The sequence below is a fragment of the Paraburkholderia bryophila genome, from assembly GCF_003269035.1.
Classification (GTDB): Bacteria; Pseudomonadota; Gammaproteobacteria; order Burkholderiales; family Burkholderiaceae; genus Paraburkholderia; species Paraburkholderia bryophila.
Genome location: NZ_QLTK01000026.1, coordinates 1 through 106528, shown reverse-complemented (window position 1 = coordinate 106528; position 106528 = coordinate 1). Strand labels below are relative to the sequence as shown.

Below are 106528 nucleotides of genomic sequence, written 5' to 3'. Positions count from 1 at the left end.
CCGCTGTTCGTGATTGCCCGCACGGCCGGCTGGAGCGCGCACATCATCGAGCAACGGATCGACAACAAGATCATCCGCCCGAGCGCGAATTACACGGGTCCGGAGAATTTGAAGTACCTGCCGCTAAATAGGAGAAAATAGCGGCCGCTGTGCGTTTTTAAGGCGCGTGCAGTTCCACCGACGCGGTCGCCTGGACCGGCAGCCCGCGCACTGTTCAACTGAAATTAGATAGAAAGGTTTTCTCCATGAAAAAGCTGATGATCGCCGCCGTGATTGGCGCCCTGTCCACGACGATGCTGACCGTCGCGACTGACGCCGCCGCGCAAACGACGACCACCACGACCGCGAAGCCCGCCACGAAAGCGGTGGCAAAGCGCCCGCAGCCGAAGCGTTTGATCAAGCGCAAGGTCAATCCGGCCAAGGAAGCGAAGGTCGATCCGGTACCGGACGGCGCGGAAAAGTGGTCGTGCAACGAAGGCCTGGCTTTCGAACTGAAGGGCGACATGAAGCGTGACCAGATCGTCACGGTTCACTGGGCGAACAAGAATTACAACCTGCCGCGCGAAGCGACCACCACGGGCGCAGACCGCTTCCACGACGCCGCTTCGGGTATGGATCTGGTCGTGATCCCGACGAAGGCCATGCTGTTCTCGGATAAGGACAGCTCGCGTCTGGCCGACGAATGCAAGACGGCAGCCATGCTCCAGGGCGCACCGGCGCCGACGCAGTCGAACGCGATCAACAACTCGAACTAAATCCAGTCGTCAGGAACGCTCCCCGATGTCCGCTCCGATTTCCAACGTACGACCCGATCCGGACCAGGTTCTGGCCGATATCGTCGATTACGTTCTGGACTATCCGATCGACAGCGCACTGGCGCTGGAAACCGCGCGTCACTGTCTGATCGACACGCTCGGCTGCGGACTCGAGGCGCTCACCTACCCGGCCTGCACCAAGCTGATGGGACCGATCGTGCCGGGCACGATCGTCCCCAACGGCGCCAGGGTGCCGGGCACCTCGTTCCAGTTGGACCCGGTTCAGGCCGCGTTCAGCATCGGCGCCATGATTCGCTGGCTGGACTTCAACGACACATGGCTGGCGGCCGAATGGGGGCATCCGTCGGATAACCTCGGCGGCATTCTGGCCACGGCCGACTGGCTGTCGCGCAGTGCTATCGCAGCGGGCAAGCCGCCGCTGCCCATGAAAGACGTGTTGATCGCGATGATCAAGGCGCACGAAATTCAAGGCTGTATCGCGCTCGAGAACGCCTTCAATAAGGTCGGGCTCGATCATGTCCTGCTGGTCAAGCTGGCGTCCACGGCGGTAGTCGGGCAACTGCTCGGCCTCTCGCGCGACGAGCTGATCAACGCGGTGTCGCTGGCGCTGGTCGATGGACAGGCGCTGCGCACTTACCGCCATGCACCGAATACGGGCTCGCGCAAATCGTGGGCTGCCGGCGACGCGACGTCGCGCGCGGTGCGCCTCGCGCTGATCGCGCGGACCGGCGAGATGGGCTATCCGTCGGTGCTGACGGCGCCGACATGGGGCTTCTACGACGTCCTGTTCAAAGGCAACGCGTTCAAGTTTCAGCGGCCGTACGCCTCGTACGTGATGGAAAACGTGCTCTTCAAGATTTCTTTTCCGGCAGAATTCCATGCGCAGACCGCGGTGGAAGCGGCCATGACGTTGCATGCGCAACTGGTGGCGCACGGCAAACGCATCGAAGACATCAGCCGGATCACGATTCGCACGCATGAAGCCGCGTTGCGCATCATCGACAAGAAGGGCCCACTGAATAACCCGGCCGACCGCGATCATTGCATTCAGTACATGATCGCCGTGCCGCTGATCCACGGCCGCCTGACGGCTGCGGACTATGAAGATTCGATCGCGCAGGACGCGCGAATCGATGTGCTGCGCGCCAGAATGGCTTGTGTCGAAGACGCGCAGTTCACGAAGGATTACCACGATCCGGAGAAGCGTTCGATCGCCAATGCACTGACGATCGAATTCAACGATGGGTCGTCATTCGACGAAGTCGTGGTCGAATACCCGATCGGTCACAAGCGTCGTCGCGAAGACGGGATTCCGTTGCTGGTCGAGAAGTTCAAGACCAACCTCGCGCGCCGCTTTCCGGTCAGGCAACAACTGGCGATTCTCGACGTGTCGCTGGATCAGGCACGGCTCGAAGCCATGCCGGTCAACGAGTACGTCGATCTGTACGTCATCTAGTCAAGTTAATCAGTACTGTAGTTCCGCGATCAAACCAAGGAAAACACCATGGCCCACAACCTCCACAAAACGCTCAAGGAATTCGACAGCGGTTCCGGCAAAGGCAAGTTCTACTCCCTGCCGCAACTCGGCAAGGCACTGAACATCAAGATCGACCGCCTGCCGGTTTCGATCCGTATCGTGCTGGAATCGGTGCTGCGTAACTACGACGGCAAGAAGATCGCCGAAGAACACATCACGCAACTGGCGAACTGGAAGCCGACCGCAGCGCGCGTCGACGAAATCCCGTTCGTCGTGTCGCGCGTGGTGCTGCAAGACTTCACCGGCGTGCCGCTGCTCGCCGACATCGCTGCCATGCGCGGTGTCGCCAAGCACATGGGCAAGGATCCGAAGTCGATCGAACCGCTGGTCCCGGTCGATCTGGTCGTCGATCACTCGGTGCAAATCGATCACTTCCGCGAAAAGAACGCGCTCGACCTGAACATGAAACTGGAATTCCAGCGCAATAACGAGCGCTACCAGTTCATGAAGTGGGGCATGCAGGCATTCGACACGTTCAAGGTCGTGCCGCCGGGCGTCGGTATCGTCCACCAGGTGAACCTGGAATACCTCGCACGCGGCGTGCACAAGAAGGCCGAAGGCACGGATACGGTGTACTACCCGGATTCGCTGGTCGGCACCGACAGCCACACCACCATGATCAACGGTATCGGCGTGGTGGGCTGGGGCGTGGGCGGCATCGAAGCGGAAGCCGGCATGCTCGGCCAGCCGGTGTACTTCCTGACGCCTGACGTCGTTGGCGTCGAGCTGAAGGGCAAGCTGCGCGAAGGTCTGACGGCAACCGATCTGGTTCTGACCGTGACCGAACTGCTGCGTAAAGAAAAGGTGGTCGGCAAGTTCGTCGAGTTCTTCGGCGAAGGCACGAAGTCGCTGTCGCTGCCGGACCGTGCAACGATCGGCAACATGGCGCCGGAATACGGCGCAACCATGGGCTTCTTCCCGGTCGACGAAAAAACCATCGACTACTTCAAGGGCACGGGCCGCACGGACGCGGAAATCTCCGCCTTCGAAAACTACTTCAAGGCACAAGGCCTGTTCGGTATTCCGAAGGCTGGCCAGATCGACTACACCAAGGTCGTTACGCTGGATCTCGGCACGGTGACGCCGTCGCTGGCAGGTCCGAAGCGCCCGCAGGACCGTATCGAAATCGGTCACGTGAAGTCGACTTTCAGCGACCTGTTCTCGAAGCCGGTGGCGGAAAACGGCTTTGCGAAGAAGGAAGCCGATCTGGACGCGCAGTACACCACGAGCAACGGCGTCGACGTGAAGAACGGCGACATCCTGATCGCCGCGATCACGTCGTGCACGAACACGTCGAACCCGAGCGTGCTGCTGGCCGCCGGCCTGCTGGCGAAGAAAGCCGTGGAAGCCGGCCTGACCGTGGCACCGCACATCAAGACGTCGTTGGCGCCGGGATCGCGTATCGTCACCGAATACCTGACGAAAACCGACCTGCTGAAGTACCTCGACAAGCTGGGCTTCACGCTGGCCGCCTATGGTTGCACGACCTGTATCGGTAACGCGGGCGACCTGACGCCGGAACTGAACGAAGCGATCACGAAGAACGACATCGTCGCGGCTGCGGTGCTGTCGGGCAACCGCAACTTCGAAGCGCGTATTCACCCGAACATCCGCGCGAACTTCCTAGCTTCGCCGCCGCTGGTCGTCGCTTACGCGATCGCCGGTAACATCACGCGCGACCTGATGACCGAGCCGGTCGGCAAGGGCAAGGGCGGCCGCGACATCTACCTGGGCGACATCTGGCCGACTAGCGAAGAAGTCAACGACCTGCTCAAGTTCGCACTCGACGCCGACGCGTTCCGCAAGAACTACTCGTCGCTGACCAAGAAGGGCGACCTGTGGAGCAAGATCGAAGGTGAAGAAGGTCAAGTCTACGACTGGCCGAAGTCGACCTACATCGCGGAGCCGCCGTTCTTCGGCAAGGACTTCTCGATGACGCCGGCCGACAGCATCGCCGCGGTCAAGAACGCACGCGCGCTGGGCATCTTCGGTGACTCGGTCACGACCGACCACATCAGCCCGGCCGGCTCGATCAAGGAAGACTCGCCGGCAGGCAAGTGGCTGAAGGCAAACGGCGTGCAGAAGGCCGACTTCAACAGCTACGGCTCGCGCCGCGGCAACCACGACGTGATGATGCGCGGCACGTTCGCGAACGTCCGGATCAAGAACCTGATGATCCCGGCGAAGGCAGACGGCACGCGTGTGGAAGGCGGCCTGACGATTCACCAGCCGAGCGGCGAACAGGAATCGATCTACGACGCAGCAATGAAGTACATCGATGCCGGCACGCCGACCATCGTGTTCGCGGGCGAGGAGTACGGCACGGGGTCGTCGCGTGACTGGGCGGCCAAGGGTACGCAACTGCTGGGCGTGAAGGCCGTGGTCGCACGCAGCTTCGAGCGGATTCACCGCTCGAACCTGGTCGGCATGGGTGTTCTGCCGCTGCAGTTCAAGGGCTCGGATAGCGTGCAATCGCTCGGCATTACCGGCGAAGAAACGTACGACATCGAAGGCTTGGGTTCGGACTTCAAGCCTCAACAGGAAGTGACGCTGGTGATTCGCGGCAAGGACGGCAAGGAAAAGCGCGTTCAGGTTCTGCTGCGTATCGACACGCCGATCGAAGTCGACTACTACAAGCACGGCGGGATTCTGCCGTTCGTGCTGCGTTCGCTGCTGGCTGCTTAAGCTGACTGCTTAAACTGCTGTTTAGCTGAGTTAGCTGCAACGCAAACAGCCACGCTGTTTTGCAGGGGCTGCGTTCTGTGGAAGAACGCAGCCGACTTTGGAAGCCCGACCGTTGGTCGGGCTTTTTTTATGCACGGGTTTTTTTTCGCTACGCCCTTACCGCTGCCCACGGTCGGCCTGGAAGGCGCCGGGGTTATCGGTGATCCGGCGCTGGGTCATGCTGGCATTCCAGTCGGTCTCGCCAGAAACTGGCACCGTGGCGCGCTGCGTGACGTTGGCACGCCGCTGGCGCGCCGCCCAGTCGAGCAATGCACTGCGCTCGGCGGTGTCGTGGGTGGACGCGGCTAGCGTGGTCCAGTCGGTCTGATGCGATGGGGACGGTCGGATGGCTGACGGAATCGCGCGGGTCAAGGCAACACGCGCATCGACCTGCGCCTGCGTCAGGTGTGCCATATCGGTCCGACGCGCTGGTGTGGCGGCGAGCTTCGTTTCGTGGTCGCGGCGGGAACCTCGCGTGGCCAGGCTCGACTCGAAGCGGGGCGAGGTCCGTGTCGACTCGGCTTTGGGTACGGCTTTGGGTACGGCTTTGGGTACGGCTTTGGGTGCGATTTTGGGCGCCTTGTTGAGCGCGGGCGACGCGTCGTTCGTGCGATGCCGGCTCGCCTCGAGCGCCGTGGACTCCGGTGCGCCCGGCTTCGGCAGTCGGGCCGCGAGCACGTCTGCCGAACGAGCTGCGACTTGCGCCTTCGGCGAACCCAAGCCCGGGCCCGGGCCGCCCTGCGACGGCACGTCTGGGCGTGTTAGCGTCACGCTCGTTGTCTGGTTGGCGTCGCGCGTCGCACAGGTCGACAGCAGCCACGCCAGCGCCATGCTGCAACTCAGAAAAATGACCGCTCCGACCACATGGTCAGAACGAGACGATCGCGGCCGCACCTTTCCCATTTCGAGGTAACGCCGCGCTTCGGCCAACTGCGCGTCGAAGCGATCCGAATGATCGCGCCGCGGCGGCATCTTGTAGAAAAAGACAAACCCTGCTCCCGGCACAGCGGAATTCCGATGTGTTACAGGCATGCGGGGTTGCACCACGTCGCGAATAGCTTGTTGCACTCCGTCGCGCGCCCCGCATGGAGGTTCTTGCTGCGCGGCGGTCCGCACCGGTTGCGGCTTCAAGCCGAAAGGCGCAGGCAGCCCGCTGAGCAGCCGTGCATTCGGCAACGCCAGGTCGCCTTGAATCAAGGCCCACGGTCGGTTCATTGCGGGGTACTCCGGTATGCGTGGGCCGCGGTTTCGAGTTGCATGACCAAAGTCCTCATGCGCATTGTCAGCGCGTCGATGGAACTAACGTTATGCGCCGGTGGCGCGACACTCGTGTGCCGCAGCGCTTCCATCAAACTGCACGCGCCGACAAGGCCGACTGCCCCGCTCAACCGATGCAGCACACCGCGCAAACGATCCAGCTCGCCGTCGCGTCGCAGTGCACTGAGATGTGCGAGATCTTCGTCCATTGCATGGCGCCAGCCGGCCAGAAACGTTTGAAGATCGATGCCCTCTTCAGACAGCGCCTGAAGATACCTTGCTTCAAAGGGCTCGAAAGACACGTTGCCGGCGATGTCCCCCTCGACCGCCACATTAGAAGGAACAAGGGCTTGTGGTTCCGCGTGATCCGCTTTCGACTGCGCACTCCGCGACTCGACCGCAAACGGCGCGTTCGAACTGGTACGGCTGGCCGGTTGGGCTAGTTCGCAATGGATACGCCGTTTATCGGCCGCATTTTTTGCCTTCTGGGCGGCACGCCGCTGGGCGACACGGAATAGACAGGCCCCAGCGAGGGCGGCGGCAACCGGTACCACGACAATCCATATCGAGGATGGTCGACTCGCCGCGCCATGTGCGCCCAGCCGTGACGTATCGATTTGCATGCCGTTCGCCGTGCTGTCGCCCAGCGGTAGCGCATTGGCGCGCATTGACAGCACCCACAGCAATGCAAACGCACATGCACAAAGACACACTAATACCGACACAAAACGGATAAAAGTCAACCCAACACGGCAAGCACGACCAGCAGAAACATGGCGAACCAGGCGCCGCGTACGACAAGGCACACCCGCAGAAGAATGCGACGGGCTCATCTTATTCATAGCGACACAACTCAATCGATCAGTCTGTGCAACGAAGCGAACTCGACGAGTGCCGCCAACGATGAGAGCCCGAGTTTTTCCTGAATGCGGCTCTTGTATGTGCTGACGGTTTTGTCGCTCATGAATAACGCGTCGCCAATCGCTTTATTCGACAAGCCCTTCGCGAGCATTTGAAGAATCACCAGTTCCTTGTCCGACAACTGACTGATCCTGTCTTCCTCACCGCCCACGCCGGCGGCGGGCACGATGCCCGCGCCGTTGGCATTCACCGGGAAGACCGTATAACCCGCCAATACCGCTTCCACGCCGCGCAAAATCTCTTTCATTTCCTGCGATTTGGCCACGAAGCCGTGGACGCCGGAGCGCATCGCGCGCGGCGCGAAAATGGCGGGATCGTGTCCGGACAAAACCAGCACACGGATTGCCGGATGTGCAAGCTTCAGACGCGGGATCACATCGAGCCCGCTGATGCGCGGAATGTCCAGGTCCAATATGGCGAGTTTCGGCGTGCATTGCCGAGCAAGTTCGACCGCAGTTTGTCCATTGTCGGCTTCAATGACTTCTTCGATACCGAGCAATTGCATGAGTTGCATTTTGATGACCATTCGAAATGCCGGGTGATCATCGATAACCAGAATAGTTGACATGATTTTCTTTCCTTTTCAAAGTATCCTTTGCCGTACAAATCGTTGATACATCCCGATCTGACGAAGCATTAACTCGCGCGGCGCTTTCGCTTGTTTCGAAGATGGAAAATAGCGGACCGGCAGGTACTAAAGCACCCACGCACGCGAGTGGCTGCGTCGCGCATAAAGACACGCTCGTCAGAAGCACGCGCTAAGATGCCGCACCCACTAGTTCTATCTCTACACGGCGATTCGGCGCGAGACATTGCACCAAAGCGTCCTGCCTGGTTTGATGGCACTCGACCCGCTGATTCGCACTACCTCGACCACGCGCGGCAATCGGCAATGTCACACCATGCGCGCGCAGATACTGCTCGACCGTTTGCGCACGTTGCATCGACAACCACTGGTTATGGGCCGCGCCGCCAAGTCGGTCTGCATAGCCGGTGACTTCCAATGCGTGAGCGGCGGGCGCGCTTTCAAGTGCGCTCACAACTGAGTCGAGCTGGCGCCGGCCGGCCGGCAATAGCGAGGTGCCGTTGAAGCGGAACAGCGAATCCATCCGCAGCGTGAATGTGTGCGGCGCGCTTGCCGGCAAAGCCAACGCAGGCACCGATGCAGGCACCGCCGCCGACATGCCCTGCTGACATTGCAGCGCTGTTTCAGCCGATTTGCGCAGATTGTCTTTGACGTCAGGCAAGCGCTTCTCTGCGTTGGCAAAGCTACGTATCCACGCGTCATGCCCCGCTTGCATCAGTTCGACTTCGGCGCATGCCAGTGGCGGCTGCGCTTGTGGACATTGCGCAAGCGCTGGATCAGTCTTGATCGCGTTGACGATCGCCCACAAATCAGGGCGCACCGTGGACACCGTGCGCAACGCGGGATTCGCGGCAGATAAAGGTGTATCGCGCTCAATGCCCATCGTGATCATTGCAGCCTGGCCGATCGCCTCCTCGACGAAACCCCATTGATCACGCGCTTGTTGAGCGGCGTCCAGCCAGCATTGCGCCTTCGCGTGAAAATAGCGGTTACTGCTGACGGGCACCCGATTGAGGCGATCCTGCAACGACGCTATCGCGGCGCCCCGGCTGTTCGCGATCGGCGCATAGGCGTTGAGCCATTGCGAGTTGGCGGCGCCCGCAGGTTCGTCCTGCGTGGCGCCAATGCCTGTTCTCAGCACGGAGGTGTCTTCGATGCCTAGCCGCTCACGCGCAGCACGGTCTGCGCAAGCCGTTAAGCTCAGCGCGCAGACAAGCATCGTTAGCTGGAGTTTCATTGACTGTCTACGTCGAGCGCATTTTCCTGAAGAGGGCTCAGAGTATGAACAGACGCAAACCCACGGGGAATGGGAACAATCTTAGAAACGGTTCGGAACTTTGCAGAATGTAAGGAAACTTAAGTATCTATTACGGCAATGTCGATCGTGAACCTCAGGCCTTGACCGCGCGTGCGGCATTGCGACCTCGCAACCATTCGAGCGCCAGCAGAAGACCTGTCGAAAACACGATCAGAATCGTTGCCAGCGCCGCAATGGTGGGGCTGATGTTCTCGCGGATACCGGTGAACATCTGGCGCGGCAGCGTGGTCTGGTCCGCGCCGGCGAGGAATAACGTGACAACGACTTCATCGAACGATGTCGCGAACGCGAACAGCGCGCCCGAAATAACGCCCGGCGCGATCACCGGCAACGTAATGCGAAAGAACGTCTTCACCGGATTCGCGCCCAGCGACAAACTGGCACGCACCAGGTTGTAATTGAACCCCTGCAACGTGGCCGCGACCGTCGTGACGACAAAGGGAACGCCGAGCGACGCGTGCGCAAGAATCAGCCCGATATAGGTATTGGCCAACCCAAGCGGCGCGAAGAACAGGTACATGCCGACGCCGACCACCACCACGGGCACGATCATCGGCGAGATCAGGATCGCCATCAGCAGCCCTTTGCCGCGAAAGTTCGCCTTGGTCAAACCGATCGCCGCCAGGGTGCCGAGCACCGTCGCGACCACCGTCGCCGACGGCGCCACGATGAAGCTGTTTTTGGCAGCCGTGCGCCATTCGTCGGACGCGAGCAGGTTCTGGTACCAGCGCAACGACCAGCCCGGGATCGGATAGACCAGAAACGTGCTCGACGAAAACGACAGCGGCACGATCGCCAGCACCGGCAGAATCAGATACAGCAGCGTCAGCACGGCCATTGCGCGCAGCGCGAAATACCACACGCGCTCCACGATCGACGTATGCGGCGCGAACAAAGGCTTGGCAAGTTTCATCGCAATAGACTCCGTTCAGCCAAGGCTCAATGACGAACGCGTGAAGCGTCCATAAATCACGTACAGCACGAGCGTCGCCGCGAGCAGCAGACCGCCGAGCGCGCACGCCATGCCCCAGTTGATCGTCACGTTGGTGAAGTACGCGACGTAGTAGCTGACCATCTGATCGCCAGGCCCGCCGAGCAAAGCCGGCGTGATGTAGTAGCCGATCGCAAGAATGAACACCAGCAAGGCGCCCGCGCCGATGCCCGGATAGGTCTGGGGCACATAGACGCGCCAGAACGCGGCGAACGGATGACTGCCGAGCGACACGGCAGCGCGCTGATACGTGGGCGGGATGGATTTCATCACGCTGTACAGCGGCAAGATCATGAACGGCAACAGGATGTGCGTCATCGAAATGTAGACGCCGGTGCGGTTGAACAGCAGAGCGAGCGGATCGTGAATCAGGCCACTCGCGATTAGTGCTTTATTCACCAGCCCTTCGCCTTGCAGAATCACGATCCATGCAGCCACGCGCACGAGGATCGAGGTCCAGAACGGAATCAGCACGAGGATCATGACCAGATTCGCGCGCCGCTCGGACAGCGTCGAAATCCAGTACGCGAGCGGATAACCGAGCAGCAGCGCGAAGAACGTGACGACCGCGCCGATCACGAAGGTGCGGCCGAACACGGTGAGGTAAATCTGCTGATCGGGATCGGTCGGCATGATGTGGCCGAACGCGTCCTGTTTATGATCCAGCGAAGCGAGCAGATAAAACGCCGAATACGCACTGGCGTTCTTTGCGATGGCTTGCCAGTAAGTGACGTCGTTCCAGCGTTCGTCCAGTTCGACGAATTTTGCGTGGACCTGCGCGGGCGTGAGTTGCAGCGGCTTGTTGTTGTCGTCGACAAAGGGCATGGCGTGCGCGGACTTTGCAACCAGCGAACGATAACCGGGAATCTCCACGTTGAGGCGGCGCGCGAGCGCGCCCATGCCGTCGCCATCGGCGACCGCGGTGAGGTCCGTGGCCAATGCGGCGTATGCGGCGTCCGGCGGCAGCGTCTTGCGGTCCCAGGCACTCAACGCATTCAGCGTATGCGGCAGCGCGCCGATCACTTCGGGATTCTGTGCCGCGCGTGTCAACAGAGCAGCGATCGGCACGACAAAAATCAGCAGCAGGAAAATGGCGAGCGGCGCGATTAACAGCAGGGCCACGGCCCGCTTTTTCGATTCCGCGGCTTTCAGTTCACGCTTGAGTCGACCACTTGCTTCAGGCGTCGAATCGGCGGCGATCGTCATCGTAGTCACACCTGTCTCCATCCAACCGTTCGCGCACATCTATCTGATAAGCGCGAACGGTTCATTGCCTCGAAACAGCGCGGCCTTCTATCGATAGCGCCGCGCCTTCTCAAACTCAACCGCTTACTTCGAAGCCCATGATGAGAACCGCTGCTCCAGTTCATCGCCATGGTCGGTCCAGAACGCGAGGTTCTGCAGCACGGCGTTCTTGCCGTTGGCCGGCGAGTTCGGCAGATTGGCGAGCGTCTTCGCGTCGAGCGCCTTGATTGCCGTCACATTCACCGGACCGTAGGCGATGTTATGCGCGTAGTCCTGTTGCGGCTTCGACGAGATCGAATAGGCAATGTACTTCTCGGCCAACGCCTTGTTCGGCGTGCCCTTCGGAATCGCCCAATAGTCGAGGTCGTAAATGCTGCCGTTCCAGACCACCTTGAGGTTCTTGCCTTCGCGCTGCGCGGCGTCGATCCGGCCGTTGTACGCGGTGGACATCACCACGTCGCCCGCCACGAGGAATTGCGGCGGCTGTGCGCCCGCTTCCCACCATTGGATATTCGGCTTCAACTCGTCGAGCTTCTTGAACGCGCGGTCCTGGCCTTCTTTCGTGGCGAGCACCTTGTAGACGTCTTTCGGCGGCACGCCGTCGGCCATCAACGCGAATTCGAGGTTGTAGCGCGCGCCCTTGCGCATGGCGCGTTTGCCCGGGAATTTCTTCACGTCCCAGAAGTCGGCCCAGCCGGTCGGCGCGGTTTTCAGCTTGTCGGCGTTATACGCGAGCGCCGTCGACCACACGAAAAAACCGACGCCGCAGGTTTGCGGGGCCTCGGGAATCAGATCCGACTTCTTGCCGAGCTTCGACCAGTCGAGCTTTTCGTACAGTCCTTCATCGCAGCCACGGCCAATATCGCCCGATTCGACTTCCACCACGTCCCAATTCACGTGCTTGGCCTCGACCATGGCCTTCACTTTGGCCTGCTCGCCGTTGTATTCGACGGCCGTCACTTTATTGCTGGTCTGCGTTTCGAACGGCTGGTTGAATGCCGCCTTCTGCGCGTCGCCGTTCGCCCCGCCGAAATTGACCACCGTCAGTTCGGCGGCATTGACTTGCGCGGCGCCCAGCGCGAGCGCGACAGCACCGACAGCGATGGCGCAGCGCGATTTCACGATCTTGCTCATGGTGTGTTGCTCTCCTTGGGTGATGTGCTTCAAATCCAGGTACGACTCGGTTTTGTTATGGCTGCTGAAAAGACCTACACACGTCGGGCGCGTTGCACGCCCGGCATGTTCACTGCATTCAATACGCCCAACGTATTTACGCGTCGGCGAAAACCCGTAGATGCTCCGGTGCGAACTCCAACGCGACCGGCGCGCCGGGTGAGAATGTATCGAGTGCCGCCGTGCCAAGCGGCACCTTGACGAAGCACTCGTCCTGCTGCGGCAGACCGCAGCGCATTCGCACGTGGTCGCCGAAATAGATCAGCCCGCGCGCTTCGCCGCTGAGCGCATTGGCGCCGGCGTGCCGCTCGCCGTTCGCCGAGCGGTTGGCCAGTTTCATGCGCTCGGGCCGGATGCACGCGACGGCCGACGTACCCGCCCGCGCGCCGCCGATATTGCGGCCCGTGAGACGCGTACCGTCGCTCAGATGAAACTCGCAGAACTCGCCGTCGACATTCGCGATCGTGCCGCGCAGCTTGTTGCTGTCGCCGATAAAGTTGGCGACGAACTCGTTGCACGGCGATTCGTACAAACGGTCGACGGTATCGAGTTGCTGCACGATGCCTTTATCGAACACCGCGACGCGATCGGACATAGTCAGCGCTTCGCCTTGATCGTGCGTGACGTACACGAAGGTGACGCCGAGCTTCTCGTGCAACGACTTGAGTTCGTATTGCATGTGTTCGCGCAACTGTTTGTCCAGCGCGCCGAGCGGTTCGTCCATCAGCACGAGCTTCGGCTCGAACACCAGGGCACGGGCGAGCGCGATACGTTGCTGCTGGCCGCCCGACAACTGCGCCGGATAGCGCTTCGCGAAGCTCTCCATACGCACCATTTTCAGTGCGTTATGCGTGCGCTCCGCACGCTCCTGCGCCGAAACCTTGCGCACGGTCAGGGGATACGCCACGTTCTGCTCGACCGTCAGGTGCGGAAACAGCGCGTAGTTCTGAAACACCATGCCGATGTTGCGCTTGTGCGGCGGCACCGTATTGAGCAACGTGCCGTCGAGCCAGATCTCTCCGCCAGTGGGAAATTCGAAACCCGCCAGCATCATCAGGCAAGTGGTTTTGCCCGATCCCGACGGTCCGAGCAGCGTCAGAAATTCGCCCTGATAAATGTCCAGATCGAGTTGTTTGACGACCAGCGTTTCGCCGTCGTAGGTCTTGCGCACACCGCGAAAGCTGACGATCACGTCATCGGTTTTCATCGCTCCAGTCTCCTCTGCGATCCAGCTGGCTTCCCCTGCGAAACAGCGGGATTGTGTCAATTGCGTGGCTCACTATAGACCGTTACGGTTCTACAATAGGGAACCATTTCATTATTCCGGATAGAACCACTTGGACACCGTGATCTTGTCGGATTGGCTCGCCGCGAGGCTCGACCGCACGGCCGCCGAGCCGGTCTACAGACAGACGCTGCGACTGATGCAGCAGGCCATTCTGACCGGCCAGTTGCCGCCCGGCACCAAGCTGCCGAGTTCACGCACGCTCGCCGAAGACCTCGGCATTGCGCGCAATACCGTCCTGCACGTCTACGATCAGTTGACCGCCGAGGGCTATGTGATCTCGACCACCGGCAGCGGCACATATGTCGCGGACACGAGACCGGACACGGCTGCCATGAACGCGCGCAAGCAGCCGGTCGTGACGAGTGTCGACGCGCAGAAGCGCGCTGCCGCGGAGCCACCGGCAAATGCAGCGCCAGCGCCGCCCAAACGCGATCTCGCCGACCTGTCGGCGCGCGGGCGCCGGCTGATCGACAAAGCGGGTGTATCCGCCAAGCAATGGGGTGCTTTCATGCCGGGCGTACCCGACGTCGCGGAATTTCCCGCGCGTACGTGGAGCCGCCTGCAGGCCAGGTTGTGGAAGGAGGCCAATCCCGATCTGCTCACCTACGCGCCGGGCGGCGGTTATCGGCCATTGCGGCGGGCGCTGTCCGACTATCTGCGCGTGGCGCGCTCGGTGAATTGCACGCCCGATCAAATCATCATCACCACGGGTATTCACCAATCGATCGATCTGGCGGTGCGTTTATTGACCGACGTCGGCGATCGCGCGTGGGTCGAAGAGCCTTGCTATTGGGGCGCGCGCAGCGTGCTGCAATCGTCGGGAATCACGCTGGTGCCGGTGCCCGTGGACGCCGAAGGTCTGAATCCGCGCGAGCAGGATCTGCAACAGCCGCCGCGACTCGCGCTCGTCACGCCATCGCATCAATATCCGCTCGGTATGGTAATGAGCCTCGCGCGCCGCCGCACGCTGCTCGAATACGCGCGTCAGCACAATGTCTGGATCATCGAGGACGACTACGACAGCGAGTTCCGCTACGGCAGCCGTCCGCTCGCCTCGCTGCAGGGACTCGACGAAGCCGGCCAGGTGATCTACGTGGGCAGCCTCGGCAAGATGCTGTTTCCCGGCTTGCGGATCGGCTACATGATCGCGCCGGAGCACCTGGTAGAGACGTTCCGGACCGGCGTCGCGGAGTTGTATCGTGAGGGACAGTTGATGCAGCAGGCGGTGATGACCGACTTCATCATGGACGGCCACCTCACGTCGCACGTTCGGCGCATGCGCGCGTTGTACGGCGAGCGCAGGCAGATTCTGATCGACGCGATCACCGCGCGCTTCGGCAGCGAACTGCCGGTCATGGGCGACGAAGCCGGTTTGCATCTGGTGCTCGGTCTGCCGGATCACGCAAACGATCGTGCGGTGACCGCCGCCGCTTACGATGCCGGCGTGATCGTGCGTCCGCTCGCGAGCTACTACAGCAGCGACACGCCCGCGCGGCGCGGTTTGCTGCTGGGCTATGCCTGCGTGCCGAACGAGAAGATCGGCCCCGCGTTCGACACGCTGGCGCGCGTGATCGAGCAGACCGCGCTGAAGAAGCCGACGCGCGCCGCCTGATAGCGCGGCACGTACTGCGTGCCGCCGCGTGCCTTGGCGCGCGCGGGCAGCACGCAGCACACAGTGCTCGGCTACCCGATGGGCCTCAGGCAGAAGCCACCCCATTCACGTCACTTCAAACCAAAGTCGACCCGCGTGGTCGCGCCCTTGTCCTTGATACCGTCGGCGGTCAGCTTCGGCGCAACGATAAACACGCGGCTGCTGTCGATCTTGCCGTCCAGATACTGCTGCACGCTTTGCGCCCGCTGCTGCGCGAGTTGACGCAGACTGGCGTCGTCGATCGGTGCATTGGCGGCGATCGCACTCTTCATTTCATCGTCCGGCAGGCTCTTGGTCAGGCCGACGAAATTGCGCGGCTTCTTGAAGTCGGCGGACTTGTAGGCCTTGGTCAAATACTTGTCGTAATCCTTCGGATCGACCGTGACCGTCGACAGGTCGACGCTCTCGCCGTTGCCCACCACGTCCTTGATCTTCTGCTGCTTGACCAGACGATCCACGTATTGCGTACGCAACGCGGGTTCGTCGACCGCCGGGTCGACGCGGCCGATCAGGTCCATCTTGACCGACGTCTTGTCGGCCAGCGCCTTGACGATCGTGTCGAGCTTCTTGTTGTCGGCGTCCGTGAGTTTCGCGGAACCCGGCTCGAATTCGACGTAGCCCAATTCCTCACCGCTGCCGCCGAACGCGTTGGCGATCAGCGAGAATGGCGCGGTCACGGCCTTCTGCAGCAGGTTGAGCACCGCATGCCAGATCAGTCCGCCAACGCTGAATTCAGGATTCGACAACGAACCCGAGACCGGCAGATTGACGTCGATTTCACCGCGCGAATTCTTCAGCAGCGAGATCGCAAGACGCACCGGCAGTTTGGTCGCCGTATCGTTCTGCACGTGATCGCCGAACGTGAGTTGATCGATGAACAGGTGATTGTTCGCGTTCAACTGATCGTTATCGAGCTTGTAGTGCAGATCGACGTTCAGCTTGCCCTTGGTGATCGGATAGCCGGCATATTTCGCCGAATACGGCGTGAGGTTGGTCAGTTCGATATCGTGCGCGCTCGCCGTCAGATCGAGCGCCGGTTTCGCGATCAGCGGATTGACCGTGCCGCGAATCGATAGCGGTCCATTCGCCGCCAGTTTCGCGGCGACGTCGACCGGCGCGGCCGTCGTGGATTGCGTGCCGAACGCGCCGATCGTGCCTGTAATGCCGACCAGATTCGCCGTGAAATTCGGCTTGATGAAGTTATCCGTATAGGTCACGCGGCCTTGCTGCAGCACCAGTTGACCGAAGTGCAGCTTGACCGGGCTTTGCGGCGGCGTGGCGGCCGTCACGGTGGCGGGCGTGGCGGGTGTGGCCACCGAAGCCGGCACGGGTGCGGACGCCACCGGCGGCGCTTGCGGCGTCAGCGGCACCGGTTCGGCGCCGCTCTTGTCGCGCGTGAGCGATTGGGCCGCGCCGCTTTCATGCGCCACGACATCCTTCAGGTTCAGCTTGCCTTGCGCGTCGAGCAACACGCGTCCGTAGAATTTCGTGAAGGTGACTTTGCCGGCGTCCACTTCCGTGCCGCGCTCGTCGTAATCGGCCTTGAGGTTGGTCAGTGCGAGCGAGCCCCAGCCCGCGAACGGGTCGGAAGTCGCCTTGTCGAGCATCCGTACGTCGACCAGCGCCATGTCGCCGCGATAGTTCGCCTTCAACGACTTCGCCTGGCTCAGCGCCAGTTCGCCGTTCGCGTTGAGCAACGCGCTTGCGATCACCGCGTTGAGCTTGCTGCCGAAGTACGGTTCGAAAGCGGCAGCGTCGAGCCGGTTCGCATTCACCTTGACCGCGACCTTGAGCGGCGTGGCCGTGACGTCGCCCTTCACGCCGAGCGTGCCTTTCCTGTTCAACGTGGCCTGCAGATCGACCGGAAGCGGACGGCTGAGGTCGTCGCTGATCTGCTGCACCTTCAACTGCAACGGCGTGATGCTCAAGCGCACGGGTTGCGGCGTGGTGTTGTCGGTGAAATTGGCGGTCGCGTCTTTCAGGTTCAGTTCACCGATCTTGTAGTGCCACGCGGGCCCTTGCTCCTGCGCCTTCTTGACCGCGTGAATCGCCGTTCGCTGCGGCTCGGCTTCGTGCGGACCAGCCAGCGACGTGAGATTGATGCTGCCGTCTTTCAGGCGTTGCGCGTCGACCGAGAGACCGGTCGTCTCGAGGCTCGTGATATCCGCGGTGCGGGCCGCCACGTCCACCTGCTTGATGCTCACCTGCGCCTGCGCCAGCGCGACGAGCGGCTGCTTGCCGCCGCGCGCCGCCAGCTTCAAAGATTGCAGATCGAGTTGCGTGTCGTCGAGCATCACGGCGACCGGCGCTTTCGCCCAGTTCGCGCCGATATTCGCGGTGGCGGACAGCGCGCCGTCGGTCACTTGCGCGGCGGTTGCGGTGTCGATATAAGGCTGCAGCAGCGGCAGCTTCAACGACTTCAGATCGAGCTTCGCGCTCGCGGTCTTCGCGACGAGGCCGAACGCGCCCGCCGCGCCGAGCGAACCGGCGCCGTCCTTGAAATCGGTATTCAGCGTGTAATGCGCCGGCGCGGTGGCGAGCGTCGAGAAATCGGTCAGCGTCACAGCCAGCTTTTGCAGACCGATGTCGACAGGCCGCGAGGCGGCTTCGTCGTGAACGTTCACGGTGCCGTCATTCAGCACGAAGCGTTTGATCGCCAGATCCAGCGGCGGCGCGGCGGCCGTTTCCGTTGCAGCGGCGCCGGATGCGGCAGCCGGTGCGCTGGCGGTCCTGGCCGCCGAGGCAGTTGCCGATGCCGCCGCCGGTGCGGACGCAGCGGCCGTTCCAGACGCCGTCGGCGCCGGCGCGAACATCCGCTCGACACTCAACACACCGTTTTTATCGCGCGCCAGATCGGCGCTCGGCGCGTCGATGCGGATCTCGTCGAAGTGATACAGGCTCTTCAACGGCTCGAGCGTCGCGGCGGCCACATGCACGGCGTGGGCCGCGAAGAACGGCGCCGTGCCCTGATCCCGCACGTCCACGTCGTTCATATCGACGGTGCCGGCTACGCGCAGCGAAGGCGCGTCGTTCGAGATCACGAAGTTGAGCTTGAGGTCGGTGGACAGCTTGCCGGACTGCACGATCACCGGCAGCTTGGTCGGCACATACGACATGAGCCGCGGCACGTCGAGCCCGTCGAAGCGCAGCGACACTTCCGATTCACGCGAGGCGGCGAACGGCTTGGTCTTGCCGTCGATCGCCAGCGGACTACCGTCGATCCGCGCGCGCAGCAACGGTTCGACGAAGATGTCGGTTTTCGACGGCAACGTGGCGACAAACGGAATCCCGAGCTTCCATTGATCGATCACATGGGTCACGCCGAGCAGTTTGTCGTCGAACGTGATCTGGCCGTTTTCGAGGCGAATATTCGACACGGAAAACAGCGTCGGCTTGCTGTCGGGTTGGGCCGGCTGTTTCGAGAATTTCTCGATCAGGTCGGTGAAATTGAAGCGCTGCGCGTCGTACCGAACAATATGAAAGCGCGGCGAGTCGAGCTGCACTTCGTCGACGATCGGCGCCGCGCGAAACAGCGAACTCCACGACGCCTTCACGATGAGCCGCGAAATATCGACGAAATCGCCCGCGCCGCCCTTATCGCCAATATGCACGCGGTCGGCTTCGAGTCGAAGCGTATAGGGATTCAGCGCAATCCGGCCGATAGTGGCCGGACGGTCGAGCTGTTTGCTGAGTTGTTGCTCTGCGATATGGCGAATCAGCGGCGGCGCCGCGAAGAAGCCCAGCAGACCGAACAATACGACGAAGATCAGCAGACCGATCAGGACGCGCCGGGTACGGCGCGACTGCGCGACGTCGCGCACGGTCTGCATGGAGGAGGCTAATGATGCTTTGTTGAGGCTTGCCATGCTCGGTCTTGGGTAGTGCGGCGGCAAGCCCGCCGCGAAAACGAAAATCCCGCAAGCGGCAGTATAAGTCGTGAATCTGGTGTGGGACAGAAATGTAAGCTTGGGCTTACACAATCGCTGACGCTATTAAAAGTTTATGCCCGCCGTCGTAAAACGGCGGGCATAAATTAATCGACGCATCAAGCGCGCGCGACTGTCATATCAGCGACGCATTTCACTGCCGCACGACCGCCGGCGGTTGCCAGCTACCGTCGGTGGCTTGCGGCTTCGGCGCATACAAACGCAGCACCAGTTGCAGATCGGCGCGCGGCGCCGGCAACCAGTTGCCGCTCTTGCCGCGCACCGACGAGACGGTCACGTCGAGCGAACCGTCGCGATTGCGGCGTGCGCCGTTACGATCGCCGACCGCCAGACGGGCCGGCGCGCTTTCGCCCAACGCACCGTCTTTCGTGTAAGCGGTGATCGACCAGAAACCGCGCACCGGCGGCAACTGGTTCGGCGCAAAGTGAATCACGTAGCGATTGGCGCCGTTCAACGCATGGCCGTCGCTGTCTTGCGTGACGACCGCGCGAACTTCGTCGTCTTTCGTGCCGATGCCCGGTTGCATGGACGCAGCGTAAGCGCGCAACGCATAGTCGGGACCGTAATTGCCGACGCCGTCGCCAAACCAGTTCCAACCGTTGCCGTTCAGCAAATTGGACGGCGCCGTGACGACCCGCTCATGACCTTCGGTGAGGCCGGCGGCAATCGCATCGGTCGCTTTCGGCAGTTTGACCGGCTCACCCGGCGTAACGCCCAGGTCGGCGAGGAATTTCAGCGCGTGCGGGTCGGCCGGTGTCGGCGGATTGTCGGGCAAGGCTTGCGCGAGTCGCGTAAAAAAACCGTTGGCGTCGAGCGCGGCGACTTGCGCGGCTGGCGTGCCGGATGCGCTTATGGCCGCGTCGGCGGCATTGCTGCGCGGCGGCGTAATCGTCGCCGTACGCCCGTCGCCGGTATAGACGCTAAGCGGCGCGACGCGAATGGCGCGCTGCAACTTGCGGACTGCCGTCAGGTCGCGCGTGCCGTTCGACTGGATACGCACGCTCACCCACGCGTTGCGGGTCGGCACGTCGACGCGCTTCGCGCCCTTGGGCAGATCGCCCTGCCAGCCGGGGCCGACAAAGGCAATCGTTTGCGATTTGATGCCGGCCGCGCGGGTGGTGAATTGCGCACTGGTCGACCAGACGACGTTGGTCCACATGTCCAGCACGCGGGCATCGACGTAACGGCCATGCGAATCGGGCAGCGAAACGATCACCGGCTCGCTGCCGACGTCCAGCCAGCCGGTCGAGTCGAGCGTGTCGAGGCTCGGCTGCGGCGGGTTGGATGCGCCGACCGGCGGCAATGCCTGGGCGTGGCGCAGCGTGTTGAGCGGCGCCTGACCCGGATCGGTGCCGACCGCCGCGTCGCGCGCGACACCCATCAGCACCAGCGGGTAGCCGAATACGTACGAGTCGGCGACTTCGTCCTTGATCCAGCCGGTGGGTTTTTGTGTCGCGGCAGGAGGCGACGCGCAACCGGCCAGAAATGCGAGGCCTGCGAACGATGCGCAGGTCCAGTGAAGCGAAAACAGTTCTCGGCGATTTTTTATCATTCGTTCAGGTGGCGGAACGTGCGGTCCTAAGGGAGACGTCGGCGCGCAGCGAGATCTGCTTTGGCGGGGCCTCCCCAAACCCAGCACAGCCAGTCCGCCGTGCGCGATGCCGACAACATCGGGTTGTATCGTATCCTTGCTCACCAGGCAAGCGCAAAGGTATGAATAGCGCGTTGTCATGCACACGCCATGCGCGATTGCGCCGGATTCGGCTGGTTTTGCCCTGTCTGCCGGGTCGCTCGTTTCAAAGTCTGGCGGTGCTTTCGCCCTCGTGGATCCGGAGTGTTTTATGTACATGCCCGCGCATTTCGAGGAGAACCGGCCCGAGGTTCTCCATCGCCTGATCGGCGAGCAGCCGCTCGGCGCGCTGATTACGAACGGACCCAACGGCCTCGATGCGAATCATGTGCCGTTCGAACTGGACGCCGCCCCCGCAGGCGGCACCATCCTGCGGGCCCACGTGGCCCGGGCCAATCCGGTCTGGCAGGAGGTGTCCACCCATGCCGACGCGCTCGTCATATTCCAGGGGGCGACGGCCTATATTTCGCCGAACTGGTATCCGAGCAAACACGACGCGCATCGGCAAGTGCCGACTTACAACTACATGGTCGTGCATGCGCATGGCCGGATCGTCGTACGCGACGACGAAACGTTCGTCCGCGGTCTGGTGGCGCGGCTGACCCGCAAGATGGAAGCCGGCGAGCCGGTGCCGTGGAAAATGGGCGACGCGCCCGCCGACTTTATCGCGCAGATGCTCGGCGCGATTGTCGGGATCGAGATCGAGGTGACGCGGCTGGTCGGCAAATGGAAACTCGGCCAGAACAAGGCCGCCGCCGACCGGCGCGGCGCGGCCGAGACGCTGCTGACGCGTTCCAGCGATGACCAGCAGGCGGTCGGGCAGGCCATGCTGGATGCGCCGCCGGCGTTCTGAGGGGCGGCTTTCGGCCGCATCGCGCAAACCGCCCTTGACCTTCCCATCATGGGAAGGAAGATACTGGGTTCATTACGCGGCCCCATGCCGCCATGAGCCTTGCCTACCATGACAGAACTTGCGAACCCGCAGCGTCCCTCGGACGCCGCCGCCACTCCAGCCCGAACCGCCGAACTCGACATTGGCGGGATGACTTGTACCTCATGCGCAATGCGGGTCGAAAAGGCGCTGGCCAAAGTGCCGGGCGTCACGCGCGCGTCGGTGAATCTCGCCACGGAAAAAGCCCGTATCGAGAGCGACGCCACCGTCGAACCCGACACGCTCGCCACCGCCGTGCGCAAAGCGGGCTACGAAGCGACGCTGGTGGCGTCCGAGCATGCTGCGCCTGCGGCGTCCGCCTTGGCCGCAGCGGCCATGCAGGCGCCGCAAGCCACCGGGTTGGCGATCGGCGGCATGACCTGCGCTTCCTGCGCGATGCGCGTCGAGAAAGCACTGACGAAGGTAGCGGGCGTGACGGGCGCGTCGGTGAATCTGGCCACCGAAACGGCGACCGTCAGCCTGAGCGGCGCCGACTCCGACCCAACCGCCGAGGCACTGATCGCCGCCGTGGAGAAAGCCGGCTACGAGGCGAGCCGTCTGGATCACGGCAATGCCGGCAGTCACGCGCCCCCTGTCGCCTCGATCGCCCCCACCGACCGCAAACGCGAACAAAGCCGCCGCGAACTGGCCGCCGTCCTCGCCTCCGCCGTGCTGACCCTGCCGCTCGTCGTGCCGATGGTCGCCGAATGGTTCGGCGTGCACGCCATGCTGTCGCCCTGGCTGCAGTTCGCGCTCGCGTCGATCGTGCAATTCGTGTTCGGCGCGCGCTTCTATCGCGCCGCCTTCCGCGCCGTGCGCGCTGGCGCAGGCAATATGGATCTGCTGGTGGCGCTGGGCACGTCGGCGGCGTATGGCATCAGCGTCTACGAACTGGCAACGCATCCCGGCGACATGATGCATCTGTATTTCGAGGCGTCGGCGGTGGTGATTACGCTGGTGCGCTTCGGCAAGTGGCTTGAGGCCCGCGCCAAGCGCCAGACCACCGACGCGATCCGCGCGCTCAACGCGCTGCGCCCCGACCGCGCGCGCATTCGCGTCGGCGCCGACGAGCGCGAGGTGCCGCTCGCGCAAGTGCGGGTCGGCACGGTCGTGATCGTGCGTCCCGGCGAACGCGTACCGGTAGACGGCGCGGTGCTCGAAGGCCGCACGCACATCGACGAATCGCTGATTACGGGCGAAAGCCTGCCGGTGCCGAAACAGGCCGCCGACAAGGTCACCGCCGGCTCGATCAACGGCGAAGGCGCGCTTGCGGTGACCACTACCGCGATCGGCGCGGAAACCACGCTCGCGCGGATCATCCGCCTCGTGGAAAGCGCACAGGCCGAGAAAGCGCCGATCCAGCGACTGGTGGACCGCGTCAGCGAAATCTTCGTGCCGGCGATTCTGGCGATCGCCGCGCTCACGTTGGCGGGCTGGCTGATCGCGGGTGCGGGCGGTGAGACCGCCATCCTCAACGCGGTCGCCGTGCTGGTGATCGCCTGTCCGTGCGCGCTCGGCCTGGCCACGCCCGCCGCGATCATGGCCGGCACCGGCGTCGCCGCGCGGCACGGCGTGCTGATCAAGGACGCCGAAGCGCTGGAAACCGCGCATCGCGTGACGATCGTCGCGTTCGACAAAACCGGCACGTTGACGCTTGGCCAACCATCGATGACGGCCTTCGAACCGATCGGCGAGATCGGCCGTGACGAAGCTTTGGCGCTGGCGGCAGCCGTGCAGCAGCACAGCGATCACCCGTTGGCGCGGGCGGTGATCACGGCGTACGAGGCCGTGTCGGCAAGCCAGCCTCAGGCGGCAACCAAGGCAAGTACAGCAAGCGCCGCGCGCGCCGTGGCGGGTCGCGGCGTCGAAGCGGAGGTCGCAGGTCACACGCTAGCGCTGGGCAGCACGCGCTGGCTCAACGAACTCGGCATCGCATTACCGCCGGCGCTGACGGAACGCGCTCGCGAACTCGAAGCCGCCGGCAATACGGTTTCCTGGCTGATGCAGCGCGACCAGCAGGCGCCCACCGCCCTCGCCCTGATCGCTTTCGGCGATACCGTCAAACCGACCGCGCGCGCCGCCATCGAGCGGCTGGCGCGGATGGGCATCAAAAGCGTGCTCGTCACGGGCGACAACCGTGGCAGCGCCGCCAGCGTCGCCAAAGCGCTCGGCATCGACGAATTCCACGCCGACGTGCTGCCCGACGACAAAGCCCGCGTGATCCGCGACCTGAAAATCCGCAGCGCCGGCATCGTGGCGATGGCGGGCGACGGCATCAACGATGCCCCCGCGCTAGCCGCCGCCGACATCGGCATCGCCATGGCGACCGGCACCGACGTCGCCATGCACGCGGCCGGCATCACGCTGATGCGCGGCGATCCGGCGCTGGTGGCCGACGCGATCGACATTTCGCGCAGGACCTGGCGCAAGATCCAGCAGAACCTGTTCTGGGCGTTCGTCTACAACCTGATCGGGATTCCGCTGGCCGCCTTCGGCTGGCTGAACCCGATGCTAGCCGGCGCGGCGATGGCGTTTTCGAGCGTTAGCGTCGTCACCAACGCGCTGCTGCTGCGTACCTGGCGCGGTGCGCCCGGATCGACGGGGCGTTGATGGTCAAGCCGTCGAGCCGCCTCGTGGCGTAGACACCTCACCGATTACGTCGAGCTTTCAAAAACCTAAAGAAAGCGGACGACACTGCCGTTAACCCTGATATCAACGCGCGGACCCCGCTTACGCAGGACCCGCGCTTTCGCTTGTCCTCCTCACTGCGTAATCGTCAATGGAATTCCTCTCTCTGCGCCGCGCCAGCGTCGGCGCCCGGCTTGCCGTTCTTTCGTGCGTACTGGTGGCGCTGATATTCGCCGCCTTCACCTGGGCGCTCACCCGCACGGCCGGCAGACAGGTCAGCGATCAGGTGCTCGACCGTATCGCCGACCGGGACCGCTCGATCGCCGCCATGATCACGCTGTTCGACAAGGCGCTGTCGGCCGAGGTCGACCGCTCGATGTCGCTGTTCGCGAGCTTTCTGCCACCCGGCTATACGCTCGACGACACGCAAAAAGTCGACATTGGCGGCGTCGCGACGCCGACCATCAAAGCCGGCGACAAGGTCCTCAACATGGACTTCACCATCCCCGACCAGTTTCTGGAACGCAGCGGCGCGGTCGCCACCGTGTTCGCGCGCAGCGGCGACGACTTCGTGCGCGTGACGACGTCGCTGAAGAAACAGGACGGCGCGCGCGCGATCGGCACCTTGCTCGACCGCAAAGCGCCGGCGTATGCGTTGATCCTCGCGAACAAGTCCTACACAGGACTGGCCGCGCTGTTCGGCAAACGTTTGATCACGCAATACCGGCCGATCACCGACGCAAGCGGCCGCGTGATCGGCGCGCTGTTCGTCGGCGTGAACGTGGACAAGCAGATCCAGTCGGTCGAAGACGATATCCGCAATCTGAAGATCGGCGACAGCGGCTACTACTTCGTGCTGAACGCGTCGAAGGGCGCGGATCGCGGCAAGCTGATCGTGCATCCGGCCGCCGCCGGCCAGAGCGCGGACGACGCGAACGCGCCGTATCAGCAGATGCTCGACATGAAGGAAGGCCAGCTCGAATACCGCTCGGCCGACGCCACGCTCGGCGAGCGCGACGCACGCGACAAATTCGTCTCGTTCGTCACGGTGCCGGAATGGCAATGGCTGGTCGGCGGCGTCGCGCCGCGCGATGAAGTGATGGCCGACGTCACCGCGACACGCAACACGTTCCTCGTGCTCGGCTTCGTGCTGGTGGGCGCGTTCGCGGTGGTCTTCCTGATCGCGGTGCGGCGCATGGTGAGCCGCCCGCTCGCGGAAGCCGCCAAAGCGTCCGAACGCTTCGCTTCTGGCGATCTGAGCGTGCGCGTGGCACAGGGCGGGAACGCTCGCGCCGACGAAATCGGCCGCCTGATGCAATCGATCGACGGCATCGGCGAAGGGCTCGCGCGCATTGTTTCGCAAGTGCGCAACGCGTCGGCGGGTATGTCGCAGGGCACGGAGAAGATCGCTACCGGCAGCGGCAATATCGCCGCGCGGATCGCCACCCAGGCGAGCAGCCTCGAAGAAACGGCGGCCAGCATGGAGCAGATCACGTCGACCGTGCAGCAGAACGCCGACCACGCGGCGCAAGCCAACACACTGGTTATGCGCGCCGCCGAAGCGGCGCTCGAAGGCGGCCGCGCCGTGGAACGCGTGGTGTCGACCATGGGCGAGATCAGCCGCTCGTCGCAGAAAATCGCCGAAATCACCACGGTGATCGAAGGCATCGCGTTCCAGACCAACATCCTTGCGTTGAACGCCGCCGTGGAAGCCGCTCGCGCGGGCGAACACGGTAAGGGCTTCGCGGTGGTGGCGTCGGAAGTGCGCGCGCTGGCGCAACGCAGCGCGGCTTCGGTGAAGGAGATCGAGAGTTTGATCGCGACGTCGGCGGCGACCGTGCGCGGCGGCTTCAAGATCGCCGAAGAAGCCAGCTCGACGATGCAGGGCATCGTGCAGCAAGTCGGCCAGGTGCGCGCGATCATGGGCGAAATCAGCGTCGCGTCGCGCGAGCAATCGGGCGGTATCGAGCAGGTCAATCTCGCCGTGACGCAGATTGGCGAGGCCACCCAGCAGAATGCGACGATCGTCGGCGAAGCGGAACTCGCGGCCGCCGAACTGCGCGATCAGGCCGCGCGGCTTGCGCAGGTGGTCAGTGTGTTCAAGCTGGAAAGCGGGCGGGGTTGAGCGCGAGCTTTTGCGATAGCGATAGCGGTCGTTAAAACTCCACGTCCAGTTCGTCGATCTCTTCCACTTCCTGCTGCGCGTCGGCAATCCACGCCTGCATCTCGGGCAGCGCCATGATCCGCTGCCCGTAGTCGACGATCTCCGGATCGAGCTTGACGTCGTAAGTCACGAAGCGCGTCACCACGGGCGCGTACATCGCGTCCGCCGCGCTGCGCTCGCCGAACAGAAACGGGCCGCCGTACTGCTTCAGGCAATCGCTCCAGATCGTCACGATCCGGTCGATGTCCGATTGCGCGCGCGCCCATACCTTGAAGCCCGGAAAATGGGCTTTCAGGTTCATCGGCAGCGCCGAGCGCAGCGAGCCGAAACCCGAATGCATCTCGCCGCAAATCGAACGGCAATGCGCTCGCGCGCGAATGTCTTTCGGCAGCAGCGCTGCTTCCGGTTTCAACTCGTTCAGATACTCCGCGATGGCCAGCGTGTCCCACACCTTGATGCCGTCGTGAACCAGGCACGGTACGAGAATCGACGGCGATAGCAGCAGCAATTCGGCGCGCGCGGCGGGGTCGTCGATCGGCATTACGATCTCGTCGAACGGCAGGCCGCTGAAGCGCGTCAGCAGCCAGCCGCGCAACGACCACGACGAATAGTTCTTGCTGCTGATGGTGAGCGTGGTATTCGCCATACGATTCTCCTCCAGATGACGCGTCCAGCCGTCGCTCGATGCGCTGTGTGCACGTTGGCGTGCGCGCGCGCACCAAAGCGCGGCAATTTCGGCCCGTTGCCATGAACAGCGCAAATGCTATGCCAATGTGCAGCGGCGTCTGCACGTGTGCGCTTGCATGATTGGCACATGACTTGCCTCTACGAGAGTTCCTTCCTCTTCAGCACTCGTGCGAAGGTTATGAACCTGTTCGCATACCCCACATACCAGGCCCTTGCCGACATGATGCTGCCGATGCGGCATGGCGCGGCCCTGATGATTCACTCGCTCGACGCATGGCCCGCGTTCGGCGAAACGCCGCACGGACGTTCGATGCGTGCGGCCGCCGAGTTGTTGACGCTCGCCGGGCTGACGCCTGTACGACCGCCGTTCGGCATCGACAGTGTGGTGACGGAAGGCAAGCAGGTGGCGATCGTCGAGGAGGTCGCTGCGCACACGCCGTTCTGTTCGCTGCTGCATTTCCGCAAGGACACCACGCTCTCGACGCCGCAACCGCGCGTGCTGGTGATCGCGCCGATGTCGGGCCACTTCGCCACCCTGTTGCGCGGCACCGTGCGCACCATGCTGGCCGAACATGATGTCTATATCACCGACTGGCACAACCCGCGCGACGTGCCGCTGAGCAAGGGCCGCTTCGGCTTCGACGAATTCGTGCAGCACGTGATCGACTTTACGGAGACGATCGGCCCCGGCACGCATCTGCTGGCGGTGTGTCAGCCGACCGTTGCCGCGCTGGCGGCGGTCGCGCTGATGGCCGCCGACGATCATCCCGCGCAGCCGGCCAGCATGACACTGATGGCCGGTCCGCTCGATACGCGCATCAACCCGACGCGCGTCAACGAACTGGCCAAAAGCAAACCGCTCGAATGGTTCGAGAAGAACCTGATCAGCGCGGTGCCGTTCGGTTTCGGGGGCGCGCAGCGGCGTGTGTATCCGGGTTTCGTGCAGTTGACCGCCTTTATGTCGATGAATCTAGGTCGACACTTCGACTCGTTCGAGACGATGTATTACGAGCGCGCGAAAGGCGATCCGGCGAAGGCCGATACGATCCATACCTTCTACGAAGAGTATTTCGCCACGATGGACCTCACCGCCGACTTCTATCTGGAGACGGTCGATACGGTTTTTCAGCGGCATGCGTTGCCGTTGCATGAGCTTAAGGTGGCGGGGCGTCTCGTGGAGCCGTCGAAGATTCGCCGCACCGCGTTGCTGACCGTCGAGGGTGAAAAGGACGATATCTGCGCGGTCGGGCAAACGCTCGCCGCGCAGGATATGTGCGACAAGTTACGGCCGTATCTGAAGACGCATCATGTGCAGACTGGCGTGGGGCATTACGGTGTGTTTAATGGGCACCGCTGGGAACGGCAGATTTATCCGCGTGTGCGAGCCGTGATTTACGACAACGAGCCGCGCGCGGTGCTGGTGAGTTCGAAGGCGCGGACCATCCAACCCGTGCCGGTGCCGGCGGCCACCGCGGCCGAAGTGACGGCGGCGGCGCCGGTTGCGGCGGCGGTGGTGGATGTGTCCGTGGCTGCCGGCCGCGTGAGTGGCGGCGGCAGCGGCTCGGCTTGAAGCGTCGTGATTTATGACTCAGCCGCGACGCTCTTCCATGGCTTGACGGCCGGCACCTCGCACGGGCCGTCGACCTCGATCGATTTGAAATCGGCCGGCGACACGATCTCGATGTACTCCATGTCCTCGGAATAATCGAACAGATAGTGGACGATGCCCGGTGCCTGATGCACGCAATCGCCGGCGGCGACGAGCGTCTCCTTGTCGCCGTACATGAAACGCGCCCAACCCTTCAGCATGATCACAATGTGGAAATCGGCCTCATGACGGTGCCAGCCGGTGCCTTGCTCTGGTGCGTGATTCGCCTTGACGAGTTGCGCGAGCACCTTGCCGCCGGTTGCCTGCGCAATGCCTAAATCGCGGTAGAGAAAAAAGTCGCGCAAGCCCTGATCCTCGTAGGACGTGTCTTGCGGACGGACGTGGCTGAACTGCGTGGCGAATTCGGTGGACATGATCGCGCTCCTGGAGAGTGAGCCGGCAGTTGAAAACGACGCGTTGGAGCGTCGGTTGCAAGCATCAAGCGGGCCAGTTTGCGCGGTGGGTTTCGGGCGGTGGGACGTGGCAATGGGATGAGCGCCGCGTTTTTCCATGTTATGCGCGGCGCGGGCTGCGTGAACCACTTTGGTGGTTTTATGCGGTCGGGCGGAACATCTGGAACATGTCGCCGATTTCCGCGTAGTCGGCGCGATAGCCCGCTCGCATGATCGGCTGCGCGGCGTGCGTGTCGAACAGACCGTCTTTCAGATAGGCCTCGTTGATGTGGACACCGACCACCTGGCCGAGCGACAGATAGTTGTCCATCGGCGTGCCGTCGAGGGTATGCAGACGCACCACTTGCAGCAACTTGCATTCGAGCGCGGCCGGCGATTCGGCGACGTGCGGCACGCTCACGTTGCGGCCCGGCGCGGCGGTGAGGCCGGCGAGTTCGAATTCGTCGATATGCGGCGGGACCGGAGCCGATGAGCGGTTCATCTGCTCGGCGAGCGGCTTGGTCGCGAGGTTCCAGACGAATTCGCCGGTGGCTTCGATGTTGGCGATGCTGTCTTTGCGGCCTTCGCTGCAGAAACCGATGATCGGCGGGAAGCTCGCGAACGCGCCGAAGAAACTGTAGGGGGCGAGGTTAAGGGTGCCTTCGGTGTCGCGTGATGCGATCCAACCGATCAGACGCGGCGCGACGATGGCTTTGAACGGGTCGTGCGGGAGGCCGTGGCCGGTGGCGGGATTGTAGAAGTAGTGGGGCATGGGGTGGGCTTGGGGGTTTTGCGGGGGATGTGGAGGGGTAGTTATACCGCAGAGTGTTTGAGGCTGCTGGGAGCGGGAGGCTGAGCAGTCCTGCTGGTGCACAGCGTTTTTACAGCCTATTTACTGTTAAATTAAAATACAGCCTATAGACTGTTTATATCAAATACAGCCTTAAGGCTGTATTTGTGTGATACAGTTTAAAGACTGTATGAGACCGAAGATAATCCCATGGATTACGCTATCAAAACGCCAGCTCAGCTCCGGCCCATTTTGCAGGGCTTTCGCAAGTCCGCGGGACTCACTCAAGCTGCGGTCGCGGAATTGTTAGGCATCACCCAGCAAAGCTACGCGCAACTGGAGGCCAATCCTGCCGCGGCCAGCGTTGAACGCATTTTTAAAGTCATGCGCCTGCTCAATGTGGATCTGCGGCTAAGTCAAACGTTAGCTGCAACGAGTAGCGAATCTGCGTCGGTTGTCACGCCGAAGCGCCAACGGTCCACCCCTGCGGTCAAGAAAGTCCGGCCCGTCGCGGCCAAAAAGAAAAAGGAAAACTGGTAATCATGGCGCGCCGCGCTCAGACGCAACGACTCGACATCTGGATGAACGGTATCCCCGTCGGCTATTGGGAAAGAGCGCGTGACGGGGAGCGTTTGAGTTATTTCGACACGTGGATCGGCGACGAACAGGGGCGCCCGCTGTCCTTGTCGATGCCATTCACACCAGGCAATCAGCCTTATCGGGGCGACCTGGTGAGCGCGTTCTTCGACAATCTGCTCCCCGATAGCGATGCCATTCGGCGGCGGTTAGCTCAGCGACACCATACAGGCAGCACGAACGCGTTCGATCTGCTGGTCGCGCTTGGCCGCGATTGCGTCGGCGCAATCCAGTTACTTCCCGCGGACGGAAGACCCACCGATCTCTACACCATTTCCGGCGCGCTGCTCTCCGAACCGGAGATCGCACAGCTTCTGCGCAACGCAACCGCTGCGGCCCCACTCGGCCAATACGACGATGGTGCGGACCTGCGCTTATCGATTGCCGGGGCGCAGGAGAAAACCGCATTGCTGCGCCATGACGGCGAATGGATCTACCCGACAGGTAGCACGCCGACCACGCATATCTTCAAGCTCCCGCTCGGGCTGGTTGGGAATATGCAAGCGGACATGCGGACGTCGATTGAGAACGAGTGGTTGTGCGCCAGAATCGTCGCGGCTTATGGACTGCCTGTGGCGAATTGCGAGGTGGCTACATTCGAGGATCAGAAAGCGCTCGTCGTCGAACGCTTTGATCGCAGGCTATCGAGCGACGCTCGCTGGATCGTGCGTCTTCCGCAGGAGGACATGTGCCAGGCTACCGGGCGACCGTCGCATCTGAAATATCAGGCCGATGGCGGTCCCGGCATCGCCGAGATCATGGACGTCTTGCTCGGTTCAGAGAATGCGGATCAGGATCGGCTGCAGTTCTTCAAGACTCAATTGGTGTTCTGGCTACTCGCGGCGACCGACGGGCACGCGAAGAACTTCAGCATTGTTCATTTGCCGGGCGGGCGGTATCGGTCCACGCCGCTTTACGATGTTCTTTCCGCGCATCCGATCATCGGTTCGGGGAGGAATCAGATTGCTCGCCAGAAGGCCAAGATGGCAATGGCGGTTCGTGGCAGCACAAATCACTATCTGATCGACCGGATTCAACAGCGGCATTGGGTTGAGCAGGCTCGGCAAGTTGGGTTGGGGAAAGTGGCTGCGCTGGAGATCATTGAGGAAGTGGTCGATGCGACTGATGGGGTGATTGCTGCGGTGAACGCGCAAGTGCCCCCGGACTTTCCGGGAGGACTGGCGGAATCGATTCTGAAGGGGGTCGAAAAACAGCGGGACAGGTTGCGGGCTGCGGGGGCTCGGTAGTGGCGAAGCTTGTTCCACCATCGATTGCCAACCTTGCAATCGGAGAGCGGAAACGAGACGCCATACCGGGCTTCCACCGCAGTCAAATTTCCATTGAGGTCCGTTACGTCGTTCGCGACGCCACGCACCCGCCGGCCATTTACCGCGACACTAGCCGCGGCTAATCAACCCCTTCCGCCCCGCCTTAACCTGCGCTAAATGCGCCTCGTCCCACTCATAAAACCCCGCGCCGCTGCGCACACCGACTCGCCCGGCGTCGACCTGTTGTCGCAGCAGATCCAGCACGTCTTCGTCTTTGGCCAGCTCCGGCATCAGATGCGTGGCGATATCGAGGAAGGTGTCGAGCCCGCCCATGTCCGCCCCCTCCAGCGGTCCGACGATTCCCCACCGCCGGCCGAGCGACGCCTTCATCACGCGGTCGACCACATCCGCCGTGGCTGCGCCTGAACGGACGATATTCAACGCCTCGCGCAGCACCGCAAACTGCAAGCGATTACCGACGAAACCCGGAATCGCCTTCGCGAGCACCACGGGCTCCATGCCGATCGCGCTCATCAACGCGGCGGTCTGTTGCGTCACGTCCGGCGCAGTCGCGGTGCCCGGCACGACTTCGACCAGCGGGATCATGTGCGGCGGATTCCAGAAATGCGCGATCAGAAAGCGCTCCTTCGCCCGCAACGGCGCGACCAGTTGATCGGGCGGAAAGCCGCTGGTGTTGCTCGCGAGAATCGCGTCGCCGGCGAGCAAAGGAGCCAGCGCCGCGTATAGCCGATGCTTCAGTTCGAGCACTTCGGGAATGGCCTCGATCACGAATTGCGCCGACGCCATCACGTCAAGTTGCGCATGCGTTTCGATGCGCCCGAGCGCCGCCTGTTTAGCGGCTTGGTCGATGCGGCCGGCGTCGATCAGTTCGTCGAGCACCGCTTCCGCTTTGGGCGCCACACTCGCGAGACGCGCCGGGTCGACGTCGTGAACGATCGTCCTGTGCCCATGCAACGCGCTTTGCGTCGCAATGCCGACGCCCATCAATCCCGTGCCGACTACGCCAATCACTGCCTTCATCACGTCCTTCTCCACGCCGCTCTCCCGCTACCGTCGATGAAAGCTTTGAAGCATAGCGCAGCGCGTGTATTCGCCGGCCCGAATGCAACAAAGCCGGTCTTCCGCGAGGAAGGACCGGCTTTGTCGATGTCGCGCCGCGTCAGGCGGCGTTGTCACTCGCCTGGTGTTAGCGCGTTACGCATTAATAACGCGGGGGCGGCGGACGATGGTCGTCGTGGTGATGCGGATCGTAGTCATGCGGATGATGACGCATCCAGTCGTCATGAGCCCAGTAACGATGGCCGTCGTAGTAACGATCGCCGTGCCAGCCGATGTCGATCGACACGCCCACCGGCATCATGTGCGGCTGACCGTAGACCACCGGGCCCGGGCCGCCCTCGACCACGACCCGCTCCTGCGCGAACGCGCTGCCTGCTGCCAGCAATGCGCCGCCGGCCAGCAGAGTCGCAATAATCGAACGCGATGTCTTATTAAAGGTTTTCATAGTGACCTCCCATCAAAGTTTGGTATCAAGCCAGCGTCCGTGTGCGGTCAATCGCGACCTGAGGTTTCAGGCTCCAACCAGACGCCGTACGCTTGAGACCAACTTTAGCGGCGCAAACCGCATGAAGACGTGAGGACTTGTAAGCGCACATTTCAATGAAAGGGACCGATGAAAGGATCGCATTTTCGCGTGGAACTCCCACCTGCAAAGCCATGCGCGACGAATCGTGCAGGCAACACGTCAGCAGACTGTCAGCCCCCGTTACATTCATTTCGGGGCGGAAATATTCGGTGATGCGGGTAAGCCGCTAGGGCGACGCCCCAAAAACAAAAGCCACGGTACGCGTTTCGCGAACAGTGGCTCTAAAGATACTGCGCACTCTCGAAGTGCGCGCCCCGCGGTAATCCGCGCTCAGGCTGATACGACCTGGTTCTTTTAGTCGCTCAACTTGACGCCGAACAACGTGGACTGCGCACGGCGCACGCGGTCCGCTTCGCGGCTGCGCGCTTCGTACGAGTAGTCCGAATCCAGCGGCAGATGGGGCGACGCAAAGAGGTCGCTGACCTTTTGGAACAAAGCAAAAATGAAGCTCATGGCGACTCCCGGTTGATGACTGCATTGACTAGGGTTTTCCCTTAAAAATGATTATAGGGTTTTCCCTAGTCAAAATCTAGTGCGATGCAACATTTTTCGGATGTGGTGCGTTGTCACAGGCTTGATCGTCATGATGCGTCGCATCATGACAACGTCCCTTTTTTTGAGATTTGGGGGCAAAAGACGATAAGCCGCGCAGCCAGAGCGGCTGTCGAAACGACTCGCGCCGCGCCAGTGGATCGTTGGCGCGGCGTTCGGTCAGTCTCGGTGTTAGTGGGAGTTGGAGGCTTTCGGCTTGTGCGCGTGCGGGGTACGCGCGGCACGCTTGCCGTGCGTCGGCGTAGCGCCAGCTTGCTGAGGCGTGGCGGAAGCGGCCGCCACTGCGGCATTGGCGTTCGCCGCGGCGGCGTCGGCCATTGCCATGTGCGTGTCGAGCAGGCTGGTCATGGCCGCCTGCTGGTTCTGCATCAATTGTTCGATGCGATGCTGTTGAGCGGTGGTTTCGCGCGTGAGGCGCATCAACAGCAAAGTCTGCGTGATGCCGATGGCCACGGTCACCAGCAACGCGCCCACCACGATCGGCAACAGCCACTTCATACGGCGCGAGTGATCGCTGGCCGCGCGGCGCTGATCGGCGATCACGCCGTATAGCGCATCGACGGTATCGGCAAAGGCGGTCGCTCGTGCGCGATCGAGTTCCGGCGCGGCGCGCAGCGCGGCTGCGGCAGCTTCGGCGCGGCGCGCTTCGCGCCAGGGTTCGGCGAATGCGGCGTGGGCATGCGCAGACCCGGCGGCGGTCAGCGACGGGTTCACGCTCAGTTTCGGACCGTCGGACGCCGCAGCCGCTCGCGATGTGACTTGCTCGCTCGACGCGTGCGGTTCATTCGCGCCGATGGTCGCGGCGGCGTTCGTGTTGGTGGTTTTGCCGGGGTTTGCGCCGGCAGTCGCGCCGATGCCTGTGCCTGTGCCTGTGCCTGTGCCTGTGCCTGTGCCTGTGCCTGTGCCTGTGCCTGTGCCTGTGCCTGTGCCTGTGCCTGTGCCTGCGACCGCGCCTGTGTTCGCCTCTGCCGTGAAACCTACGCTCGCACGCAGGGTCGCGTCAGATGCCGCGCCTGCAGACGTATCACCAGCCGCACCGACTGCACCATTTGCACCAGCGGCGCGAGTGTTCGCATCAACGGCCACACCCGCCGCACGTCCCATGTCCCGAGAAGCGGTCGTCGCCTTGGCAAATGTCGCGGCGAACCGCGACGGCGTTTTCGCGCCGCTAGAGGCCGATGCCGTCGTCGACTCATCCGTCGACGACGCACCTGCCGCGCTCGTTGCGCCCGCCGCACTTGCAACTCCCGTCGCATTCGCCTGGCGCAGCGCGGTCACGCTGCGCGCCACCGTCGCCGCCGCCATCGCAGGCGTCAATGGAATCGACGCAGACACCGACGTCGCCAACGTCTCATCCACGGCAGTCCGTTCCTTCGGCGTCGCATCCCCGACTGCCAACTCCGCCACCGACGAACCCGCCGCGTCCCAAGGCTCGATATCCAGCCCGCTCAACACCGCATTGACCGGCGTCGGCTCGTCGGCCTTCGCGGCACGCGGCGCACGACGCGCCGACCGCACGTCCAGCAGCGCGCCGTCGCCAGCATCGATCACGCCGACCGCGGCCAGCACCACATCGGGTAATTCGAAACCGTGCAGCGTGCCCTGCCGGATGTCGATATTCATCGCTTCCAGCGTCGCGCGGGTTGGATCGTCGGGGAACAGGTCGAGCGTGCTGTCGTCGCGGGCGGCATCGCTCAGTTGCGCGAGCCGTTGTGCCGAGCGCGCGGCGCGCGCCAGCTTGTTTTCAGTTTCGGTCGAGACGGTGGCCTGGCGTCGCTTCTTCGAAGCGGCGCGCGAAGGCCGGGACTGCGTGGATGCTACGGAATCTGCCATAGAGAAAAAAGCGGTCGTCGCCGGAAAGCGGGCGCCGAGCACCGCTCGTCAATGCCGTTGGAATTTTTGAGACCGCATTGTCGCATGGCCGCCCGCCCCTGCCGAAGCCATTCGCCGACGATTTTCGGCTTTTTAGGACGACGCCTCGTCCTGCCGGAACTGCTTGACGCCGTGCAGTTGACGCAAGCGTGCGCAGATCGCCTCGTATTCCACATTCGACACCCGATGCAGCGTGATCATGACCTCGTCGCACTCGGGCGCGTCGTCGCTTTGCTGCATCACGAACTGCTTGACGCGCGGGCTTGCGGCGCCCAGTTCATCGTGCAGCGAATGAAACGTCATGGTGCCGCGCTCGACGATCATCGTCAGTTGGCGCCGTTGTTTGACCGTGATGAAACGACGCTCGAGCGGCTTGATGCCCGCGAGGATGATCAGAATGATGATGGTCGCCGCGATCGACGCTGTGTACAGCCCGCCACCGACCGCCAGCCCGATCGCCGCGACCGACCACAAGCTTGCCGCCGTGGTCAATCCGCGCACGATCTCGCCGCGCAACAGGATCGAGCCCGCGCCGAGAAAGCCGATGCCCGACACCACCTGCGCCGCCATCCGCGACGGGTCGAGCACGACGTGGTCGCCGGTGAGCACTTCGGAAAAACCATAGGCCGACACGATCATGATGAGCGTCGACCCGACGCAAACCAGCATGTGCGTGCGCAGCCCGGCCGCCCACGAAAGCCGCTCGCGCTCGAAGCCGATCACGCTGCCGAGCGCTGCGGCCAGCACCAGACGCAAAATGAGATCGAGATTTCCCAACATGGTTTTTCCTCCTTATCCGCATTATTTGGAGCGATTTCCGCTCCTGAGTCCGCAGTGCCAAACGGGACCCGTTTGCTTTATCCTAAGCCGCACGCTGCGGCGGCCAGCGTCGTGCGGAGCGCGTCGACCGGCGCAACGCCGATTTCGAACCGCGGACCGGGAAACCGGGTAGCATCCGCGCTCATCCGCCGATTTGCCGACCGCTTGCGTTATCGCATCGCGTCGCGCGTCGCATTTCGGACTGCGGCCGGAGTCCGCCGACGCATCGACACACCCTGTATGACCAATCGAACGACTATGCAGAGCATGAACCCTTCCGCCGCTTCGACGGTCGCCCTCGCCACCGCGCTACGCGTTCACTTCACGAGCGTGGTGCTGCCCATGTGGCGCGGAGCGGGTTTCAACACCGCGCTGAAGCTGCCCTATGAAGCGCTCAGCGCCGAGCATCACCAGCCCATGCCCGCCGAACGCTACCGGGCGATGGCATGTGCGCGGCAGTTGTTCGTGTTCTCCCAGGCCGGCGACGCGGCCCATGCGCAAGTGCTGTTCGACTCGCTGATGCACACCTTTCAGGACACGCGCCACGGTGGATGGTTCTACAGCGTCGACGCGCAAGGCGCACCGCTCGACACGACCAAAGATCTGTACACGCACGCGTTCGTGGTGTTCGCCTGCGCGGAATTCGGCCGGCGTTCCGGCAATCGTGACGCGCTGGAAGCCGTGCATCGCACGTCGGCGCTGATCCAGTCGAACTTCGCCGCTGAGGGCGAGCTGTTCAATGCCGCGCTCAGCGCCGACTTCGCGAACGTGACGGGCACGCCGATCCAGAATCCGCTAATGCATCTGACCGAAGCCTGGCTCGCCGCCCGTGCAGCAACTCGCGACAACGCGTTCGACGCCGCGTTGCGACGCCTCGCTGGCGCAATCGCACGGCACTTCGTGCACGAACCCACCGGTTGCGTCGCCGAATTGCCGATCGGCACGGCCGACAACCGTCTGGAACCCGGTCACCAGTTCGAGTGGTTCTGGCTGGTCAAGCAGGCGGGCGGGTTGTTCGAAGGTTCGGGTCTTGCCGAAGCGCTGCCGCGCGCGTTCGCGTTTGCGCAGCAATACGGCGTGGACGCGGACACAGGCGGCGTGTGCGCCTCGCTCGACGAAACCGGCGGCATCAAGGACGCGACTCAACGGATCTGGGCTCAAACGGAATATTTACGCGCACTCGCGAGTCACGATGACCCGGCGCTGCGCGCCGCGCTCCCGCGGCAAATCACGCTGTTCCAGCAACGCTTTCTGCGTCCGCAAGGCTGGTTCGAGTGCAAAACGGCGGCCGGCGACGTGGCGCGCGCCGACATGCCGTCGACCACGCCCTACCACCTCGCCACCGCCTACGACGCCTTGCCGGCCTGAGCGGCGGCTAGCGTTCTGCCGGGCATCGGCCCGTAAGCCGACCGCCCGGCCGATCAATACGCTTCGCGTTCCCAGGGACCCCAGCCGCTGTCGGCTGATTTGAAACGCATATAAGTTGCGCTGTGTCCGGTGGGGGTGTCCGACGTGTCGCCGAGCGGCTTTTTATCGGTGATGTGGAGGGCGAAAGCCTGCCGGTCTTCGGCATCTACCGTGATGCGACCGATCGGGTCCGGGGCGCCTTCTTGAGGGGATTTAGACTCCAATATCGCCAGATAGGGGGTCAAACGACTCCAGAACGACGTAAGTTCTTCCTGCAAATAATGTGTCAATGTTTTTCCTGGAAGAGTAATACAAACAGTTTACCCTACCGGGCGGAGCCCTCTTAAAAATGCTTTTCAGGCCTCAAAAGGGCCCGAGCGGGGGAATACCCGAATACTGGTTGATTGGCGTCCATCATAAAGACGTGATACAACTCGTACTTCGCGCTCGATCTCACGTTGAGAAATAGCGGTCGCGAATGCAACACACAACATTTATTGGATCAAAAATGGCAACAGGTACTGTGAAGTGGTTTAACGATGCAAAGGGCTTTGGCTTCATCACGCCGGACGACGGCGGCGAAGACCTGTTTGCGCACTTTTCGGAAGTTCAAGGCAGCGGCTTCAAGTCCCTGCAGGAAAACCAGAAAGTGACGTTCGAAGTTAAGCAAGGCCCGAAGGGCAAGCAGGCTGCGAACATCCAGCCGGCCTAAGTACCTTCAGGTACTTTGAGGCACCCTTAGGCGCTTGCGTCTGATGCAAAATGGCCCGCTTCGGCGGGCCATTTTCTTTTGTCTGATGCTTTATTTTTGAGCGCTTCGGAGCGCCGTGGCGCTTAAATTGCGCGCAAGCCAGATAGCGTCATGTCGCCGGTTTGCCCTCGCATGTCGTCGAAATGTTGCGTGCGCAACACAGTCTCCGAAATTTCGAACACTGAAACGGCCTGCTTCAATTGTTGCGTCTGCTGATGCAACGAAGCTGCTGCCGCCGCAGCCTGTTCGACTAGCGCCGCGTTCTGCTGCGTCATCTCATCCATCTGCACGACCGCCTGGTTGACCTGCTCGATCCCGGTGCTCTGCTCGAGCGACGACGCGCTGATCTCCGCCATCATCTGCGTGACACGGGAAATCGAGGCGGACACGTTGCTCATCGCCTCGCCCGCATGCTCGACCAGCGTCGAGCCGCCCTGAATCTCGGCGACCGACTCGCTGATCAGCGTCTTGATTTCCTTCGCCGACTGCGCGCTGCGCTGCGCGAGGCCGCGCACCTCGCCGGCCACCACGGCGAACCCACGGCCCTGCTCGCCCGCGCGCGCCGCTTCCACGGCCGCGTTGAGCGCGAGGATGTTGGTCTGGAACGCAATGCCGTCGATCACCGAAATGATTTCCGCGATCTTGTCCGAGCTCTGCGCAATGCCGCGCATCTTGTCGACCACCTGGTTGACCACTTCGCTGCCGCGCGAGGTCGCCTCCAGCGCGGTTTCTGCCAGCGAGTTGGCTTCGCGGGCATGATCGGCGTTCTGGCGCACGGTGGCCGTCAGTTCTTCCATGCTCGACGCGGTTTCTTCCAGCGAGGCGGCCTGGTTTTCGGTGCGGGCCGACAGATCGGCGTTGCCGGTCGCGATTTCGTCGGCGCCGAGGTGGATCGAGTCGGCGGATTCACGCACGGTCTGCACGGTGCGCGCGACGCTCGCCTGCATCTTGGCGAGGCCCGAGAACAGCCGGCCGATTTCGTTGGTACCGCGCGACGCAATCGGCTGGTCGAGGCGACCCTGCGCGATCCGGTCGAAGTGGCGCCCCGCTTCTTCCAGCGGCGCCACCACGCCCCGACGCAGCGCCGCGTAGACGGCGGCGGTGCCCACCACCAGCAGCACCAGGATCGCGAGGCTCACGCCGCGGAACATGGCCATGCGCGTATCGATCGAATCGAGCGACGCACGGCTGGCGGCGTTGCCGAATTGCACGAAGTTGTGCGACTCGACGAGGTAAGCGTCCTGGAACGACTGGGTCGGCTGATCAAGGAACGCCTGAATATTGTTGCCATCGAGAAACTGCACGAGTTCCGCCAACGCGTCGTGGAGCTTTTTATACCGGTCGGCCAAGGCGGCCGCGCGCGCGCTGTTCTCGTCGCTGGTCTTTTCCGCGCCCATGAAGGCGGCGAAAGACTGATCCGCAGCCGTGAGCTGTTCGCGGGCGTGCTGCACGATGTCGGTCGGCTCGCCGCCGCCGCGCACCATGCGGGTACCCGCGCGCGACAGGTTGATTCGCGCATCCATCAGACGCTGGGTCGTTTCATTGACCGCGTCGACCTGCTTCAACGCGATATTCGACAGATCGCCGACGTCGTCATGAGTGCGCGTGAGCGACCAGAACCCCAATCCCACCGTAACCAGCTGAAAAACGCAGAACGCGGCCAGAACACATAACAGGCCGGATGCGACCTTGATCTTGCTGAACATCGTGGACACCTGAAAGCAAAGAATGACGGGAGCTACGTCAGGGTTAACGGCAAGGCGGAACTTTGCTTGAGATCAATGTCGGCAAAGATCGCCTTACCACCCCGTTTCATCGCCCAACTCCGTAATTCCGGTCATTTTTCGCAACAATGCCGCGTATATCTTTCCGATTCACCTTGACGTGACGCGTCAGCGCTTCCTAGAGTGGGTAGGGACTGCACAACGCACTCCCGTGCGGATTTCACGGCGGACCTCGCCCCAAGGAATCACGATGACCGACCTCCTCGACCGGGCGCGCGGCGCGCTGCATGCCCAGCCGTTCAGCATGCTGCTGGGCGCCGAGTTGATGCACACGGCGACCAACGAGTTGACGTTGTGCCTGCCGATCCGCGACGAATTGCGGCAACAGCACGGCTTCGTGCATGGCGGGGTCATCAGCTACCTTGCCGATAACGCGCTGACGTTTGCCGGCGCGCTGTCGCTGGGGCCGAGGGTGGTCACCGGCGAGTTCAAGATCAACTATCTGCGTCCGGTGGTGAACGGCACGCTGATCGCGCGGGCCAAGGTGGTGTTCGCGGGGCGCTCCCAGGCGACCTGCCAGTGCAACATCTATGTGATGGATGGCGACCGCGAGAAGCTGGTCGCCGTGGCGCAGGGCACGATCAACCGCATCGGCGAGTCGGGCGAGCACGAGCCGGCGGCATAAGAACTCAGGCCTTCCGCGCCAGGACGATAAAGACAAAAACAAAGGCCGTTCCGGCTTGACACCGGAACGGCCTTTCTACTTTCTGATTACGCTGCTGCTCAGGCTTCTGCTCGCGCCCGCGGCGCGAAGCCAAAACCTGCTGCGCGACTCACTCCGCCGCGTAAGTCTTTTGCGTCTGCTCGCCGAGACCTTCGATACCCAGGCGGATCGTCTGGCCCGGCTTCAGATACACCGGATTCGGCTTCACGCCCATGCCCACCCCCGGCGGCGTGCCGGTCGAGATCACGTCGCCCGGTTGCAGGCTCATGCACTGCGATACGTACGACACCAGCTTGGCAACGCCGAACACCATCGTCTTCGTGCTGCCGTTCTGATAGCGGTGACCGTCCACCTCGAGCCACAAGCTCAGATTCTGCGGATCGGCCACTTCGTCGCGCGTGACGACCCACGGACCGATCGGGCCGAACGTGTCGAAGCCCTTGCCCTTGTCCCACGTGCCGCCGCGTTCGATCTGCCATTCGCGTTCCGACACGTCGTTGATCACGCAATAACCGGCGACGTAGTCGAGCGCGTTGGCTTCGTCGACGTATTTCGCGGCCTTGCCGATCACCACGCCCAGTTCGACTTCCCAATCGGTCTTCTTCGAACCGCGCGGAATTTCGACATCGTCGTCCGGACCGCTGATTGCGCTCGTCCACTTGTTGAAGATGACCGGCTCGGCCGGCACCGGCAAATTCGATTCTGCCGCGTGATCCGCGTAATTCAACCCGATGCAGATGAACTTGCCGATCTTGCCGACGCACGGCCCCATGCGCGGGTTGCCTTCCACCACCGGCAGCGACGCCGGATCGAGCGCGCGCAGTTTCGCCAGACCTTCATCGGTCAACACCGCACCGTCGATATCGGCGACCACGCCGGACAGATCGCGAATCTTGCCTTGCGCGTCGAGCAAGCCCGGCTTTTCCTGGCCTTTCGGCCCATAACGAAGCAGTTTCATCGTTGCACTTTCCTATCGTTCAAGGGTGTTCGGTTCGTCAATCCGTGCGTGTCGGTTTGCGTCAGTTCGACCAGCCGCCGTCGATCACGTGCGCGTGGCCCGTGGTGAACGACGATTCGTCGGACGCGAGATACAGCGCCAACGCGGCGATTTCTTCCGGCTTGCCGATGCGGCCCATCGGCTGACGCGCGACGAAGGCGGCCTGCACGGCATCCAGCGTCGCGCCCTGCGCCTGGGCCTGCGCGACGATTCGCTGTTCGAGCGACGGCGAAGCCACCGTGCCCGGGCAAATCGCGTTACAGCGTACACCACGCGTAATGAAGTCTGCCGCGACCGACTTGGTCAAGCCGATCACCGCCGCCTTCGACGCGCTGTACGCAAAGCGGTTCGGCACGCCCTTCACGCTCGACGCCGCCGACGACATATTGATGATCGACCCGCCGCCTTTCTCCAGCATGGCCGGCAGGAACGCGCGGATCATCCGGTACATGGCTTTCGCGTTAAGGTCGAAGGCAAAGTCCCAATCCCCCTCGCTGCATTCGAGAATATTGCCCGCATGCACGAAGCCCGCGCAGTTGAACAGCACGTCGATCGGGCCGAGCTCGGCGGCCAGCGCCTGGATCGCCGCACCGTCGAGCACGTCGAGCCGGCGCGCCTCGACCGGCTTGCCGGCGAGCCCCTCGATGCGGATATCCGTCGCAATCACGCGCGCGCCTTCGCGGGCGAACAGTTCGGCGGTGGCGAGGCCGATGCCTTGTCCCGCCGCGGTGATCAGGGCCGTCTTGCCAGCCAGTCTTTGTGTCATCTACGACTCCAGTTGAATGGGCTTGTCTCGTTTCGCTTCGCTTGGTCGGTTCACAACCGGTAAAACGCCGTGGCATTGCCGCCGAACACCGCCTCGCGTTCGTCGTCGCTCAACGACGCGAGCAAGGTGATCGCCACCGAATGCCACAGCAAATAATCGCCGTTCAGATCGAGCACCGGCCAGTCGCTGCCCCACATCAGGCGACCCGGACCGAACGACTTCAGCAGATGCTCGACATAGGGCCGCAGCGTCTCTTCGGTCCAGCCAAGCGACGCCTCGGTGACGAGTCCCGACAGCTTGCATTGCACGTTCGGCAACGCCGCCAGCCGCGTGATCGCGTCGGCCCACCCCGCGTAGCCCGCACGGCCGTAGCGGATCGGCGGCTTCGCGCCATGATCGACCACGATGCGCAGCGCCGGAAAACGCGTCGCGAAGGTCTCGAAATGCTCGACGTGACGGGCGTAGATCAGCGCGTCGAAGCTCAGATCGTGTTCGACCAGTGCGTCGATCGCCGGGGCGAGATCGGGATTGGCGATCCACGTGTCGTCCGGCAAATCCTGCAGCATCGGCCGCACGCCTTTGAATTTCGGCTCGTGCGCGAGCGCTCCGATTAGCGCGGGTGCGGTGGGCAACAGCAACGGCACCCAGCCAACCACCCCGGCAATAGACGGCTCGTGTCGCGCGAGGTCCAGCAGATAACGCGTTTCGTCGATGGTCGGCGCGGCCTGCACCACCACCGTTCGCTCGATGCCCGCGCGTTCGCGCAACGGTTTGAGATCCGCCGGTCCGAACGGACGGTACAACAGCTTCAATTCCGGCGTCAGCCATTCGTAGTCGCCGCGAGCGGGATCCCAATAGTGCTGGTGGGCATCGATAGCCATCGTCAGATTAGTCCTCGGGCGCGGGCGCGCGGCCGTCGAGCAAGCCTTCGCCGCGCAACGCGGACCACAACGCGGCGGGGATCGGCTGCTCGAACGACGCGACGTTCTCGCGCAATTCGTCGGCACTGCGCGCGCCGGTCAACACGGTGGCGACCGCCGGGTGCGCATACGGAAACTGCAGGGCTGCGGCAGCAAGCGGCACGCCATGGGCGCGGCACACGGTTTCCAGCCGCGCGACGCGCTCGATGACTTCGCGCGGCGCTGTGCCGTAGTTGAATTTCAGATCGCCCTCGACGCCGCGCGCCAGAATGCCCGAGTTGAACGCGCCGCCTAACAGGATGCTGACGCCGCGCGTTTCACATGCCGGCAAGAGATCGTCGAGTGTGGTCTGCTCGAGCAGCGTATAACGGCCCGCGAGCAGCGCGCAATCAATATCGAACTCGGCCATCGCATCGAGTATTACCGCGCCTTCGTTGACGCCGAGCCCGACGGCCTTGATCGCACCCGACGAGCGCAGCGTGTCCAACGCGCGGAAGCCGCCGCCTTCAGTCAATTGCCGCCAGTAATGCGGATGATTGTCGCCATGCGTCATGCGGCCAATGTCGTGCACCAGCAGCATATCGATCTCGACAATGCCGAGACGCTGCTGGCTATCTTCGAACGACCGCAGAATGCCGTCGTAGGTGTAGTCGTAAATCGCTTCGAAGGGCAGCGGATTTTGCCAGCCTTCCTTATCGTCGAACGGCGTGGTGCGCGGCACAAAGCGGCGCCCGACCTTGGTCGACAATACGTATTCGCTGCGTGGATAACGGCGCAACACGTCGCCCAGACGATGCTCGGCCTTCGTGTTGCCATAGTGCGGCGCGGTGTCGAAATAGCGCACACCGGCGTCCCACGCGGCGGCAATCGTTGCGTGGGCTTCTGCGTCGGATAGATCGCGGTAAAGGCCGCCGAGCGGCGCCGTGCCGAGTCCCAAGCCACTCACTTGCAGCGCACCGCGACCGATGCGGCGCCGCTGCCCGATCTTCGAACCGATCGTTGCCGTCATGGAGCGCGTCTCCTGTTTTTTACGTTTTAACATGGGCGGGCAAGATTTGCCCGCAGGCTGGCAGGCGCTCAGTGTGATTCGATCGCGACGACCCGATGCACCGGCGCGGCACCCGACGGCAAGCACGCCGGCCCAACCGGCTCGAACGTCTTGTAAGTCAGGATGAATTCCTGATGCCCGAGCGTCTCCGATTTCGACGCCGCGCCGCGCGATACCGCGATTGTTTGCTCGAACACTTCGCGGCCCACTTCGTCGAGCGTGCCGCGACCTTCGAGAATCCGGCCCGCGTCGACGTCCATGTCGCCCGCGAGGTTGCGATAGGTCGCGGGATTCGCGCACACCTTGATGACCGGCGAGATCGCCGAGCCGACTACCGAGCCGCGCCCGGTCGTGAACAGGATCACGTGCGCGCCGCAGGCGATCAGCTCGCCGATTTCCGCGTTGTCGCTAATGTTGGGAAAGCCGAAGCGCGGCTCGCCGTCCGGCACCACGTCGAGCAGATAGAGGCCGCCGGTCGGCGGAATATCGCCGGGTTTGATAATGCCGACAATCGGCGACGCGCCGCTTTTCGCATACGCGCCCAGCGATTTTTCTTCTTGCGTGGTGAGGCCGCCGTCCGCATTGCCGACCGCGAAACTGCCATGCCCGAGTATCGAGTAATAGCGCGCCGCCTTCGCCACGCAGGCCACGATTTCATCGCCGAGTTCCGGCCGCGCCGCACGCGTCTTCATATGAAACTCGCAACCCACCAGCTCGCCGGTTTCTTCGAAGATACAGGTTGCGCCCGCATCGATCAGATGATCGAACGCGCGCCCCACCGCTGGGTTCGCCGTGATGCCGCTGGTGCCGTCCGAGCCGCCGCAAATCGTGCCGATCACCAGTTCGCTCAGCGCCATCGGTACTTTCGGTTGCGCGGCGAGTTGTTCGCGCACGCCGCGAATCCAGTCGACGCCATATTGAATCGTGCTGCGCGTGCCGCCCTTTTCCTGGATCGTCAGCACTTCGACCGGACGGCCGCTCGCGCGCACCACGTCCACCAGATAATGCTTGTTCATGCTCTCGCACCCGAGCGACACGAACAGGACGGCGCCCACGTTGGGATGCGTGGTCAACCGTTCCAGCATCGTCTCCGCATAGCTGTTCGGATAGCAGCCGGGAAAGCCGATCAGATGCACCGGCGGTTCGCGCCCGGCGGAAGGATCGTCGAACGCGTCGAGCGGTTCGCGGAACTGCGTAACGATTTCACGCGCGACGTGATGCGCGCATTCAACCAGATACGCCACCGCGACCACGTTGCGAATGCCCTTGCGACCGTCGTTGCGCGGATAGCCTTGGAGCATCGGCGGCGCGCCGGCAGATACTACGGAAATGTCGGTCATGATCGTTCCAGCGCGGCGCACGGCCGCGTCGTTGTGCCCGTTTCAGTGATGGACGAACGCGTGACCCGCGTCGTGGGTATAGGTGGGCAGGTAATCGCTTTCGAGGTTGTGCGTATGCAGATGCGCGCCACGCGCCACCGCTTCCGTCACATGACCGATCACCGCGCCGTAGCGCAGCACCTTGTCGTCTTTCGCGAGGCCATGACGCGCGACCTTGTGACCGAGTTCGATGGTTTTGGCGAGCGTCACGCGATCGCCTTCTATTTCCACCTGCGTGCCCGCGTCGAGACGCGCCGCCGCGATCAGGCAATTGTCGGCGGGACTGAGCAGGATCAGACGAGGATCGGTTTGCACGGATGGGCGGGTCAAATGAGTTCTCCGGAAAACGTGCGCATCAGTTCTGACCTTCGCCGCTGGCGAGCCGCGCCACCATCAGCGAGCCCAGAATGATCGCGCCGTAGATGGCCTGAATCCAGAACGACGGTACCTGCGCGAGTGTCAACAGGTTTTGCACGACGCCGAGCAGCAGCACGCCGGTGAGCGCGCCGAACATCGTACCCTTGCCGCCGTCGAGCGAAATACCGCCGATCACGGCCGCCGCGAACACCGTGAAAATCATGCCGTTGCCCTGGTTCGCGTTGATCGCGCCGACATAGCCGGTCACGATCAGGCCGCCGATCGAGGCGAGCACGCTGCCGAGCACGAATACGCCCCACGTGATGCGCTCGACGCGAATCCCCGCCGCGCGCGCCGCCTCCGGATTGCCGCCGATCGCGTACAGCGCGCGGCCCAACCGGTGATAACGCAGCACGAACGCGGCGATCGCGAAGGCCACCGCCGCGAGCCACACCGACAACGGCAAGCCGAACACGATCGTGGTGGCGAGCGCGAAGAACGAGGGCGGCATATCGAACAGCGTGCCGCCTTTGGTGACACCCACCAGCATGCCGCGCAGCACGATCAGCATGGCCAGCGTGACGATGAAGGCGTTCAGCCGCAAGCGCACGACCAGGAAGCCGTTGATCAACCCGATCACCGCGCCCACCGCCACGATGGCGAGCAGGCCGACCGCCGCCGGCCATTGCGTGCCGAAGCCCGCGGACGCCGCCGGCATCACCAGCATCGCGCCGACGGCGGGCGCGATCCCCACGGTCGACTCGAGCGACAGATCGAACTTGCCGGTCAACACGATCAACGATTCCGCGAGCACCACCAGCGCAAGCGCGGCCGACGCGCCCAGCACGCTGATCAGATTCGCCTTGGTCAGAAAGCTGGGACTGACGAACGCGCCGATCACCAGCAGCAACGCGAGCGCGGGCAGCAAGGCCAGTTCACGCAGCCGCGCGAGTTCGGAGCGCGCGCGTTTGCCGCGCGTCGCGGCAGCCACGGCCTGCGTCGGCCCTGAGGCCGGCGCGGCGCTGAATGCGGGACTGGGCACACTATTCTTCATGGAGACTGACTCCTTCAACGGATGCGATCAGGTCGTGGTCCTGCCAACCCGCGGGAAATTCGGCCGCGACACGGCCACGGAACATGACCAGCACACGGTCACAGGTACGCAGATCGTCGAGTTCGCCGGACACGACCAGCACGGCCTTGCCCTCTTCGCGCACGCGATCCACGACGGAGAGCAACGCTTCTTTCGATTTCACGTCGACGCCCGCGGTGGGGTCGATCAGCACGAGCACGTTCGGGTTGGTGGCGAGCGCGCGCGCCATCACCACTTTCTGCTGATTGCCGCCGGATAGCCCGGACACGACGTGCTCCGGACCTTGCGCGACGATGCCGAGCGCGTCGATCATTTTCTGGCCGAACGCGTTCTTCTTCGCGGGCGGCGCGATGCCGAACTTGCCGAGCACACGCGCGATCGTCATCGACGCGTTTTCCGCGACCGACTGCGTCAACACCAGGCCTTCGTGATGGCGATCCTTCGGCACGCAGCCGACGCCATGCGCGAGCGCCGCCGGCACATCGCCCGGCGGCAAAATCGCGCCGTCGACGCGGATCGTGCCGCGTTTGGCCGCCCGCAAACCGGCAATCGCTTCGGCAACGCTCGTGCGGCCGCTGCTCGTCGCGCCGGTCAGGCCGACCACTTCGCCACGCTTCACGGTGAACGACACCTTGTCGTAATCGGAGCCGGCAAGGTCGTCGACTTGCAATGCGATTGCCGTATCGGCGGGCAACGCGTCGCGCGCGGCCGCATCGGCGACGGCCAGGCCGCCGCGTTCGCCGGTCATCGCTTCGATCAACTGTTCGCGCGGCAACGCGGATACCGGCGCGCTAACGATATGCCGCGCGTCGCGCAACACCGTCACGGCCTGACAGATCTCGTACACCTCTTGCAGATGGTGAGAGATGAACAGGAAGGTCACGCCTTCGCGCTGCAATTCGCGGATACGCCGGAACAGGCGTTTGATTTCGTCGCCGTCGAGTTGCGCAGTCGGTTCGTCGAGAATGATGAAACGCGCACCGTACGACAGTGCCCGTGCGATTTCCACCAACTGCCGCGCTTCCACGCTGAGATCGCCCGCGCGAGCCTCTTCGCGCACGTCGATCTTCCAGTGATCGAGCAGTTCGCGCGCGTCGCGACGCATCGCGCGCCAGTCGATCACGCCGCCGCGCGACGGCTGACGGTTGATGAACAGATTCTCCGCCACGCTCAGATCGCGGATGATCGTCGAATGTTGATAGACGCACGCGACGCGCTCACGCCAGGCGTCGCGATCCGCGATCGACGGCGCAGCCGCGCCGCCGAAGCGAACCTCGCCGGTATCGGGTTTGCGCAGGCCGGTGAGAATCGACACCAGCGTCGATTTCCCCGCGCCGTTGCGCCCGACGAGTGCATGCGACTCGCCGGGCATCACGCGGATGCTCACGTCGTTCAGCGCGGCCGTCGAACCGTAGCGTTTGGTCACGCCAAACGCTTCGACCACCGGCACGGAGGGCGTCGGCTCGCTCATTTGACGGTATTACCCCACAAGGCTTTATCGTCGACGTTCGCCTTCGTCACGAGCGGCGCGGGCAGTTGGTCTTCGAGAATCCCCGGCGCCAGCTGGATGATCTTGCTGCCGTGATCGGTCGGGCCCGGCTTGAAGGTTTGCCCCGCCAACGCGGCCTTGATATAGAACAGGCCATATTTCGCGTACGAATCGGCGGGTTGGGACACGGTCGCGTCGATGTCGCCGCGGCGAATCGCATCGAACTCCTGCGGGATGCCGTCGTTACTGACGATCACGACGTGCTTCGGGTCGCCCACCGGAAACATCATCTGCTTGCGGCGCAGCGTTTGCAGCGTCGGCGACAGATACACGCCGCCCGCTTGCATGTAGATCCCCTTCACGTCGGGATTCGCGGTCAGCAGACTGTCGAGCGCGGTGGCCGCCACGTCGCCCTTCCAGGCTGCCGGAATCTCCAGCACCGTCAGCCCCGGATAACCCTTCATGCACGAGCGGAACGCTTCCGAGCGGTCGCGCCCGTTCACTGAGGCCAGATCGCCCATGATCTGCACGACCTTGCCCGACTTCACGTGATCGCCGATGTATTTGCACGCCTTCTCGCCGTACGCGCGATTGTCGGCGCGCACCACCATCGCGACCTTGCCTTGCGTCGGCGCGACGTCCACGGCTACCACGGGGACGTTTTTGGCCGCAGCGGCGTCGAGCGCGCGGCTGATCGCCGCCGAATCCAGCGGGCCGACCACGATACCCTTCGCACCGAGGTTCAGCAGGTTGTTCATGTCGGTGATCTGCTGGGCCGGATCGCCGTTCGAATTGACCGGCGCGAGGATATCGAGGCCCGAGTCCTTCGCATACTTGGGCAGATAGTTGTTGTACGACTGCCAGAACGGCGACGTGAGCAGCGGCAGATCGAGGCCGATCTTGCCGGTATCGGCCCGAGCGGTACCGGCAGCGCCGAGGCTGGCGATGCACGCCGCGGCGGCCAGGGTGAAGAGCGAACTACGGAACGAACGGCGGACCGCGTGCGGCCCTTTCGCGAATGACATGGTTGTCTCCTATGTCGGCCGGAGTGAGTGCTTTAGCACTTACTCCGGCCCCATGCAGGGCGCTGCGATCGGACCGGCGTTAGTGCTTCGGCACTGACTCCAGCCCCATGCAAGGCACTGCGTTGTGGGAACGGCGTGGACCGGACCTTTGCGGCCGGCACTTCGTCCTGCGCTTTCTTATCGTGTATTGGTGTGCGTCTATTCACCAATGAACGTATTATTCATATACGGACTTTTCGAAGTCAAGGAATGTGCACTGCAGCATGCCCCCGTGTTTTCCCTGGACATCGGTCTGCTCGCTAGAGATTCACCACGCACTTACACTCACGCGCCAGATAATGAGAAAAAGCCAAAGAACCTCGCTCACCATGGACGCAGACGACAAAGACGACGCCGACCGTTACCGCGCCCCCGCGCTCGACAAGGGCCTCGACATCCTGGAACTGCTCGCCGAGCAGAAAGACGGACTGACACGCGCCGAGATCACCAAGTCGCTGGGGCGCAACGCCAGCGAGATGTACCGCATGCTCGAACGCCTGGTGGCGCGCCAGTACGTGGTGCGCTCGGCCGCCGGCGACCGCTATTCGCTGAGCCTGAAGCTGTACGCGCTGGCGCACCGTCATCCGCCGATGAACCGTCTGATCGCGGAAGCCTTACCGCTGATGCAGCGCTTCGCCGATGCTGCCGAACAATCGTGTCACCTGGTGGTGTACGACCGCGGCAACCTGCTGGTGATCGCTCAGGTGGACGGCCCCGGCACATGGGGCATGTCGGTTCGGCTCGGCTCGCGGGTCGGTTTGATCGACACCGGTTCGGGCCGCGTCATGCTCGCGTTTCAAAGCGTCGAACAACGTCGGCAGATGCTGGCCGAACACACCCGCGTGAAGGGCGAGGTCACGATCGATCGCGACGCGCTCGAACAGGCCTGCGAACGGATTCGCACGGCCGGTTTCTCGCAGAAGGACAGCCAGCAGACCTTCGGCGTGACCGACCTCACGTTTCCGATCCAGGGACCGGCCGGCCAGGCGATCGCGGTACTCACCTGCCCATACCTGCGGCGCATCGACGAATACGTCGCGCCCACGCTGGAAGCGGCGACCGCCCTGCTACGCGAGACGGTGCAAGCGTTGTCGATGTTTCGCGAGGATGCCGGCTAGCGCTGCGTCGGGAGAGGGTGTTATCGAGCCGTGCGGCGTCGAAACCCGGTCGACGATCGGCCGCTCGCGCACATGGTTTAGAATGGCGACCCTCTCAAATTTAAGCCGCATGGGTTCACTCATGCGCGCGCATCGATAAGCAATGGCCAAACTTCTGACCGATTCCGAATTCCAGCGTTTTTCCGAACTCCAGCAGAAGCAGTCGAGCTTCACGATCACGCCCGAAGAAGCCGACGAACTGCGCGACATCGTCGCGCATGCGCAAAAGCGCCGCGACGACCGCGCCGCGGCGATGCAAAGCATCGAGACGTTCATTCAGCAATTCGACATCAGCCCGGACGAGCTGTTTTCGGCCGAGCAGATCGGCGACGCCGCGCGCATGTTCGGCCTGATTCCCGCCGCCAAGAAGGAACGCGTGTTGCCGCCGCAGTTCACGTTCAATGGCAAGCCGTACCAGTGGACCACCCGTGCGCTGCCGGACGATATTCGCGTGCCCCTGTTCGACGCGTTCAAGGCCGGCGAATCGGTGAAGTCGTTCATCGCCACGCCGAAGGATGCGATTCGTTGCGCGGCGACGATTGCGCGTCTGGAGCGTGAGACCGGCGCCGTGTATGCGGATGCGTGGCTGGAAGAGTTGTCGGTGACGCGCACGCAGGTCGATGAGGCCGTCGCCAAGCTGCCGGCTTAAGCAGGTTGTGGAACGAATATAGCGTCGAGTGAGGCTGTGCGAGTCTCGCCCGGCGCTATTTTTTTTGTGCTGACACCGACGCTGCGGTTGTGGCGACTGCTTCGTCGAGCGCCATGCGGAAGCCGACCACGCCAGGGTCTTCCGTCGGCGTGACCGTGAAACCGCAGGCTTTGGCGAGCGCGATCATCGGACCGTTTTCGCGCAATGCTTCGCCCACCAGCCAGTGGATACCGCGTGCCTGCGCGTATTTGATGATGCGGTCCATCAGCAACTGGCCGAGCCGCCGGCCCTTCTGGTCGGAGCGCACCGCCACCGCGAATTCCGCCGTTTCGTTGTCGGGATCGGCCACCGCGCGCACCACGCCGAGCGTACGGGTGAAACCTTCGTCGCTCGTGACGGTAGCGATCAGCGCCATCTCGCGGTCATAGTCGATCTGCGTCATGCGCGCGAGCTGCGAGTGGTCGAAACTGCCCACCGCGCCGAAAAAGCGCAGGCGCAAATCTTCCGGCGTCATCGCTTCGACGAAGTCATGGTGCGCGGCCTCGTCTTCAGGACGGATCGGCCGCACCGTGACCTGCAAACCTTGCCAGTCGAGCGTCTCTTCGAAGCGGCGCGGGTATGGCACGATCGCGAGCCGGCTGCGCGTAGTGGCGATACTGAGCGTGGGGTTGACGACCACCACGTGTTCCTTGAAGACCCGCAGCGTCAATTCGAGACCAACGATTTCCTTGACGTCGCATACGGCTTGCGAGAGCGCCGTCAACGCGGCCAGCGCCAGCTCGGGCGACACCAGCCGCGCGTAGCGCGAACGCGTGACGATATCGCGCGCCAGCATCGGATTCAGCGGCGGCAGGCCGTAGACGCGCAGCGCCTCGGACACGCCATCCACCGACGGCGCGACGAAGCGGAAGACCGGGCCGAAGTTGTCGTCGTCGTGAAGTTCGACGGCAATGTCGACGATTGGCCGCGTGGACGGCGCCGCGTCGCTTTCCGCGAAATCCGGCTGCGCCTCGACCCGCAAGCCGAAGCGCCGAAGGAACGTCATGGCGGCGGCGCCGGTGAGTTGGTGCTCGCCGGCCGTCAGCGCCTCGCGCGCTTGCGCCTGGGCGGCGTCGATCGCGGCCGGAATCTGCGCCGGCAGACCTTCCGGCGTCTGCATCAGCAATTCGCGCCCCATCCGGTAATCGATCAGACGGGCGAACGCGCGGGCGAGCCGCTGCGGCGTCGTATGAACCGGAATGCCTTGCGCGTGCAAGGCGTCGCGCGTGGCGGCATCCACGCCGCCGAAGAAGCACGCCAGCAAGCCTCGGTACGCGAACCGCTGGTTCGCGATTAGCGCCTGCGCGACTTCACCGACCGGCGCGCCATGCGTCGACGCATGCACCACGAACGCCGTGCCGGTGCTGCGATGGTCCGCGAGCAGTTTGAGCGCGGTGCCGAAGTGCTCGGGCCGGGCGTCGTCGCCCAATTGCAGCGGGTTGCCGCCCACCGCGTGCGGCAACACCTGACGCAGCGCCTCCGACGCTTCGTCGGGCCATGGCGCGAGCGTGTCGCCGGCGGCCGCGAAGGCGTCGCAGGCGAGCGTGGCGAGGCCGCGGTCGCTGGTGATCAGCGTCGCCGTTGCGCCGGCTGCGACGCGGCCCACGCCGAGCGTTTCGATTTCGTCGAGCAGATCGTCGAGTGCGTCGACGCGCACCATGCCGGCCCGCCGGAACGCGGCCGTGTAGAGCGCATCGGCGGGATCGGCGCGCCCTGAACGCAATGCCAGGACCGGTTTGTTGCGCGCCGCCGCGCGCGCTGCCGACATGAACTTGCGCGCCGCCCGGACGCTGTCGAGTTCGAGCAGAATGGCGCGCGTGCCGGGATCGCTCGCCAGATAATCGAGGACGTCGCCCGCATCCACATCGGCCTCGCCGCCCAGCGCGACCGCGTGCGAAAACCCGAGCCCCCGCGCGTGCGCCCAGCCGAGCACGGCATTCGTCAACGCGTTCGACCGCGACACCCACGCCACGCCGCCCGCCTTGACCGTGCACGACGGCGCGCCCAGATGCGCGCGCAGCGCCGGCGACACCACGCCGAGGCTGCCCGGCCCGACGATCCGCAGCAAATGCGGCCGCGCCGCCGAAAGCGCATGACGCAGCGCGAGCCGGTCCTCATCGCAACGCGCCTCGCCGACGATAATCGCCGCCCGCGTGCCCAGTCCGCCGAGTTTGTGAATGATGCCGGGCCACGTGGCCGGCGGCGTGCAAATGACCGCGACGCTCGGCGCTTGCGGCAGATCGCCGACGTCGCCGATCACCTTGTGGCCGCCCAGGGTCGCGTGATTCGGATTGACCGGCCACAGCGGACCGTCGAACCCGCCTTCCAGCACGCGCGCCCACACCATCGCGCCGGTACTGCCCGGTCGCCCGGAAGCGCCGATCACGGCGACGGATTTGGGTCGGAATAAGGCGTCGAGGTTGCGGACGGTCACGGGCGCTCCGTAGAGTGGGAAGGCGCGGCGGCTCGATCGCCGGATGCGCGTCTTCGTCAGGATAGGCGAAGTCGGGCGCTTGCGCGGCGCGGCGCGAGCGCTTGCGCGACAACTTGCGGATTCCGCTTGATGTTCATCTTCATGCCACGGAATTTTTTCGGACGCTCCAAGCACAATTTCCAGCGTCAATGCGACAATCCGAAGCGATGCCAACCGGCATGCTTGAATAAAGACGCAAGCCGACACGGCTCGCGCGGCGCGTGGGAGACAACGCGCGGTCAGTACGCAGTACGGCCATCCATTCCGCGGTGCGGCTCGCATCCTGACCCGCCGGCACCGCATGACTAAAGAAATAGAAGGTGATGTATGCGACGCTTGCCCTCGTTGATCGCGTTGCGCTTCTTCGAAGAAACGGCCCGCCATATGAGCTTCAATCGCGCGGCCACAGCGCTGTGCGTGACGCAAGGCGCGGTGAGCCGGCAGATCAAACTGCTCGAGGAATCGCTGGGCGCGAAACTGTTCGAGCGCGATCACAAGGGCATCCGGCTGACACCCGCCGGGTTGCAGTTCCTGCCGTGCCTGTCCGAGGCGTTCGACACCATCGAGCGCGGTTTCCGGCAAATCACCGCGGCGAAGGGACGGCGCCGCCTGGTGGTCGCCGTGCCGCCCACGTTCGCGACGCAATGGTTTTCGCCGCGGCTCGGGTCGCTCGCGGTGGAACTGCCCGACGTCGAGCTGTCGATCCGTACCGAGCCCACCGCCGACTGTCATTGCAACATCCGCTTCGGCCGCCAGGCCCTGCCCGATGCCCATTCCGAATTGCTGATGATCGAGCGTCACGTACTGGTCGGCGCACCGCGTCTGCTTGGGCAACCGCTCGATCAACTGCTCGGACAGATGCCGGCGCTCCATGTGCTGCATAACGACGCCCGCCTGGATCTATGGCCGAACTGGTTGGCCAAAGCCGGTTTGCCCGCGCGCTACGCGGAAAACGGCATCGAGTTCTCGACGCTCGAACAGGCGATTCGTGCCGCGCGCAAAGGCGCGGGGTTGGCGATCGTCGACCGGAACATGATCGTCGACGAACTCGCGGACAAGAGTCTCGCGCAGTTCTCCGAGATCGAGGTGGCGGGGCCATTCGGGTATTGGTTGGATGTGGCGCAACGTCATGCCGGGCTCGAGCATGTGCAGGCGTTTGCGGGGTGGATGCGGGAAGAAGGCTTGAAGATGGAGTGAAGCGCGGTGCTTGCGGAATAAAAAAACCACGTCGATCGACGTGGTTTTTTCCGATGCTGCGAGCGCATCCGGCGCTCGCGACGTGTACTTCGTTACATCGTCTTCTTGAACGGCGCGCCCGAATGCTCGCGCAACTCGTTGAACACGATCTTCGGCCACGCCTTCTGCGCGACTTCGATCTCGGACACGTGCGATGCGAGATACGTCGGCGCATCCGACGCGTCGAGCGCGATCCGCGCCGCGTAGGAATCGGTGAAACGACGCAATTCGGCGGCGTCGTCGCAGGTCACCCAGCGCGACATCCGGTAGCGTGCCGGCGCCATCCGCACGTCGACCTTGTATTCGGTCGACAGCCGGTGCGACACCACTTCGAACTGCAGTTGCCCGACCGCGCCGAGAATCATCAGGCCGCCGACTTCCGGACGGAACACCTGAATCGCGCCTTCTTCGCCGAGCTGCTTCAGCGCTTCGCCGAGCTGCTTGGCGCGCATCGGGTCGACCACTTCCACCGTCTGGAAAATTTCCGGCGCGAAGAACGGCAGGCCGACGAATTGCAGCATCTCGCCTTCGGTCAACGTATCGCCGAGACTCAGCGTGCCGTGATTCGGAATACCGATGATGTCGCCCGGATACGCCTCGCTCACCGTCTCACGACGTTGCGACAGGAACGTCACCACGTTGTTGGCGCGGAACGTCTTGTTGGTACGCGTCACCTTGACGGCCATGCCGCGTTCGAAGTGCCCCGAACACACGCGGATAAACGCCACGCGGTCGCGGTGCGCCAGATCCATGTTCGCCTGAACCTTGAACACGACGCCGGTGAACTTCGGTTCGTCCGGCAGAACCGGACGCTGCACGGTCATACGCATGGACGGCGGCGGCGCCAGATCGACCAGCGCGTCGAGAATTTCCTTCACACCGAAGTTGTTGATCGCCGAGCCGAACAGCACGGGCGATTGCTGACCGGCGAGAAATTGCTCGCGGTCGAAATCGGGCGATGCGCCGGTGATCAGGTCGATTTCTTCCTTCGCCTTCACCCAGCTATGGCCGAAGCGGCGTTCGCCCTCTTCGTTGCTCAGCGCCTGCAGCGTTTCGACCTCGCCGCCCGCCTTATCCTGCCCGGCGCGGAACAAGCGCACCTGATCGCGCTGAATGTCGTAGACGCCCTGGAAATCCTTGCCCATGCCGATCGGCCAGGTGAACGGCACAGCCGCCACACCCAGATGCTGTTCGATTTCGTCGAGCAGTTCGAGCGGCTCGCGCACTTCGCGGTCGAGCTTGTTGATGAAGGTGACGATCGGCGTCTTGCGGCTGCGGCAGACTTCGAGCAGCTTGAGCGTTTGCGCTTCGACACCGTTGGCGCCGTCGATCACCATCACGGCGGCGTCGACCGCGGTCAACACGCGGTATGTGTCTTCGGAGAAGTCTTCGTGGCCCGGCGTGTCGAGCAGGTTGATGACGGCGTCGCCGTACTCGAACTGCATCACCGAACTGGCGACCGAAATGCCCCGCTGCTTTTCGATTTCCATCCAGTCGGACGTCGCGTAGCGATTGCTCTTGCGGCCCTTCACGGTACCGGCGATCTGAATCGCGCCCGAGAACAGCAGCAGTTTTTCGGTGAGCGTGGTTTTACCCGCGTCCGGGTGGGAAATAACCGCGAACGTGCGGCGGCGTTTGAGTTCGGAGACTGACATCGGGTCTGGCGGTCACGGATAGGGGTTCGGGCGGTTCCCGGCGGCTTGTGGCGACCGGCGTGCCACGCCATGCGCGGCGGCGTCGAGCTGCGGGAGTTGGGCCGGGGCCCGCGTCACAGTGGCAACTCGACCGCGTCGGAAACAGGTCACGAACGAACGTTCGACAATCCGGGAATCGCCAGCGCAGAACAGCGCAGGGAACGAATGATACACGTCATGGGGGCGGAAGGAGGGAAAGGGCGTGCCGGGCCGACAGGCAGCGGCTCTGCTAGTCGGCGGATTTCGCCGCGCGCAGGGCCGTTTGAACGTCGGAAAGGCAGTGCGCCTCCACCGACGTATAGGCTGTGCCCGCCTGATCCGTCTTCTTCGGCATCACATAGTCGATCCGGCATTCTTCCGGCACCGCGGCGCCCCATTTCACAAACAGCGCGCCCTGATCGTCGAGGCCACGGGCAAAAATCCGGCTGTCCTGCGCCACGACGCCCACGGTGCGGCCCTTGCCATCCACCACATCGGCGCCGAACGGCAGCGCCTCGTTGCCCAGTCGCGGCGCGCGAATCAGCGCGGCACGGCCGGTGACGGTCCTGTACCTGAGCATCACCACCGACCCGAGACGCGGCACGGCCTGCTCCGACGTCGATTCGAACTCGACATCGGTCGAGGTGCCCTTCGGGTCGATGTCGACGGTATTCATGCCGTATGGCGTGAGATAGGGCACCACCGCATAACCACGCCAGTCGAGCTCGACGCCCGGAGCACTGGTCACCTTCGCGCCCGCCGCGCCCGGCGCTTCGACGATGCCGAAGGTGTCGCCCACGGTTTGCGACAGCGTCACGCCGCCCGGATGCACGACGACCGAGCCGCTGATACCCGCCGACACCTGGCTCGACTGCGAACCCGAGCTCGCGGACGCCGTCATCTGTGCATACGGCGCGCGGTACGTGCCGCTCGCACCCGCATTGGCGGAGCTGGCGCGGCTGCCGCCGTTACCGCTGCTCGACGTGCCATAGGTGCCATATGCGTTATACGAGTACTGATTAGCCTCGCCCAGCGAACCGCTGAGGTTGGCCTGCAGGTTCGTGCTGCCCGACGCGCTCGACAGGTTGGTCGACAGCAACGGAGCGTGCCGGCGGTGCCCGAGCGGCATAGTGGCGCTGACCATGTACTGGTTCGACATCGAGCCGTTGGCGTTGCGGGTGCGTCCAGCGGTCACGCTGTAGTTTCCGTATTTGTAGCGGTTGGTGTAGCCGGCCTGATAGAACGTATCGCTGCCGTCGCGATTCCAGTACTGCTGGGCCGACGCGCTCAGAAACACCGAGCCGTAGTTCTCGAAGTTCTGGCTCACGGACAGCTGAACACGGTTGCGCTGCCGATAAACCGAATCGATCTCGCCGCCGTGCATGGCGAGGTCGCGTGCGGCCGCGGCATCCGCCAGATTCATGAAGCCCGCAGTCGAGTAACGGTAAGCCGCCACGGAGATATTCGTGTTGGTCGGATCGATGAACTTGCTGTAGCCGATGCGTAAGCTGGCGCCGCGCAGCGCGCTTTGATTCGGCACCTGCGTCTGCGCGGCAGTCACGTCGGCTGAAAACGCGCCGAACTGCGTATTGAACGCCGCGCCGATATCGGCCGCCATGTATCCGTTCGCCGCGACGCCGCCGCCATAGGCCGTCACCGCGTTCGTGAGACCGCGTTGCAGCGTGAACTGCGCAAAGTTCGGCTTCGTGTCGAGCGTTGCGTTGCGCAATTGACCGAGCGTCGCCGAGAAGCGCGTCGTGCCCGGCCGCAAGGACTGCGCGACGGCGGCATACGGTACCGTGAAACGCCGGGTGCGACCGTCGGCCTCGGTTACCGTCACGTCGAGATTGCCGCCGTAGCCGGTCGCGTACAGGTCGTTGATTTCGAACGGACCTGGCGACACGGTGGTTTCATAGATCACCTGTCCGTTCTGGCGGATCGCCACGCGCGCATTCGTTTGCGCCGTGCCGCGCACCACCGGCGCATAGCCACGCAGCGATTCGGGCAACATGCGGTCGTCGGTGGCGAGCTGCACGCCGCGGAACTGCACGCTGTCGAATACATCGCCCGTCGTGTAACCGTCGCCCACCACCACCTGCGATTTCAATGCGGCCACGTCGTGCTGCACATAGGTCGCGACGTTGGCGAAATGCGTGGCCTCGCCGCTTTGCTGCGAAACGGACGATTGATGGCGCACATGCCAGGCGCCGATATTCACGCCGGCATTCAGCCCGAGATAGCTCTGCGTCGATTCCATGCCCGAGCCGGTGGTGTGGTACGTATTCGCGTTGTAGCTGACAAAGCCCGCGTTGACGCCGGTTTGCCACATGTCCGGCGGCACGTGGCCGCGCGCGGCGTTGCGCATGTATTTCTGCGGCACGCTCAGCGTCAACTTCTGCTCCGAAAAGTCAAAGTCGGTCGACGACTCCGGCACGAACGCGGCGAGATCGACGCATTCGCCGAAGGCGACGCTGCTTCCTGCGGACTGCTGGACCCCGGATTGGACGGCAGGCGAACCGGACGCGAGGTGGCCAGCAGCCTTCGCATCCTTGTTGACCCCGATCCGCGCAAAGTCGACACCCAGCGTTTCCAGCATCTGACGGCTCAAACAGGCGCGAGCGCTTTGTCCTTCCCGTGCCGCGACAAAGCGCAGATCCTGACGCGCCACCCGAATATCGTTGACCCAGATGTCGACCGAATACACCCCCGCCGATACCGTATTGCCGCGTGCGAATCGGGCGAGGTCCACGTCTTGAGTCGAGTCGATCCGCAGAAACGTCGTATCGAACTGGACAGCCGCGTCCGCATTATTGGCCTCGGATGCACTCGCGCTCGCCGACCGGACATCGCCTAACACCGCGAAAACCGACATGACCACGGCGGCGACAGGGTACCGGTCGAACGGACCCGTGAACGCGCTGGCGCGAGCTTGCGAAGGATGACCCGGTACGAGTTTCATGATCTGACTGACTTCCCATGTCCGCGACTGACCGACGTGCGTTGTCCCGATGCCGACGCAACGCACCACACACTTGAAAAAAGTTGGACTTCGGACGGAGGCGGCCGCCCGGCCGGCAAACGGCTGCGGCCTATCGACCGAGCGACGCGTCGCCGTCGAGGGCGCCGCCGTAGTCGTTGATCACGGTGTAGCGAACCTTGGCGCCTGCGCCCACGGCATTCATCTTTGCGATCGGCAAAACCACCGACGCACGCGGCGCCACCATGCCGCCCTGTTCGTTCCTGAAGACATGCCCGTTGCTTTCCACACCGACCTCGCTGAACGACACGTAGTAAGGCGTCGGATTCGTGACGCTGACCGCCTGGTCGTTGCCATCCGGCGACGCGGCGATTTTCCAGGTCAATTGCGCCGGAGCGTCCTCGGGATTGCCCGGCAATCTGGCCGGGCGCACAAAGACCTTGATGCGCGTGCGATACGCCAGTTGCAGCGAGTTGACGTCCGGGACGCTATCGGCTTTCGGCGGAATGTCGAGTACGTTGAGCCAGTAGATCGATTCACGATCCTGCGGCAACGCTTCGCCGCCATACATCATGCGCAGCGTCTGCGCTCTCTTCGGGTCCATCCGGAAGATCGGCGGCGTGATGACAAACGGCACCTTGATTTCGCCAGGCTTCGCGTCCGGATCGCCGTCGTCCATCCATACCTGAACCAGCGACGGGCCGCGGCTGTCGTTGTCCAGCTTGACCGTGACCTCGCGTTGCTCCAGCGGATACACCACGCGCGTGCCGCTGATCGTCACGCTGGCCTGTGCGCTACCGGCAAGCAGCGCGCAAACAAAGCCGATTCCCATCGTGATTTTTCCGAGCAACGTCATCAGAGCACCTTTAAAAACATTCTTGAAAATTGCCGCAAAAAAAGGCGTTCGCATCGACGAACGCCTTCGGCTTTTTGCTTACTGATACTGCATCGTGTATTGCACCGACGTGCTGACGGTGCCGGCCGTCGCCTTACCCATCGAGTAGTACTGCGCGAAATAGGTCAGGCTCGCGTTACCGCCGCTGATCGTCGTCGCGTTTGCCGTGATGTCATTGTTCGAATTCGTCGTGATGTTGATCGGTTGCATCTGCGCGTTCAGCAAACGCACCTGCACTTTCGTCGCCGTACCGGAGTTGTTGAGGTATCCGTTGCCCTGGTCGACGGTAGGGCCGTTTTCGAAGCGGGCAATCGCCTTGGTGGCGGTGCCCGTGCAGCCGCTCAGCGTCAGTGCCAGGTCGCTCGGACCCGACGTACCACCGACAGTGCCAGCCGTCGACAGCGAACCGGCCGACACCGGCGGCAACGTGATCGACTTGTCGGCCGAGGTGCCCGATGCCGCGCCGTTGATCGAGCACGTGCTCTCCGACACCGTGCCGGTAATGGCGATCGTGCCGTCCGCGGCCTGCGCGCTGAACGAGGCGAGGCCCAGCAGACCGCTGGTTGCGATCGCCAGGAACGGGAGGATTGCTTTCATATTTTCTGCTCCGGAAGGTTGAAAAGTGGCCTGTCGTTCAGGCGCGAAGAAATATTAGGATGTCGAATCTCTTGAACATCTAGGACAATTCCTATTAATTGAGATGGCAATATGCAGCACCCGAAGCGTTTCCGGCGAGGCGTCCCCCGTCGAATGTTCGCGCCGCAAATGGAAAAACCCGCCGCATCGTTGCCGAGGCGGCGGGTTCGTTCAGCGGTACAGCGAGCTAGGCGCCGCTGGCTTCGTTCAACGTGAGATGTTTTGTCTCAGGCGCCCACGCGATCGACACCACCATGCCGATCAGCAGAACCGCCGCCAACACCGTCATCGTGGCGTGAAACCCCAGGTGAGCGATGCCCAGCGGCAGCAAGAACGTGCCGACTGCCGAACCCAGCCGGCTACACGCGATCGCGAGGCCCACGCCGCACGCGCGCACCTCGGTGGGAAAGCATTCCGGCGGAAACACGCCGACCAGATTCGAGAACGCCGACATCGTCAGCGTAAAGATCGCGAACGCGACGATCATGCCCATCGCCGCCGACTCCGGCAGCACGCTCAACGCGATCAGCGACAAACACGTCACCGCGAACGATCCGATCAGGAACACCCGGCGCGGCAGCTTGATCGTTAGCCAGATACCGATCAGCGCACCGAGCACGAGAAATCCGTTCAACAGGAAATCCGCGCTCGAGTCGTTGTTTAAATGAATCGCCTTCAGGATGGTCGGCAGGAACGTGTAGATCGCGAAATAGGGAATCACGAGGCACACAAAAAACGCGCAATTGAAGATCGTCCGGCGAATCAGGTCTTTTCTGAACAGACGGGCGAAGCCGCCGGCCGTCTGACCATGTTCGTCGTGGCCGCCGTCGAGCGTGACGTGGGCGCCGAAATGCTTGAGCAGAACCGCGCGGGCTTCCGCGACGCGTCCTTTGCCATGCAACCAGCGCGGCGATTCAGGCGTGCCCATGCGCAGCACCAGCACGATCAACGCGGGAACGCCCGCGGAGGCAAGCAGCCACCGCCAGGCATCGGGCGACGCATCGGCGTAATGCATGCCGAGCACGTTCGCCACCACATAGCCGATCGTCCACACCACGCTGAACGAGCCGAGCAAGGTGCCACGGTGTTTGCGCGGCGAGAATTCCGCGAGAATCGCATGCCCCACCGCGAAATCGCCGCCCATGCCGAAGCCGATCAACACGCGCAGCAAACACAATTCAGCCGGCGAGCGCACGTAGAACTGCGCAAACGCGGCCACGGTGATGATCAGGAAACTCAGCAGGAAAATCTTCTGACGTCCCAACCGATCCGACAACCAGCCGAACACCAGGCTGCCGAAGAAAATCCCCATCAGCGCGGAACTGCCGATCATGCCCATCCAGAAAGCGTCGAGCGGCATCTGGCGATTCATCGCGGCAAGCGCGTAGCCGATCGTGCCGAGCGCGAAACCTTCCGTGAAATGCGCGCCGAACGTCAGGCCGGCGATCTTGACGTGAAAGGCGTTCAGAGGAACGTCGTCGAGCGAAATGGGGCCGCGCGCGGGGGCCGCTGTGGCCGGCACGTTAGGGGCAAGGCCGAGGGTGGCGGTCTGACTATCCTGATTGCTCACGCTGTCTCCTTCGTGTTTATGAATGACCGGGCGCGGCCGGCGTGGTGCCGGCCGCGCCCGGTTGCGCCGCGTATTTTTTGCGGCATTTTTCCGGCATGCGCGTGGCGAGCGCGCAGCTTTGCCGATCAGCGCCCGAGGCCGCCCATCATCATGTATTTCAGTTCGGTGTATTCGTCGAGCCCGTACTTCGAGCCTTCGCGGCCCAGGCCCGATTGTTTGACGCCACCGAACGGCGCGACTTCCGTCGACAGAATTCCCTCGTTGATGCCAACCATGCCGCTTTCCAGCGCTTCGCCGACGCGCCATGCCCGCGCCAGGTCGCGCGTGTAGAAATATGCCGACAGGCCGAACGGCGTGTCGTTGGCCGCGTGGATCGCTTCTTCTTCCGTCTTGAAACGGAAACACGCCGCTACCGGGCCGAAGGTTTCTTCGGCAGCGATCAGCATTGCGCTGGAGGCATCGACGAGCACGGTCGGCTCGTAAAACGTGCCGCCGAGCGCGTGCGCTTTGCCGCCGGTCAGAATCCTCGCGCCCTTTTGCAAGGCATCGGCAACGTGCGCTTCGACCTTCTTCAACGCCGCCTGATTGATCAGCGGACCTTGTTCCACCTCGCCTTGCAACGCATTGCCGACGCGCATCTTGTGCACCGCGTTCGTCAGCGCCTGGGTGAACGCATCGTAAATGCCGTCCTGCACGTAGAAGCGATTCACGCACACGCAGGTCTGCCCGGTGTTGCGGAATTTCGACGCCATCGCGCCTTGCACGGCCGCGTCGAGATCGGCGTCGTCGAACACGATGAACGGCGCGTTGCCGCCGAGTTCGAGCGACAGCTTCTTCAGCGTATCCGCCGACTGCTTCGCGAGCAGTTTGCCGACGCGCGTGGAGCCGGTGAACGAGAGCTTACGCACCACCTCGGATTCGGTGAGCGCGCCGCCGATCGCCACCGCGTCGCCGGAAACGACGTTGAACACGCCCGGCGGAATGCCGGCGTTGTGCGCCAGCACCGCGAGCGCCAACGCGGACAACGGCGTTTCTTCCGACGGCTTGAGCACCATCGTGCAACCCGCTGCAAGGGCGGGACCGGCTTTGCGCGTAATCATCGCCAGCGGGAAATTCCACGGCGTGATGGCCGCGACCACGCCCACCGGCTCGCGCGTGACGATGATCTTCGCGTTCGGATTGGGACTCGGGATCACGTCGCCATACGCGCGCTTGGCTTCTTCGGCGAACCATTCGAAGAAGCTGGCCGCGTAGCCGACTTCGCCGCGCGCTTCGGCAAGCGGTTTGCCTTGCTCGAGCGTCAGCAGTTCGGCGAGCGCGTCGCGATTTTCAAGCATCGACTCGCCCCAGCGTTTGACGCGCGCGCCACGCTCTTTAGCAGTCAATGCACGCCACGCGGGGAACGCTCGCTCGGCCGCGGCGATCGCCTGCGCGGTTTCTTGCGCGCCGCCTTTCGCGACCTGAGCGACGACCTCGCCGGTCGCGGGATTCAGCACGGCATAAGTGCTGGCACTCTCATACCATTCGCCGCCGATGTAATGCGCCGTGCGAAGAAATTCGTTCATGCCGCTTTCTCCAGATTCTCGACGAACATGCCCTGCGCGAGCCGAGGCTCACGAGCGATGCGCCGCCCTGCGGTGTAATCGTTGATCAGATCGCACGGCGTGTAATTACGTTCGAGTTCGAACAGTTCATCCGCCGAGAGCGTGGTGCCGAGCGCGGCCACGGCGCTGTCGAACTGCGCCGGTGTATCCGCGCCGACCAGCATGCTCGCGACACCGTGATGATTCAGCACCCACGCCTGCGCGATTTGCGCGGCGGACACGCCACGCCGGGCAGCCACCCGCGCCACCGAGGCGGCGATCTCGCGCGACGCCTCATCGCCATACATTTGCGCCGTGAAGAAGTCGGTCTGATTGCGCGTTGAGTTCGGATCGCAAGTGAGCAGCCCGCGCGCCAGCGGACTGAACACCGACACGCCGACGCCCTGATCCTGGCAATACGGAATCATCTCGCGCTCTTCCTCGCGATACGCCAGGTTCAACTGCAATTGCATGTTGATCGGCTTGTGCCAGCCGTTGCGCTCGCAGACCTGCATGATCTTGGCGAATTGCCACGTGTACATGGTCGACACGCCGATATAGCGGGCCTTGCCGGCGCGCACGATGTCGTTCATCGCGCTCATGCTTTCTTCGACCGGTGTGTTGACGTCGAAAAAATGCAGCATATAGAGATCGACGTAGTCCATGCCCAGACGTGTCAATGAACCGTCGATCCCGTCCATGATGTGCTTGCGCGAATGGCCGCCGGCGTTCTGATACGTGCCCATGTCATAGCCGACCTTGGTGGTCACGACGATTTCCTCGCGACGCGCGATCCGCTTCAGAATGCGACCCACCACCTCTTCGCCGACGCCGGTCGAATAGAAATCCGCGAGGTCGATGAAGTTCGCGCCCGCTTCGAGCGCGTGACGAACGATCGGCTCGCTTTGCGCTTCGTCGAAGATCCAGGGCTTCCATTGCGGCGTGCCCATGTTCATCGTGCCGAGGCACAGACGCGAAACCTTGAGGCCGGAATGGCCGAGGCGAATGTATTCCATGATGCTTGTCTCCAGTCGTATGAGGCTGCGCTACGTGGCGCGCCACCCGATCAACGTTGTTTGGGCGTGTAAAACGGATTCGACACTTCGCGCGCCGCGGCGAAAACTTCATCGCGATGCGGCAGGCCCTTCATCGCGGCGAGAATCGCGTTCTTGCATGCGCGGTAGTTGTTCTCGAAGACGGCGTCGAGGTCGTCGGTACCCGGATTGACCCAGTTCGCCGACACCACGACCCAATCGTTTTCCGCTTCGGGCGGCAGCGTGCCGTTTTCGAGCGACTCGGCGACGGCTTTCGCAATGCCCGCTTGCGAAGCGCCCCACGTCGCGTTGCCGTGGAAGTCGCTGCCGATCTGCGCCTTGTTGACATAGAGCGTCAAAGGCTTGGTCGGCACACCCGGACGCGCGATCACGACGAACGGCGCGTGACCTGCCGAAGGCGTCGCCAAGGCGGTGGCAAAGGCCTGTCCTGCCGGACCGTTGCGCGGGCCGACCAGCACGTTGATGTGAGCGAGGTTGACGCCCGGGCCTTCGAATCCTTCGCCGATAAAGAGTTGTGTGTCCGTCGATACGCTCATGGTCATTCCGTTGGGGGTAAAGGGATGACCGATTGTGCTGTTCGGCAACCGCGCCCCTGTAACGATGAGTTTTGATGCGGGGTATGAGGTGAGCTCAACTCCGGGTTTGTGCGGAGGGCGAAGAAGGCGCTAGCCTGAAGCGAATGCAAAGGTGAGCGTTTTCGGGACCGACGACGGCGAAGCCCGAATCGGCCTGAAAGGTGATCGTGCGAGACGACACTCACGCACCGGCAACACGGCGTCGAAACGGGAGTCGATAAGCGCTTGAACGCGGCGTAAAGCGATTCTTCGGATCGCCTGGTAATGCCCGTCAGCCAAGGCTGGCAAGGGTTTCGGAGAGATCAGCGGCCAACTCAGTAGAGCGGCCGCAAGCACGTTCGAACGTGCGTCAGTCGGCAAAACCAGGCGTTCCGAAACAATGCGACCCGCTATGCATCTTGCGGAAAAATACCCGGGTCCACGGCTTGCGGAGAGGTCAAAGGTGAGGGTTTTCGGGACCTACCCAGCGGTGCGCAAAAAGCCGCGCGCAACATCACTTCAGACAACGCGATGCGCTGTCCCGGCCCGCGCCACGCAAAGCCAGACGTCAGCTTTCGATCAGAAAGCGCTCGCGATTCTTGCCCGCCAGCCAGCCGGGAGATCGGCCACGGCCGCTCCAGGTCTCGCCGGTTTTCGGGTTGCGATACTTGGCAACCGACGCGGTTTTACGCCCCGGCGCACGCTTGCTCGTAAATCCGAGCTCTTCGGCGGTCAGATCGTAATCGGCGATTTGCTGCTTGATGTCGGCAATGGCCTGCGCAATTTCCTTCTCGCGGGCCACGGCGACTTCCTTGTGGAGTTTTTCGAGCTGGGCAGTCAACTGCTTGTAGGTGGCCATGGCGGATGCTCCGGTCGGGTGGGAGAACGGCAGGACGCCCCTGAAGAAGTCCCCTCGCGACACTATCAGACGAATAAAGTGCCGGATAGGAGGCTCGCTTGGGGAGGCCCGGGGAGGCCCACTGGAGTGAGCCTTCCGGGCTGACGGCTTAGCACGCGCAGCCGGGGGACTCAATCGTCAATTGCATCGTACACGCGGCGTTCGAAGTCGAGTGCCATTGGAAACGGCTCGATCGCACGCCGCTGAATCAACATCATGCCGATCAGATCTTCCACCGGGTCGGCAAACCAGCTGGTGCCATACGCGCCCGGCCAGCCGAACGAGCCGAGCGAGCGATAACCGAGCGGCAATTGCTGCGCCGGATCGTCGACGATCGACAAGCCCAGGCCGAAGCCCTGCCCCGCCCACAACACATGGCCAAACGCCGGCACGCGGCGCTGGTCGCGCGTGAGAAAGTTCGAGCGCATCAGATCGACCGAGCGATGCGACAGCAAACGCGTCGCGCCGACTCGTCCGCGACCGAGCAGCAGTTGCGCGAACTGTAGATAGTCCGCGGCCGTCGACACAAGGCCGCCGCCGCCGCTCTGGAAGCGCTCAGGGTTCGCCCAACGGCTCGCCGACGAATGATCTTCGACCACGCGCCGCCGCGTGCCCGGATCGACGCCGTAAGCGGTGGCCAGCCTGGCAAGCTGCGACTCGGCCACCCAGAACGCGGTATCGCGCATGCCGAGCGGCTCGAAAATTCGCGTGCGGAAGAACTCGCCGAGCGACACGCCGCTCACACGCTCGATCAGCACGCCGAGGACGTCGGTCGCGATGCCGTAGTGCCAGCGCGAGCCCGGCTGGAACATCAGCGGCAAGGCGGCGATGCGGGTGAGCCACGCGCTGGCGTCGCCATGCGCTTCGAAGCCGTTGAACTCGGCCGCGTAGGCTTGCGCCAGCGGCCCGGTCGCCGTGAAGTGATAGGCGAAACCAGCGCGATGCGTCAACAGATCGAGCACGGTGAGCGGCGCCTTGGCCGGATCGGTTTCGTCGAGCGGGCCGGAGGGGTCGCGCAATACGCGCGGTGCGCCGAGTTCGGGTAGCCACAGCGAGATCGGGGTGTCCAGCGCGAGGCGGTCCTCTTCGATCAGCATCAGAATCGCGGCGCTCGTGACCGGCTTGGTCATCGACGCAATGCGAAATAGCGTGTCGCGTTCCATTGGCAATTGCGCGGCTTCATCGCGCCAGCCCAATGCTTCGAAATAACCGATTTCACCGCGCCGCCACACCATCGACACCACGCCCGCTACTTCTCCGCGTTCCACGTAGCCTTGCATGGCATTCGTCAGCGGCGTCAGTCGCGTCGCTGAAAGTCCCGCTAGTTGCATGTTTATCCTGAATCAGTGGAGGACGCACTCGCCCATTTAAATTTCACCCGCCTGCGCGCCGCCCGAGCGTCGACGATCAACACAGGAAAACCCGTGTAATCGTAACGCCGGACACGACGCCAGTCGGATAAAAGATAACCTACAGGCCGTTTCGGAAATAATGACCGTTACCACGTTTTTCAGAAAACGTTACCCGATTCAGGGGTGACACATGCTCGGTCCACCGCGACCACGCGTCAGACTTTCTGCTGCTGTTCGAGCTCCGACAGCGCGGCATTGAGTCGTTTGACGCGCGTAGCCTGAGCGGGCATCCGGACCGCGCCGGACACCGAATCGATGCGTCCGCGCCAGTACGACAGCGGAATGCGGTCTTGCGCGGAGATGTGTGAGATGACGTGCTCAAGATGCTCAATATCTTTTTCGAGTTGGTGATGATCCATTGCTTTTCCCCGGAATACTCATTGAACTCATTTCGAAGCAACAATCAAAGCATAAAGCGTGCCGCCGGTGACTTGCCACCGTTTACCCTTACGGAAAATTATTCTGTGCTCACTCCACATGATCGGGAAAATCAGAAAAATCTGCGTATTGCTTAAATGGCAAGGCGCACGTGAAAGCGTACTGCCGATAAACTTCGCGTTCCGTTAGGTGCCGCACCGACTCGGTTTAGTGACGATAAAACAGATAACTTTCATTACACGAAGATAGTGTGAAGAAAATAATCAGAAAAAAGCATTTAACATTTTCGTCTGATTATTCTCTGCAGAAGTGATTACCTGTCGCGAATATGAATTTACCGACCGCCCGGTATTTAACGGAGAGATGCGGAGAATGAGCTCCTCGGACTGTCGAGTGTGCCGAGCGAAAATGAAAGCTGTGAGACAGGGCTCCGCCCGACCGAAATCTCGGCAAGCGGAGCCGTCGGAGAAACGAATCGATCACACCGCGCCAGCTTTGCGCTGGCGAAGCGTTACTTGGCGCGGCAGGCGTAGATGAGATTGAGCGTGCCGTTGTCGCTGGACTGGCGCACCACGTCGAACGCGCCGCCGCAGGCTGCGTTGGCCTGCTGCGTGCAGGAATCGGAGCCGACCGGGCATTGAACCAGCGTGGTCGGGCGACCGTCCGACAAAAACAGCGGTGCGCTGCTGCTGCAACCGCTCAACACGGCGAAGGCGCCGAGCGCCGCGATGGCGCAAGCCCGGCGCGCGAAGAAGGAGAGACTGCGTTTCATTTGAAACCCCGATCACGTCTTGTTTTTCGATCACGCGATTGTGCCACGCGGCTATTACACTGCGTCGCTCGATATGAGCGGGTTTCGTTACGCCTCGATACCGTACGCCGCGATCTTCTTGTAGAGCGTTGCACGGCCCATGCCGATTTGCGCGGCGGCGTCGATCACGCGCCCGCCGTTGGCGCGCAATGCATCGCTCAGGAAACGTTTCTCGAACGCCGCCATCGCGTCGCTCCATGACGCGGGTTCGGCGGCGCCGGCTGGCGTTGTCGACGCGGCAATCGTTGAAGCCGTGCCCGCGCCCGTGCTTATGCCCACACCCACGCCGGCGCCGTGCGCCATGCCAAGCAACGGCGCGAGCGCCCGCGCATCGATCCGCTCGCTATCGGACAGCATCACGGCCCGCTCCAGCGTATTGCGCAATTCGCGCACATTGCCCGGCCATCCATAGGAACACAGCAGCCGCAAGGCGTCGTCCTGCAATTCGAAGTGATTGCCGCCGCGCGCTTGGGTCGACAGATCCTCCAGCATCGCGTAGGCCAGCGCTTCGATGTCGGAGACGCGCTCGCGCAACGGCGGCGCCTGGATCGTCAGCACGTTCAGCCGGTAAAACAGATCGGCGCGAAAGCGACCCGCCGCGACCAGAGCAGGCAGGTCGGCCGATGTCGCGGCGATGATCCGCACGTCGGCGCGCACGATCCGATTGGAGCCGAGCGGCTCGAACTCCTTGTCCTGCAAGACGCGAAGCAGCTTGCCTTGCAAGGGCAGCGGCATGTCGCCGATTTCGTCGAGAAACAGCGTGCCGCCGTTCGCCAGCTCGAACTTGCCGACTCGCCCCTTACGGTCGGCGCCGGTGTAGGCACCCGGCGCGGCGCCGAAGAACTCGACCTCGAGCAAGGTATCGGGAATCGCCGCGACGTTGACGGTCACGAGCGGCTGATTCGCGCGCGCCGAGCCGCCATGGATCGCATGCGCGAGCAACTCCTTGCCCGTGCCGGTTTCACCGAGCAACAGCACCGGCGACTCGAGTTGTGCCGCGCGTCGCGCCTGGCGTTTCACCTCGAGACTGGCCGCACTCGTGCCGACGAAACTACCGAAGGTATATTTCGCGCGCCGCGCCTGCGCCAGCGACTGTCGCGTCGCGATCAATTCCTGCTGCACACGCGAGTAGTGGGAAAAAAGCGGCGTCAGCGCCTTCAGTTCATCGAACAGCGCAAAACCGACCGCACCGACCGTGTTCCCGGCGTCGTCCTTGAGCGGCAAACGCGTGACGACGAGCGGCTCGCGGTCTGTTTCCAGAATATCGAGCAGAATCGGTTTGCCGGTCTTCACGACCTCGCGCATCAGGCTGTTGGGAATCACCGCTTCGCAGTCGCGGCCGATTGCCTGTTGCGGGTCCGAAAAACCGAACCGCGCCGCGTAGCGTTTGTTGATCCAGACGACTCGCGCCTCGGCGTCGACGATAAACGTGCCTTCGCTGAAATTTTCGAAGGTGCGGAAAAGCGAGTCCATCGCCCGGCGCAGTACGTCGCCATAGGTGGCAGGCAGGCCCGCCCAGTCGTTCATCATGCTGTCGCTGTCTCCGGCTATCGTGCTAGTTATGCTTTTCTCATTTCGTAGACAAGTTTATCTCACCGAAGAGATCGGCAAAAAGCTTATCCAATAAGGGTTTAACCTCGATTTGACGTAACTTCAGCTGAATTGCGTCCCGATTTAGAGACGGTTGGGTACAATCGGCCGCATCACGTTTCGAACTTCGGCCTGCGAAATCAATAGGCTAGCCGTTATGCCGCAGGTGGCACGGAACCTGCATTTGCGGGCGGCCGTGCCGTCGCGTCGTCGGACGGCGACCACGTAGAACAACCAAGCTTTGGAGACTCAATGTCCTTTGTCATCGTCCTCGCCGCCCTGGCGTTTCTGATGTTTGCCGCGTATCGCGGCTACAGCGTCATATTGTTTGCGCCGATCGCCGCGCTCGGCGCCGTCCTGCTGACCGATCCGTCCGCGGTTGCGCCGGTCTTCACCGGCATCTTCATGGAGAAGATGGTCGGCTTCGTGAAGCTCTACTTCCCGGTGTTTCTGCTTGGCGCCGTGTTCGGCAAGGTGATCGAACTGTCCGGTTTCTCGGAGTCGATCGTGGCGGCGGCCATTCGCTATATCGGCCGCTCGCGCGCCAATGCGGTGATCGTGGCGGTGTGCGCGCTGCTCACCTACGGCGGCGTGTCGCTGTTCGTGGTGGTGTTCGCGGTCTATCCGTTTGCCGCCGAGCTGTACCGTCAAAGCAATATTCCGAAGCGCTTGATGCCCGGCGCCATCGCGCTCGGCGCGTTCTCGTTCACGATGGATTCGCTGCCGGGTACGCCGCAAATTCAGAACATCATCCCGACCACCTTCTTCAAGACGACTTCGTGGGCCGCGCCCGCGCTCGGCGTGATCGGTTCGCTGTTCATCATCGTGGTCGGCCTGACGTATCTGGAATGGCGCCGCCGCGCGGCAATGGCAACCGGCGAGGGCTACGGCACGAATCTGGTCAACGAGCCGGAACGCGTCGAATCGAAACAACTGCCGCATCCGCTGCTGGCCGTGGCGCCGCTGGTGCTGGTGGGCGTTGCGAACTTTATGCTGACCCGCTGGATTCCGAACTGGTATGGCGCGACTTACACGGTGGCGCCGGACATTCTGCCGGGCATCCATGCACCGGTCACCACGACGATCAAGAGCGTGGTCGCGATCTGGGCCGTGGAAGGCGCGCTGCTGCTCGGTATCGTGATGGTCGTGATCACCGCGTTCGGCCGGGTGCGCGAACGTTTTGCGATCGGCACCAAGGCAGCGGTGGCGGGCGCGTTGCTGGCTTCGCTGAATACCGCGTCGGAATACGGCTTTGGTGGCGTGATCGCGGCGTTGCCGGGTTTTCTGGTGGTCAGCAATGCGCTGAAGAGCATTCCTAATCCGCTCGTCAATGCCGCCGTGTCGGTGAGTTCCCTGGCGGGTATCACGGGTTCTGCGTCGGGCGGCATGAGCATCGCGCTGGCGGCCATGTCGGACACGTTCATCAAAGGCGCGGAGGCAGCCCATATTCCGATGGAAGTGCTGCACCGGGTCGTCGCCATGGCGAGCGGCGGCATGGACACGCTGCCGCACAACGGCGCGGTGATTACGCTGCTGGCCGTGACGGGTTTGACGCACCGTCAGTCGTATCGCGACATTTTCGCGGTGACGGTGATCAAGACGCTGGCGGTGTTCTTCGTGATCGGGGTGTATTACGCGACTGGGCTGGTTTAAGCGGGAACGCTTTCGTGTAATGGGGCGGCGTCGAGCCGACTTGATCGGCGCATGACGTTTTGTTCGGGTAGCGTAGCGTTTCGACAACCGACGCCACCACCCCGCCCATGACCTCGACGCCCACCTTCTGGATGATCCCGACCGCGCCCACACCGGTCGGCCCCTTCTCCCACGCAACCGAGGCCGACGGCTGGGTCTTCGTGACCGGCCAGATGCCGACCTCGCCCACCGACGACAGCGCGCCCTTACCCGACGGCGTCGTCGCGCAAACGCAGCGCGTCATGGACAACCTGATGCTGGTTTTGCAAGGCGCGGGCCTCGGGCTGCAACACGTCGTCGCCGCGCGCATCTTTCTGACCGAGTTCAAGCGGGACTATGCGTCGATGAACGCCATTTACCGCGCCTACTTTCCCGCCACCGCACTGCCGGCCCGGACCTGCATTGGCGTCACGGCTCTTGCGCGCGATGCGCTGGTCGAGATCGACTTCATCGCGAGACGACCGGGGCCGGGCTGATTCGCGGGGGGCGGGCAGGCGAGCGGAGCGATGCAGGGCAACGCAACGCAGGCTGCCCACTCAATGCACCGACTATTCGTCCAGGTCGAAGTGATCGATCAACGCGTCATGCAACGAGATGGCGCGCTCGTCCATGTCGACCGTCCACCGTTCGCTGCCGCGGCATAGCTGCTGCACCTCGCGGCATTGCTGCGCGAAGGCCGCCTCCTGCACGATCAGGAGCGCGCCGCCCGCGCTGTGCGCCCAGCCGCCCAGCGCTTCCCGATCCTCCGCTTCGACGATCGCCATGAGCCTGGGCAGTTCGCTTTGCAAGTGCTGTCTGAGCATGGCGTTGTAGCGCGCTTTGTCGTCCGCGCTGAGGGTAGACGCCGGCGAACCTGCCGCGCCAGTCTCCGTCGCAGCCTCGCCCCCATGCCCACGCGCCGACGCGACCTCGAGCAACGCCGCCTCCAGTTCGCCCAGCGACGCCGGTTTGGCGACATGCCCCGTAAAGCCGCGCTCACGCCACGCGGCGTCGTCCTGCGTGTCGGTCACGGCGCTGAACGCCAGCACCGGCAGATCCGGATGCGACTTGCTCACCTGCGCCAGCAACTCGTACCCGTCCATTACCGGCATATGAATGTCGCTCAGCAGCACGTCGAAATGAGCCTGCTGGGCGGCCGCCAGCGCTTGCCGTCCGTCCCCCGCGATGGTCGGCGAACAGCCCAGCGCGATGAGTTGCTCGACGATCAGGCTTTGAATCAGCGGATTGTCTTCGGCGACCAGCACTTTCAGTCCGTGCAACGCGGCATGCACTGGCTGAGGCGAAGCGACGACGGGATCGACCGGCGCCGCGACTGCGGCGGCGCGCGCATTCGGACCGCCGGTCGCGAGATCGACCGCGGACATCACTGCCTTGCGACTAAATTCACTGACTTCGAATATGCCGTCGCCGCGCAAAGCCGGCATGTGCGGGCCGCCATACGTGATCCACACCGTACCGATTGCCTGCGCCTCACGCAATTCAGCCACCGCATCGAGATCGTATTCGCCGGTCACGACCAGCACATCCGGGCGGTTCACTCGCAGCCAGGCTTGCGCGCCGCGCATCGACGTTTCGGTATGCACGCTCCAGCCTTTGCGTTGCAACGCGGTTTCCAGCAATTGTCCCGACTCGCGTTCCTGACACAGCACCAGCGCATGGCCACGGCGCGGCGCCTCGACGGCCGCCGTGCGCGACTCTTCCGGCGGTAGCGCGAGCGGGATCGCGACCGTGAATGCGCTACCGACACCGAGCACGCTTTCGACCGAAATATGGCCGCCCATCAACTCGCACAGCCGCGCGCAGATCGACAACCCGAGGCCCGTGCCGCCATAGCGGCTCGACGTACTCGCCTCGCCTTGCACGAACGGATTGAAAATGCGCGCCACCAGCGCCTGATCCATGCCGATCCCCGAATCGCAGACCCGGCAGATGAGAATCGGGTTGCCCTGCGGGTCGTCGTCGATCTCCGCGCTCAGCACGATCTTGCCGCACGACGTGAACTTGAACGCATTGCTCAACAGGTTGTTCACGATCTGCGCGATACGCGTGCGATCGCCACGCAGCGGCTGGTCGAGCGTTGGCGACAGATGCGAGTAGAAACGGATAGGCCGGTCCGCCTTCATCGGCGCACAGGAAAGCGCGATGTTTTCCAGGTCGTCCACCGGACGGAACAACTCCGTGGCGAGCCTCATTTCGCCGGCATCGATTTTCGAAAAATCGAGAATGTCGTTGACGATGCCACGCAGTGCATTGGCTGCCACCCCCAGCGTCGCGAGTCGCTGAGTGTGGGCGTCGAGCCCCGGCGTGCGCGCGAAGAGTTCGAGATTGCCGAGCAGCGCATTCAACGGTGTGCGGACTTCGTGGCTCATCGACGCGAAAAAATTCGAACGCGCCCGCATCATGTTTTCCGACGTCTGCTGCGCGAGCCGCAACTGCTGTTCAAGTTCATATTGCGCGGTGACATCGAGAATCGCGCAGAACAGCACGTCCTGATCGTCGTAGCGGGCCGGCGCATAGGTGAGCTGGAGGAACCGGCCGGGCGCGGCCGCGCGCTCGTCAGGATGCGAGGCGATCGGCGGCGGCGTGGGCGTGGCCTGTGCGGGCAAGGCCGGCACGACGAATGCGGCGATTTTCGCAAACGCGTGGGCGGAGGGTTTATCCGTCGCCTGCGCGCGAAACTCGTCGACGATATGCGAGGGCAGGCGTTCGCCATCCGGTTCGATATGCAACAGTTCCTTGGCCAACGCATTCGCGGTCAAAATCGAATGATCGCTCTGCCGGACGATGCACAAACCGATCGGCGTCGCGCTGACCAGAATGTGATTGATCGTCTCGCTCTCCAATGCGCGCGATGTCTCGGCAAAGCTGACATGCAACAGCCGCAAGCCCCAGAAACGGGCGATCAGCACGATAGCCAGCAAGATCAGCAGCGTGAGTGCGGCAAGCACCGCCAGTTGCCAGCCGAGCGCCGACGCGAGCCCACGCCAAGTGACATAGCCGACCAGCGCGCCGAAACCGGGCGTGAGCGGTTCATAGAAAATGACGCCGTCGCGGATATAGCGGTTGGTGTCGGGCGGCGTGTGCGCCACGACGCCCTGCAGCAGCGTCACGCGCTGCGCGTCGAGCGGCGGCGAGGACACGATCAGGCGGCGATCCGCCATCATCAACAGCATCGCGCCTTCGTGGTTGGGCCACTTCAGCCGCGCCGGCAGCGTCTCGACCGGCACGCTGACCGCGATCAGCGTGACCGGTTTGCCGTCCGCGTCGTAGTAGGCACTGACCGCCGAGATCACCAGCAGCCCTTGCAGCGGGTCGCGATACGGGCCCAGCCAGACCCGCTCGCCCTTGCCCGGCAGCCGCTTGCCGGTTTGCGTCTGGAGTTCATGCAGCAGGGTGGCGCGCAACGTGCCCACGGCGGCCGCTTGCAACGGCGGCGTGGCAGGCGAGCCGTTCGCGTCCGGGCGAACGACCGACGGCAAAATTGCGGCGTAGTCTTCGTTCAGCCCGAGCAGCACCGTGCGTTGACGCAGTTCGAACGCCTGCTGCGTGACTAGCGCCGATTGCGCGGCTTCGTACAGGCGCCACAGTTTCGCGTTCAGCTCGTCGCCCCACGCGGCCCGCGTCGCCTCGCCGATCAGCACGTCGAAGCCGGCACCGATCCGCTCGATGTCGCCCCGCGCGACGCCCGTCTGGCGAACCGAGTCTTCGATCGCATCGGGTACGCGCAATACGTTGGTGGTGGTCTGATAGAAGTCGAGCGTGAACTCGGTGCGCCGCAGAAACGATTCCTCCCGATGCAGCAGCAGCGAAAACTCGGCGGCGTTCTGCGCGGCGTAAGTATGCAGGTAGTCCAGTTGCTTGCTCGCGCCGATCACCGCGAGCGCGAGCGCGAAAACGACCACGATCAGCATCAGCGAGGCGATCGTCGCGAGGTACACCCCCTGTTGACGCTTCGCACTTTGCTCGAGCGAAGCAAACGCGTGCGCCAGTGATTCCTGAGTGCGATCGAGGATTTTCTGCATCGACGCGTGGGTTGCGTGAATCAAGCCGGCGGGCCGCCACGATAGCGAGGCGGACAAATGGTTCTGTAAGCCTTACATCGCCGAAGTGTAGCGCTTTTGAAGCTGGCCGCCACATTCCTCCGACGGTAGTTCGACCGCTACGCGCAACGCATGAACAACCCTGCAATAACGGCCCCAAGCGGCATAAACCTGAGTGCTTTACTGGGAAAACCCTCAAGGAAAAGCGTTAATTTGCCGTTAAACCTTGCAATCACGTAAGCACCGCGACCTGTCCGCGGCTAGCACGAGCAAGGAACGCCATGCGCAACAATCAGCCCGTTACCGGGCACGAGTACGAATTCCCTTCGTCGCAAATGCTGGTTTCCGCGACCGATCTGACCGGCCGTATCCAGTACTGCAATCCGGCTTTCATCGCCGTCTCGGGTTTCACGCGCGAAGAACTGATCGGCCAGCCGCATAACCTGATCCGCCATCCGGACATGCCGCGCGAGGCGTTCGCCGATCTGTGGACGACCATCCGCGACGGCCGTCCCTGGACCGCGCTCGTCAAGAACCGCCGCAAGAACGGCGACCATTACTGGGTCCATGCCAATGTCACGCCGGTGGTCGAGAAAGGCGTGATCGTCGGCTATCTGAGCGTGCGCGTGAGACCGGAACGCGAAGCCGTGCGCGACGCCGACGCGCTCTACGCCCGCATGAGCGCGGGCGAGTCGCGTGGCCTGAAACTGCGCCGCGGCGTGGTGGTACGCACCGGCGTGCCCGGCCGGATTCAGGCGCTGATGCGCCTACCGGTCGCGACGCGCGCGGCGATCGGCTATGCGCTGACGCCGCTCGCGCTGCTGGCGACCGGTTTCGCCGCCTGGCAAGGCGTGCCGCCCGTGCCGTTCTGGATTGCGTTCGGCGTCACCGCCGCGCTCAGCGTGGTGTTGTGGCAAGTACTGACGCACCAGCTCGCCACGCCGATCCGTGACATGTCGGGTTTCGCGACGCGTCTCGCCGCAGGCGACCTGACCGCCGATCTGGAGATCGCGCGTCACGACGATCTCGGCGACGTGCTGCAGGCCTTGAATCAACTGAAGGCGAATCTCGCGGCGATCGTCTTCGACGTGCGCGCGCAAATCACCGGCATGCTCGACAACGCGCGGGAAATCTCCAGCGGCAATGTCGATCTCGCGCGCCGTACGGAATTGCAGGCGGCGTCGCTCGAAGAAACCGCCGCCACCATGGAAGAGCTGACCACGACCGTCCAGGCCAACGCCGACGCCAGCGTGCGCGCGCTCGATCTTGCCAAGGATGCCCAGGCAGCCGCGGCGGTCGGCGGCCAGATCGCGGGCCAGGTCGAGCAGACCATGGCCGGCATCACGGCGGCGTCCCGGCGGATTGCGGACATTACCGGCGTGATCGACGGCATCGCGTTCCAGACCAACATCCTCGCACTGAATGCCGCCGTCGAAGCGGCGCGCGCCGGCGAATCGGGCCGCTCGTTCGCAGTCGTCGCGGGCGAGGTGCGGATGCTGGCACAGCGCTGCGCGGCGTCGTCGAAGGAAATCAAGTCGGTGGTCGAGGCGAGCGCCAGCGAAGTCGCCGTGGGCACCGAACTGGTTGCGCGCACCACCTCGCAGATGCGGGTGATCGATGAAGCGGTGAGCCGCGTGTCGTCGATCATCGTCGAAGTCGCGAATGCGAGCAGCGAACAGGCGGAAGGGATTCGCCAGGTGAATCAGGCGGTCTCGCATCTGGATGGCGCGACCCAGCAGAACGCCGCGCTCGTCGAGCAGGCGGCGGCCACTGCACAACGTCTCGCGGAACAGGCCGACGTACTGGACGAGGCCGTGCGGCTATTCACGGTCGCCGAAGCCACGCCCGCGCAACGCGCCGTGACGCCGCGCCATCAGGCACGCACGCCGAACGCCGCGACGGCTTCGACCGCTGCGACGCCTGAACCGAAGCGCAGCGCCGCACAGGAAGAAGCGACATTGTTCTGATAGATCGGCGTTACTCCCACCTCGACAGCCCACTATTGAAGGGGCACGATGTGTTCGTCAGCGCCCAACTAGTTGCACGGGCCGGCTGACCCGAGTAACAACGGCGTTTAGCAGCCCGTCCATTTATGGACGGGCTATTTTTTTGGCCGTGCGCCTTGTCTTTCGCGCAAGACCTTTCCGGTTGCGCGCGCGGACCCAGTTTTGTCCGCAGGTTCCCGCAAGCATGCCGAACGGCGAGAAGACTCGCGAGTCGCCCGTATAACCGGAGCGCGCGTCACCCGCGTGACAGCGAGGGAGAACGACTGCACCGCCTGGGGGCACGAAAAATGCAGCCGTCGTAGTGGAGAGTCGCGTTAAACTGGTTATGCACGCTGAGCGTTGCGACACGCGCAGCCCGGCGAGCCGCACCAGGCAACGCACGCGGCCGTGTCCGGGTAAGCTGGCAACTGGGCGGGAAGACGGCGAGGCGCGCCAGACAGCGCGCTACCCTGCCCGTACAATGGTTCGATCAACACAACGGAACAAGGACAACTTCGATGCGCACTACCGGGTCTTCCGGGTCAATGGCCCTGCTCACCGAATACGACGACGCGACGGCGCGCGAACTCCGCTCGCTGCGCCTCGAATCGACAGAAGACGGCAAAGGTATTCTTCTGATCGAAGTCGACGAGCGCAAGCCAGGCATACACCGCGAAGTGCGCTACGAAATCACGCCGGCCGAACTGATCGCGGCGATTCGCGCGCACGGCGCCGAACTGCCGGGCGAGCAGCACAATCATCGTCAATAAAGTTCAAGCATGCGGCAGCGGCGCTTAAACGCCCTGCCGCATGTTGTTTGTCGCCTGTTGCAATGGCAAGTCGGCCAGACTTTCCGTTTATCTGGTTCGAGCGTGACCGCAGCCCATGTCAATCGGGCATTAATTCCGTATCAGCCTCGAATCGAGCGAGCGCGCGAGTCCTGTTTCAGAGGGTTCGTAGCGCATCTGCCGTTCGCGCTTTCAAGCTTTCGGCGCACCACGACGCCGCTTTCAACTACGAAATAAAGGACATCGTTTCCTGACGTTTGCACGTCTTGAAAATACGTCCATAATCCCTGCATTCTCCTTTGCTTTCCCTACCTGCGCCGCTCCCGAAAGGGCTGCGGATGTAAGCCGATGCTACATGATCTCGTCGAGCAATATGGGCCGGCGCTCGTCTTCGTCAACGTGCTGGCCGCCTCTATCGGGCTGCCGGTTCCGGCGATGCCGTCGCTGGTTCTGTTCGGCGCCATGGCGGCCATGCACCCGGGTTCGGTGGGCACGCAATTGGCGCCGGTATTGATTCTGTCGATCTTTGCCACGCTGATCGGCGACAGCGTCTGGTATCTCGCCGGGCGTATGTACGGCGGCAACACGCTGAAAACGATCTGCCGCCTGTCGCTGTCGCGCGATACCTGCGTGAAAAAGACCGAGCGCTTTTTCGGCCGCTGGGGCGTGCGCGTGCTGGCCGTGGCCAAATTCGTGCCGGGCCTGTCGATCGTGTCGATTCCAATGGCGGGCGCAATGGGCACGCGCTACCGTACGTTTCTTACTTATGACAGCATCGGTGCTGCCTTATGGTCGGGCACCGGCCTGATCATCGGCGCGTTGTTCGCGAAGCAGATCGACATGCTGTTTGCCATGGCCGGGCGCCTCGGCCGCACGGCGGCGCTGGTGGTCGTCGCGCTGCTGTTGCTGTACGCCGCGTACCGGTGGATTCGTCGTCGCCAGTTGATTTCCAAGCTTGCGTCCGCACGTATAGAGGTCGATGAGCTGGCCAAGCTCGTCGCGGCGGGCAAAACACCGGTCATGTTCGACATCCGTTCGCAAGAAAAGCGCAAGCTCGATCCGTTCGTGATTCCCGGTTCGCAATTCGCGGACGAACGGCAACTCGACGAGATCGTCGCCACGTATCCGCGCGATCAGAAGCTGGTGATTTACTGTTCCTGCCCGAACGAGATTTCGGCTGCATGGATGGCCAAACAATTGAACGAGGCCGGTTTTTCCGACGTGCTGCCGTTACGCGGCGGCATGGAAGCCTGGCGCGACTCGGGTAAGCCGGTCGAAGCGCTGCCCGACACGCCGCCGCCCGAGATGGCGGTCGACCACATCGCGCCGAAGGCCGTGTAGCGCGGCAGCGTATCCGTCCTGGCGCCGTCGGTGCGCCGCGCCGCTCGCCTCCGTTCGATCTATCAATGAACACCGAAGGAGCGGTTCAATGCTTTCGACTCAAGACGTTTCGACGCAAGACACTGAAGGACAACCGCAGGCGATCGTCGCCGACGCGCCGTTTTCGAATCTGGCGACGCGTATGCACCAGATGTTTCCCTCCCTGACCAGCGCGGAAATCGAACGCCTGCGCCGCTTCGGCGAGATCGGCAACTGGCAGGCCGGTGAACTGCTGTTCGAGACCGGCCGCACCGGCCCGGGCATGTTCGTGGTGCTGGAAGGGCGCGTGAAGGTGTACCAGCGCGACGGCATTGGCCGCGAGGTGGTGATCGCCGATCACGGCGCCGGGCATTTTCTGGCGGAAGTCGGTCAATTGTCGGGCCGGCCTGCGCTGGTCAACGGTATGGCGCTCAGCGCGGTGCAAGCGCTGCTGATCCCGCCGGACCAATTGCGCGCGCTGATCGTTGCCGAAGCCGAACTGGGCGAGCGCATCATGCGCGCGCTGATTTTGCGGCGTGTGTCGCTGATCGAAAAGGGCGCCGGCGGGCCGATTCTGATCGGCAACAGCAGCGACGCGCGGCTCGTCATGTTGCAGGGTTTTCTGTCGCGCAACGGCCATCCTCATTCGGTGATCGACGAACGCGATGAAGACGCGCTGCGTCTGATCGAGCAATTCGCCGCGCAGAAAGAAGACATGCCGCTGGTGATCTGTCCGGACGGCTCGGTGCTGCGTCATCCGAGCATGCCGGAACTGGCCACTTGCCTCGGCTTGCTGCCCGATCTCGACGACTCGCATGTGTACGACGTCGCGATCGTCGGCGCCGGGCCCGCCGGTCTCGCGACCGCCGTGTACGCGGCCTCCGAGGGTCTGTCGGTGATCGTGCTCGACAGCCGTGCGCCGGGCGGCCAGGCCGGCGCGAGCTCGCGGATCGAGAATTACCTCGGCTTTCCGACCGGAATTTCCGGGCAGGCGCTGGCGGGACGCGCTTTCGTGCAGGCGCAGAAATTCGGCGCGCACGTCGCGATTCCGGTCCATGTGAAGGCGCTCAATTGCGCGGAGTCGCCGTACCGGCTGGAGCTCAAGTGCGGCGGCCACATCACCTCCCGCACCATCGTGATTGCGAGCGGTGCGGTGTACCGACGGCCGGCGCTGCAGGGTCTCGATCGCTTCGACGGACGCGGCGTGTACTACTGGGCGTCGCCGGTCGAGGCCAAGCTGTGCAAACGCCAGGAAATCGTGCTGGTGGGCGGCGGCAATTCGGCCGGCCAGGCGATTGTCTATCTAGCAACGCATGCGGCCAAGGTTCACGTGCTGATCCGGCGCGGCGGCTTTGAGGCGACCATGTCGCGCTATCTGATCGACCGTATTCGCTCGCTGCCGAATGTGTTCGTGCATCCGCATTCGGAAATCGGACAGCTCGACGCGGACGACAGTGGTCTCGCGCGCGTCGGCCTGAAAAAGCCTCTGCCCGACGGCACCGATCACTTCGACACGCGGCATCTGTTCCTCTTCACCGGCGCGGATCCGAATACCGACTGGCTGCGCACCTGCGGCGTGGAACTCGACGAGAAGGGCTTCGTGCTCACCGGCACCAACATCGACGGCGCGTCTGTCTGCGATCTCGCCACCACGGTCGAAGGCGTGTACGCGATCGGCGATGCCCGCGCCGGATCGACGAAACGGGTCGCGGCGGCGGTGGGCGAAGGCGCGGCTGTCGTCGCGCAGATCCATCAACTGCTGGCCGCTTCGGCGGAGGAAGCGGTCGCATTGGGCGCTTGAGGCGCGCACGAGAGGCCCGCGCAGTTCACGCCTTGGGTCTCTCGTCGACGCCTCTTGTTCTGCGCCTGGCACGAATCGCCGCCCGCGCCGATTCGTCTGGCGTATTCACGCTAAAGTAGTGACTGCTGATCCTGGCCGGACCTCGCGTCCGTTCTCTTTCGCAGTCACTCACTGATCGACGCCCGCGTGAACACTCTGCCGCTTTCCGCCGCCCGCACGCTGCATCTGGCCGCGCAAGGTCTGCTGACCCCGCCGCGCCGCAAGGCCGTCAAGGCCGACGTGCTCGACACGATCCGCCGCATGGCGCAATTGCAGATCGACACGATCCACGTGGTCGCGCGCAGCCCTTATCTCGTGTTGTTCAGCCGGCTCGGCACGTATCCGCAGCAATGGCTCGACGAGCATCTCGCCGAAGGCAAACTATTCGAATACTGGTCGCATGAGGCCTGTTTCGTGCCGACCGAAGACTACGGCCTGCTGCGCCATCGCATGCTCGATCCGAGCGGAATGGGCTGGAAATACGCGGCCGAGTGGCACAAGAAGCATCGCAAGGCGATCGACGCGCTGCTCGCGCACATTCGCGCCACAGGTCCGGTGCGTTCGGCGGATTTCGCGCGCGAGGCCGGCACGGGCAACGGCTGGTGGGACTGGAAGCCGGAAAAACGCCACCTCGAGGTGCTGTTCGCGATCGGGCAACTGATGGTCGCGGAGCGCCGCAATTTTCACCGCGTCTACGATCTGACCGAGCGCGTGCTACCCGATTGGGACGACGCACGCGACCTGCCGCCCGCCCACACGGTCACCGACCAGGTGCTGCGCCGCACCTGTCGCGCGCTCGGCATTGCACGTGCCGACTGGGTCGCCGATTACTACCGCCTACCGCGCCGCCCTTATCGCGACGAACTGCATGCGCTTGCCGATGAGGGTGAGCTGATTGCGGTGCAGGTGGAAGGCTGGAAGCAGGACACGTTCGTTCATCGCGACTATGCGGCGATGCTCGACGATGCGGCAAACGGCAAGCTCGCGTCGACCGTGACGACCGTGCTGTCGCCGTTCGATCCGGTCGTATGGGACCGTAAGCGCGCCGCCGCGCTATTCGATTTCGACTATGCGATCGAATGCTATACGCCGGCGGAGAAGCGCAAATACGGCTATTTCGTGTTGCCGCTATTGAGCCGCGGCCGGCTGGTCGGGCGCGTGGATGCGAAAGCGCACCGCACCCAAGGCGTGTTCGAACTGAAGTCGCTGCATATCGAATCCGGCGTGCGGGCAAGCGCCCGGCTTGCCGGCGATCTACGCCGTGCGTTGCAACGTTGCGCGCAGTGGCATGGCACGCCGCAATTGGCGTTCACGTCCGCGCCGCCGGAATGGCTCGACGCGTTAAACGTCGGCGCTGACGTGGAAGCATGACGGGGCCGCGTGAGCTCGCCTTCAATGCAGCGCGGCCCATGCCAGCGACAACGAAAACGCGCCCAACACGATCGACGCAGCACGCTGCATCTTCACCGGATTGAGCCACGTGAGCTTGCCGCTGCCGAGCGCGGCGCCGAACGCTATCCACGCGAGCGCAATCGGCGCCAGCAGACACGCGAACATCAGCATCGCGAAGAGGTAGGCCGGCAGATGCGCGAAGGCGATCGCCGGGAAGATCGTGCCCGCGAACAGCAAGCCTTTCGGGTTGAGCAGCGTTGCGACGAACAGCGTGCGCATGCCGATGATCCGCTGCGTCGAATCGGGTAGTGCGACGGCGGCGCGCCACATGTCGACGGCAAGGTACGCCATGTACAGCCCGGCCGCCACACGCAGCAACGAAGGCAGCCACGGCCACGCATGCTCGGCTTGCGCGAGAAAATGTCCCCACACGGAAATCGACACGAGATAGCCGGCCAGTTCGGCGACGATCAACGGTGACGAGCGTCGCATGCCCTGGCGCAAACCCGCGGCGGCGAGCAGTGTATTGGTGGGACCCGGCGTAATCAGCACGACGACAATGCCGCCGGCCAGTAACGCGATGGCGGATTCGGAGATCATGAAAAAGGCGCAATGTCGAAAACAATGCGCCTTTTTATCACGGACCGATGAATCGCCGAAATCTTGCGACCAGTTTCAGTGATCGAGCCTGGCGCGCAATTCGCGCGCGGTTTCCAGCAACCCTTCGTAACCCGACCGCGCGTGTTCCGGCAGATCCGGATCGCCGACAAATGCGCCGAGCGTTTCAATCAGGCTATACAGAATGCCTTTCGCGGCGCCCGATGCAATGCTGCCGGAAGAGACCTGCTGATCCACGTGACTGAGCGCTGCGTCGAGGTGTTCCAGGTCGGGGCGGTCGCCCGTGGGGGGCGTTGGCGAAACGTCTTGCGTCATGATGAAACTTCGCTCCTGTTGACTAATGACTGATGGCTATCGATGCCTCGGTGAACAAGCCATGCTGGTACCTTGTTATATACCGATCGTGCGTACACGTCTATTCGTGATAGGGACGAACCCGATCTAGCTCAGTGACCTGGTCGGTGTGATGCGATACGCACATCGCCGTGCACCGGCGAGCACGTGTTCTTCTCGAACAATCCCGCCCTCGTCGCCGACGATCTCCGCGAAGAGCTGCAACTCCGCGCGACAGAAGCCCTGGCAAGTCCGCGCCGCCGCGCAGATCGGGCAGTGGTTTTCGAGCAGCAGCCAGTCGCGGCCGTCTTTCTGCAACTCGGCCATATAGCCTTCGGCGCTGCGAATTTCCACCAACCTGGTGAGTCGCGCCTTGAGTCCTTTCATCGGCTTCAACGCCGCCAGATAATTCGCGCGCGTTTCGACCGACCGTTGATCGATCAGCTTGTCGAGCCCGGCTTCGCCGAACAACTGGCGAATCGAGCCGAGCAACTGCACGGTCAACTGCGGATGCGTATCCGGAAAGCGCGCATGCCCCGCCTCGGTGAGCGCCCAGCTTTGACTCGGCCGCCCCGGTCCCGCCTGCGACGCCTGACGCCCTTCGATCAGGCCACCGCCCAGCAGCTTCTGAATCTGCTGGCGCGCCGCCTCGACGGTAATGCCGAGCTCGCCCGCAATCGACGCGGTCGACAACGCCCCCTGCGTCTTCAACAGCGTCAGGATGCGATCCACCGGCGCCGCGCTCGTCACAGCGGCTGCGGCGCCAGGCGAATTATCCAAGCTTTCATTTGCATATCTCATCGAGCCACATTATTATCCAAGTCAGTACTTGCATAATAAGTCAACCACGAACGGCTGTCCACGATATGAAAAATCCGCAATCGAACGCGCCGGCATGGAGCGATCTACTCACCGGCAGTAATGGCTGGCGAGCCTTGGGACTCGCGGGCGGCGTCGCGCTGCACGCCACTAACGTGCACGTTGCAACGACGATTCTGCCGTCGGTCGTGCACGACATCGGCGGGCTCGAACTGTATGCGTGGAACACCACGCTGTTCGTCGTCGCCTCGATCCTGGGGTCGGTGCTGTCGATGCGTCTGCTTGCCGTGCTCGGCGCACGTTCCGCGTATTTCAGCGCGCTGGCCGTCTTCACGCTGGGCACGGTCGTCTGCGCAAGCGCGCCTTCCATGCCGTGGATGCTCGCCGGCCGTACGCTGCAAGGCCTCGGCGGCGGCGTTCTGCTCGCACTGAGCTACGCGCTGATTCGCGTCGTGTTCGAAGAGCGTCTGTGGCCGCTTGCAATGGGGCTGGTATCGGGCATGTGGGGCGTCGCTACGTTGTGCGGGCCGGCGCTCGGCGGCATCTTCGCGCAACTCGGCGATTGGCGTCTCGCGTTCTGGGTGCTGTTGCCGGCCGTTCTATTGCTTGCCTTGATCGTGCAACGCGAGGTGGACGGCAAGCGCGCCTCGCATGTGAACGCCGCGCCCATTCCTTTGCTCAAGGCCGCGTTGCTCGGCGCTTCCGTGCTGGTGATTTCGCTTGCCGCACTAACTGAGCAGATGGCGTGGAATGCGCTCGGCGTGATCGCGGGTCTTGGGCTCGTGTGGCTGCTCGCGCGGCTCGAACGCAACGACGGCACCACACGTCTGTTGCCGAGCGGCGCGTACTCGATCCGTACGCGCATCGGCAGCATTTATGCGTGCATGAGCCTGCTCGGCATCGGCGTGACCTGCGAGATTTTCGTGCCGTATTTCCTGCAGACGATTCACGGCCGCTCGCCGCTCGCGGCCGGTTATCTGACCGCGTTGATGGCGGCGGGCTGGTCGGTCGGCTCGATGTTCAGCGCCCTACGTTCCCCGGCGGTCGCGCAACGCATGAGCCGCGCGGGGCCGCTCGTCGAGGCATTGGGACTCGGCGCGCTCGCCTGGTTGATGCCGATGCCCGATCTGTTCGACAGCACGAGCGGCACGCTGGCGCTGTGCGCGGCGTTGACGAGCGTTGGACTCGGCGTGGGCATCGGCTGGCCGCATCTGCTGACACGCGTGTTCACCGCCGCGCGACCCGGCGAGGAAAACCTCGCGTCGCTGTCGATCACCACCATTCAACTCTTCGCGATGGCGGTCGGCTCGGCACTGGCGGGGCTCGTCGCGAACGGCGCGGGACTCACGACGCTAGCCGCGCTGCCCGGCGCCCAGCACACCGCCGTGTGGCTGTTCGCCATCTTCGCCATCGCGCCGCTGCTCGCGGTCGGCTTGACGCGTCAGCGCCCTGAGCCGCGTTTAACCGGAGAAGCATCGTGATCGATCGCGTGCAAGCCATGCGCATTTTCGTGCGCATCGTGGATTCGAGCAGCTTCACGCGCGCTGCCGAATCGCTCGACATTCCGCGCGCCACCGCGACCACTACCGTGCAGGCGCTCGAGTCGCTACTCGGCGTGCAACTGCTGGTGCGCACGACCCGCAAGGTCACGCTGACCGCCGAAGGCGCCGCATACTACGAACGCTGCGCGCAGATTCTCGCGGCGATCGAAGAGGTCGAATCGGGTCTGTTCAACCGGCCGGAGAATTTGCGCGGCCGGTTGCGTGTGGCGATGCCGGGCATGATCGCGGCGTCGGTCGTGGTGCCCGAACTGGCTTCGTTTCATGCGCTGCATCCGCATGTGGAACTGGCGCTTGGCGTGAATCATCGCGCGCTGGATCTGACCGGCGAGAGCGTGGATTGCAGCATCGAGCTGGGCGAGTTGCCGGATTCGCGCCTGCTCGTGCGACGCCTCGGCTGGCTCGACCGCGTGACTTGTGCAAGCCCAGCGTATCTGACGCGCTTCGGCGAGCCGCATCATCTCGACGATCTGTCCAAACATGTCGCGGTGAACTGGTTGTCGGCGCAATCCGGTCGACGGATGGACTTCGATTTTTGCGTGGCGGCGCGCGCGAGCAAAGCGAAAGTAAGTGGCTTCATTCAGGTGGACGACGAGCACACCTATCTCGCTTGCGGTCTCGAAGGCTTGGGGTTGATTCAACTCGGGCGCGCGACCGTAGCACCGTATCTGGTCTCGGGTCAGTTGATCGAAGTGCTGCCTAAGTGCAGACCTGCACCGCTCGCGGTATCGGTGACCTATGTGAAAAGCCGGCAGATCTCGCCGCGCGTGCGCGCGTTTGTCGACTGGCTGGCGGAGGTGTTTGAAAAGGCCCCGGGCGTGGTTAGGACGGTTGCGACGCGGGTGGGTGAATCGCCGTTGTGGCCGGTGGTTGATTCGACGCAGGGTGGGCAGTGCGTGGGGGTGGTGCGTTAACCTGCGGATTATTCACTAGCACCAGATCTACGAACGGGCAATCACCCATCCGGCCAGCTATTTCGCAGCGCTGTCGAGATCATATAATTTTCTACCGTAAGACATCCGAACTAAAAACCTGAATATTTTTTCGTTCTCGAAGAAACTTACGCTGAGCATTGACAACGACAAAGGTATTTGTAAACGCACTCTGCGAGGAGCAAAAAATTGCCGGCCTATTTCGAAAAATTTCCCTACTACCCTGCATTGAGAACGCGTCCCGCGGAAATGCTGGGCTATGAAAAAATCGCAGAGGAAGTTAAAGGTGCATTGCTTCCCCTCATCACACTAGGTGCGTGGCCTAAGCAGCCCGGTGTGCTTACTTCACTCAAAATTGCCAAAGCCGCTGTTGGCAATCGCCCGTACCTTCTCGACGTCACTGGCGAGCCCAAATATCAGAACCCAGAGCTCCTCGCCCTTCTTTCCCCCGAGGGCTCTTTCAACGCCTGGCGAAAATTCGTTCAGACAGATCCCCTCGCCATCCCGGTGATACAGATGCCGGTTGATTTGCGTTTACCCGAGCTAATGCGGCAGACGCGCGAACTTGCGAAATCCGCGCACGAGCGAGTCGCATTTCGACTTGTGAATCTCGCCGCGGACACGCCTCGGGCTGTCGCGGCACTGTCAACGCTGGATTCGGCCGATCAGGCGATGGTTATCGTCGATCTGGGGCTTGTGGCCAAGGAAATGATCGGCAAGTGCATTGTCGACTCAGTAGGCGCAATCAATCAGATTCGACGCGATATTCCTAACGCTGCGATATGCGTGATGTCGTCAAGCTTTCCATCGTCCGTCACCAAGTCATTCGACAAGGACTCAGGTGGCACACGCGGCAGCATACCCATTCTTGAACGCGAACTCTTTGAGGAAATTGGAGCCGACGCCTGCCTATACGGAGATCATGGCTCAATCCACCCGAAGGTGTCTGCGGCCAGCGGCGGCAGATATACGCCGCGAATCGACTATCCAACGGCCGAGTCGTGGGAATTCGAGCGACGTCCCGATACCGATGCTCAAGGATATGTCGCGACGGCCAAAGCGCTTCTCAACAGCTTTCCCGAGATCCGCAGAAACGAATCGTGGGGAGCACAAAAAATCGTATCAGCTGCGGCGGGACTGATCGACAAGATGAAAACACCTTCCAGTTGGATTGCCGCCCGCGTCAACATGCATATCACGCGACAATATTATCTTTCTCTCGTATCCAGCTTGCCAGCCGACGACGACTCGCTTGAAGAGTGACACGAAGGTCTACGCCGCGCTGCGGAGCAGTACTGTTTGTGGAATGTTTTCGGCGACGAGTCCGTAGCGCTCGCGGAGGCGATTGACATTCACGGCACGCTCAAGCCTTTGTTCGCTTTTCGTGTCCGAGACTGCGGGTGCTATCCTCAACCCACCAACAGATTGCGCAACCGCGATCTCTGTCCGGCGCAATGCGACAAGGTCGCCCGGCAACGTAACTTCGCAACGCTGCGTCATAAAAGTCTCGTGAAGCGTTTTATATCGCCGCTTGACTGTCGACAAGACGAACCGACGCAGGCGCTTCACGCTGACGCGTTCAAGCTCCTGCATCAGATTGAGCCGCGGGGCCGCCGCAGTAATGTCGACACCTTCAGATCGCAGGAAGGTCGCCAGATCGGTTTTCCTGAGGAAGCCGCCGAGTATCGCTGCCGATCGAACCGGCACACACTCGCCGCGCCGACGCAATTTGATCCGCACACGCACACCTTCATTCAGTGCCTCCCAAACCTCGACGTGCTTCGGGTATTTGCTCAGAATAGATTCGACAAATCTACTCGCGACAACCAGTGTGACTTTGTCGAACTGAGCCATATAGGCTTCGAGTTGACCGTCGAGACGACCCAGCGTATCCCGATCACTCTTAATTTCGAACGCGTGAAGGAAACCGTTAGCGATGGCCAGATCGGCGCGACGCAAGCCATTCGCGAGCACCATCTCGCTAATCAGGACCGCGTCGTCGTTGATGTGATGGCGCAAAAGTCTGTCTATGACCGCTGCCTTGATTATCGCTTCGTTCAAAGCTTCCATTGAATATCCCCCGTCAGCCGAAATTATAGGCATTTCCCGCAGGAGGGGGGCTATTCCGCGTGCCGTTTGTGGCTAAAACGTTGCCGCATGTCTCACCTTATTTCATCTGATTGGCCTTCACCTCGCGGCCTCCGCGACGCAGCGAAGGCCAGCGCTCAAACATCGCGTGACTTCATCGACATGACGATTTTCCGCATCAACCCCGGCATGGTTTTAAGCGAAAAACACCCACCACCATCGCCTCACCCGGCCCCTTCACTTTCCCTCAAACACCGCCGCACGTCTCTCCGAAAATGCCACCAACCCCTCGCTAAAATCCGCGCTCTCGCACGCCCGTCGACGCAACTCCGCTATCTGCTCCATCGCTTGCACCGGCATCGGCTGCATGTCTTCAAGAACCCGCAATTGCTCCTTCACCGCCTGGATCGCCAAAGGCGCTTTGGCCGCTATGCCACGCGCCATGTCGAACGCGGTCGCCTCCAGTTGGTCAGTGTCCACCAGGCGGTTGATCACGCCATATCGCTCCGCACGCGTTGCGTCGAGTGGCTGCGCTGTGAAGAACATTTCCTTCAACACATGAATCGGCACGTTGTTGAAAAAGCGCAACAAGCCGCTCGTCGTGTACGGCAATCCAATGTTCGCCGGCGTCATCGCAAAACGGGCGCTCCCGTCCGCGATCACCATGTCGCAACTCATCGCTAAATCCACCGCGCCGCCCCACGCGGAACCCGAGACCAACGCGATCACCACGCCCGGATAGGCACGCACGCGGCGCAAAACCTTCTCAAGCGGCTTGCCGTAGGCAATCGGGTCGCGGTCGTGCGCCAGTTCGCCCAGATCGTGGCCCGCGCTCCAGACGTCCTGGCCAACCTCTGTGCCCAAGATCACCACCGGGATTCGCTGCGCGGCGAGGTCGACCAGCCGCGCGTCCATCTCCTCCAGCAGCCCCGCGCTCAACGCGTTTCTTCGCGTCGGATAGCTGAAAGTCAAGCGGGCGATTCGCTCGTCCACCTTATCTGCCGTCACCGAAAATGCTCCCGCTTCCGTCGTGCTCATTGCGTCACCCCCGCAGCGCGTTCCAATGCCCTCTGCTGCGAATAATAGTCGCCCGTTTGATGCACGGTTCTGGTGGCGAGCAGTGCGTCGATCGCGGCCGTGTCGAAACCCGCTTCGCGCAATACATCGACAGTATGTTCGCCAAGCGCCGGCGGTGCGTGGCGGCTCGTGTGCTTCGCCGGTTCGCCCGCCTCGGTGGAACTCGTCACCGGTGTCACCACCTGACGCAACGCGCCGAGCGTCGAATGCTCGAGCGTTTCAACCAGTCCGCAATGCTGGACCTGCGGGTCGGCGAACACTTCGTCCAAGGTGTTGATCGGGCCGGCAGGTAAGCCCGCCGCAATGAACAGCTCCGTCCATTCGCGTTTGCCGCGCGTCTTCAGGCGCGCCTCCAGCATCGACTTCAATTCGTCGCGATGCTCGACGCGCGCTTCGTTCGTCACGAATCGCGCGTCGTCCGGCAGCGTCGGCAGGTCGAGCAGTTGGCAAAGACGCAGCCACATATCGGAGGTGATCGGCGCGAGGTTCAGCGGGCCGTCGGCGGTTTCGAATACGCCGTATGGCGCGATCACCGAATGCGCATTGCCGGTGCGGCGCGGAATGTCGCCCAGGCTCAGATAACGCTGACCATGCACGCTCAGCAATCCCACCAGACTCGCCAGCAGCGACGTGCTCACGTGCTGGCCGCGGCCGGTTCGTTCGCGCTCCAGCAGCGCGGAGAGAATCGCCATGGCGAGCCACATGCCGGAGCTCAAGTCGCCGATTGCAGTGCCGGTACGCGTCGGGTCGCCATCGGCGAAACCGGTCAGGCTCATCAGGCCGGAATAACCCTGCGCGATCTGGTCGAAACCGGGCCAGCCGCTCATCGGACCATCCGCGCCGAACGCGTTGATGCTGCCCATCACGAGGCGCGGATTGCGCGCGCTCAGCACGTCGTAACCCAACCCCATGCTGTCGATGGTGCCGGGCTTGAAGTTCTCGATCACCACGTCGGCGCCGTCGATCAGCCGATGAATCGCCGCCAGCCCTTCCGGCTGCCGGAAGTCGATGCACACACCGCGCTTGTTGCGGTTGCAGGACAGATAGTAGGTACTCACGCCACGGTCGAACGGCCCCCATGTGCGGCTCATGTCGCCGCTCGGGCCAGGTTCGACCTTGATCACGTCCGCGCCGAGATCGGCCAGCACCATCGAACAGAACGGCCCCGACAATGCGCGGCTCAATTCGACGACCTTGATTCCTTGTAACGCTTGCATCCAGTTCTCCCGCTAATCGACGATGACAGTTAAACGAACACGCTACTCCGGCAACGTCTGATGACGCGTTTCAACCGCGAACGGCAAGATCAGCAAACCGATCACGAAGGCCGCCGCGGTCCACGCGATCGGCAAGCCGAGCGAGCCTTGCCAGTGAATCGCGGCGGCCAGCAGGAAGTTGACGCCCGCGCCGAGCAGGCGTCCCACCGACGCGTTGAACGCGAAAGCCGTGGCGCGAATTCGAGTTGGGTATTGCTCAGGCAGCCACAGCGAGAAGATCGCGAAGTTGCCGCCGAAAAAACCGAGGAACAGCAGCGAGCCCATGAACAGATTGAGACCGTTCGGTAGATAGAAGACCCAACCGAACGCAAACACGATCGACACCGCCATGCCGGCGAAATACGCGCCAAGCGCGAGCCGTCGTCCGACCCGCTCGGCGAGCCAGGGCGCGGCAAGACAACCGAGAATCGTCCCCACCGCCAGCACCGCCGCGCCAATCGACGCGAGATGCACCGCGCCGATCCGGTCGATGCCGGCGCGCGTCGCGAGCGTCACGACGGCGCTCGCCTCGTACACCGAACCCGCCCACAGGCCGATGATCGCAACGCCCACCAGACTCGCACTGGTCAGCGTGCGGCGCAGATACGCCGGCGCGAAAATCTCCAGAAGCGGACGGCGGACCGGCATCGCAGGCGCGCTCGGCTGACCGACACCGTGCGCGGCCTTGCGCCACTGCCCCGGCTCCTTGACCCTGAGCACCGTGAAAATCGCGAGCAACGCGGGCGCGAGGCCGCACAGAAACATCGCGCGCCAGCCGTATGCCGCGCCGACCGTGTAGTTCAGCAACGCAGCGAGAAAGAAGCCCACGTAGTAGCCGGTCTGCAGATACCCCGCGCCCATCTTGCGGCGATCCTCCGGCCAGCTCTCGGCCACATAGGTGCCGGCCAGTGCCCATTCGCCACCCACGCCGATGCCGGCAATCAGCCGGAACGCGGCCAGCTCCCAGACGTTGTGCGCGAACGCCGCCGCGCCGGTGAATACCGAGTAAATGAGGATGCTCGCGGCCAGTGTCTTGACGCGCCCGAAGCGGTCGGCGAGTGGCCCCCAGATGAACGACAGGCCCCAGCCGATCAGAAACAACGCGAACAGGATCGAGCCATACATGCCGAGGTTGCCTGGCGTGGCGGCAATGCCCGAGGCGGGCAGCAATTCAGTCAGCGCCGGGATCAACACCAGCGCGTAGATGACGGAGTCCACGCCATCCAGCACCCATCCCGAGTAAACGGCCCAGAAACCGCCGATCTGCTCGCGGCTTAGGGGCGTGCGCCGTGGCTTGAGCGCCGACGTCGATGCAGCGATCGCTTTGGACATGCTTGTCTCCGGTTGAAACGGCGTCGCGCCATGAGGACGGACACGCTTCGGTTTTTTGTGGTTCGAGTATAAGAACGCATTCGATAATCGAAAAATATGATATTTATCTTGTTCGATCGGATTTTCTTATGGCATGAGGGAGCGAGCGACGCGCATGGATCTGCGGCAACTCAGGTATTTCGTCAAGGTGGTGGAATGCGGCAACGTCACGCGTGCCGGCGAGGCGCTGCATATCGCGCAACCGGCGATCAGCCAGCAGATGCGCAATCTCGAAGCCGATCTCGGCATGCAACTGCTCGAACGCAGCGTGCAAGGCGTCGCGCCGACGGCAGCGGGGCAAACGCTCTATCGCCACGCGGTCGAATTGCTGCGGCAAGCCGACAGCACCCGCGAACTGTTGCGTCAGGATGCCGAGCTTCCGCAGGGCAAGGTATCGGTGGCGATGCCGTCGAGCACGGCGCGCATGGTCGCGATTCCGCTCGCGCGGACCATTCGCGATCGCTATCCCGGTATCGCGCTGGAATTGATCGAAGCGCCGAGCGCGGACCTCGCCAACCTGATCGGCGGCGGACGCGTGGAATTGGCGGTCGTGGTGGATGCGGTCGAAACACGCGGCGTCGCGTCGCAAAAGCTGCTCAGCGAAGCGCTCTATCTGATCGCCTGGCCAGAGTTTCAGATGCCGGACGAGCCGGTGCCGATCGCGCAACTGGCGCGCATGCCGCTGATCCTGCCGAGCGCGCCGAATACGATACGCAGCCGCGTGGAGTGGGCATTGCGCGAGGCCGGCCAACCGTGCGAGATTCTGTTCGAAGCCAGCTCGACCGCGCTGCTGTTCGCGGCGGTCATGGCCAGGCTCGGCGTCACGATCCTGCCGTGGACCGCCGCGCACGTCGAACTCGACGAACGCAAACTGAAGCTCGCCAAGGTCGATCACCGGCTGTTTTCGCGCGACCTGTCGCTGTGCTGGCATGACACGGCGTTGTTGAGCAACGCCGTGCAGAAGGTCAAGGCGACGATCCTCGAACTGTTCGACACCTTGGGAAGACGGCCGGAGTGGACGGCGGCGGACTAACGCGCCGCCATCTGTGAAACACTGCGCTCAGGAAGGACAGAAGCTCATGAAGGACGCGCCCGTCGTATGAAAATGCGTCGCGTCAGATCGAACGCCACCAGATTGCCGGCCACCACCAGCAGCAGTCCGACCACCGCCAGCGCGGACCATTGGTAGCCCTCGAATACCGTCGACACCGCCAGCGCCACGATCGGAAACAGCACCGTGCAGTAGGCAGCCCGTTCGGGGCCCATACGGCCGACCAGCATCAGATAAGCGGTAAAGCCGATCACCGAGCCGAAGATCGCCAGATAACCGAGCGCGCCGAGATAGCGCACGGACGGGTCGACGGCAAACGACAATCCACCCAACGCGCTGCCCACGGTCAACACGCCGGCGCCGATCATCATCGCCCAGCTATTGGTGGCGAACGGATGCAGACCCATCGATTGCATGCGGCTCGACAGCAGATTGCCGGCGGAAAAACACAGGGTGCCGAGGAACGCGATGCCGAGTCCGAGCCAGGCGGTGTGATCGCCAAGGTGGCCAGCCATCTGCTGAACGAACAGACACACAATGCCGACGAGCCCCAGCATCGCCCCCGCAATCGCCGTGGGTTGTAGCGGCCGGCCCATGAACAGACGGCCATTGATAGAGTTCAACAACGGCGCGGTGGAAAACACCACGGCCACGAGCCCGCTCGGCACGACCTGTTCGGCGTAGTAGAAGCACAGAAAGTTGACGCAGAACAGCGCCAGTCCTTGCGCCACGAGGAACCGCCACGCGGCGCGCGGCGGCCAGATCGGCCGGCGCATGATGCGCAGTAGCGCGAACAGCACCAGCGCCGCGATCCAGAAACGCCATGCGATCGAAACCGGCGGCGGCACCGATCCCAGTTGCCATTTGATGGCGATCCAGGTGGTGCCCCAGATCAATACGGTAGCGGCATAAAGCGCCAGATTCATGGTCAAGCCTGCAGCAACAATGTCGGAAGCCCGACTATGCCCCTGCGCGGCGCGCCGCACTTGTCCAGGATTGCGCACTTTTTCGTGGTGGTCAGCGGCGGCGCAAGCATCCCCGTATACTGGCGTTCAGCCCGCTTTTAGCAGTATTCCGCCTGTTCCGTGAACGCCAGACCGCCCGCCGCCGAGTTGAATCCCATCGAAACGCCATTCGGCCTTCAATCGGTGTGTCACACGCTGGGCAACTCCAACGCCAATCTGGATCGTTTCGCGTGGCTCGGCGACCGGCTCGCCGTCGCCATCTGGACGCGCGAAACGAAAGAGGCCGAGACCGTTTACGACCGGCCCGGCCATCACACGTTGTCGTGCTATTTGGATGGCGGCTATCGCACCGAGCGTCAGAAAATGCCCGGCCATTACGGCGCGCCGTCGCGGCTGTGCACGCTGCCCGGCGATCACGAATCGCGTTGGTGGGTGCGGGGTCACATGCACTTCATGCATCTGTACTTCCTGCCGGAACACTTCACGCAGCGCGCCGTGCAGGAGCTCGATCGCGAGCCGCGCGAACTGACGCTCGCCGATCGCACCTATTTCGAAGACCCGCGTATCGCCAGTCTGTGTCAGTCACTCGCCAATGAAGACTGGCAAGACCCGGACGGCCTGCTGCGCACCAACGAAACCGCGCATCAGGTGCTGAGTCTGCTGCTGCGGGCGCAAGGCGTGCGTCGCACCGACACGGCCCTTAAAGGCGGCTTGTCGGTGGCGACTCGCCGGCGCTTGCGCGACTACATCGACAGTCATCTCGCGCAAACGCTCACGCTCGGCGAACTCGCCGGCGTCGCGGCGCTTTCCGAATTCCACCTCGCGCGGATGTTCCGGACGTCGTTCGGTCTACCGCCCGCCGCGTGGATCGCGCAACAGCGGCTTGAACGCGCCCGCACGCTGCTGCGCACCACGGCGCTGCCGCTCGCGCAAGTCGCCGAACAATGCGGCTACGCGAACGCCAGCCATTTCAGCCATCGCTTTCGCGACAGTGTCGGCGTGGCGCCGTCCACGTATCGGCAGGCTGTTGCCGCCTGATACGTGAAACGCGCTGCTTCGCTTTGGCGTTGGCTTTGGCGTTACTTCAACGCCATCGCCAGCACGCGCGCCACATGGATCGCGTCGATGCCCGCGCCGTCGTGGATCTGATGCCGGCAGCTCGTGCCGTCGGCCACCATCACCGTATCGGCGTCGATCTTGCGCACCGCCGGCAGCAACGACAACTCCGCCATGGCCTGCGACGTCGCGTAATGCTCGACTTCGTAGCCGAAGCTGCCCGCCATCCCGCAGCACGACGATTCCACCGTCGATACCTTCAGCTCGGGAATCCACTTCAACACCGTTTGCACCGGCGTGAACGCGTCGAAGGCCTTCTGATGGCAGTGGCCATGCACCAGCGCCTGCGACGTGGCCAACGGCTTCAACGCAAGCTGCAAACGTCCGGCCTTTTCCTCGCGCACCAGAAACTCTTCGAATAGAAACGCCTGCTTCGACAATTGCCGCGCGTCTTCGCCGAAACCGTACTGCAGAAACTCGTCGCGCAACGACAGCAAACACGACGGTTCCAGTCCGACAATCGGCACGCCCCGCTCCACGAACGGCTTGAACAGATCGAGCATGCGCCGCGCTTCCTGTTTCGCCTGATCGACCAGACCCGCCGCGAGGAAGGTACGGCCGCAACACACCGGCCGTTCGCCCTGGCGCATGTTGAAATGCACGGTGTAGCCGGCGGCCTCCAGCACTTGCTGCGCGGCGCGCGCGTTGTCGGGTTCCATGTTGTTGTTGAACGTATCGACGAACAGCAGCACCTCTTTTACCGCGCCGCCCTGGGCCGGTTTAGCCGCCTTCGCGTTCGACAGAAACGATTTCCTGAAGCGCGGCAAACTCCGCTCCGGCGCAAAACCTGCGGCACGCTTGAACCACGCCGATAGCACCGGCACGTTGTCGGCCAAGGCCAGCAAACCCGGCATGCGGCTCGCCGCCCCGGCATAGTGCGGCATGAAGGCGACCAGCCTGTCGCGCAGCCTCAGCCCGTGCCGTTTGACGCGCGCCGCCCGCGCTTCGATCTTGAACTTCGCCATGTCGACGCCGGTAGGGCAATCACGCTTGCAGCCCTTGCACGAGACGCAGAGATCGAGTGTGTCCTTGACGTCGTCGCTGGCCAACCCCGCTTCGCCGAGCTGCCCTGAAATCGCGAGGCGCAAGGTGTTCGCGCGTCCACGCGTGACATGCTGTTCGTCTTTCGTCACGCGATAACTCGGGCACATGGTGCCCGCGTCGAACTTGCGGCAATGGCCGTTGTTGTTGCACATCTCCACGGCTTTCGCGAGACCGCCGGACAGATCGTTGCCGGTTCCCGGCGAGGTCTCCTGACCCGTGAGCGGATCGCGCTCCACATTCCACGCCGACCAGTCGAGCGCGGTGTCGATCCGCTGCTCCTGGTAGCCCGGCGCGAAGCGGAAATGACGCGTGTCATCCATTTTCGGCGGACGCACGATCTTGTCGGGATTGAAGCGGTTATCCGGATCGAACAGCGTCTTGATCTCGCTGAACGCCTGGTTAAGACGCGGTCCGTATTGCCACGCCACCCATTCGCCGCGGCACAGACCGTCGCCGTGTTCGCCCGAATAAGCGCCCTTGTACTCGCGCACCAGCGCCGCCGCTTCTTCGGCGATCGCGCGCATTTTTGCCGCGCCGTCGCGCCGCATGTCGAGAATCGGCCGCACGTGCAGCGTGCCGACGCTTGCGTGCGCGTACCAGGTGCCTTCGGTGCCGTAACGATGGAACACTTCCGTCAAACGGCTCGTGTACTCGGCCAGATGCTCGAGCGGCACCGCGCAATCTTCGATGAACGACACCGGCTTGCCGTCGCCCTTCATGCTCATCATGATGTTCAGCCCGGCTTTGCGGACCTCCCACAGCGCTTTCTGCTCGTTCGCGTCCGGCATCTCCACGACCGAATCGGGCAAGCCCAGATCGGCCATCAGTTCCGTGAGCTGCTTGAGCGCGGCGCGTTGCGCGTCGCGATCCTCGCCTGCGAACTCCACCAGCAGGATCGCCTGCGGCTCGCCGACCAGCGCCTTGCCGATCACCGGCCGGAACGCGGGGTTGCTCATCGCCAGATCGATCATGGTGCGATCGACCAGTTCCACCGCCACCGGCTTCAGCTTGACGATGTGCTGGGTCAGGTCCATGGCTTGCCAGAACGTCGGGAAATTCACGACGCCGAGCATCTTATGCACGGGCAGCGGCACGAGCTTGAGCGTCAATTGCCGGCTGAACGCGAGCGTGCCTTCCGAGCCGACCAGCAGATGCGCGAGGTTCGCGAACCCGTCGTCGGTATAAGCGCGCGGGTTCTGGCAATCGAACAGATCGATGTTGTAACCCGCCACGCGGCGCAACACCTTCGGCACCTGCGCGACGATTTCGTCGCGTTCGCGCTGGGCGATCCGCGTCACGCCGTCGAGTATCTGCTGCAAGCGCGCGCCTTGCGGTGCGTCGCGCAACGACGCGAAATGCGCTTCGGCGCCGTCGGCAAGAATCGCGTCGATCGCCTCGACGTTGTGCACCATGTTGCCGTATTCGATCGAACGCGAGCCGCACGAGTTGTTGCCGGCCATGCCGCCGATCGTGCATTGCGCGGCGGTCGAAACATCGACCGGAAACCACAGGCCATGCGGCTTGAGCCACGCGTTCAGATGGTCCAGCACGACACCCGGTTCGACGGTGACCGTACGCGCGGCGGCATCGAAATCGACAATGTTGTTGAGCCACTTGGTCGTGTCGATCACGAGCGCTTCGCCGACGGTCTGGCCGCATTGGCTGGTCCCCGCGCCGCGTGCGAGCAGCGGCACTTTCTCGCTACGGGCGATTTCCAGCGCGATGCGCAGATCGTCCTGATCGCGCGGCACGACCACGCCGATCGGCGTGATCTGATAGATCGACGCATCGGTTGCGTAACGGCCGCGGCTCGCCAGATCGAACAACACGTCGCCGCGCAACGACTTGCGCAGGTGCTGCGCGAGCGGCGTCGTCAGGCGTGCGGCGGAGGGGACCAGATGAATCGGCTTGACGAGCAAAGCGGAGGTGGGATTCGTCATATCGTCTGCCTTTGGAAAAACGAGCTGGCTAGTACAGCGTCAGGCTGACCGGCGCGAGGCCTTCAATGCGTCCGCTCGCGGTGCCCGCGTTCTGCGGAAAAAACATCCCGGTGTAGGAGCCGGCGGTGATGACCATGTCCGGCGTCACGGCGACACCACGCGACGTCGCGTGATTGACGAGCCACGTCAGCAGACGCCGCGGATCGCCGGCGGGGTTGGCGGGAGCCGTCTGAACCACGTCGTGACCGTCGAAGCTGAAACGCAGCGACGGCGCCACGAACGGAAAGTCCTCTCGATACGGCGTGAACTCGCCGACGATCAACGCGCCGTGGTTCTGCAGGTCCGCGAGTTGCGCGAGCTTGTCGATGTCGGGCCATGTCGCGTAGCGGCTCGACACGATTTCGATGGTCGCGCCGATCGAGCCGATGCCCGCGCGCACTTCCGCCTCGCTATATGGCGTAGCGGAAGCATCGAAGCGGCGGCCAAAGCGAAACGCCACTTCCAGTTCGAGGCCCAATGGCGTGAATTCCGCACGCGCCAGCCGCGCGCCGTCGGGGTGCATGTCGACGGCGGGCAGCGGAGCGCCCTGGATCGGACCGTTATCCGACTTCGCACCAATCTTCCAGCCGCCGATCCGCGCACCGCTTGCGTCCAATATCTCGTGCTGGATCGCGTAGGCCGCGTCGGCGTCGGCGGGCGAGTGCTCTGGCGACAGCGCGTCGAGCGTGGTTTGATTACGGCGTGCGTCGGCGAGACGCTGGCTGAGTGATATCGTCATAGCGTGCTTGGGGCGAGGAAAGAAAACGGCGTCGTGTGTCGTGCGATTACACGCCGAGGCGGGTGGGCACTTGCCCTTTGTCCGCCGGATTGACGGCGAATTTGCTCTCGGGCTGCATGCGAAACGCGAGCACCACACCGATCGCCATCAGCAGCATGCTGCCGAGGAACGGCAACTCCCAACTGCCGAAATAATCGATTAGAAAACCGCCCGCCACCGGCGAGATGATCGCTGCCAGGGCCGAGCCGGTGTTCATCATGCCGCTCGCGGTGCCGGAGAATTCCGGCGCGATGTCCATCGGGATCGCCCACATCGGACCGATCGTCATTTCGGCGAAGAAGAAGCCCGACGCGAGACAGGCCATCGACAGATACAGGTCGTGCGTGAACATCAGCGGGATCAGCGAGAGCAGGCAGAAGAACATGCAGACCGACACCATCCAGCTGCGGGCGCGCTTCAGGCTGCCGGTGCGCTTGAAAATCCAGTCGGTCACGATGCCGCCGAGCGTGTCGCCGAGCACACCGGCAAAGAACACGACAGAAGCGAAGATCGCCGACTTCGACAGTTGCAGGTGATAGCTGTGCAGGAAGTACTGCGGAATCCAGCTCAGAAACAGCCACAAGGTCCAGCCGTAGCAGAAGTACACGATCGTGACCGGCCACATGCGGCGGAACAGTTTGCCCCACGGCACGCTGGCGGCTTTCGGCTTCGGTGCGGGCAGAATGTCGAGTTCTTCGCTCGTGATACGCGGATGATCTTTCGGATGCTCGGTGAACGTGAAGGCCCACACAGCGACCCACAACAGGCTGAATACCCCGCAGATATAGAACGATTCGCGCCAGCCCCACGTCGCCATGACGAGGACGATCAGACCGGGCGCCACCGCATTGCCGATCCGCGACGCCGCGTGCGTGATGCCCTGCGCGAAGCCGCGTTTTTCTTTCGCGACCCAACGTGCCATGGCGGACGTCGCAGCGGGAAAGGTTGCGCCTTCACCGAAACCGAGCAATACGCGCGCGGCCAGCAGCGACACCAGGCCACCGGCAAAACCGGTCAGCAAGGTCGCGATGCCCCACACGGCGCCGCAAAACAGCAGCGTGCGTTTCGCGCCGAAGCGGTCACTGACCCAGCCGCCGATGATTTGAAAGATCAGATACGGATACGCGAAGGCCGAGAACACGAGGCCGACTTCCGTATGCGACAGGTTGAATTCCTTGCCGAAACCCGCAGCCGCCGTGCTGACGTTGACGCGGTCGAGGTAGGTGATGAAGTACATGATGCATAGCATCACTAGAACGATACTGGTCGCACTGGTCACACGAAACCGCTTCATCGTCTCTCTCCATTGCATGTGTCGACGGCACGCCTGAAGTGGCGCGCTGCGTCGTTGCCCGTCAGCGGTAGCGGCTGAAGCGGGGTCATCGCATGTTGTTCGGGCCGCGTCTGAGCACGGCTCATTGAGGAAAGTGCTCCCCGCCTTCCCTGGCAGCGAACGGCTGCCTGATGCTGGTGATCGGTTGCCTGTTGCTTGCGGCTCTGTTGCTTGCGGCTCTTTTACCTGCTGCTTTTTATCGGCTGCCTGTTACGCGCTGCAGGTTGCTTGCCGTTCGCGGCGCGGCTGCCTACGACTGCCGACGTCGGTGCTGGACAGCCGCGCCACGTTGGCTTAGGCGGCCGCCTTTAAACCCGACGCCTTCGTCGGCTGGCTCAACCACTCCATAGCGGCAGGCAGACCGCTTTCCTTGAGCGGCACCCCTGCCAGCCGCAGACCCATCTCGCAGCCGGCCAACGTGGCCAGCAACATCAGGTCGTTGCAGTCGCCCAGATGGCCGATGCGGAACATGCGGCCTTTCATCTTGCCGAGACCCGTGCCGAGCGACATGTCGAAACGTTCGTAGATGACCTTGCGTACCGCGTCGGCGTCGATGCCTTCGGGCATCATCACGCCGGTCAGCACCGGGCTATACACCGACGGATCGGCACACTGAATCTCCAGGCCCCACGCACGGACCGCGCGACGGGTCGCTTCGGCGAGACGCTCGTGACGGGCGAACACGTTGTCGAGCCCCTCGCCGAGAATCATGTCGAGCGCTTCGGAGAGTCCGTAAAGCAGGTTCGTATTCGGCGTGTACGGCCAGTAGCCCGTCTTGTTCATCTCGACGATATCGGCCCAGTCCCAGAAGCTGCGCGGCAGCTTCGCCTGCTTGCTGGCGGCGAGCGCTTTCGGCGAGATCGCGTTGAAGCTGATGCCCGGCGGCAACATCAAGCCCTTTTGCGAACCTGACACGGTGACGTCGACGCCCCATTCGTCGTGACGGTAATCGGCGCATGCGAGGCCCGAGATCGTGTCGACCAGCAGCAATGCCGGGTGACCCGCGGCGTCGATCGCGCGGCGCACCGCGGCGATATCCGACGTGACGCCCGTCGATGTTTCGTTGTGCACCACGCACACCGCCTTGATGGTGTGCCCGGTGTCGGCGCGCAGACGCTCTTCGATCATCTGCGGCTGAACCCCGCGCCGCCAGCCTTCGATACCCGGCAGCCCGAGAAACTCCGGCTTCAAGCCGAGGCTTTCGGCCATCTTTTTCCACAGCGTCGCGAAGTGGCCGGTTTCGAACATCAGCACGTGGTCGCCCGGGCTCAACGTGTTGGACAGCGCCGCTTCCCAGGCGCCCGTGCCCGACGCCGGGTAAATCACCACCGGCTGCTGCGTCTTGAAGATCTTCTTGATGCCGTCGAGCACCTGCAGACCCAGTTCACCGAATTCGGGGCCGCGGTGATCGATGGTCGGGTAGCTCATCGCCCGGAGGATGCGGTCGGGCACCGGGCTCGGACCCGGGATTTGCAGAAAGTGACGGCCAGCGGGATGAAAGTCTAATTTGAGCATTGGGCTCCTCCGATTGAATTTTGCATGCAAAAAACTATATCAGACGATCCGTGACGCCCCCAAGGCGAAAATTGCCTTTTCGTACCGGTGTTTACCCCTGCTATTAACTAATCGGCGCGCTTACGATAAAATCCGACGTAACACGATGTGAGGGCTTTTGTATGCAAAATTCGGATTTCGATGCGGGTGTGGGCGTTTCCCCGCTGATGCCGAAGGTCGAGCGGCAGCGGTTGCACGACACGGTGGTGGAGCACATTCGCCGGTTTATCGTCGAAGGAGTGCTGGAGCCGGGCAAGAAACTGAATGAGCGCGAGTTGTGCGACACGCTCGGGATTTCGCGCACGCCGTTGCGCGAGGCGCTGAAGGTGCTGGCGGCCGAGGGCTTGATCGAGATCGAGCCGAACCGGGGCGCGTCGGTATCGAAGATGTCGGAGGCGGAATTGCGCGAGACCTTCGAACTGATGAGCGGTCTCGAAGCGTTTTCCGGCGAGCTGGCGGCGGAGCGCATGACGGCGGCCGAGCTGGCCGAGATCAAGGCGCTACATTACGCGATGCTCGCGTGCCGCACGCAGAACGATCTGGCCGGGTACTACAGCCGCAATCAGGCGATCCACGACAAGATCAATGAGGCGGCCAGAAATTCAGCGCTGCGACAGACTTACGTCGCGGTGAATCGTCGTTTGCAGGCGCTCCGGTTCCGGTCGAATTTCCAGATCCCGAAGTGGGATAGCGCGATTCATGACCATGACGAGATGCTGAAGGCGCTCGAAGCGCGCGACGGCGAGAAGCTGAGTGCGATTCTTCGGCAGCACTTGCTTGATAAGCGCGATGCGGTTTTGCAGGTGCAGTCGCGCGAAGATGTGTCGGCTTCGACGTTTAAGGCTTAGGGCGGCGAAGCGGTGTTTGGGGTCGGCGCTGGTGGGGGTGGGCGTCGGCGCTTGCGGCGGACTTGAAAACTTGTCCACGTAAATTGTTCGCAAGGCTGTGGATAACGGTCTGACATGGCGGGTAAGTGGTTGATGCGGCAGAGATATCGCCAGGCGGCTCAAGCGTAAGCATCAAGCGTGATTACCGGCTCGACGACGCTCAAATAGGCGCCCCGGAACCTGTCCGCATTTTTGTGTGCGAGGCGGTTTAAAGATTTCTAGCCACGTGCGAGCGTGAAGCGCTCGCCAAACAGGATAGCAAACTGGTTC

The 106528-nt window shown here is 63.1% G+C and carries 86 protein-coding genes; 30 read left to right on the top strand and 56 right to left on the bottom strand.

Features of this window, described 5'->3' with window-relative positions; all coding sequences use genetic code 11:
* From BX591_RS28110 to acnA, 4 genes are all read left to right on the top strand, one after another.
* Positions 1 to 141: citrate/2-methylcitrate synthase (locus BX591_RS28110; protein ID WP_338068909.1), on the top strand; the 141-nt coding region annotated here is incomplete at its 5' end.
* A 104-nt stretch (positions 142 to 245) separates the two neighbouring features.
* Complete coding sequence (locus tag BX591_RS28105; RefSeq protein WP_111934598.1) at positions 246 to 755, top strand: hypothetical protein; 510 nt, start codon at positions 246 to 248, stop codon at positions 753 to 755.
* Positions 756 to 780: 25 nt separating this feature from the next.
* On the top strand, positions 781 to 2232 hold the full coding sequence (locus tag BX591_RS28100; RefSeq protein ID WP_111934597.1) for a bifunctional 2-methylcitrate dehydratase/aconitate hydratase: 1452 nt from the start codon (positions 781 to 783) through the stop codon (positions 2230 to 2232).
* Between the two features lie 48 nt (positions 2233 to 2280).
* Complete coding sequence (gene acnA / locus BX591_RS28095) at positions 2281 to 4998, top strand: aconitate hydratase AcnA (protein WP_111934596.1); 2718 nt, start codon at positions 2281 to 2283, stop codon at positions 4996 to 4998.
* A gap of 156 nt (positions 4999 to 5154) precedes the next feature.
* Here acnA and BX591_RS28090 read toward each other — a convergent pair whose 3' ends face one another.
* From BX591_RS28090 to BX591_RS28055, 8 genes are all read right to left on the bottom strand, one after another.
* Positions 5155 to 6213 carry a hypothetical protein gene (locus BX591_RS28090; protein ID WP_167444632.1) on the bottom strand — a complete coding sequence of 353 codons (1059 nt, stop codon included), beginning with the start codon at positions 6211 to 6213 and terminating at the stop codon, positions 5155 to 5157.
* A 35-nt stretch (positions 6214 to 6248) separates the two neighbouring features.
* Positions 6249 to 6917, bottom strand: a complete 669-nt coding sequence (locus BX591_RS36235; RefSeq protein WP_146749820.1) for a hypothetical protein — start codon at positions 6915 to 6917, stop codon at positions 6249 to 6251.
* Between the two features lie 230 nt (positions 6918 to 7147).
* Positions 7148 to 7783 carry a response regulator transcription factor gene (locus tag BX591_RS28080; protein ID WP_111934593.1) on the bottom strand — a complete coding sequence of 212 codons (636 nt, stop codon included), beginning with the start codon at positions 7781 to 7783 and terminating at the stop codon, positions 7148 to 7150.
* A 190-nt stretch (positions 7784 to 7973) separates the two neighbouring features.
* A complete protein-coding gene (locus BX591_RS28075; RefSeq protein WP_111934592.1) occupies positions 7974 to 9038 on the bottom strand; it encodes an OmpA family protein in 1065 nt (354 codons plus the stop codon).
* A 154-nt stretch (positions 9039 to 9192) separates the two neighbouring features.
* The gene (locus BX591_RS28070) at positions 9193 to 10032 is read right to left on the bottom strand and encodes an ABC transporter permease (protein ID WP_111934591.1); all 840 of its coding nucleotides are present in this window, start codon (positions 10030 to 10032) and stop codon (positions 9193 to 9195) included.
* 15 nt (positions 10033 to 10047) lie between these two features.
* Positions 10048 to 11325, bottom strand: coding sequence for an ABC transporter permease (locus BX591_RS28065; protein ID WP_167444631.1), 1278 nt, complete (start codon positions 11323 to 11325; stop codon positions 10048 to 10050).
* 114 nt (positions 11326 to 11439) lie between these two features.
* The gene (locus BX591_RS28060; RefSeq protein ID WP_105510946.1) at positions 11440 to 12489 is read right to left on the bottom strand and encodes an ABC transporter substrate-binding protein; all 1050 of its coding nucleotides are present in this window, start codon (positions 12487 to 12489) and stop codon (positions 11440 to 11442) included.
* Positions 12490 to 12625: 136 nt separating this feature from the next.
* Positions 12626 to 13735 (bottom strand): ABC transporter ATP-binding protein, encoded by a 1110-nt coding sequence (locus BX591_RS28055; protein ID WP_111934589.1) that lies wholly within the window; start codon positions 13733 to 13735, stop codon positions 12626 to 12628.
* Positions 13736 to 13865: 130 nt separating this feature from the next.
* Between BX591_RS28055 and pdxR the strand changes: the two genes are divergently transcribed.
* Entirely contained in the window at positions 13866 to 15428 is a 1563-nt protein-coding gene (gene pdxR, locus BX591_RS28050; protein WP_111934588.1) for a MocR-like pyridoxine biosynthesis transcription factor PdxR, read from the top strand.
* A 110-nt stretch (positions 15429 to 15538) separates the two neighbouring features.
* Here pdxR and BX591_RS28045 read toward each other — a convergent pair whose 3' ends face one another.
* A complete protein-coding gene (locus BX591_RS28045; protein ID WP_111934587.1) occupies positions 15539 to 19333 on the bottom strand; it encodes a DUF748 domain-containing protein in 3795 nt (1264 codons plus the stop codon).
* Positions 19334 to 19547: 214 nt separating this feature from the next.
* Positions 19548 to 20966 (bottom strand): DUF1254 domain-containing protein, encoded by a 1419-nt coding sequence (locus BX591_RS28040; protein ID WP_111934586.1) that lies wholly within the window; start codon positions 20964 to 20966, stop codon positions 19548 to 19550.
* A gap of 289 nt (positions 20967 to 21255) precedes the next feature.
* Between BX591_RS28040 and BX591_RS28035 the strand changes: the two genes are divergently transcribed.
* The 3 genes from BX591_RS28035 to BX591_RS28025 all read left to right on the top strand — a co-directional run bounded on the left by BX591_RS28035 (position 21256) and on the right by BX591_RS28025 (position 26728).
* Entirely contained in the window at positions 21256 to 21897 is a 642-nt protein-coding gene (locus BX591_RS28035; RefSeq protein ID WP_111934585.1) for an FMN-binding negative transcriptional regulator, read from the top strand.
* A 108-nt stretch (positions 21898 to 22005) separates the two neighbouring features.
* On the top strand, positions 22006 to 24585 hold the full coding sequence (locus BX591_RS28030) for a heavy metal translocating P-type ATPase (RefSeq protein ID WP_111934584.1): 2580 nt from the start codon (positions 22006 to 22008) through the stop codon (positions 24583 to 24585).
* 169 nt (positions 24586 to 24754) lie between these two features.
* Positions 24755 to 26728, top strand: coding sequence for a methyl-accepting chemotaxis protein (locus BX591_RS28025; RefSeq protein WP_111934583.1), 1974 nt, complete (start codon positions 24755 to 24757; stop codon positions 26726 to 26728).
* Positions 26729 to 26759: 31 nt separating this feature from the next.
* On the opposite strand, the gene BX591_RS28020 is transcribed toward BX591_RS28025, so the two are convergent.
* Complete coding sequence (locus BX591_RS28020) at positions 26760 to 27413, bottom strand: glutathione S-transferase family protein (RefSeq protein WP_035560933.1); 654 nt, start codon at positions 27411 to 27413, stop codon at positions 26760 to 26762.
* Positions 27414 to 27632: 219 nt separating this feature from the next.
* Between BX591_RS28020 and BX591_RS28015 the strand changes: the two genes are divergently transcribed.
* On the top strand, positions 27633 to 29024 hold the full coding sequence (locus tag BX591_RS28015; RefSeq protein WP_111934582.1) for a polyhydroxyalkanoate depolymerase: 1392 nt from the start codon (positions 27633 to 27635) through the stop codon (positions 29022 to 29024).
* An 11-nt stretch (positions 29025 to 29035) separates the two neighbouring features.
* On the opposite strand, the gene BX591_RS28010 is transcribed toward BX591_RS28015, so the two are convergent.
* On the bottom strand, positions 29036 to 29476 hold the full coding sequence (locus tag BX591_RS28010; protein ID WP_111934581.1) for a cupin domain-containing protein: 441 nt from the start codon (positions 29474 to 29476) through the stop codon (positions 29036 to 29038).
* A 178-nt stretch (positions 29477 to 29654) separates the two neighbouring features.
* Positions 29655 to 30266: a flavin reductase family protein gene (locus BX591_RS28005; RefSeq protein ID WP_111934580.1), complete on the bottom strand. Its 612-nt coding sequence runs from the start codon at positions 30264 to 30266 to the stop codon at positions 29655 to 29657.
* A 228-nt stretch (positions 30267 to 30494) separates the two neighbouring features.
* Here BX591_RS28005 and BX591_RS37265 point away from each other — a divergent pair, with 228 nt between their 5' ends.
* Positions 30495 to 30824 carry a helix-turn-helix transcriptional regulator gene (locus BX591_RS37265; RefSeq protein WP_111934579.1) on the top strand — a complete coding sequence of 110 codons (330 nt, stop codon included), beginning with the start codon at positions 30495 to 30497 and terminating at the stop codon, positions 30822 to 30824.
* Entirely contained in the window at positions 30824 to 32167 is a 1344-nt protein-coding gene (locus BX591_RS27995; protein ID WP_176343072.1) for a type II toxin-antitoxin system HipA family toxin, read from the top strand. Before BX591_RS37265 ends, BX591_RS27995 begins: the two co-directional genes overlap by 1 nt.
* A gap of 150 nt (positions 32168 to 32317) precedes the next feature.
* Here BX591_RS27995 and BX591_RS27990 read toward each other — a convergent pair whose 3' ends face one another.
* The 5 genes from BX591_RS27990 to BX591_RS27975 form a co-directional block, all read right to left on the bottom strand.
* Positions 32318 to 33229 (bottom strand): 3-hydroxyacyl-CoA dehydrogenase family protein, encoded by a 912-nt coding sequence (locus tag BX591_RS27990; protein ID WP_176343067.1) that lies wholly within the window; start codon positions 33227 to 33229, stop codon positions 32318 to 32320.
* Positions 33230 to 33410: 181 nt separating this feature from the next.
* Entirely contained in the window at positions 33411 to 33713 is a 303-nt protein-coding gene (locus BX591_RS27985) for a hypothetical protein (RefSeq protein WP_111934577.1), read from the bottom strand.
* A 435-nt stretch (positions 33714 to 34148) separates the two neighbouring features.
* Positions 34149 to 34307: a hypothetical protein gene (locus BX591_RS36615; protein WP_167444630.1), complete on the bottom strand. Its 159-nt coding sequence runs from the start codon at positions 34305 to 34307 to the stop codon at positions 34149 to 34151.
* A gap of 270 nt (positions 34308 to 34577) precedes the next feature.
* Complete coding sequence (locus tag BX591_RS36805; protein WP_208644753.1) at positions 34578 to 36239, bottom strand: hypothetical protein; 1662 nt, start codon at positions 36237 to 36239, stop codon at positions 34578 to 34580.
* A gap of 132 nt (positions 36240 to 36371) precedes the next feature.
* A complete protein-coding gene (locus BX591_RS27975) occupies positions 36372 to 37058 on the bottom strand; it encodes an MgtC/SapB family protein (protein WP_111934576.1) in 687 nt (228 codons plus the stop codon).
* 297 nt (positions 37059 to 37355) lie between these two features.
* Here BX591_RS27975 and BX591_RS27970 point away from each other — a divergent pair, with 297 nt between their 5' ends.
* Complete coding sequence (locus tag BX591_RS27970; RefSeq protein ID WP_111934575.1) at positions 37356 to 38465, top strand: AGE family epimerase/isomerase; 1110 nt, start codon at positions 37356 to 37358, stop codon at positions 38463 to 38465.
* 53 nt (positions 38466 to 38518) lie between these two features.
* On the opposite strand, the gene BX591_RS27965 is transcribed toward BX591_RS27970, so the two are convergent.
* The gene (locus tag BX591_RS27965) at positions 38519 to 38794 is read right to left on the bottom strand and encodes a hypothetical protein (RefSeq protein ID WP_111934574.1); all 276 of its coding nucleotides are present in this window, start codon (positions 38792 to 38794) and stop codon (positions 38519 to 38521) included.
* Positions 38795 to 39012: 218 nt separating this feature from the next.
* Between BX591_RS27965 and BX591_RS27960 the strand changes: the two genes are divergently transcribed.
* Positions 39013 to 39216 carry a cold-shock protein gene (locus tag BX591_RS27960; RefSeq protein ID WP_007178724.1) on the top strand — a complete coding sequence of 68 codons (204 nt, stop codon included), beginning with the start codon at positions 39013 to 39015 and terminating at the stop codon, positions 39214 to 39216.
* Between the two features lie 122 nt (positions 39217 to 39338).
* Here BX591_RS27960 and BX591_RS27955 read toward each other — a convergent pair whose 3' ends face one another.
* Positions 39339 to 40961 (bottom strand): methyl-accepting chemotaxis protein, encoded by a 1623-nt coding sequence (locus tag BX591_RS27955; RefSeq protein WP_111934573.1) that lies wholly within the window; start codon positions 40959 to 40961, stop codon positions 39339 to 39341.
* Between the two features lie 268 nt (positions 40962 to 41229).
* Here BX591_RS27955 and BX591_RS27950 point away from each other — a divergent pair, with 268 nt between their 5' ends.
* Complete coding sequence (locus tag BX591_RS27950) at positions 41230 to 41664, top strand: PaaI family thioesterase (protein ID WP_111934572.1); 435 nt, start codon at positions 41230 to 41232, stop codon at positions 41662 to 41664.
* A 148-nt stretch (positions 41665 to 41812) separates the two neighbouring features.
* Here BX591_RS27950 and BX591_RS27945 read toward each other — a convergent pair whose 3' ends face one another.
* The 9 genes from BX591_RS27945 to BX591_RS27905 all read right to left on the bottom strand — a co-directional run bounded on the left by BX591_RS27945 (position 41813) and on the right by BX591_RS27905 (position 50777).
* A complete protein-coding gene (locus BX591_RS27945; protein WP_111934571.1) occupies positions 41813 to 42661 on the bottom strand; it encodes an ureidoglycolate lyase in 849 nt (282 codons plus the stop codon).
* A gap of 61 nt (positions 42662 to 42722) precedes the next feature.
* Positions 42723 to 43466, bottom strand: coding sequence for an SDR family oxidoreductase (locus BX591_RS27940; protein WP_111934570.1), 744 nt, complete (start codon positions 43464 to 43466; stop codon positions 42723 to 42725).
* A 50-nt stretch (positions 43467 to 43516) separates the two neighbouring features.
* Positions 43517 to 44347 (bottom strand): amidohydrolase family protein, encoded by an 831-nt coding sequence (locus tag BX591_RS27935; protein WP_111934569.1) that lies wholly within the window; start codon positions 44345 to 44347, stop codon positions 43517 to 43519.
* Positions 44348 to 44354: 7 nt separating this feature from the next.
* Entirely contained in the window at positions 44355 to 45395 is a 1041-nt protein-coding gene (locus tag BX591_RS27930) for an aldo/keto reductase (RefSeq protein WP_111934568.1), read from the bottom strand.
* 68 nt (positions 45396 to 45463) lie between these two features.
* Entirely contained in the window at positions 45464 to 46774 is a 1311-nt protein-coding gene (locus BX591_RS27925) for a UxaA family hydrolase (protein WP_111934567.1), read from the bottom strand.
* Between the two features lie 42 nt (positions 46775 to 46816).
* The gene (locus BX591_RS27920; protein ID WP_176343065.1) at positions 46817 to 47143 is read right to left on the bottom strand and encodes a UxaA family hydrolase; all 327 of its coding nucleotides are present in this window, start codon (positions 47141 to 47143) and stop codon (positions 46817 to 46819) included.
* 25 nt (positions 47144 to 47168) lie between these two features.
* Complete coding sequence (locus tag BX591_RS27915; RefSeq protein WP_111934565.1) at positions 47169 to 48224, bottom strand: ABC transporter permease; 1056 nt, start codon at positions 48222 to 48224, stop codon at positions 47169 to 47171.
* The gene (locus BX591_RS27910) at positions 48214 to 49734 is read right to left on the bottom strand and encodes a sugar ABC transporter ATP-binding protein (protein WP_111934564.1); all 1521 of its coding nucleotides are present in this window, start codon (positions 49732 to 49734) and stop codon (positions 48214 to 48216) included. Before BX591_RS27910 ends, BX591_RS27915 begins: the two co-directional genes overlap by 11 nt.
* Positions 49731 to 50777: a sugar ABC transporter substrate-binding protein gene (locus BX591_RS27905; RefSeq protein ID WP_167444629.1), complete on the bottom strand. Its 1047-nt coding sequence runs from the start codon at positions 50775 to 50777 to the stop codon at positions 49731 to 49733. The genes BX591_RS27910 and BX591_RS27905 overlap by 4 nt, the downstream gene beginning before the upstream one ends.
* 368 nt (positions 50778 to 51145) lie before the next feature.
* Between BX591_RS27905 and BX591_RS27900 the strand changes: the two genes are divergently transcribed.
* Entirely contained in the window at positions 51146 to 51934 is a 789-nt protein-coding gene (locus tag BX591_RS27900) for an IclR family transcriptional regulator (protein WP_111934563.1), read from the top strand.
* Positions 51935 to 52076: 142 nt separating this feature from the next.
* Positions 52077 to 52622, top strand: coding sequence for a hypothetical protein (locus BX591_RS27895; protein WP_111934562.1), 546 nt, complete (start codon positions 52077 to 52079; stop codon positions 52620 to 52622).
* A 55-nt stretch (positions 52623 to 52677) separates the two neighbouring features.
* On the opposite strand, the gene BX591_RS27890 is transcribed toward BX591_RS27895, so the two are convergent.
* Positions 52678 to 55095: a bifunctional acetate--CoA ligase family protein/GNAT family N-acetyltransferase gene (locus BX591_RS27890; RefSeq protein WP_111934561.1), complete on the bottom strand. Its 2418-nt coding sequence runs from the start codon at positions 55093 to 55095 to the stop codon at positions 52678 to 52680.
* 366 nt (positions 55096 to 55461) lie between these two features.
* Here BX591_RS27890 and BX591_RS27885 point away from each other — a divergent pair, with 366 nt between their 5' ends.
* Entirely contained in the window at positions 55462 to 56331 is an 870-nt protein-coding gene (locus tag BX591_RS27885) for a LysR family transcriptional regulator (RefSeq protein ID WP_111934560.1), read from the top strand.
* Positions 56332 to 56423: 92 nt separating this feature from the next.
* Here BX591_RS27885 and BX591_RS27880 read toward each other — a convergent pair whose 3' ends face one another.
* From BX591_RS27880 to BX591_RS27820, 13 genes are all read right to left on the bottom strand, one after another.
* A complete protein-coding gene (locus BX591_RS27880) occupies positions 56424 to 58025 on the bottom strand; it encodes a peptide chain release factor 3 (RefSeq protein ID WP_111934559.1) in 1602 nt (533 codons plus the stop codon).
* A 268-nt stretch (positions 58026 to 58293) separates the two neighbouring features.
* Complete coding sequence (locus BX591_RS27875) at positions 58294 to 61002, bottom strand: fimbria/pilus outer membrane usher protein (protein WP_111934600.1); 2709 nt, start codon at positions 61000 to 61002, stop codon at positions 58294 to 58296.
* A gap of 130 nt (positions 61003 to 61132) precedes the next feature.
* Positions 61133 to 61876: a fimbria/pilus periplasmic chaperone gene (locus BX591_RS27870; RefSeq protein ID WP_111934599.1), complete on the bottom strand. Its 744-nt coding sequence runs from the start codon at positions 61874 to 61876 to the stop codon at positions 61133 to 61135.
* 78 nt (positions 61877 to 61954) lie between these two features.
* Positions 61955 to 62512 (bottom strand): fimbrial protein, encoded by a 558-nt coding sequence (locus tag BX591_RS27865; RefSeq protein ID WP_111934558.1) that lies wholly within the window; start codon positions 62510 to 62512, stop codon positions 61955 to 61957.
* A 226-nt stretch (positions 62513 to 62738) separates the two neighbouring features.
* Complete coding sequence (locus tag BX591_RS27860; RefSeq protein WP_111934557.1) at positions 62739 to 64121, bottom strand: MFS transporter; 1383 nt, start codon at positions 64119 to 64121, stop codon at positions 62739 to 62741.
* Between the two features lie 125 nt (positions 64122 to 64246).
* Complete coding sequence (locus BX591_RS27855) at positions 64247 to 65686, bottom strand: NAD-dependent succinate-semialdehyde dehydrogenase (protein WP_111934556.1); 1440 nt, start codon at positions 65684 to 65686, stop codon at positions 64247 to 64249.
* Positions 65683 to 66720 carry an aldo/keto reductase gene (locus BX591_RS27850; RefSeq protein WP_111934555.1) on the bottom strand — a complete coding sequence of 346 codons (1038 nt, stop codon included), beginning with the start codon at positions 66718 to 66720 and terminating at the stop codon, positions 65683 to 65685. Before BX591_RS27850 ends, BX591_RS27855 begins: the two co-directional genes overlap by 4 nt.
* Before the next feature lie 50 nt (positions 66721 to 66770).
* Positions 66771 to 67295 (bottom strand): formaldehyde-activating enzyme, encoded by a 525-nt coding sequence (gene fae / locus BX591_RS27845; RefSeq protein WP_111934554.1) that lies wholly within the window; start codon positions 67293 to 67295, stop codon positions 66771 to 66773.
* Positions 67296 to 67881: 586 nt separating this feature from the next.
* Positions 67882 to 68172, bottom strand: a complete 291-nt coding sequence (locus BX591_RS27840) for an H-NS histone family protein (protein ID WP_111934553.1) — start codon at positions 68170 to 68172, stop codon at positions 67882 to 67884.
* Between the two features lie 170 nt (positions 68173 to 68342).
* Positions 68343 to 69542: a serine hydrolase domain-containing protein gene (locus BX591_RS27835; RefSeq protein WP_111934552.1), complete on the bottom strand. Its 1200-nt coding sequence runs from the start codon at positions 69540 to 69542 to the stop codon at positions 68343 to 68345.
* A 236-nt stretch (positions 69543 to 69778) separates the two neighbouring features.
* On the bottom strand, positions 69779 to 69982 hold the full coding sequence (locus BX591_RS27830) for a hypothetical protein (protein WP_111934551.1): 204 nt from the start codon (positions 69980 to 69982) through the stop codon (positions 69779 to 69781).
* Positions 69983 to 70512: 530 nt separating this feature from the next.
* Positions 70513 to 70773, bottom strand: a complete 261-nt coding sequence (locus BX591_RS27825) for a hypothetical protein (protein ID WP_111934550.1) — start codon at positions 70771 to 70773, stop codon at positions 70513 to 70515.
* Between the two features lie 87 nt (positions 70774 to 70860).
* Positions 70861 to 72342, bottom strand: coding sequence for a sigma-54 interaction domain-containing protein (locus BX591_RS27820; RefSeq protein WP_111934549.1), 1482 nt, complete (start codon positions 72340 to 72342; stop codon positions 70861 to 70863).
* Between the two features lie 312 nt (positions 72343 to 72654).
* Here BX591_RS27820 and BX591_RS27815 point away from each other — a divergent pair, with 312 nt between their 5' ends.
* Complete coding sequence (locus BX591_RS27815; RefSeq protein WP_111934548.1) at positions 72655 to 74055, top strand: GntP family permease; 1401 nt, start codon at positions 72655 to 72657, stop codon at positions 74053 to 74055.
* Positions 74056 to 74162: 107 nt separating this feature from the next.
* A complete protein-coding gene (locus BX591_RS27810; protein ID WP_111934547.1) occupies positions 74163 to 74570 on the top strand; it encodes a RidA family protein in 408 nt (135 codons plus the stop codon).
* Positions 74571 to 74642: 72 nt separating this feature from the next.
* On the opposite strand, the gene BX591_RS27805 is transcribed toward BX591_RS27810, so the two are convergent.
* A complete protein-coding gene (locus tag BX591_RS27805; protein WP_111934546.1) occupies positions 74643 to 78116 on the bottom strand; it encodes an ATP-binding protein in 3474 nt (1157 codons plus the stop codon).
* A 299-nt stretch (positions 78117 to 78415) separates the two neighbouring features.
* Here BX591_RS27805 and BX591_RS27800 point away from each other — a divergent pair, with 299 nt between their 5' ends.
* From BX591_RS27800 to BX591_RS27780, 5 genes are all read left to right on the top strand, one after another.
* Positions 78416 to 80101, top strand: a complete 1686-nt coding sequence (locus BX591_RS27800; RefSeq protein ID WP_111934545.1) for a methyl-accepting chemotaxis protein — start codon at positions 78416 to 78418, stop codon at positions 80099 to 80101.
* Between the two features lie 536 nt (positions 80102 to 80637).
* Positions 80638 to 80889, top strand: coding sequence for a hypothetical protein (locus BX591_RS27795; protein WP_007178686.1), 252 nt, complete (start codon positions 80638 to 80640; stop codon positions 80887 to 80889).
* A gap of 366 nt (positions 80890 to 81255) precedes the next feature.
* Positions 81256 to 82248, top strand: coding sequence for a DedA family protein/thiosulfate sulfurtransferase GlpE (locus BX591_RS27790; protein WP_111934544.1), 993 nt, complete (start codon positions 81256 to 81258; stop codon positions 82246 to 82248).
* An 88-nt stretch (positions 82249 to 82336) separates the two neighbouring features.
* Entirely contained in the window at positions 82337 to 84067 is a 1731-nt protein-coding gene (locus BX591_RS27785; RefSeq protein ID WP_111934543.1) for an FAD-dependent oxidoreductase, read from the top strand.
* A gap of 186 nt (positions 84068 to 84253) precedes the next feature.
* Entirely contained in the window at positions 84254 to 85477 is a 1224-nt protein-coding gene (locus tag BX591_RS27780) for a winged helix-turn-helix domain-containing protein (protein WP_111934542.1), read from the top strand.
* Positions 85478 to 85498: 21 nt separating this feature from the next.
* Here the strand turns inward: BX591_RS27780 and BX591_RS27775 are convergent, their stop codons facing one another.
* From BX591_RS27775 to BX591_RS27765, 3 genes are all read right to left on the bottom strand, one after another.
* Positions 85499 to 86098, bottom strand: coding sequence for a LysE family translocator (locus tag BX591_RS27775; RefSeq protein WP_111934541.1), 600 nt, complete (start codon positions 86096 to 86098; stop codon positions 85499 to 85501).
* Positions 86099 to 86173: 75 nt separating this feature from the next.
* Positions 86174 to 86431 (bottom strand): hypothetical protein, encoded by a 258-nt coding sequence (locus BX591_RS27770; protein WP_111934540.1) that lies wholly within the window; start codon positions 86429 to 86431, stop codon positions 86174 to 86176.
* A 126-nt stretch (positions 86432 to 86557) separates the two neighbouring features.
* Positions 86558 to 87250 (bottom strand): helix-turn-helix transcriptional regulator, encoded by a 693-nt coding sequence (locus BX591_RS27765; RefSeq protein WP_176343064.1) that lies wholly within the window; start codon positions 87248 to 87250, stop codon positions 86558 to 86560.
* 65 nt (positions 87251 to 87315) lie between these two features.
* Between BX591_RS27765 and BX591_RS27760 the strand changes: the two genes are divergently transcribed.
* The 3 genes from BX591_RS27760 (at position 87316) to BX591_RS27750 (ending at position 91022) form a co-directional block, all read left to right on the top strand.
* Positions 87316 to 88749, top strand: coding sequence for an MFS transporter (locus BX591_RS27760; protein WP_111934538.1), 1434 nt, complete (start codon positions 87316 to 87318; stop codon positions 88747 to 88749).
* On the top strand, positions 88746 to 89741 hold the full coding sequence (locus BX591_RS27755; protein WP_111934537.1) for a LysR family transcriptional regulator: 996 nt from the start codon (positions 88746 to 88748) through the stop codon (positions 89739 to 89741). The genes BX591_RS27760 and BX591_RS27755 overlap by 4 nt, the downstream gene beginning before the upstream one ends.
* A gap of 207 nt (positions 89742 to 89948) precedes the next feature.
* The gene (locus tag BX591_RS27750) at positions 89949 to 91022 is read left to right on the top strand and encodes a beta family protein (protein WP_146749819.1); all 1074 of its coding nucleotides are present in this window, start codon (positions 89949 to 89951) and stop codon (positions 91020 to 91022) included.
* Between the two features lie 9 nt (positions 91023 to 91031).
* Here the strand turns inward: BX591_RS27750 and BX591_RS27745 are convergent, their stop codons facing one another.
* The 4 genes from BX591_RS27745 to BX591_RS27730 all read right to left on the bottom strand — a co-directional run bounded on the left by BX591_RS27745 (position 91032) and on the right by BX591_RS27730 (position 95512).
* Positions 91032 to 91829, bottom strand: coding sequence for a sce7726 family protein (locus BX591_RS27745; protein ID WP_111934535.1), 798 nt, complete (start codon positions 91827 to 91829; stop codon positions 91032 to 91034).
* Between the two features lie 255 nt (positions 91830 to 92084).
* A complete protein-coding gene (gene scpB / locus BX591_RS27740) occupies positions 92085 to 92885 on the bottom strand; it encodes a methylmalonyl-CoA decarboxylase (protein WP_111934534.1) in 801 nt (266 codons plus the stop codon).
* Entirely contained in the window at positions 92882 to 94141 is a 1260-nt protein-coding gene (locus BX591_RS27735; protein WP_111934533.1) for a CaiB/BaiF CoA transferase family protein, read from the bottom strand. The genes scpB and BX591_RS27735 overlap by 4 nt, the downstream gene beginning before the upstream one ends.
* Positions 94142 to 94183: 42 nt before the next feature.
* Positions 94184 to 95512 carry an MFS transporter gene (locus tag BX591_RS27730; RefSeq protein ID WP_111934532.1) on the bottom strand — a complete coding sequence of 443 codons (1329 nt, stop codon included), beginning with the start codon at positions 95510 to 95512 and terminating at the stop codon, positions 94184 to 94186.
* Between the two features lie 154 nt (positions 95513 to 95666).
* Here BX591_RS27730 and BX591_RS27725 point away from each other — a divergent pair, with 154 nt between their 5' ends.
* The gene (locus BX591_RS27725; RefSeq protein ID WP_111934531.1) at positions 95667 to 96584 is read left to right on the top strand and encodes a LysR substrate-binding domain-containing protein; all 918 of its coding nucleotides are present in this window, start codon (positions 95667 to 95669) and stop codon (positions 96582 to 96584) included.
* A gap of 44 nt (positions 96585 to 96628) precedes the next feature.
* Here BX591_RS27725 and BX591_RS27720 read toward each other — a convergent pair whose 3' ends face one another.
* Complete coding sequence (locus BX591_RS27720; protein ID WP_111934530.1) at positions 96629 to 97528, bottom strand: DMT family transporter; 900 nt, start codon at positions 97526 to 97528, stop codon at positions 96629 to 96631.
* 159 nt (positions 97529 to 97687) lie between these two features.
* Here BX591_RS27720 and BX591_RS27715 point away from each other — a divergent pair, with 159 nt between their 5' ends.
* Positions 97688 to 98605 carry a helix-turn-helix domain-containing protein gene (locus tag BX591_RS27715; protein ID WP_111934529.1) on the top strand — a complete coding sequence of 306 codons (918 nt, stop codon included), beginning with the start codon at positions 97688 to 97690 and terminating at the stop codon, positions 98603 to 98605.
* Between the two features lie 41 nt (positions 98606 to 98646).
* On the opposite strand, the gene BX591_RS27710 is transcribed toward BX591_RS27715, so the two are convergent.
* The 4 genes from BX591_RS27710 to BX591_RS27695 form a co-directional block, all read right to left on the bottom strand.
* On the bottom strand, positions 98647 to 101667 hold the full coding sequence (locus tag BX591_RS27710; RefSeq protein WP_111934528.1) for an FAD-binding and (Fe-S)-binding domain-containing protein: 3021 nt from the start codon (positions 101665 to 101667) through the stop codon (positions 98647 to 98649).
* A gap of 28 nt (positions 101668 to 101695) precedes the next feature.
* A complete protein-coding gene (locus BX591_RS27705; RefSeq protein ID WP_111934527.1) occupies positions 101696 to 102445 on the bottom strand; it encodes a 2-keto-4-pentenoate hydratase in 750 nt (249 codons plus the stop codon).
* A gap of 46 nt (positions 102446 to 102491) precedes the next feature.
* On the bottom strand, positions 102492 to 103778 hold the full coding sequence (locus tag BX591_RS27700) for an MFS transporter (RefSeq protein ID WP_111934526.1): 1287 nt from the start codon (positions 103776 to 103778) through the stop codon (positions 102492 to 102494).
* 333 nt (positions 103779 to 104111) lie between these two features.
* A complete protein-coding gene (locus tag BX591_RS27695; RefSeq protein WP_111934525.1) occupies positions 104112 to 105332 on the bottom strand; it encodes a pyridoxal-phosphate-dependent aminotransferase family protein in 1221 nt (406 codons plus the stop codon).
* A 161-nt stretch (positions 105333 to 105493) separates the two neighbouring features.
* On the opposite strand from BX591_RS27695, the gene BX591_RS27690 reads away from it, so the two are divergent.
* Positions 105494 to 106219 carry a GntR family transcriptional regulator gene (locus BX591_RS27690; protein ID WP_111934524.1) on the top strand — a complete coding sequence of 242 codons (726 nt, stop codon included), beginning with the start codon at positions 105494 to 105496 and terminating at the stop codon, positions 106217 to 106219.
* The last annotated feature ends 309 nt before the right edge of the window (positions 106220 to 106528 follow it).

Excerpts from the sequence above, each read along its gene's own strand:
- BX591_RS28010 (WP_111934581.1), bottom strand. The coding sequence starts at position 29,476 with ATGTCCACCGAATTCGCCACGCAGTTCAGCCACGTCCGTCCGCAAGAC.
- BX591_RS27705 (WP_111934527.1), bottom strand. The coding sequence starts at position 102,445 with ATGACGATATCACTCAGCCAGCGTCTCGCCGACGCACGCCGTAATCAA.
- BX591_RS27945 (WP_111934571.1), bottom strand. The coding sequence starts at position 42,661 with ATGAAACTGCTTCGTTATGGGCCGAAAGGCCAGGAAAAGCCGGGCTTG.
- BX591_RS27935 (WP_111934569.1), bottom strand. The coding sequence starts at position 44,347 with ATGGCTATCGATGCCCACCAGCACTATTGGGATCCCGCTCGCGGCGAC.
- BX591_RS28105 (WP_111934598.1), top strand. The coding sequence starts at position 246 with ATGAAAAAGCTGATGATCGCCGCCGTGATTGGCGCCCTGTCCACGACG.
- BX591_RS27915 (WP_111934565.1), bottom strand. The coding sequence starts at position 48,224 with ATGAAGAATAGTGTGCCCAGTCCCGCATTCAGCGCCGCGCCGGCCTCA.
- BX591_RS27810 (WP_111934547.1), top strand. The coding sequence starts at position 74,163 with ATGACCTCGACGCCCACCTTCTGGATGATCCCGACCGCGCCCACACCG.
- BX591_RS27790 (WP_111934544.1), top strand. The coding sequence starts at position 81,256 with ATGCTACATGATCTCGTCGAGCAATATGGGCCGGCGCTCGTCTTCGTC.
- BX591_RS27865 (WP_111934558.1), bottom strand. The coding sequence starts at position 62,512 with ATGAAAGCAATCCTCCCGTTCCTGGCGATCGCAACCAGCGGTCTGCTG.
- BX591_RS27975 (WP_111934576.1), bottom strand. The coding sequence starts at position 37,058 with ATGTTGGGAAATCTCGATCTCATTTTGCGTCTGGTGCTGGCCGCAGCG.
- BX591_RS27985 (WP_111934577.1), bottom strand. The coding sequence starts at position 33,713 with ATGAAAACCTTTAATAAGACATCGCGTTCGATTATTGCGACTCTGCTG.
- BX591_RS27885 (WP_111934560.1), top strand. The coding sequence starts at position 55,462 with ATGCGACGCTTGCCCTCGTTGATCGCGTTGCGCTTCTTCGAAGAAACG.
- BX591_RS27765 (WP_176343064.1), bottom strand. The coding sequence starts at position 87,250 with ATGAGATATGCAAATGAAAGCTTGGATAATTCGCCTGGCGCCGCAGCC.
- BX591_RS27825 (WP_111934550.1), bottom strand. The coding sequence starts at position 70,773 with ATGAAACGCAGTCTCTCCTTCTTCGCGCGCCGGGCTTGCGCCATCGCG.
- BX591_RS27905 (WP_167444629.1), bottom strand. The coding sequence starts at position 50,777 with ATGTCATTCGCGAAAGGGCCGCACGCGGTCCGCCGTTCGTTCCGTAGT.
- scpB (WP_111934534.1), bottom strand. The coding sequence starts at position 92,885 with ATGAGCACGACGGAAGCGGGAGCATTTTCGGTGACGGCAGATAAGGTG.
- BX591_RS28100 (WP_111934597.1), top strand. The coding sequence starts at position 781 with ATGTCCGCTCCGATTTCCAACGTACGACCCGATCCGGACCAGGTTCTG.
- BX591_RS36235 (WP_146749820.1), bottom strand. The coding sequence starts at position 6,917 with ATGCAAATCGATACGTCACGGCTGGGCGCACATGGCGCGGCGAGTCGA.
- BX591_RS27795 (WP_007178686.1), top strand. The coding sequence starts at position 80,638 with ATGCGCACTACCGGGTCTTCCGGGTCAATGGCCCTGCTCACCGAATAC.
- fae (WP_111934554.1), bottom strand. The coding sequence starts at position 67,295 with ATGAGCGTATCGACGGACACACAACTCTTTATCGGCGAAGGATTCGAA.
- BX591_RS27970 (WP_111934575.1), top strand. The coding sequence starts at position 37,356 with ATGCAGAGCATGAACCCTTCCGCCGCTTCGACGGTCGCCCTCGCCACC.
- BX591_RS28080 (WP_111934593.1), bottom strand. The coding sequence starts at position 7,783 with ATGTCAACTATTCTGGTTATCGATGATCACCCGGCATTTCGAATGGTC.
- BX591_RS28015 (WP_111934582.1), top strand. The coding sequence starts at position 27,633 with ATGAACCTGTTCGCATACCCCACATACCAGGCCCTTGCCGACATGATG.
- BX591_RS27925 (WP_111934567.1), bottom strand. The coding sequence starts at position 46,774 with ATGACCGACATTTCCGTAGTATCTGCCGGCGCGCCGCCGATGCTCCAA.
- BX591_RS28045 (WP_111934587.1), bottom strand. The coding sequence starts at position 19,333 with ATGGCAAGCCTCAACAAAGCATCATTAGCCTCCTCCATGCAGACCGTG.
- BX591_RS28060 (WP_105510946.1), bottom strand. The coding sequence starts at position 12,489 with ATGAGCAAGATCGTGAAATCGCGCTGCGCCATCGCTGTCGGTGCTGTC.
- BX591_RS27895 (WP_111934562.1), top strand. The coding sequence starts at position 52,077 with ATGGCCAAACTTCTGACCGATTCCGAATTCCAGCGTTTTTCCGAACTC.
- BX591_RS27820 (WP_111934549.1), bottom strand. The coding sequence starts at position 72,342 with ATGATGAACGACTGGGCGGGCCTGCCTGCCACCTATGGCGACGTACTG.
- BX591_RS27725 (WP_111934531.1), top strand. The coding sequence starts at position 95,667 with ATGGATCTGCGGCAACTCAGGTATTTCGTCAAGGTGGTGGAATGCGGC.
- BX591_RS27990 (WP_176343067.1), bottom strand. The coding sequence starts at position 33,229 with ATGAAGGCAGTGATTGGCGTAGTCGGCACGGGATTGATGGGCGTCGGC.
- BX591_RS28035 (WP_111934585.1), top strand. The coding sequence starts at position 21,256 with ATGTACATGCCCGCGCATTTCGAGGAGAACCGGCCCGAGGTTCTCCAT.
- BX591_RS28070 (WP_111934591.1), bottom strand. The coding sequence starts at position 10,032 with ATGAAACTTGCCAAGCCTTTGTTCGCGCCGCATACGTCGATCGTGGAG.
- BX591_RS27850 (WP_111934555.1), bottom strand. The coding sequence starts at position 66,720 with ATGGAATACATTCGCCTCGGCCATTCCGGCCTCAAGGTTTCGCGTCTG.
- acnA (WP_111934596.1), top strand. The coding sequence starts at position 2,281 with ATGGCCCACAACCTCCACAAAACGCTCAAGGAATTCGACAGCGGTTCC.
- BX591_RS27775 (WP_111934541.1), bottom strand. The coding sequence starts at position 86,098 with ATGATCTCCGAATCCGCCATCGCGTTACTGGCCGGCGGCATTGTCGTC.
- BX591_RS28020 (WP_035560933.1), bottom strand. The coding sequence starts at position 27,413 with ATGGCGAATACCACGCTCACCATCAGCAGCAAGAACTATTCGTCGTGG.
- BX591_RS28030 (WP_111934584.1), top strand. The coding sequence starts at position 22,006 with ATGACAGAACTTGCGAACCCGCAGCGTCCCTCGGACGCCGCCGCCACT.
- BX591_RS27830 (WP_111934551.1), bottom strand. The coding sequence starts at position 69,982 with ATGGATCATCACCAACTCGAAAAAGATATTGAGCATCTTGAGCACGTC.
- BX591_RS27835 (WP_111934552.1), bottom strand. The coding sequence starts at position 69,542 with ATGCAACTAGCGGGACTTTCAGCGACGCGACTGACGCCGCTGACGAAT.
- BX591_RS27785 (WP_111934543.1), top strand. The coding sequence starts at position 82,337 with ATGCTTTCGACTCAAGACGTTTCGACGCAAGACACTGAAGGACAACCG.
- BX591_RS27805 (WP_111934546.1), bottom strand. The coding sequence starts at position 78,116 with ATGCAGAAAATCCTCGATCGCACTCAGGAATCACTGGCGCACGCGTTT.
- BX591_RS27770 (WP_111934540.1), bottom strand. The coding sequence starts at position 86,431 with ATGACGCAAGACGTTTCGCCAACGCCCCCCACGGGCGACCGCCCCGAC.
- BX591_RS27720 (WP_111934530.1), bottom strand. The coding sequence starts at position 97,528 with ATGAATCTGGCGCTTTATGCCGCTACCGTATTGATCTGGGGCACCACC.
- BX591_RS36805 (WP_208644753.1), bottom strand. The coding sequence starts at position 36,239 with ATGGCAGATTCCGTAGCATCCACGCAGTCCCGGCCTTCGCGCGCCGCT.
- BX591_RS27760 (WP_111934538.1), top strand. The coding sequence starts at position 87,316 with ATGAAAAATCCGCAATCGAACGCGCCGGCATGGAGCGATCTACTCACC.
- BX591_RS27800 (WP_111934545.1), top strand. The coding sequence starts at position 78,416 with ATGCGCAACAATCAGCCCGTTACCGGGCACGAGTACGAATTCCCTTCG.
- BX591_RS27870 (WP_111934599.1), bottom strand. The coding sequence starts at position 61,876 with ATGACGTTGCTCGGAAAAATCACGATGGGAATCGGCTTTGTTTGCGCG.
- BX591_RS28055 (WP_111934589.1), bottom strand. The coding sequence starts at position 13,735 with ATGAAAACCGATGACGTGATCGTCAGCTTTCGCGGTGTGCGCAAGACC.
- BX591_RS27815 (WP_111934548.1), top strand. The coding sequence starts at position 72,655 with ATGTCCTTTGTCATCGTCCTCGCCGCCCTGGCGTTTCTGATGTTTGCC.
- BX591_RS28005 (WP_111934580.1), bottom strand. The coding sequence starts at position 30,266 with ATGCCCCACTACTTCTACAATCCCGCCACCGGCCACGGCCTCCCGCAC.
- BX591_RS27710 (WP_111934528.1), bottom strand. The coding sequence starts at position 101,667 with ATGACGAATCCCACCTCCGCTTTGCTCGTCAAGCCGATTCATCTGGTC.
- BX591_RS27950 (WP_111934572.1), top strand. The coding sequence starts at position 41,230 with ATGACCGACCTCCTCGACCGGGCGCGCGGCGCGCTGCATGCCCAGCCG.
- BX591_RS27745 (WP_111934535.1), bottom strand. The coding sequence starts at position 91,829 with ATGGAAGCTTTGAACGAAGCGATAATCAAGGCAGCGGTCATAGACAGA.
- BX591_RS27695 (WP_111934525.1), bottom strand. The coding sequence starts at position 105,332 with ATGCTCAAATTAGACTTTCATCCCGCTGGCCGTCACTTTCTGCAAATC.
- BX591_RS27910 (WP_111934564.1), bottom strand. The coding sequence starts at position 49,734 with ATGAGCGAGCCGACGCCCTCCGTGCCGGTGGTCGAAGCGTTTGGCGTG.
- BX591_RS27855 (WP_111934556.1), bottom strand. The coding sequence starts at position 65,686 with ATGAACGAATTTCTTCGCACGGCGCATTACATCGGCGGCGAATGGTAT.
- BX591_RS27960 (WP_007178724.1), top strand. The coding sequence starts at position 39,013 with ATGGCAACAGGTACTGTGAAGTGGTTTAACGATGCAAAGGGCTTTGGC.
- BX591_RS27875 (WP_111934600.1), bottom strand. The coding sequence starts at position 61,002 with ATGAAACTCGTACCGGGTCATCCTTCGCAAGCTCGCGCCAGCGCGTTC.
- BX591_RS27840 (WP_111934553.1), bottom strand. The coding sequence starts at position 68,172 with ATGGCCACCTACAAGCAGTTGACTGCCCAGCTCGAAAAACTCCACAAG.
- BX591_RS27930 (WP_111934568.1), bottom strand. The coding sequence starts at position 45,395 with ATGACGGCAACGATCGGTTCGAAGATCGGGCAGCGGCGCCGCATCGGT.
- BX591_RS27690 (WP_111934524.1), top strand. The coding sequence starts at position 105,494 with ATGCAAAATTCGGATTTCGATGCGGGTGTGGGCGTTTCCCCGCTGATG.
- BX591_RS27730 (WP_111934532.1), bottom strand. The coding sequence starts at position 95,512 with ATGTCCAAAGCGATCGCTGCATCGACGTCGGCGCTCAAGCCACGGCGC.
- BX591_RS28040 (WP_111934586.1), bottom strand. The coding sequence starts at position 20,966 with ATGATAAAAAATCGCCGAGAACTGTTTTCGCTTCACTGGACCTGCGCA.
- BX591_RS27700 (WP_111934526.1), bottom strand. The coding sequence starts at position 103,778 with ATGAAGCGGTTTCGTGTGACCAGTGCGACCAGTATCGTTCTAGTGATG.
- BX591_RS37265 (WP_111934579.1), top strand. The coding sequence starts at position 30,495 with ATGGATTACGCTATCAAAACGCCAGCTCAGCTCCGGCCCATTTTGCAG.
- BX591_RS27900 (WP_111934563.1), top strand. The coding sequence starts at position 51,146 with ATGGACGCAGACGACAAAGACGACGCCGACCGTTACCGCGCCCCCGCG.
- BX591_RS28075 (WP_111934592.1), bottom strand. The coding sequence starts at position 9,038 with ATGAAACTCCAGCTAACGATGCTTGTCTGCGCGCTGAGCTTAACGGCT.
- BX591_RS28025 (WP_111934583.1), top strand. The coding sequence starts at position 24,755 with ATGGAATTCCTCTCTCTGCGCCGCGCCAGCGTCGGCGCCCGGCTTGCC.
- BX591_RS27940 (WP_111934570.1), bottom strand. The coding sequence starts at position 43,466 with ATGACACAAAGACTGGCTGGCAAGACGGCCCTGATCACCGCGGCGGGA.
- BX591_RS27880 (WP_111934559.1), bottom strand. The coding sequence starts at position 58,025 with ATGTCAGTCTCCGAACTCAAACGCCGCCGCACGTTCGCGGTTATTTCC.
- BX591_RS27955 (WP_111934573.1), bottom strand. The coding sequence starts at position 40,961 with ATGTTCAGCAAGATCAAGGTCGCATCCGGCCTGTTATGTGTTCTGGCC.
- BX591_RS27735 (WP_111934533.1), bottom strand. The coding sequence starts at position 94,141 with ATGCAAGCGTTACAAGGAATCAAGGTCGTCGAATTGAGCCGCGCATTG.
- BX591_RS36615 (WP_167444630.1), bottom strand. The coding sequence starts at position 34,307 with ATGAGCTTCATTTTTGCTTTGTTCCAAAAGGTCAGCGACCTCTTTGCG.